At 41.2% G+C, this 115,343-nt stretch carries 98 protein-coding genes and 2 tRNA genes (1 of these 100 running past the window's edge); 43 read left to right on the top strand and 57 right to left on the bottom strand.

The window, feature by feature from the left end; translation table 11 throughout:
- From HPE63_RS11490 to HPE63_RS11480, 3 genes are all read right to left on the bottom strand, one after another.
- Positions 1-37 carry the start of an HYC_CC_PP family protein gene (locus HPE63_RS11490; protein WP_188314835.1) on the bottom strand. 386 nt of this gene lie to the left of the window's left edge, so the window shows 37 of its 423 coding nt (coding positions 1-37); the start codon lies at positions 35-37; its stop codon lies off the left edge, out of view.
- A 97-nt stretch (positions 38-134) separates the two neighbouring features.
- Positions 135-1,259: a glycerate kinase gene (locus tag HPE63_RS11485; protein ID WP_188314422.1), complete on the bottom strand. Its 1,125-nt coding sequence runs from the start codon at positions 1,257-1,259 to the stop codon at positions 135-137.
- 384 nt (positions 1,260-1,643) lie between these two features.
- Positions 1,644-2,441: a universal stress protein gene (locus HPE63_RS11480; RefSeq protein WP_188314421.1), complete on the bottom strand. Its 798-nt coding sequence runs from the start codon at positions 2,439-2,441 to the stop codon at positions 1,644-1,646.
- Between the two features lie 53 nt (positions 2,442-2,494).
- On the opposite strand from HPE63_RS11480, the gene HPE63_RS11475 reads away from it, so the two are divergent.
- The 3 genes from HPE63_RS11475 to HPE63_RS11465 are packed head-to-tail and all read left to right on the top strand — an operon-like array spanning position 2,495 to position 5,135.
- Complete coding sequence (locus HPE63_RS11475; protein WP_188314420.1) at positions 2,495-2,995, top strand: GNAT family N-acetyltransferase; 501 nt, start codon at positions 2,495-2,497, stop codon at positions 2,993-2,995.
- Positions 2,996-3,010: 15 nt separating this feature from the next.
- The gene (locus tag HPE63_RS11470; RefSeq protein ID WP_188314419.1) at positions 3,011-4,345 is read left to right on the top strand and encodes an MATE family efflux transporter; all 1,335 of its coding nucleotides are present in this window, start codon (positions 3,011-3,013) and stop codon (positions 4,343-4,345) included.
- Positions 4,346-4,367: 22 nt separating this feature from the next.
- The gene (locus tag HPE63_RS11465; RefSeq protein ID WP_188314418.1) at positions 4,368-5,135 is read left to right on the top strand and encodes an enoyl-CoA hydratase/isomerase family protein; all 768 of its coding nucleotides are present in this window, start codon (positions 4,368-4,370) and stop codon (positions 5,133-5,135) included.
- Between the two features lie 379 nt (positions 5,136-5,514).
- On the opposite strand, the gene HPE63_RS11460 is transcribed toward HPE63_RS11465, so the two are convergent.
- Positions 5,515-6,528, bottom strand: a complete 1,014-nt coding sequence (locus HPE63_RS11460; RefSeq protein WP_188314417.1) for a phosphotriesterase family protein — start codon at positions 6,526-6,528, stop codon at positions 5,515-5,517.
- 376 nt (positions 6,529-6,904) lie between these two features.
- Here HPE63_RS11460 and HPE63_RS11455 point away from each other — a divergent pair, with 376 nt between their 5' ends.
- The 5 genes from HPE63_RS11455 (at position 6,905) to HPE63_RS11435 (ending at position 11,387) form a co-directional block, all read left to right on the top strand.
- Complete coding sequence (locus tag HPE63_RS11455) at positions 6,905-8,011, top strand: Gfo/Idh/MocA family protein (RefSeq protein WP_188314416.1); 1,107 nt, start codon at positions 6,905-6,907, stop codon at positions 8,009-8,011.
- A 2-nt stretch (positions 8,012-8,013) separates the two neighbouring features.
- Positions 8,014-8,871 carry a LytR/AlgR family response regulator transcription factor gene (locus HPE63_RS11450; protein WP_188314415.1) on the top strand — a complete coding sequence of 286 codons (858 nt, stop codon included), beginning with the start codon at positions 8,014-8,016 and terminating at the stop codon, positions 8,869-8,871.
- A 98-nt stretch (positions 8,872-8,969) separates the two neighbouring features.
- Positions 8,970-10,088 (top strand): acyltransferase family protein, encoded by a 1,119-nt coding sequence (locus HPE63_RS11445; RefSeq protein WP_188314414.1) that lies wholly within the window; start codon positions 8,970-8,972, stop codon positions 10,086-10,088.
- Positions 10,089-10,140: 52 nt separating this feature from the next.
- The gene (locus tag HPE63_RS11440; RefSeq protein WP_188314413.1) at positions 10,141-10,590 is read left to right on the top strand and encodes a 6-pyruvoyl trahydropterin synthase family protein; all 450 of its coding nucleotides are present in this window, start codon (positions 10,141-10,143) and stop codon (positions 10,588-10,590) included.
- A gap of 44 nt (positions 10,591-10,634) precedes the next feature.
- Positions 10,635-11,387, top strand: a complete 753-nt coding sequence (locus HPE63_RS11435) for a UDP-2,3-diacylglucosamine diphosphatase (protein WP_188314834.1) — start codon at positions 10,635-10,637, stop codon at positions 11,385-11,387.
- A gap of 1 nt (position 11,388) precedes the next feature.
- Here HPE63_RS11435 and HPE63_RS11430 read toward each other — a convergent pair whose 3' ends face one another.
- The 5 genes from HPE63_RS11430 to HPE63_RS11410 form a co-directional block, all read right to left on the bottom strand.
- Positions 11,389-12,648: an MFS transporter gene (locus tag HPE63_RS11430; protein ID WP_188314412.1), complete on the bottom strand. Its 1,260-nt coding sequence runs from the start codon at positions 12,646-12,648 to the stop codon at positions 11,389-11,391.
- Positions 12,649-12,667: 19 nt separating this feature from the next.
- A complete protein-coding gene (locus HPE63_RS11425; protein ID WP_188314411.1) occupies positions 12,668-13,054 on the bottom strand; it encodes a VOC family protein in 387 nt (128 codons plus the stop codon).
- Between the two features lie 9 nt (positions 13,055-13,063).
- Entirely contained in the window at positions 13,064-14,773 is a 1,710-nt protein-coding gene (gene recJ, locus HPE63_RS11420) for a single-stranded-DNA-specific exonuclease RecJ (RefSeq protein ID WP_188314410.1), read from the bottom strand.
- 59 nt (positions 14,774-14,832) lie between these two features.
- A complete protein-coding gene (locus HPE63_RS18515) occupies positions 14,833-14,976 on the bottom strand; it encodes a hypothetical protein (RefSeq protein WP_223198157.1) in 144 nt (47 codons plus the stop codon).
- A gap of 253 nt (positions 14,977-15,229) precedes the next feature.
- On the bottom strand, positions 15,230-15,655 hold the full coding sequence (locus HPE63_RS11410) for an OsmC family protein (RefSeq protein WP_188314409.1): 426 nt from the start codon (positions 15,653-15,655) through the stop codon (positions 15,230-15,232).
- Positions 15,656-15,704: 49 nt separating this feature from the next.
- Between HPE63_RS11410 and HPE63_RS11405 the strand changes: the two genes are divergently transcribed.
- Entirely contained in the window at positions 15,705-16,307 is a 603-nt protein-coding gene (locus tag HPE63_RS11405; protein ID WP_188314408.1) for a carboxymuconolactone decarboxylase family protein, read from the top strand.
- Here the strand turns inward: HPE63_RS11405 and HPE63_RS11400 are convergent.
- The 3 genes from HPE63_RS11400 to HPE63_RS11390 form a co-directional block, all read right to left on the bottom strand.
- Positions 16,304-17,431, bottom strand: a complete 1,128-nt coding sequence (locus HPE63_RS11400) for a DUF819 family protein (protein WP_188314407.1) — start codon at positions 17,429-17,431, stop codon at positions 16,304-16,306. The two genes, HPE63_RS11405 and HPE63_RS11400, sit on opposite strands and share 4 nt — an antisense overlap.
- A 37-nt stretch (positions 17,432-17,468) precedes the next feature.
- Entirely contained in the window at positions 17,469-18,143 is a 675-nt protein-coding gene (gene rsmI, locus HPE63_RS11395; RefSeq protein ID WP_188314406.1) for a 16S rRNA (cytidine(1402)-2'-O)-methyltransferase, read from the bottom strand.
- 70 nt (positions 18,144-18,213) lie between these two features.
- The gene (locus HPE63_RS11390) at positions 18,214-18,903 is read right to left on the bottom strand and encodes a hypothetical protein (protein ID WP_188314405.1); all 690 of its coding nucleotides are present in this window, start codon (positions 18,901-18,903) and stop codon (positions 18,214-18,216) included.
- Between the two features lie 106 nt (positions 18,904-19,009).
- Here HPE63_RS11390 and HPE63_RS11385 point away from each other — a divergent pair, with 106 nt between their 5' ends.
- The 7 genes from HPE63_RS11385 to arfB all read left to right on the top strand — a co-directional run bounded on the left by HPE63_RS11385 (position 19,010) and on the right by arfB (position 26,200).
- Entirely contained in the window at positions 19,010-19,654 is a 645-nt protein-coding gene (locus HPE63_RS11385; RefSeq protein WP_188314404.1) for a thymidine kinase, read from the top strand.
- Positions 19,647-20,756: an alanine racemase gene (gene alr / locus HPE63_RS11380; protein ID WP_188314403.1), complete on the top strand. Its 1,110-nt coding sequence runs from the start codon at positions 19,647-19,649 to the stop codon at positions 20,754-20,756. The genes HPE63_RS11385 and alr overlap by 8 nt, the downstream gene beginning before the upstream one ends.
- Before the next feature lie 81 nt (positions 20,757-20,837).
- Positions 20,838-21,242, top strand: coding sequence for a large conductance mechanosensitive channel protein MscL (mscL, locus tag HPE63_RS11375; protein ID WP_188314402.1), 405 nt, complete (start codon positions 20,838-20,840; stop codon positions 21,240-21,242).
- A 243-nt stretch (positions 21,243-21,485) separates the two neighbouring features.
- Positions 21,486-22,475 carry an aspartate-semialdehyde dehydrogenase gene (locus HPE63_RS11370; protein ID WP_188314401.1) on the top strand — a complete coding sequence of 330 codons (990 nt, stop codon included), beginning with the start codon at positions 21,486-21,488 and terminating at the stop codon, positions 22,473-22,475.
- A 102-nt stretch (positions 22,476-22,577) separates the two neighbouring features.
- On the top strand, positions 22,578-24,734 hold the full coding sequence (locus tag HPE63_RS11365) for a prolyl oligopeptidase family serine peptidase (RefSeq protein WP_188314400.1): 2,157 nt from the start codon (positions 22,578-22,580) through the stop codon (positions 24,732-24,734).
- Positions 24,735-24,816: 82 nt separating this feature from the next.
- The gene (locus tag HPE63_RS11360; RefSeq protein WP_188314399.1) at positions 24,817-25,803 is read left to right on the top strand and encodes an ABC transporter ATP-binding protein; all 987 of its coding nucleotides are present in this window, start codon (positions 24,817-24,819) and stop codon (positions 25,801-25,803) included.
- Positions 25,796-26,200, top strand: coding sequence for an alternative ribosome rescue aminoacyl-tRNA hydrolase ArfB (gene arfB / locus HPE63_RS11355; RefSeq protein WP_188314398.1), 405 nt, complete (start codon positions 25,796-25,798; stop codon positions 26,198-26,200). Before HPE63_RS11360 ends, arfB begins: the two co-directional genes overlap by 8 nt.
- Before the next feature lie 75 nt (positions 26,201-26,275).
- Here the strand turns inward: arfB and HPE63_RS11350 are convergent, their stop codons facing one another.
- The 8 genes from HPE63_RS11350 to HPE63_RS11315 all read right to left on the bottom strand — a co-directional run bounded on the left by HPE63_RS11350 (position 26,276) and on the right by HPE63_RS11315 (position 33,137).
- Positions 26,276-27,373 (bottom strand): sulfatase-like hydrolase/transferase, encoded by a 1,098-nt coding sequence (locus tag HPE63_RS11350; protein ID WP_188314397.1) that lies wholly within the window; start codon positions 27,371-27,373, stop codon positions 26,276-26,278.
- A gap of 139 nt (positions 27,374-27,512) precedes the next feature.
- On the bottom strand, positions 27,513-27,887 hold the full coding sequence (locus HPE63_RS11345; protein ID WP_223198132.1) for a GreA/GreB family elongation factor: 375 nt from the start codon (positions 27,885-27,887) through the stop codon (positions 27,513-27,515).
- A 181-nt stretch (positions 27,888-28,068) separates the two neighbouring features.
- Complete coding sequence (locus tag HPE63_RS11340; RefSeq protein ID WP_188314395.1) at positions 28,069-29,181, bottom strand: NAD(P)/FAD-dependent oxidoreductase; 1,113 nt, start codon at positions 29,179-29,181, stop codon at positions 28,069-28,071.
- A 49-nt stretch (positions 29,182-29,230) separates the two neighbouring features.
- Complete coding sequence (gene accC / locus HPE63_RS11335; RefSeq protein WP_188314394.1) at positions 29,231-30,580, bottom strand: acetyl-CoA carboxylase biotin carboxylase subunit; 1,350 nt, start codon at positions 30,578-30,580, stop codon at positions 29,231-29,233.
- Positions 30,581-30,651: 71 nt separating this feature from the next.
- Entirely contained in the window at positions 30,652-31,131 is a 480-nt protein-coding gene (gene accB, locus HPE63_RS11330; protein ID WP_188314393.1) for an acetyl-CoA carboxylase biotin carboxyl carrier protein, read from the bottom strand.
- 29 nt (positions 31,132-31,160) lie between these two features.
- Positions 31,161-32,156 (bottom strand): beta-ketoacyl-ACP synthase III, encoded by a 996-nt coding sequence (locus tag HPE63_RS11325; protein ID WP_188314392.1) that lies wholly within the window; start codon positions 32,154-32,156, stop codon positions 31,161-31,163.
- A 246-nt stretch (positions 32,157-32,402) separates the two neighbouring features.
- Positions 32,403-32,600, bottom strand: a complete 198-nt coding sequence (gene rpmF, locus HPE63_RS11320; protein WP_188314391.1) for a 50S ribosomal protein L32 — start codon at positions 32,598-32,600, stop codon at positions 32,403-32,405.
- Between the two features lie 6 nt (positions 32,601-32,606).
- A complete protein-coding gene (locus HPE63_RS11315; RefSeq protein ID WP_188314390.1) occupies positions 32,607-33,137 on the bottom strand; it encodes a YceD family protein in 531 nt (176 codons plus the stop codon).
- A 343-nt stretch (positions 33,138-33,480) separates the two neighbouring features.
- Between HPE63_RS11315 and HPE63_RS11310 the strand changes: the two genes are divergently transcribed.
- On the top strand, positions 33,481-33,717 hold the full coding sequence (locus tag HPE63_RS11310) for a hypothetical protein (protein WP_188314389.1): 237 nt from the start codon (positions 33,481-33,483) through the stop codon (positions 33,715-33,717).
- A gap of 94 nt (positions 33,718-33,811) precedes the next feature.
- Here HPE63_RS11310 and pdxA read toward each other — a convergent pair whose 3' ends face one another.
- Positions 33,812-34,858 carry a 4-hydroxythreonine-4-phosphate dehydrogenase PdxA gene (gene pdxA / locus HPE63_RS11305; RefSeq protein WP_188314388.1) on the bottom strand — a complete coding sequence of 349 codons (1,047 nt, stop codon included), beginning with the start codon at positions 34,856-34,858 and terminating at the stop codon, positions 33,812-33,814.
- Between the two features lie 83 nt (positions 34,859-34,941).
- Between pdxA and HPE63_RS11300 the strand changes: the two genes are divergently transcribed.
- The gene (locus tag HPE63_RS11300; RefSeq protein ID WP_188314387.1) at positions 34,942-35,532 is read left to right on the top strand and encodes a riboflavin synthase; all 591 of its coding nucleotides are present in this window, start codon (positions 34,942-34,944) and stop codon (positions 35,530-35,532) included.
- Positions 35,533-35,548: 16 nt separating this feature from the next.
- Here the strand turns inward: HPE63_RS11300 and HPE63_RS11295 are convergent, their stop codons facing one another.
- The 6 genes from HPE63_RS11295 to HPE63_RS11270 all read right to left on the bottom strand — a co-directional run bounded on the left by HPE63_RS11295 (position 35,549) and on the right by HPE63_RS11270 (position 40,957).
- Positions 35,549-36,637: an acyltransferase family protein gene (locus HPE63_RS11295; RefSeq protein WP_188314386.1), complete on the bottom strand. Its 1,089-nt coding sequence runs from the start codon at positions 36,635-36,637 to the stop codon at positions 35,549-35,551.
- Between the two features lie 80 nt (positions 36,638-36,717).
- A complete protein-coding gene (locus HPE63_RS11290; RefSeq protein WP_188314385.1) occupies positions 36,718-37,365 on the bottom strand; it encodes a carbohydrate-binding family 9-like protein in 648 nt (215 codons plus the stop codon).
- A gap of 11 nt (positions 37,366-37,376) precedes the next feature.
- Positions 37,377-38,465 carry a phosphotransferase enzyme family protein gene (locus tag HPE63_RS11285; protein WP_188314384.1) on the bottom strand — a complete coding sequence of 363 codons (1,089 nt, stop codon included), beginning with the start codon at positions 38,463-38,465 and terminating at the stop codon, positions 37,377-37,379.
- Between the two features lie 21 nt (positions 38,466-38,486).
- The gene (locus HPE63_RS11280) at positions 38,487-39,725 is read right to left on the bottom strand and encodes an MFS transporter (protein ID WP_188314383.1); all 1,239 of its coding nucleotides are present in this window, start codon (positions 39,723-39,725) and stop codon (positions 38,487-38,489) included.
- A gap of 28 nt (positions 39,726-39,753) precedes the next feature.
- A complete protein-coding gene (locus HPE63_RS11275; RefSeq protein WP_188314382.1) occupies positions 39,754-40,599 on the bottom strand; it encodes an ROK family protein in 846 nt (281 codons plus the stop codon).
- Between the two features lie 37 nt (positions 40,600-40,636).
- On the bottom strand, positions 40,637-40,957 hold the full coding sequence (locus tag HPE63_RS11270) for a hypothetical protein (RefSeq protein ID WP_188314381.1): 321 nt from the start codon (positions 40,955-40,957) through the stop codon (positions 40,637-40,639).
- Positions 40,958-41,033: 76 nt separating this feature from the next.
- On the opposite strand from HPE63_RS11270, the gene HPE63_RS11265 reads away from it, so the two are divergent.
- Entirely contained in the window at positions 41,034-41,789 is a 756-nt protein-coding gene (locus HPE63_RS11265) for a sulfite exporter TauE/SafE family protein (protein ID WP_317172913.1), read from the top strand.
- Between the two features lie 57 nt (positions 41,790-41,846).
- Here the strand turns inward: HPE63_RS11265 and HPE63_RS11260 are convergent, their stop codons facing one another.
- The 12 genes from HPE63_RS11260 to HPE63_RS11205 all read right to left on the bottom strand — a co-directional run bounded on the left by HPE63_RS11260 (position 41,847) and on the right by HPE63_RS11205 (position 62,441).
- The gene (locus tag HPE63_RS11260; protein WP_223198131.1) at positions 41,847-45,161 is read right to left on the bottom strand and encodes a VCBS repeat-containing protein; all 3,315 of its coding nucleotides are present in this window, start codon (positions 45,159-45,161) and stop codon (positions 41,847-41,849) included.
- Positions 45,162-45,371: 210 nt separating this feature from the next.
- On the bottom strand, positions 45,372-46,325 hold the full coding sequence (locus HPE63_RS11255) for a radical SAM protein (RefSeq protein WP_188314380.1): 954 nt from the start codon (positions 46,323-46,325) through the stop codon (positions 45,372-45,374).
- Positions 46,318-47,646: an asparagine synthase-related protein gene (locus HPE63_RS11250; RefSeq protein ID WP_188314379.1), complete on the bottom strand. Its 1,329-nt coding sequence runs from the start codon at positions 47,644-47,646 to the stop codon at positions 46,318-46,320. The genes HPE63_RS11255 and HPE63_RS11250 overlap by 8 nt, the downstream gene beginning before the upstream one ends.
- Before the next feature lie 24 nt (positions 47,647-47,670).
- Positions 47,671-49,335 (bottom strand): CRTAC1 family protein, encoded by a 1,665-nt coding sequence (locus HPE63_RS11245; RefSeq protein ID WP_188314378.1) that lies wholly within the window; start codon positions 49,333-49,335, stop codon positions 47,671-47,673.
- Positions 49,332-52,904, bottom strand: coding sequence for an FG-GAP-like repeat-containing protein (locus HPE63_RS11240; protein ID WP_188314377.1), 3,573 nt, complete (start codon positions 52,902-52,904; stop codon positions 49,332-49,334). The genes HPE63_RS11245 and HPE63_RS11240 overlap by 4 nt, the downstream gene beginning before the upstream one ends.
- A 36-nt stretch (positions 52,905-52,940) precedes the next feature.
- The gene (locus tag HPE63_RS11235; protein WP_188314376.1) at positions 52,941-54,044 is read right to left on the bottom strand and encodes an ABC transporter substrate-binding protein; all 1,104 of its coding nucleotides are present in this window, start codon (positions 54,042-54,044) and stop codon (positions 52,941-52,943) included.
- Positions 54,045-54,054: 10 nt separating this feature from the next.
- Positions 54,055-55,371 (bottom strand): ABC transporter substrate-binding protein, encoded by a 1,317-nt coding sequence (locus HPE63_RS11230; RefSeq protein WP_188314375.1) that lies wholly within the window; start codon positions 55,369-55,371, stop codon positions 54,055-54,057.
- Positions 55,372-55,382: 11 nt separating this feature from the next.
- Complete coding sequence (locus HPE63_RS11225) at positions 55,383-55,979, bottom strand: Rid family hydrolase (RefSeq protein WP_223198130.1); 597 nt, start codon at positions 55,977-55,979, stop codon at positions 55,383-55,385.
- 36 nt (positions 55,980-56,015) lie between these two features.
- Complete coding sequence (locus tag HPE63_RS11220; RefSeq protein ID WP_188314374.1) at positions 56,016-57,203, bottom strand: ligand-binding sensor domain-containing protein; 1,188 nt, start codon at positions 57,201-57,203, stop codon at positions 56,016-56,018.
- Positions 57,204-57,214: 11 nt separating this feature from the next.
- The gene (locus tag HPE63_RS11215; protein ID WP_188314373.1) at positions 57,215-59,251 is read right to left on the bottom strand and encodes a YVTN family beta-propeller repeat protein; all 2,037 of its coding nucleotides are present in this window, start codon (positions 59,249-59,251) and stop codon (positions 57,215-57,217) included.
- Between the two features lie 3 nt (positions 59,252-59,254).
- Positions 59,255-60,685: an HzsA-related protein gene (locus HPE63_RS11210; protein WP_188314372.1), complete on the bottom strand. Its 1,431-nt coding sequence runs from the start codon at positions 60,683-60,685 to the stop codon at positions 59,255-59,257.
- A gap of 10 nt (positions 60,686-60,695) precedes the next feature.
- Positions 60,696-62,441 carry a CRTAC1 family protein gene (locus HPE63_RS11205; protein WP_188314371.1) on the bottom strand — a complete coding sequence of 582 codons (1,746 nt, stop codon included), beginning with the start codon at positions 62,439-62,441 and terminating at the stop codon, positions 60,696-60,698.
- A 1,126-nt stretch (positions 62,442-63,567) separates the two neighbouring features.
- Between HPE63_RS11205 and HPE63_RS11200 the strand changes: the two genes are divergently transcribed.
- Positions 63,568-64,338 carry a hypothetical protein gene (locus tag HPE63_RS11200; protein ID WP_188314370.1) on the top strand — a complete coding sequence of 257 codons (771 nt, stop codon included), beginning with the start codon at positions 63,568-63,570 and terminating at the stop codon, positions 64,336-64,338.
- 333 nt (positions 64,339-64,671) lie between these two features.
- On the opposite strand, the gene HPE63_RS11195 is transcribed toward HPE63_RS11200, so the two are convergent.
- On the bottom strand, positions 64,672-65,004 hold the full coding sequence (locus HPE63_RS11195; RefSeq protein ID WP_188314369.1) for a cupin domain-containing protein: 333 nt from the start codon (positions 65,002-65,004) through the stop codon (positions 64,672-64,674).
- A gap of 373 nt (positions 65,005-65,377) precedes the next feature.
- On the opposite strand from HPE63_RS11195, the gene HPE63_RS18575 reads away from it, so the two are divergent.
- Positions 65,378-65,506 carry a hypothetical protein gene (locus HPE63_RS18575; protein WP_262890208.1) on the top strand — a complete coding sequence of 43 codons (129 nt, stop codon included), beginning with the start codon at positions 65,378-65,380 and terminating at the stop codon, positions 65,504-65,506.
- A gap of 336 nt (positions 65,507-65,842) precedes the next feature.
- Here HPE63_RS18575 and HPE63_RS11190 read toward each other — a convergent pair whose 3' ends face one another.
- Both HPE63_RS11190 and HPE63_RS11185 read right to left on the bottom strand, forming a co-directional pair.
- Positions 65,843-66,334 (bottom strand): nuclear transport factor 2 family protein, encoded by a 492-nt coding sequence (locus HPE63_RS11190; protein WP_188314368.1) that lies wholly within the window; start codon positions 66,332-66,334, stop codon positions 65,843-65,845.
- A 316-nt stretch (positions 66,335-66,650) separates the two neighbouring features.
- Positions 66,651-66,724, bottom strand: a tRNA-Ile gene (locus HPE63_RS11185).
- 162 nt (positions 66,725-66,886) lie between these two features.
- Between HPE63_RS11185 and rbfA the strand changes: the two genes are divergently transcribed.
- Both rbfA and HPE63_RS11175 read left to right on the top strand, forming a co-directional pair.
- Entirely contained in the window at positions 66,887-67,279 is a 393-nt protein-coding gene (rbfA, locus tag HPE63_RS11180) for a 30S ribosome-binding factor RbfA (RefSeq protein ID WP_188314367.1), read from the top strand.
- Between the two features lie 8 nt (positions 67,280-67,287).
- Entirely contained in the window at positions 67,288-68,484 is a 1,197-nt protein-coding gene (locus HPE63_RS11175; RefSeq protein WP_188314366.1) for an ABC transporter permease, read from the top strand.
- On the opposite strand, the gene dusB is transcribed toward HPE63_RS11175, so the two are convergent.
- The 3 genes from dusB to HPE63_RS11160 all read right to left on the bottom strand — a co-directional run bounded on the left by dusB (position 68,481) and on the right by HPE63_RS11160 (position 72,384).
- Positions 68,481-69,479 (bottom strand): tRNA dihydrouridine synthase DusB, encoded by a 999-nt coding sequence (dusB, locus tag HPE63_RS11170; RefSeq protein WP_188314365.1) that lies wholly within the window; start codon positions 69,477-69,479, stop codon positions 68,481-68,483. The genes HPE63_RS11175 and dusB overlap by 4 nt on opposite strands.
- A gap of 167 nt (positions 69,480-69,646) precedes the next feature.
- On the bottom strand, positions 69,647-71,080 hold the full coding sequence (locus HPE63_RS11165; RefSeq protein ID WP_223198129.1) for a purple acid phosphatase family protein: 1,434 nt from the start codon (positions 71,078-71,080) through the stop codon (positions 69,647-69,649).
- Between the two features lie 80 nt (positions 71,081-71,160).
- Complete coding sequence (locus HPE63_RS11160) at positions 71,161-72,384, bottom strand: M28 family peptidase (RefSeq protein WP_188314829.1); 1,224 nt, start codon at positions 72,382-72,384, stop codon at positions 71,161-71,163.
- A 38-nt stretch (positions 72,385-72,422) separates the two neighbouring features.
- Here HPE63_RS11160 and HPE63_RS11155 point away from each other — a divergent pair, with 38 nt between their 5' ends.
- Positions 72,423-73,529, top strand: a complete 1,107-nt coding sequence (locus HPE63_RS11155) for a TolB family protein (protein ID WP_188314364.1) — start codon at positions 72,423-72,425, stop codon at positions 73,527-73,529.
- Positions 73,530-73,563: 34 nt separating this feature from the next.
- Here HPE63_RS11155 and HPE63_RS11150 read toward each other — a convergent pair whose 3' ends face one another.
- Complete coding sequence (locus HPE63_RS11150) at positions 73,564-75,978, bottom strand: TonB-dependent receptor domain-containing protein (protein WP_188314363.1); 2,415 nt, start codon at positions 75,976-75,978, stop codon at positions 73,564-73,566.
- A 219-nt stretch (positions 75,979-76,197) separates the two neighbouring features.
- On the opposite strand from HPE63_RS11150, the gene lepA reads away from it, so the two are divergent.
- The 3 genes from lepA (at position 76,198) to HPE63_RS11135 (ending at position 80,197) form a co-directional block, all read left to right on the top strand.
- On the top strand, positions 76,198-77,994 hold the full coding sequence (gene lepA, locus HPE63_RS11145; protein ID WP_188314362.1) for a translation elongation factor 4: 1,797 nt from the start codon (positions 76,198-76,200) through the stop codon (positions 77,992-77,994).
- Between the two features lie 221 nt (positions 77,995-78,215).
- Positions 78,216-78,449, top strand: a complete 234-nt coding sequence (locus tag HPE63_RS11140; RefSeq protein WP_188314361.1) for a GTP-binding protein LepA — start codon at positions 78,216-78,218, stop codon at positions 78,447-78,449.
- Positions 78,450-78,559: 110 nt separating this feature from the next.
- Positions 78,560-80,197 (top strand): apiosidase-like domain-containing protein, encoded by a 1,638-nt coding sequence (locus tag HPE63_RS11135; protein WP_188314360.1) that lies wholly within the window; start codon positions 78,560-78,562, stop codon positions 80,195-80,197.
- 6 nt (positions 80,198-80,203) lie between these two features.
- Here the strand turns inward: HPE63_RS11135 and HPE63_RS11130 are convergent, their stop codons facing one another.
- Positions 80,204-82,063, bottom strand: a complete 1,860-nt coding sequence (locus HPE63_RS11130) for a cation:proton antiporter (protein ID WP_188314359.1) — start codon at positions 82,061-82,063, stop codon at positions 80,204-80,206.
- A 553-nt stretch (positions 82,064-82,616) separates the two neighbouring features.
- On the opposite strand from HPE63_RS11130, the gene HPE63_RS11125 reads away from it, so the two are divergent.
- From HPE63_RS11125 to HPE63_RS11115, 3 genes are all read left to right on the top strand, one after another.
- Positions 82,617-83,477: an MBL fold metallo-hydrolase gene (locus HPE63_RS11125; protein ID WP_188314358.1), complete on the top strand. Its 861-nt coding sequence runs from the start codon at positions 82,617-82,619 to the stop codon at positions 83,475-83,477.
- Between the two features lie 72 nt (positions 83,478-83,549).
- The gene (locus HPE63_RS11120; RefSeq protein WP_188314357.1) at positions 83,550-85,172 is read left to right on the top strand and encodes a S8 family peptidase; all 1,623 of its coding nucleotides are present in this window, start codon (positions 83,550-83,552) and stop codon (positions 85,170-85,172) included.
- A gap of 16 nt (positions 85,173-85,188) precedes the next feature.
- Positions 85,189-87,048: a M1 family metallopeptidase gene (locus tag HPE63_RS11115; RefSeq protein WP_188314828.1), complete on the top strand. Its 1,860-nt coding sequence runs from the start codon at positions 85,189-85,191 to the stop codon at positions 87,046-87,048.
- A 22-nt stretch (positions 87,049-87,070) separates the two neighbouring features.
- Here HPE63_RS11115 and HPE63_RS11110 read toward each other — a convergent pair whose 3' ends face one another.
- Both HPE63_RS11110 and HPE63_RS11105 read right to left on the bottom strand, forming a co-directional pair.
- Complete coding sequence (locus HPE63_RS11110; RefSeq protein ID WP_188314356.1) at positions 87,071-88,291, bottom strand: M14 family metallopeptidase; 1,221 nt, start codon at positions 88,289-88,291, stop codon at positions 87,071-87,073.
- A gap of 3 nt (positions 88,292-88,294) precedes the next feature.
- Positions 88,295-90,145, bottom strand: a complete 1,851-nt coding sequence (locus HPE63_RS11105; protein ID WP_188314355.1) for a CBS domain-containing protein — start codon at positions 90,143-90,145, stop codon at positions 88,295-88,297.
- Positions 90,146-90,343: 198 nt separating this feature from the next.
- On the opposite strand from HPE63_RS11105, the gene rnpA reads away from it, so the two are divergent.
- The 6 genes from rnpA (at position 90,344) to HPE63_RS11075 (ending at position 98,292) form a co-directional block, all read left to right on the top strand.
- On the top strand, positions 90,344-90,751 hold the full coding sequence (gene rnpA, locus HPE63_RS11100) for a ribonuclease P protein component (protein ID WP_188314354.1): 408 nt from the start codon (positions 90,344-90,346) through the stop codon (positions 90,749-90,751).
- A complete protein-coding gene (locus HPE63_RS11095; protein WP_188314353.1) occupies positions 90,735-92,363 on the top strand; it encodes a S41 family peptidase in 1,629 nt (542 codons plus the stop codon). The genes rnpA and HPE63_RS11095 overlap by 17 nt, the downstream gene beginning before the upstream one ends.
- 322 nt (positions 92,364-92,685) lie before the next feature.
- Positions 92,686-93,561, top strand: coding sequence for a fructosamine kinase family protein (locus HPE63_RS11090; RefSeq protein WP_188314352.1), 876 nt, complete (start codon positions 92,686-92,688; stop codon positions 93,559-93,561).
- Between the two features lie 76 nt (positions 93,562-93,637).
- Positions 93,638-95,728: a pyrroloquinoline quinone-dependent dehydrogenase gene (locus tag HPE63_RS11085; protein WP_223198126.1), complete on the top strand. Its 2,091-nt coding sequence runs from the start codon at positions 93,638-93,640 to the stop codon at positions 95,726-95,728.
- A gap of 6 nt (positions 95,729-95,734) precedes the next feature.
- Positions 95,735-96,796 carry a Gfo/Idh/MocA family protein gene (locus HPE63_RS11080; RefSeq protein WP_188314350.1) on the top strand — a complete coding sequence of 354 codons (1,062 nt, stop codon included), beginning with the start codon at positions 95,735-95,737 and terminating at the stop codon, positions 96,794-96,796.
- Positions 96,797-96,813: 17 nt separating this feature from the next.
- Entirely contained in the window at positions 96,814-98,292 is a 1,479-nt protein-coding gene (locus tag HPE63_RS11075; protein ID WP_188314349.1) for an acyl-CoA synthetase, read from the top strand.
- A 40-nt stretch (positions 98,293-98,332) separates the two neighbouring features.
- On the opposite strand, the gene HPE63_RS11070 is transcribed toward HPE63_RS11075, so the two are convergent.
- Complete coding sequence (locus HPE63_RS11070) at positions 98,333-99,526, bottom strand: C40 family peptidase (RefSeq protein WP_188314348.1); 1,194 nt, start codon at positions 99,524-99,526, stop codon at positions 98,333-98,335.
- A 119-nt stretch (positions 99,527-99,645) separates the two neighbouring features.
- On the opposite strand from HPE63_RS11070, the gene dcm reads away from it, so the two are divergent.
- The 4 genes from dcm to HPE63_RS11050 all read left to right on the top strand — a co-directional run bounded on the left by dcm (position 99,646) and on the right by HPE63_RS11050 (position 104,705).
- The gene (gene dcm, locus HPE63_RS11065; RefSeq protein ID WP_188314347.1) at positions 99,646-100,872 is read left to right on the top strand and encodes a DNA (cytosine-5-)-methyltransferase; all 1,227 of its coding nucleotides are present in this window, start codon (positions 99,646-99,648) and stop codon (positions 100,870-100,872) included.
- Between the two features lie 3 nt (positions 100,873-100,875).
- Entirely contained in the window at positions 100,876-101,490 is a 615-nt protein-coding gene (locus HPE63_RS11060; RefSeq protein ID WP_188314346.1) for a hypothetical protein, read from the top strand.
- Positions 101,491-101,774: 284 nt separating this feature from the next.
- Positions 101,775-104,153, top strand: coding sequence for a glycoside hydrolase family 3 N-terminal domain-containing protein (locus tag HPE63_RS11055; protein WP_188314345.1), 2,379 nt, complete (start codon positions 101,775-101,777; stop codon positions 104,151-104,153).
- Positions 104,154-104,330: 177 nt separating this feature from the next.
- On the top strand, positions 104,331-104,705 hold the full coding sequence (locus HPE63_RS11050; RefSeq protein WP_188314344.1) for a hypothetical protein: 375 nt from the start codon (positions 104,331-104,333) through the stop codon (positions 104,703-104,705).
- Here the strand turns inward: HPE63_RS11050 and HPE63_RS11045 are convergent.
- The 3 genes from HPE63_RS11045 to HPE63_RS11035 are packed head-to-tail and all read right to left on the bottom strand — an operon-like array spanning position 104,702 to position 106,562.
- Positions 104,702-105,157: a GNAT family N-acetyltransferase gene (locus HPE63_RS11045; RefSeq protein ID WP_188314343.1), complete on the bottom strand. Its 456-nt coding sequence runs from the start codon at positions 105,155-105,157 to the stop codon at positions 104,702-104,704. The two genes, HPE63_RS11050 and HPE63_RS11045, sit on opposite strands and share 4 nt — an antisense overlap.
- 2 nt (positions 105,158-105,159) lie before the next feature.
- On the bottom strand, positions 105,160-106,071 hold the full coding sequence (locus tag HPE63_RS11040; RefSeq protein ID WP_188314342.1) for a cation diffusion facilitator family transporter: 912 nt from the start codon (positions 106,069-106,071) through the stop codon (positions 105,160-105,162).
- A 59-nt stretch (positions 106,072-106,130) separates the two neighbouring features.
- Positions 106,131-106,562: an RpiB/LacA/LacB family sugar-phosphate isomerase gene (locus tag HPE63_RS11035; protein WP_188314341.1), complete on the bottom strand. Its 432-nt coding sequence runs from the start codon at positions 106,560-106,562 to the stop codon at positions 106,131-106,133.
- 612 nt (positions 106,563-107,174) lie between these two features.
- Between HPE63_RS11035 and rnr the strand changes: the two genes are divergently transcribed.
- The 3 genes from rnr to HPE63_RS11020 are packed head-to-tail and all read left to right on the top strand — an operon-like array spanning position 107,175 to position 110,787.
- Positions 107,175-109,364, top strand: coding sequence for a ribonuclease R (rnr, locus tag HPE63_RS11030; RefSeq protein ID WP_188314340.1), 2,190 nt, complete (start codon positions 107,175-107,177; stop codon positions 109,362-109,364).
- A 60-nt stretch (positions 109,365-109,424) separates the two neighbouring features.
- Positions 109,425-110,105, top strand: coding sequence for a head GIN domain-containing protein (locus HPE63_RS11025; protein ID WP_188314339.1), 681 nt, complete (start codon positions 109,425-109,427; stop codon positions 110,103-110,105).
- Between the two features lie 7 nt (positions 110,106-110,112).
- Positions 110,113-110,787 carry a LysE family translocator gene (locus HPE63_RS11020; RefSeq protein WP_188314338.1) on the top strand — a complete coding sequence of 225 codons (675 nt, stop codon included), beginning with the start codon at positions 110,113-110,115 and terminating at the stop codon, positions 110,785-110,787.
- Between the two features lie 42 nt (positions 110,788-110,829).
- Here HPE63_RS11020 and HPE63_RS11015 read toward each other — a convergent pair.
- The 4 genes from HPE63_RS11015 to HPE63_RS11000 form a co-directional block, all read right to left on the bottom strand.
- Positions 110,830-110,900 (bottom strand) — tRNA-Cys (locus HPE63_RS11015).
- Positions 110,901-110,950: 50 nt separating this feature from the next.
- Positions 110,951-111,310, bottom strand: coding sequence for a dihydroneopterin aldolase (folB, locus tag HPE63_RS11010; protein ID WP_188314337.1), 360 nt, complete (start codon positions 111,308-111,310; stop codon positions 110,951-110,953).
- Between the two features lie 126 nt (positions 111,311-111,436).
- Complete coding sequence (locus tag HPE63_RS11005) at positions 111,437-112,381, bottom strand: PorP/SprF family type IX secretion system membrane protein (RefSeq protein WP_188314336.1); 945 nt, start codon at positions 112,379-112,381, stop codon at positions 111,437-111,439.
- An 18-nt stretch (positions 112,382-112,399) separates the two neighbouring features.
- Positions 112,400-115,343: T9SS type B sorting domain-containing protein (locus tag HPE63_RS11000; protein ID WP_188314335.1), on the bottom strand; the 2,944-nt coding region annotated here is incomplete at its 5' end.

Here is a 115,343-nt window from a genome sequence, read left to right as displayed (position 1 = left end):
TAACCGAGGACATTATTTTTTGAAACGTTTCTTTCATTCGTCTAGCAAAGCTACAAAATTCTAAAATGGTAGACATTTGTTTAACAGAAGTTTAAAAGGAATATTGTGATCATGTGACGACCTTGAAGAATGGCTCACCTTAAAATATTCGCAAAATTATAGCTTGCATTTACTAGATTATCGTAACTCTTATGAATGGCTTGTTGAAGGTTTGAAACACCTCTTACAATAGAGACAACATAGGTAAGTCCAAAATCTTGTTGTTGCTTTATCGAAATATTCACAGACCCACATAAGGCGGCAACGGGGATATTTTTTGAAACTGCGGATGTGATGACCCCGTCAATGGTTTTGCCTGCGAGTGTCTGTTCGTCCAACTGCCCTTCGCCCGTAATAATCCAATCAGCACGTTCTATCGCCGTATCGAAATTCGCCAGCTCTTTGATTAGATGGATACCTGAAGTCAAAACCCCTCTTAGGAAAACATGGGCGCCTCCTCCTATACCTCCTGCTGCTCCTGCGCCAGATACTTGCTGTACATCTATACCGTATTGTTTTAAAATAATCCCGGTAAAATTTTGCAACCCTTGATCTAACAAGGTGATTTCCGCTTCCGAAGCCCCTTTTTGGTTCGCATAAACATGGGCCGCACCATTTTTGCCATAAAACGGGTTGGTAACGTCACAGGCGACTTTAAACTTTGCTTCGTTAAGTTTAGGGTGAAGGTTTGATGCATCGATTTTTTTTACATCCAAAAGATGGTTCCCTACGGGTTTCAATTCCTGATTGTCCCCATTTAAAAAACGATACCCCAAGGCGTGCGCCATGCCCATTCCCCCGTCATTGGTAGCACTTCCACCGATTCCAAGAATAATTTCCTGAGCGCCTTTCTGTAACGCGTCGGCAATTAGCTCTCCCGTACCCAATGAGGTGGTGTTCATGCAATTGCGTTCCTCATCTTTGAGCAATTTAAGCCCTGAGGCCTCCGCCATTTCGATATAAGCGATTTTTGTTTTTTCCGAATATAAGTAAGAGGCTTGAATAGATCGAAAAAGGGGGTCGTGGACCATAACCGATACCTTACCGCCATTTATATAGTGCTGTACTACGTCCATGGTGCCGTCGCCACCATCGGCCAAAGGCATTTTGAGTATCGTTGCCTCCTTAAAGACCATTCGTAATCCTTCTTCGACCGCATCGCAGAATTCGAATGCGCTAAGCGAACCTTTAAATTTATCTGGGGCGATTACGAATTTCATTGCATACTCATATTTAGGTTAGCAATTGAGGTAGAAAAATACTAAATAGTACAATGAAAATGAAGGATTCGGTCAGGAGTATCACGTCTTTTCTGCCAGAATAGAAACCTCCTTCATGCCTCCGTCACCTTTTTTAGCAGATTCCATCATCAGGAACCATTATACGGGCTATACGCATTCCATCTAAAATCAGAATATGTCAGATACATATAGTTATAAAACTATAATATGGACTCTAACCATTCCTTTGCTTTTGTAGACAGGTTGCGTGTGCTTTTAGCAAGTATGTGTCGTCAAAGGACCCCATTACTAAATAAGCCTACAAGATAAAATATCGGAACTATTTTAGTACGTAAAAAATTAACTTGGAGCGTTTATGGGAATTCAATCCTTTTTAACACTCAATACCAATACCGGAATCGGTACGGAAAATTCCGATTTGCTAATTGTGTTCCTTTCCCAAAGTTTAACGAAAAACCCTCTTTTTCTTCTGAAAACACACAACAGATCGGGGTGTTTCGATTGAAAATGTTCCATAACCCCAAGATAGGTCGTCGGATTTTCTGTTATCGTCAATTTTGAGCAAAGATCCAATAACGCCGTGTTTATCTTAAGGTCATCATCGGTATACCCAGGTGTTTTTACAAGAAGTAAATTCACTTTTGCGTTATGCTTTTTCTTTATCGTAAGTAAGGGGTCTAAAACACGTTTGCGCTTTAAAACCCCTGACTTAAATGCGGTAAGGATATTTTTAAAGGGCTTATATTTTGTTCCTTTAGGCACTATTAAAGCCGGGATATCGGTCCTCTTGATTATTTTGCCTGAAGTATTTCCCAGATATAGATCTTCTTGGATATCGTTGCTCCTTGGTGCAAGTATGATCAAATCAATACCCAATTCTTTGTCTATTGTATTTATACCATCGACCAACTCACCATTATAAGTCGCGATTTTGATATCTACATTTTTGGCATCTATCTTCTCGATAATGCCTTTAAGTCGTTCCTTGCCACTTTTGGCCAGTTTTTCGGATATGTTGGCCAAACTTCCTGCCTTCGCGCTTACATTATAAACATCCATAACGAAAACCTTAGCCGTAAAATCGGAGGCGAAATCCACTGCATACTGCAACGTTTCGTTTGCGTCAGGCGAAATACCAATGGGGACAAGAATCTTTAACATATCGGTCAATATTGATTAATACTTTAAATTTACAATTAAAACAAATCCTATTCGTGATTCGTCATGCAAAGATATCTGAAATTCGTGACATTCTAAGCGTTACCCGAGATTGTGCGGAATTTATGATCAAAAACGGCATTTATCAATGGAACCAATTTTATCCGTCGAGAACGATTTTTGAAAAAGATATTGCACGTTCAGAGTTGTTTGTACTTGAAAAAGATAACCGGATTATCGGCACCTTGGTTGTTTCATCCCTTATGGATAAAGAATACCTTCCTGTTCAATGGCTTACACCAAATTCCCAAAACATATATGTTCACAGGTTATCCGTACTACCCAAGCATCAAGGGCAGGGCTATGCCCGAAAACTGATGGATTTTGCCGAGAACTTTGCCAAGGAGCATGGCTATATTTCCATTCGTCTGGATACCTTTAGCCAAAACAAGCGCAACCAAAAATTTTATGAATCCAGAGGGTATCAGAAACTTGGCGATATTTATTTCCCTAAACAGAGTGAACATCCCTTTCATTGTTATGAACTGGTGCTATAATCCCAAAAAGTACAATTGAAGACAGCCGTAAGTTTTAAAACGATCAACAAATTGGCCATTCCGGCAACCATAGCTGGTATTGCCGAACCCGTACTTTCTATTACCGACACGGCAATTGTTGGGAATATAGCTGTTGACGGGATGGAATCATTGGCCGCAGCAGGGATTGTAGGTTCGTTTCTATCGATGTTGATTTGGATATTAGGGCAAACCCGCAGTGCCATTTCCGCGATTATATCGCAATATTTGGGTGCGGGTAAATTGGACGAGGTAAAAACATTGCCCGCCCAGGCAATTTTTTTGAATATACTCCTCAGCATTATCATTCTCTTATCGACCATCTTTGTTGTTGAAGGGATTTTTACATTGATGAATGCATCCGGCAAAATTCTAGCGTATTGTATTTCCTATTATTCCATTCGTGTTTGGGGGTTTCCATTAACGTTATTCGTCTTTGCGGTCATGGGCATATTCCGGGGATTGCAAAACACGTATTATCCCATGTTGATAGCCCTTGTAGGGGCCTTTCTCAATATAGGGCTGGATTTCATTTTAGTGTATGGTATTGAAGGGGTCATTGACCCTATGTATCTTGAAGGGGCTGCCTGGGCCAGTCTGATTGCCCAAGGTGTCATGGCCATTATGGCCTTTGTCCTCTTGGTTTCAAAAACCGATATCAGTTTAAAAATACAGTTGCCCTTGCATAAGGAATTAGGTCGGTTGGTCGTGATGAGCCTCAATCTGTTTGTACGGGCCATCGCCTTGAATGTCGCCTTGATCCTGGCCGTAAGGGAAGCTGCAGATCTTGGGGATAAATATATCAGCGCACATACCATTGCTATAAATCTATGGCTTTTTACGGCCTTTTTTATCGATGGGTATGGGGCTGCTGGGAATATAATGGGAGGCAGATTGCTTGGGGCAAAGGATTATGATGGGCTATGGAAACTTGCAAAGAAAATAATGCTATACGGAGCTGTGGTGAGTTTGGTTCTGATGCTGGTGGGATTCGCTTTCTACAGGCCTATCGGACAAATATTCTCAAATGAAATTGAGGTGCTTACTACCTTTAATAGCATCTTTTTCATTGTGATCTTAGGTCTTCCCATGAATACTATGGCTTTTGTTTTTGATGGTATTTTCAAAGGCTTGGGCGAGATGAAGTATTTAAGGAACGTATTGCTCGTAGCCACATTTGTCGGTTTCGTACCTACCCTGTATTTAACTAAAACGGTACACTTGGGCTTATACGGCATTTGGATAGCACTTACCGTTTGGATGGCCATTCGTGGTGGTGCCCTGGTGTGGAAGTTCAGAAGAAAGTTTCGTCCCTTATTACAAAACACCTAATTTTGGGATAAATTCAAAATTTATGGGCACGAATAGGGAAAATGGTAGCCTTTATACCACAATAGACAACAAAGTGGCCACCGTTGAATTTGGCCACCCGGCGGGGAATTCATTCGTTGCCGAGTTATTGGATCGCCTCACCAATGAAATCAATACGCTCTCCGAGAATAAAGACATTACGGTAATCGTTTTGAGATCGGAAGGCGATCGGGCGTTCTGCGGTGGCGCTTCCATTGATGAATTGATGGCCATACAAAACTTGGAAGAAGGTACGTTGTTCTTTAGTGGCTTTGCCCATGTGATCAATGCCATGCGAACCTGTGAAAAAATCATTGTAGGCCGTGTTCAAGGGAAAACCGTTGGGGGCGGCGTTGGCCTTGCGGCAGCCTGTGACTATGTTTTTGCCACGGTCGATGCCTCGGTACGTCTTTCTGAATTGACCCTTGGTATTGCCCCTTTGGTGATTGCCCCAGCCGTAAAACGTAAAATGGGAATCGCAGCCCTGTCAGAAATGTCATTATCCCCTACCGAATGGAAAAATGCTTATTGGGCCAAAGAGAAAGGGTTGTTCGCCAAGGTTTTCGATTCTAGAAAGGAAATGGATAAAGAGCTGGATTATTTCTCCCAACAACTATCCACCTATAATCCGGAAGCGCTGCAAAAATGGAAAAAAGTACTCTGGGAAGACACAGACCATTGGGATGGGCTATTGACCGACCGTGCTGGGATAACGGGAACATTGGTACTATCCGATTTCACTAAAAAGGCATTGGCCAAGTTCAAGAAATAATAATCCCAAAGCAATTCCGTTTTATATATCAAAAAAAAACGAGATGGACATACTGAACTTCTTAAATAGCGACCTTGTTTTTCCGGTACTGGCGCTGCTTGTTGTGGTTATCTACTTTGTGAACCGTGTTCGTACCAGACGGAAATTCAAGCGGTAATTGGCCATAGGGTTTTCGTTTTAGTAAATAATGCCTAAGGCAAGAAGGCGCCTGCAGTGGATTTTGGTATTATCAGCAAATGCCTATATTTTTATAAAAATCCAGCCCTTCTATTCAGAATACATGTTCAAAATACGTAAGCCTTGTTTTGAATGCCACGTCTTAAAATCCGGCAACAGATGTATACTTCGTTTTAAGCGGTATTTTGGTGTTAATTTTAAATCAAGGGTTGTTACTGATTACTATCGAGAACGCTTTTGACGGATTGACGGAAATCAATAATTTAAATTCATCATCCGTGAATCCATGTGATTTAAGCTCTGGATAAAGTTTCTTGAAAATGGCTGTATACGGCTTAATAGTTTGATTTTCCTTTTGCGGATCATACCAACCAGAATCGTGCGAAATTAAAATTCTATCTAAAATCCCATTTCTTTTTGCAAATACTATTTTTTCAACATGTTTTTCAAGATCCCAGCCTAAACCATCAAGGCTTATCCAACAGCCCATTTCCGCTGCTTTAAGATAATTGTCATTATTGTTTTCCTCTTGGGCATGTACCCAAATAAAAGATGTCGGTGAAACTCCCATTTCTTTAAGAATGTTCAATTGTGGCCATAAACCTATAGCTTCTCCGGTGTGTGATGCAATGGTCAACCCTGTTTTTAAATTAGTTAATGCAGCAGCTTTTACTAACTTTTGATGTATAGGATGCAAGGAATCGGAATTATCAATACCAATCTTGATAAAGCCCGGTCTAATAGGCGTTTTATCTATCCCATTCCGATATTCATTAATCCACATTTCAGCAAGATCTTCCGCTGTTGTTTTTTTTACATATTCAGGTATGAACTTATTATATCGAGCACCATAAAGTCCCGTATTCGTGATTATCCTAATACCTGTTATATTGGCGATTTTTTCAAGAAGCAATACATCCCTTCCCAAGAAATTAGGCGTAGCATCAACAAAATACGCTACGCTGAATTCTTTGAGTTCTTCGAAAAAAGGCAATACTTCATTAAGAATTGCATCATGGTTGTAACTATTAGGTTGTATACTGTCTGCTCCTATAAAATCAACTAAAATATGCTCATGTGACAACCATATTTGATTGGAGTCTGTTGGGTGGGTCCCCTTGACATCTTGTATCAATGGGTGTTGTGTAGTTTGTGAGCGGCCCACTCCTATGGCCAAAATAAAAATTAATACAATAAATTTTAGTTGCCCATTCATTGATTTAAGCTCTAATTATTTTTAGAAATATCCATAATAAGTATAAATAAATGGTTTCAAACAGAATCTATATTTTCGAGGCATAACAATGGGATGTAGTTATCGATACTAACCCACTTATATCAACTAAGATACTAAATCCCCGATTTTCATAGAACGATTTATATGCGAATTAACCCTATTAAGGAACATTTTGTTGGTATGGCCAACATTGTATATTTTATATTAATAAAAGTATGGCACTACATACTTCCTTATATTTGAGTATCCATCTAATTCAACGAATATGCATTCTCCGAAAACTGTAATACCCTTCGCTATACTAATTTGTTTTGCTTTGATACGCTGCGAATCCCAACAAAAAAAAGAGAATACTATGGCGACAGAAGAAACCAAGGAAACTACTTCAAATGCACCAGAATACGAATACAAGGGTGACCCATTGCGCGTAGCGATCATAGGTTTAACACATGATCATGTCCATTGGATTTTGGGAAGGGAAAAGTTCAGGGATATCGAAATTGTGGGTATTGTAGAGCCTAATCGAGCTTTGGCGGAAAAGCACAGCAAGCAATATAAATACTCCATGGATTTGGTGCACAATTCGATGGAAGACATGATGAAGATCGTGCAACCAGAGGCCGTGATGGCTTTCAATGATATTTATGGGCATTTGGAGGTTGTGGAATTCTTTGTGCCGAAAGGTATCCATGTCATGGTTGAAAAACCATTGGCCGTCAATGTAGACCACGCCCATAAAATGATAGCCCTGGCAAAAAAGCATAAGGTACATCTTATGACCAATTATGAAACATCCTGGTATGGAAGCAATGCCAAGGCCTTTGAGCTGATCGACGATGGGAAGACTATTGGGGATATCGGAAAAATCGTATTCAATACAGGGCATCCTGGACCCAAGGAAATCGGTTGTAGCAAAGAATTTTTAGAATGGTTGACCGACCCTGTATTGAACGGAGGCGGGGCCTTGACCGATTTTGGTTGTTATGGTGCAAATATCGCAACTTATATTATGGAAGGGGAAACCCCCAAAACGGTAACCTGTGTTACCCAACAAACCAAACCTGACATTTACCCAAATGTTGATGATGATGCAACGATAATCCTTACCTACCCCAAAACACAGGTCGTGATCCAAGCTTCCTGGAATTGGTCACACAGCAGAAAAGATATGGCCGTCTATGGCAAACACGGTTATGTAATCTGTGAGAATGGTCAGGATATGCAAATCATGACCAATGAGAAGGATGGCCCAAAACCATTGAAGGCAGATCCCCTGCCCAACGGTATACACGATCCATTCGCCTATTTTACAAAGTTGGTCAAGGAAGATTATCCCATAATGCCATTCGATCTAGGCGCCATGGATAATAATCTCATCGTTGTTCGGATTTTGGAAGCGGCGAAACATTCTGCGAAAACGGGACAAACCGTAGTTTGGGATGATTTTTTTGAACAGGAATAAAAATGTTGGATAAATTACGACGATTTCTATCACAACCCTATCCCTTTTACTTTGAAGGAAAAACCTTCTACACCCTTTTACTCCTGATATTCCTTATGTCTTTTGGTTTCAATTATTTCTTTGAGCCATTTAATGTATACGTACCAGAGCACAAAATGAGTTATTTTCTTATCTCTTTGGTTCATGCCTTGGTTACAGTCATTGCGTTTTTCATCATGTTCCTATGCCTTAAACTCTTACCTCAACAGGTTGAAAAATGGAATGTCTTGAAAGAAATTCTGTTTTTAAGCTCGTTTTTGATGTTGGTAGGCATTGGACAGTTTTTGATCCGCGATGTTATTTATGACAACCCCAATAATTGGTCGTGGACGTACTTAATCGAGGAAATAAGGAATACCTTTTTGGTCGGTATTCTTTTTGTGGCCATTTTGGTGCCATTGAATTTTAGCCATCTGTACCGTAAAAACCAAAATAGGGCCAGTTTCTTATCCCCTCGGGCCAAAAAATCGGAAGACGCTGAAATCCATATTGTGACCGATGTAAAAGGTGATGATTTCAATTTAGATATATCCCAATTTCTGTACGCCAAGGCCGATCGGAATTATGCCGAAATATTCATGCAGACCGATGCCGGCATGGACAAAAAGCTCAAAAGGATCTCGATAAAAAATCTGGAATCCCAACTAGATCCGTTTGCGAATATCATAAGAACCCACCGTTCCTATATGGTCAACCTCAACCACATTGTAAAAATAAATGGCAATGCACAAGGGTATAAATTAGATCTAAATGCTCCTGGAAGTGCTGTTCCTGTTTCTAGATCTTATATCCCAAAACTTGAGGAAAGTCTAAAAGCGTAAACGTTTACCTTGTTCGTTGTACCAAAGGTTTGTTACTCGTCCCAAGTTTTTGGGTTGCGCTTTTATTGCCCTTAAATTTGTCCTTAAAGATTTCTATTATGCGTAGACACGATCTGGATTGGCTTAGGGTGTTGGTTTTTGCGTTGTTGATTTTTTATCATGTAGGGATGTTTTTTGTCCCTTGGGGATGGCATATCAAAAACAATGTGATTTGCGAATGGCTTACTTATCCCATGTCGTTCATCAACCAATGGCGATTACCCATTTTGTTCGTTATTTCCGGTATGGGCACCTACTATGCCTTGAACAAACGAACAGGGAAGCAATTTGTATTCGAAAGAATTATACGGCTATACATCCCGTTGACCGTAGGGATGCTACTTATCGTTCCACCACAGGTATATATAGAACGCTTGGTCAATAATGAATTTCAAGGCATGTATTTTGACTTTTGGCCCTCACATGCCTTCAATGGCATTTACCCAGAAGGGAATTTCAGTTGGCACCATCTATGGTTCTTGCCGTACTTACTTGCTTTCTCATTGCTCTTGATTCCACTGTTCCTCTATCTTAGAAAACATCCATCGAATGCTTTTACACTACGGCTAAAAAAAATGGCAACCCAACCAACAGGTCTATTTTGGTTCATTATCCCACTCTATCTATGCGAAGCTTTGTTGGAACCTTTCTTCCCAGTTACCCATGCCTTGGTCGATGATTGGTTTAACTTCATTAGCTCTATGCTCCTTTTCTTTTATGGCTTTATGTTGATATCGGTCAAAGAGGAATTTTGGAAAACGGTTGAACAAAATCGCAGGTTTTATCTTTATTGCGGTCTATTAGGATTTACCCTTTATATGACCATAATTCTGAGCTTCGAGGATTCTATCTTTATCCATTTTGCAGAAGCCCTGATAAAAGTATTTAACCTCTGGGCGTGGATTCTGGCCTTATTTGGGTACGCAGTCAAATATTTGAACAAAGCTAGCAAAGCATTGTCATACGCTAATGAAGCGGTCTATCCCTTTTATATAGTGCACCAAACCATCATTATCATAATTGGGTATTATATAATGGACCTGGATTGGGGGGTTGTACCAAAACTTGCCATAATGCTCATACTTACCTTTCTTTTTACATGGATATTTTATGAATTCGGAATCCGGAGGTGGAAATTCATGCGTCCATTGTTCGGATTGAAGTTAAAGAAGGGCTGATTTGGCGCTCTCGTTTTAAAGAAAAACTATCTTTGCAGGGTAATACAAAGCAATGGGCAAAATTAGAATCACCAAGCAATTTACTTTTGAAACAGGCCATGCCCTTTATGGGTATGATGGTAAATGCAGAAATGTACATGGACACAGCTATAAACTCTCCGTCACGGTAATCGGAACCCCGATATCGGATACCTCCCATGTAAAATTGGGCATGGTCATCGATTTTGGCGATTTGAAGAAAATCGTTAAGGAAGAAATCGTAGATCCATATGATCACGCCACCATCTTTAATAAAAACACCCCGCATATTGAACTGGCCAAGGAATTAATGGGTCGCGACCACAAGGTAATCTTGGCAGATTATCAACCGACGAGTGAGAATATGGTCATTGATTTTGCCGGCAAAATCAATGCCAGGCTTCCCAAGACCATTGTGCTCCATTCTTTGAAACTTCAGGAAACAGCGACCTCCTTTGCCGAGTGGTATGCCGCTGACAATTAACTGAAGAAGGGGATTTTCCTATATTTACGTTACCAATGAAATCTATCGACATACCAGAAGGCAAAAAAATTTACTTCGCCAGTGATAACCATCTGGGAGCCCCTACCATGGAAAAAAGTCTGTCGCGGGAAAAGCATTTCGTGGCTTGGTTGGATACCGTTCAAAAGGATGCGGCCGCCATCTTTCTCCTAGGGGATCTGTTCGATTTTTGGTTTGAATACAAAACCGTTGTTCCCAAAGGTTTTACCCGAACGTTGGGCAAGCTTGCTGAAATCACCGATGCAGGAATCCCCATCTATTATTTTGTGGGCAATCACGATCTATGGATGAACGGCTATTTTGAAGCCGAATTGAATATTCCCGTTTTTCACGAGCCCCAACAATTTAAATTGAACAAAACTTCCTTTTTTATAGGCCATGGTGACGGCTTGGGACCCGATGACAAAGGGTTTAAACGTATGAAAAAAGTATTTACCAATCCATTGTCCAAGTGGTTATACCGATGGTTACATCCAGATTTGGGTGTAAAATTGGCCCAATACCTTTCCGTTAAAAATAAATTGATTTCGGGGGATGACGACATCAAATTCCTAGGGGAGGATAAAGAGTGGTTGGTGCAATACAGCCGACGAAAACTGGAAGGGGAGCATTATGATTATTTTATATTCGGGCATCGCCACCTTCCTTTGGAAATCGATTTGAACGAAAAATCGAAATACATAAACCTAGGGGATTGGGTTTCCTATTTTACCTATGGTGTTTTTGATGGTGAACTGTTTTCATTGAAAAAATACTAGCTTATTCAGTTACTGCATACTCGTCAATATCCTTTCGTAGATCCAATCTCCTAAATGAGGGTAAGGCAAAGGTTGTGATTCCTACCGTTAATATGGTCATACATCCACCAAAAACCACAGCAGTAACCGTTCCCATTAACTTGGCCGTAGCCCCGCTTTCAAAGGCCCCAAGTTCATTTGAGGACCCAACGAACATAGAATTTACCGAAGCTACCCTGCCCCTCATATGATCAGGGGTCTTTAATTGTAGTATTGTTTGTCGAATGATCATTGAAATACCATCTACGGCCCCACTAATAAATAAGGCCCCAACCGACAACCAAAAAGAAGTGGATAACCCAAAAACGATAATACAGACCCCAAAAAAGAAAATGGCGAACAATAATTTCTTACCTGCATTTTTATAAAGTGGAAATCGGGTTGAACCCACCATGGTCAATGCCGCCCCTACCGCAGGCGCCGCCCTTAGAATACCAAACCCTTCAGCACCTACGTGAAGAATATCCTGTGCATAAATAGGAAGCAGTGCAACAGCCCCGCCAAAAAGTACGGCAATCATATCAAGGGTTAGTGCACCCAAAATAGCCTTTGTTTTAAAAACGAATTGAATGCCTTCTTTTAAGCTTTGAAAAACCGGTTCCCCTATTTTTGGATTTAAGATCGGTTTCCGGGAAATCTTGGAAATTGCCGTTAGGGCAATTAAAGTACAACAGAAAATCAGGCACATAGACCAATGAACACCTATGAGACTGATTGAAAACCCTGCCGTGGCAGGTCCCAGTACCGAGGCCAGTTGCCAGGTGGTACTGCTCCAAGTAGCAGCGTTCGGATATAACTTCTTGGGGACAAGCAAAGCCATTAAAGAGAAAATCGTTGGGCCCAAAAATGCCCTCACTATTCCCCCAAAAAAGACTAAAACATATATAGACCAGAGTATGGTTTTTGAGGAAACCTTCGTTGAGAGATCAGGCCAACTTAAAACAAATAGCCCTAGACTTATTACCGAAAAACCAAAAAGACACTTGATCAATAAATTTCGTTTCTCTCTTTGATCAACGATATGGCCTGCAAATAACGCCATTGAAACGGCGGGAATTACTTCCATAAGACCGATAATCCCAAGTGAGAGAGGGTCTTTAGTAAGGGAATACACTTGCCACTCAATTACAATAAATTGCATGGCCCACGCGAAAACCATGGCAAAACGGGCCCCTAAAAAAATATTGAACTCCCTGATTCTTAATGCCGCGTACGGATCCATTTACAAAACCTATTGCTGCTTATTCAGTGATTTCAATTCTATTGTTTTCGGGATCCAAAACGACACTTTCATAATACCCATCCCCTGTGGTTCTTGGTTCACCGACGATTTCGTGTCCTGCTTCCCTTATCTGTTCTGTCAATCGATCTACTTGCTTCTTGGTACCAACGGAAATCGCAAAGTGGGTAATCCCTAAGTGTTCCTCTTTATCATTAGGTCTATGAACAACATCCGGACGGTGCATCAATTCCAATTTTGGACCGTCTTTAAACCTTAAAAAATAGGACGTGAACTCGGTGTTGGGGTTCTGATATTTTTCTCCGGAAATGGTCCCGAAAAATGTCGAATAAAAGGTTTTCATGCCTTCTAGGTCCTTTACCCAAATAGCCAAATGTTCTATTTTCATTGAATTATCCTATTTGATATCCTTAAATTTTAATTGGATACTCACATTGCCGTTCCATTCATTTTCCTCAATGGTAAAGACTGCGCTGAACCGATTTCCATCTTGTACTACGGATAGTTTATCCCCCAAATTAAAGCCTATGGCGTCAAAGGACTTTTCGCCCTTGCCCATAGTGGCTGTCGTGCTTTGTGAAACCCTACATTTCAAATGTTTGCCATCTTCCCCAACCCCTTTTGCATAGCCCGTATCGTGCAACCCTTCCGCCATAAAAACGGGAGTCATATTTCCGGGACCAAAGGGAGCAAACTGATTGATGATCCTTAAGAATTTTGGGGTTATCTTCTTCAATGAAATTAAACTATCTACCTTGATTTCCGGTGTTAATAGATGGGGTTCAATGGTTTCTGTCACCACTTTTTCGAACTTTGCCTTAAAAGGACCATACTGTTCTGGCAACAGGGTCAATCCTGCAGCATATTTATGGCCCCCAAACTGCTCAATGCAATCCGAACATTCCTGCAAGGCATTATAAACATCAAAACCTTTAACCGAACGTGCCGAAGCGGCCAACTTTTCACCGCTTTTCGTGAAAACCAAGGTCGGTCGATAATAAGTTTCGGTCAATCGGGAAGCCACAATGCCGATTACCCCTTTATGCCAGCTCTCTTTGTATACTACAGAGGTAAATCGTTCTTCTTCTTGGTTTTCTATAATCTGCACCAAGGCTTCTGCTGTGATTTCCTGATCCAGATTTCTTCGTTCAAAGTTAAACTGTTCTATTTCCTTCGCGAAAACGTCAGCTTGGTTAATATCGGTTTCTATAAGCAAGTTCACGGCATGCTGCCCATGTTTCATACGCCCGGCTGCATTTATTCGCGGTGCTATGATAAATACCACATCGGTAATGGTCAGCGTCTGTTTCTTGATCTGATTGATGATGGCCTTGAATCCAATTCTTGGATCTGTATTGATTACTTGTAATCCAAAATAGGCCAAAACCCGATTTTCCCCCGTAATCGGAACAATATCGGCCCCTATCGCCGTTGCCACCAGATCAAGATAAGGTAGTAGATCCTCTATGGTATCCCCATAATTCAGGGCTAACGCTTGCACCAGTTTAAACCCCACGCCACAACCACAAAGCTCGTCATAGGGATAGGAGCAGTCGTCCCTTTTTGGGTCTAAAACCGCAATGGCATCGGGTAAATGGTTGCCCGGGCGGTGATGGTCACAGATAATAAAATCGATTCCTTTCGCCTTGGCATAAGCTACTTTATCAATAGCCTTTACCCCACAATCCAGGGCGATGATCAACGAAAAACCATTATCCTCTGCAAAATCCACGCCCTTATATGAAATGCCATACCCCTCATCATATCGATCCGGAATGTAGGTAGCCACATTGGGATAATGTTGTACTAAATAAGAGGATACCAAAGCTACTGCCGTGGTGCCATCGACATCGTAATCGCCAAACACCAAAATATTCTCACCATTCGTCATGGCCTTCTCGATGCGTGCCGTGGCCACATCCATATCCTTCATTAAAAAAGGGTCATGTAAATCGGTTAATTCTGGACGGAAGAACTTTTTGGCTTCCTCGTACGTGGTAATTCCACGCTGAAGCAACAATTGCGCCACCAACCCATCTACCTTCAGCACATCGGCAAGTTGTTTTATTTGCTGTGGTTCCGGCTTAGGTTTTATGGTCCAACGCATACTACTATTTGGGTTCAAGTAAAAAATCAAGTTCAATAAAACAAATCACTTTATATTTCCTACTTTTTATTTTTAATTATTGTTGCTTTGATTCGAATCAATTGTTCTATTTCATCTAATAAATCAGTTCGTTTTAAATCTATTCCATAATCAACTTCATGCAATATCTTCAGATTTACCCTTGATTCCTTTAGTTCCTTCAGGCAAATACTAGCTTTGTTGCTATAATCCCTACTAGTGTTGGTTCCTTAGGCTTCTCCAAAATTTAAGGTAGCGCTTCCACAAGAACGAAGCAATTGGTTGCCATAATACTGCCCGGTTAGATCTTGTGGCAAATTTTTAAAAAGAGTATTGCAATTGTGGCCATGTTCACCAACCTATTTTCTATGTCATACTTTTTGTTTGAAACCACTCCAGATTTAAATTGAACTTGATACTTGTTCTTGAACTTGATACTTAATGATGAAAAATAGTCTTTATATCCAATTTTGCAAACTGCCGAAACATCTCCATAACCCCACAATACTTTTCCACGGAGAGATCAACAGCCCGCTGTAACTTCTTTTCATCCAGTTCCTTCCCGTGAAAATGAAATTCCATGGTTACCGCATCATAAAATTTCGGATGTTCGTCAGTTAGATTGGCTATGGTATCGATCTGAAAACTATCAACATTCAATTTCATCTTTTTAATGAGTGAGGCCACATCTAAACCGGAACATCCTGCCAAGGACGATAACATTAGCGCTTTGGGGCGAAATCCACTGCCTTCACCTCCGTCATCCAGGCCCGCATCGATTCGAAGATCATGCCCTGAGGGATTATTGCTTTCAAAGGCCATTCCGCCCAACCATTTGGTGGTAATATGATTTGTAGTGCCCATAATATTTCGTTACTTGTGAAATGTAAAAATACAATTTTAATACAAAAATATGCCTCTAGTAACACCCCTTGATCCGCAACATGACTTAGAAACCCAAAAGCTGGCGGAGTTCTTTAATGAGACGTTGGGCTTCTGTCCCAATTCGGTTTTGACCATGCAACATAGGCCCGCCATTTCAAAAGCATTCATCACCTTGAACAAAGCCGTAATGGCCAATGAAGGAAGGGTAACTTCTTCCTTGAAACGACTGATCGCCTGGGTGAGCAGCAATGCCACAGGTTGCCGATATTGTCAGGCCCATGCCATAAGGGCTGCGGAGCGGTATGGGGCTGAAAAGGAACAATTGGATAATATTTGGTCGTACCGGACCCATCCTGCTTTTTCAGAGGCCGAACGTGTTGCATTGGACTTTTCCTTAGCAGCTTCCCAAGTGCCGAATGCTGTTGATGCGGAAATAAAGGAACGCCTGTACAATCACTGGAATGAAGGTGAGATTGTGGAAATGTTGGGTGTTATTTCCCTTTTTGGCTATTTAAACCGCTGGAACGATTCTATGGGTACCACCATCGAAGATGGGGCTGTTGAAAGCGGTAAACAGTATTTGGGGAAACATGGTTGGGAGAAAGGGAAACATGACGGATCAAAGTATTAAATTAAAAAAGTTTTCAATAAATAAATGGTCAGCATGCCCCAAAAAGTGCCTGTGGCCATACTAAGAATAGCCAATACTATGGCATGGGGCATCCATTTTTTCTTATAGGCAGCGGTGACCGCCGGTGCAGTGGCAATACCCCCAACATTAGCCATACTTGCAATAGGTACCCAAGCCATATTGATGTTCAAAAGTTTGGCAATTAGCATCATAAAAACAAAATGCCCAACCAACCATACAATCAAAAACCATAGGAAATAGGAGTTAAAGCCCAGGGTAGCAAATTGAAGTTTTAGCCCTAAAACGGCCATCACCAGAATTATTAGGATTCCGCCAGCCTTAAGGGCAAACTGGCAATTCCATTTGGGCAATAGATTGCTCAAGGCCAAACCTAGAAATGATAGGGCCACGATTCTTCCCACGAAACTCTCAATTGTCCAGTTACATAGAAAAACCATCCCTAGTAGTATCAACACACTGACCCATATGGGAATCGCTTTCCCTTTATCAACCCTAATATCCTCAGGAATACCCACATCGGTAATCTTGAGTTTTAGGTTCATCATTCCACTTTTTTTGATGAACTGAAACATGAGTATGGTCCAAATATTGACCAAAATATTATCCATCACCAGAACAGACAAAAAGATATTCTCAGGACATTCCACCAATTCTTTTAAAACTAATTGACTGGTACTGCCCCCGATCCAACTGCCTACAATAGGCGGAATTCCCATCCAATATTCCTCGGTAATCAATGTATTGGAAACCAAATCCGTTTCAATTAATCCCAATCCCAATAGTACGGGAAATATAGCGATGAACATTGACCCTGCTATGAATAGTACAATAGGTTTCCACCCTATGGCCTTTAGTTGTCCCAAAGACAAACTGCTCATTACCGCAATTATGGCCAGGGGAATAAAATAATCTTTGCTTGCATTATGGATAGGGGCTTGGGAATAATCCGCATCCTGGATAAATGAAATAATAGCGGGAATAATATAGGCCAATAAGATGGCCGGAATCCAATCGAAAAGGGATTTTATATGCTTGTTTTCCCAACGGTCTAAATAATAAACCGATAGCACGGTAAACAAAACGATGACCCATGGTGTTACCATCAGGTCAAATTAAGGTATTTCCTTTTACGAAACCCAATTAATTTTTTCCTTTGACCACAATTACGATTTCCCCTTTAGGGGGTTTCTCGGTATAATATTCCAACACATGTTTGACGGTTCCGCGAACGGTCTCTTCATAGAGCTTGGTCAATTCCCTGGAAACCGAGATCGCCCTATCTTCCCCAAAGAATTCCGAAAAATGGGCTAAGGTCTTTACCAATTTATGGGGGGATTCATAAAAAATCATAGTTCGTGTTTCTTCGGCCAAAAGTTTTAAGCGGGTCTGTCTTCCTTTTTTTACGGGTAGGAAACCTTCAAAGACAAATCGGTCATTAGGGAAACCACTATTTACCAAAGCAGGTACAAATGCCGTTGCCCCAGGAAGACATTCTACTTCAATACCATTTTCAATACAGGCCCTAGTGAGCAAAAAACCCGGATCAGAGATTGCGGGTGTACCTGCATCTGAAATCAAGGCGATGTCCTCAACCCTATTTTGTAACCGTTTTACAAGGCCATCGACCGTTTTATGCTCATTGTGCATATGGTGGCTTTGCATCGGGGTGTTGATCTCAAAATGGTGGAGAAGTTTGCCACTGGTCCGGGTGTCCTCGGCCAAGATCAGCGCCACTTCCTTTAAGATGCGAATAGCACGTAAGGTAATGTCCTCAAGATTACCAATAGGGGTTGGCACAATATATAATTTACCCATACACTACAAATAAGAGACCGGAAGATGGTAAACCACTTCCGGCCAAATTATACTTCTTACATAGAAAAACTTAAGAAAACCTTCGGGCAATCAACCCCAGAAGGCGTTCTTCATATTCTTCTTTACCCTCCCAATTATTGTAATCCGGTTTAACCATGTTCTCAATAAACGCTATAGATCGTTCCTCTGTATCAATTGTATTCAATTGTGACATAACGCGATTATAATCTTCCGTATTATCATTGAAAAGATGCTTAACGAAGGCCAAACGGTTATTCAAATCGATCTTCAGCTCCTTTTCAACCAATTTATCGTTCAAAGATTTCGTCTTTGTGTCTTTTTGTGTGTCATCACCTCCTTTAGGTTTAAATAACTCCTTGTCATTCTTCATTAAGTTAGGTTTGGCCATAAATTCTGCCAAGACTTCATCGATGATGGCTGTATTCGGCATTTCGGAAACCATATCCCTAATGGTCTGCATTCCAGGGGTGATAATATCCTCGTCATGGGGATTGCTTTCAGGAACTGAAGAATCCACATTTAAGACGGCATTCGCCATAGTCTCGAATCTCGCCGCAATTACATTCTTTGTAACATCGACCTCTATATCGTATAACTTTTCCTCGATGAATTTCAATACGGCCAATTTTTCATATAAATTTTTGGCGGTCTCGTACAATTCGCCGATTTCGTTCATATCGTTGGACTTGATAATGTCCTTCGACAACTTTACCAATTCCTCTTTTAATTTTCTTTTCATTTCCTTTATTTTTTCTTTCGGAAAAAGATGGGTCTTTTTTGAATAACTTTATATTTCTATAAACTAAGAACGAAAAAAGACCTTATTTTCGTCTTAAAATTACAAAATGTTTCTCGAAAATACCGTTAATCATAAGGAACAATTCGGCTGGATAGAGGTTATCTGCGGCTCTATGTTCTCCGGAAAGACCGAGGAACTCATCCGTAGGCTGAAACGCGCCCAATTTGCAAGACAAAAGGTTGAGATTTTCAAACCTATGGTAGATACGCGATACCATGAGGAAATGGTCGTCTCGCACGACGCCAACGAAATACGTTCTACACCGGTGCCTGCCGCGGCGAATATTCGAATATTGGCAGACACTTGCGATGTTATAGGCATTGATGAAGCCCAATTTTTTGATGATGAAATCGTAACGGTATGTAATGACCTTGCCAATAAAGGGGTTCGTGTAATCGTTGCTGGTCTGGATATGGATTTTAAGGGAAATCCCTTTGGGCCTATGCCGGCATTAATGGCAACTGCCGAGTACGTGACCAAAGTACATGCGGTATGTACACGGACCGGGAATTTAGCGAATTATAGCTTTAGAAAAGCCCTTAACGACGATTTGGTCTTGTTGGGCGAGACCGAAGAATATGAACCTTTGAGTAGGGCCGCCTATTACAAGGCAATGCTCAAGGAAAGGGTCAAGGAAATTGATGTGGATGTAGAGGAAATCCCTAAAACCAAAAAAGATACCAATGCCTAAAACCTCTGAAACCACACTTGAAATCGACTTAGGTGCCCTAGAACATAATTATCATTTCTTACGTTCCCGATTAAAACCCAAAACCATGTTTTTGGCGGTTGTCAAGGCCTATGCCTATGGTTCTGATGCCGTGATAATAGCTAAAAAATTGGAAGGTTTAGGGGTCGATTATTTTGCCGTCGCCTACGTAAAAGAAGGGGTTGCATTACGAAAAGCAGGCATAGAGAAACCTATTCTGGTATTGCATCCCCAAGTCCTTAATTTTGATGAGCTAATTGAAAATTGCCTGGAACCAAGCCTATATTCCCCGAAGGTACTTCGGGAGTTTTTGGAAGCTGCAAAACGAAACCACCAAAAAGAATATCCAGTTCATCTCAAGTTCAATACGGGTCTAAATCGATTGGGTTTCTGGGAGAACGATATCGATTATATCGTTGAGCTTTTGACGGGAAGAAAGGAATTAAAGGTAGCTTCGATCTTTTCCCATTTGGCCGCATCGGAAGATATGAAAGAACAGGAATTTACAGCGCAACAGATAAAATCATTCAAGAAAATTGCCGGACAAGTAGATAAAAAACTAGGTTTTCGATCCTTCAGACATTTGTTGAATACATCAGGTATCCTAAATTTTCCCGAGGCACAGTTTGATATGGTCCGTAGTGGTATCGGTCTCTATGGCTTCGGAAACGACAAAGAATTTGATGCTGAACTAAAACCTGTGGTTGCCTTAAAAACCATTATTTCCCAAATGCATAAAATTGAACCCCATGAAAGCGTAGGTTATAACAGGGCATACACTTCGGATCGTAACAGAATTACAGCTACCCTACCATTGGGGCACGCAGATGGCATCGGCAGGCAATATGGCAATGGCAAAGCCTGGGTAAACGTAAATGGAAAAATGGCCCCAATAATCGGTAACGTATGTATGGATATGATCATGGTCGACGTCACCGGTATAGAATGTCAGGAAGGTGACGAAGTGATCATTTTTGGGGAAAAACCCAATGCTGAGGAGTTTGCTTCTTTTGCCAACACCATTTCCTATGAACTTATTACCGGCATTTCACAGCGGGTAACTAGAAAACTTAAGGGTCATTAAAACCTATTTAACATTTTGTTGGGAAACCTTTTTTTAACTACATTGCGGTACATTAATTATTAACTATAAAAAACACGTAAAATGTTAAAAGAATTCAAGAATTTTATTATGACCGGCAATGTGATTGATTTCGCAGTTGCTGTTATCTTGGCCGGTGCCGTTGGCCTAGTTGTGAATGGTTTCGTTGCCGATATCATTATGCCGATTGTTGGGCATTTTGCTGGGGGAATGGATTTTGCCAACCTAAAAGTTGTACTTACCGAAGCGTCGGGCGTTGCAGGTGAACCAGGTTATGTTGCTGAAAATGCGATTCGTTGGGGAGCTTGGGTCAATACTATTGTCAACTTGATTATCGTAGGTTTTGTGATGTTCATCATCGTCAAGGCGTATAACAAAACAAAGAAACCACCCGCACCAGCAGCACCAGCAGGCCCTAGTCAAGAAGATCTTTTGGCCGAGATTCGGGATCTTTTGAGAAAGAAGTAATAAAATACATGCCAGGATAGTTTCTGGTGACCGCTACACAAAAACCAATCAAACCGGCTCTTTATTTAGGAGCCGGTTTTTCTTTTATATTTATCCCAGTGGGTTTGCAATAAGGGTTCAATGAAGATCGTAACAACATATTGTTATATATTTAACAAAATGTTATATTTTAATTATTCGATGTGATTTGTCTTGCCCGATCCCCTCTCTTGAACTACATTTGCGCTCTAAATTAATAAAGTTATGAAAATTGCAGTTGTCGGGGCCACAGGAATGGTTGGCGAAGTAATGCTAAAAGTCTTGGCTGAACGAAATTTCCCTGTTACGGAACTATTATTGGTTGCATCAGAACGTTCTGTAGGCAAAAAAATAAAATTTAAGGGGAAAGACCATACCGTTATAGGTCTTTCCGATGCCGTTGCCGCAAAACCGGATATAGCCATATTTTCGGCTGGTGGGGATACTTCCTTGGTATGGGCTCCTAAATTTGCTGAAGTTGGTACGACCGTTGTGGACAATTCTTCCGCATGGCGTATGGACCCCACCAAGAAATTGGTTGTCCCAGAGATCAATGCCAATGAGCTGACTGCCGAGGACAAGATTATTGCCAATCCCAATTGCTCCACCATACAAATGGTCATGGCCCTAGCGCCTTTGCATGACAAATACAAAATGAAACGTGTTGTGGTTTCCACGTACCAATCCGTTTCAGGAACTGGTGTAAAAGCGGTTAAACAATTGGAAAATGAGATAGCCGGTGTGCAGGGCGAGATGGCTTATCCGTATCCCATTGGTCGAAACGCACTACCCCATTGCGATACTTTTCTTGAAAATGGGTATACCAAGGAAGAAATGAAGTTGGCCCGTGAACCACAAAAAATCTTCAATGATAATACCTTTTCCGTTACGGCAACCGCAGTCCGTATCCCTACGTCTGGTGGCCATTCAGAATCTGTGAATGTTGAATTCCTCAATGATTTTGACCTGAACGAAGTACGCCAATTATTGAATAATACTCCAGGAGTTACCGTACAGGACAACCCTATTACCAACACCTATCCCATGCCCATATATGCGCATGATAAGGATGAGGTCTTCGTAGGACGCATACGAAGGGACGAGACCCAAAGAAACACTTTGAATATGTGGATCGTAGCCGATAATCTTAGAAAAGGGGCGGCTACCAATGCCATTCAAATCGCCGAATACCTTGTTCAGAATAAATTGGTATAGGGCGGGCACCAGAAATAATTTTAATCCCTTAAAACCTTTGGACGTATATTGGTTCCAAAGGTTTTTTTATGCTATTTTTGAGGCCGAAAAAACTCTTCGGACATGAATAGAAATGTACTAATTCCCTTGGCTGCGATATTCTTTATCGCTTGCGACTCTTCAACAAAAAATGAACCTATTGCCGTGAATTACCCGATAACCCAAAAAGTTGACTCAGCTGATATATATTTTGGCACCGAAGTAAAAGACCCCTATCGTTGGCTTGAAGATGACCGCAGTACGGAAACCGAAGCGTGGGTCAAAGAACAGAACCTAACCACGTTTGGGTATTTGGAAAAAATCCCATTCCGTGAAGATTTAAAGAAACGTCTTGAAAAATTATGGGACTACGAAAAATTGGGTTCCCCTTTCAAAGAGGGTGACTATACTTATTTTTATAAAAACGACGGATTACAAAACCAATACGTGATCTATCGCCAAAAGGATGATGCGGAACCTGAGGTGTTTCTAGACCCCAATACCTTCTCAGAGGATGGTACAACCTCGTTATCGGGACTTGTTTTTACTAAGGACGGTTCAATGGCCGCATATCTTATCTCAGAAGGCGGCAGTGATTGGCGCAAGGCAATCGTTATGAATCCGGAAACAAAGGAAATAGTTGAAGACACACTGGTCGATATTAAGTTCAGCGGGGTCTCTTGGAAAGGTAATGAAGGATTTTATTATTCAAGTTATGATAAACCAAAAGGCAGCGAACTTTCCGCTAAAACAGACCAACATAAGGTGTATTATCACAAATTAGGAACTTCCCAAAAAGATGACGACCTAGTTTTTGGCGCTACGCCCGAAGAAAAACATAGGTACGTATTTGGGCGTGTGACCGAGGATAGTAGATATTTAATTATTTCAGCATCCAATTCTACATCTGGCAACAAACTTTATATTAAAGAGTTGACTGATCCAAATAGTAAATTAGTGACAATTCTTGACCATGAGGATACAGATAGTTCCATTATGGAAAATGTGGATTCCAAACTCTATATCGTAACGAATATGGATGCGCCCAACCAGAAAATCGTAACGGTGGATGCCTCTAACCCCACCCCGGAACACTGGGTCGATTTTATCCCGGAAACAGAAAACGTACTCTCCCCCAATACTGGCGGAGGATACTTCTTTGCCGAATATATGGTAGATGCTATTTCAAAGGTATTCCAGTATGACTATGATGGCAAATTGGTTAGGGAGGTGAAATTACCCGGTGTTGGTAGCGCCTCAGGTTTTGGAGGAAAAAAGGAGGATAAGGAGTTTTATTTTTCCTTCACCAATTACAACACTCCTGGTTCGTCCTATAAATACAACGTCGAAACGGGTGAATATGAACAATATTGGAAGCCTGAAATTGATTTTAATCCAGAGGATTATGAATCACAACAAATATTTTATAATTCAAAGGACGGTACAAAAATACCCATGATCATCACCCATAAAAAAGGCTTGGAAATGAACGGGAGAAATCCGACGATTCTCTATGGCTATGGCGGATTCAATATAAGCCTTACCCCTTCTTTCAGTATAGCAAATGCCATATGGATGGAGCAAGGGGGCATCTATGCCGTTCCCAATCTTAGAGGTGGAGGTGAATATGGCAAAAAATGGCACGATGCGGGCATAAAGACCAAAAAACAGAATGTTTTTGACGATTTTATTGCAGCAGCGGAATACTTGATTGAAAACAAGTACACTTCCAAAGACTATTTGGCCATTCGCGGGGGGAGTAATGGAGGACTATTGGTAGGTGCCACCATGACCCAGCGCCCTGATTTGATGAAAGTGGCCTTACCCGCTGTTGGAGTTTTAGATATGTTACGTTACCATACCTTTACCTCTGGCGCAGGATGGGCCTATGATTATGGCACCTCTGAAGAGAGTCAGGAAATGTTCGAATATCTTAAAGGCTATTCCCCTGTTCACAATGTAAGGGAAGGAACAGAATATCCCGCCACTTTGATTACCACAGGCGATCATGATGATCGCGTCGTACCTGCCCATAGTTTTAAATTCGCGGCAGAACTTCAGGAAAAACAGGCTGGTACAAACCCGATCCTGATCCGCATAGAGACCAATGCCGGCCATGGGGCTGGAACACCTGTGAGCAAGACCATTGAACAGTACGCCGATATTTTCGGATTTACCTTGTACAATATGGGATATGAAACATTGCCCAATCAATCGGTGTTAAAAGAATTTAAAGAATAAAGCGAGCTTTCATCAATATTTTAAAGTAAAGTCCGTTTCTAATTGAAACGGACTTTTTTATCCTTACAAAGAACTGTTTCCCATGTTGCATGTAGACCATGTTTTCTTTAGCTATGATAAAACCCCGGTACTCGAAGACATCGATCTTAAAGTGCCAAAGGGAGAACATGTTTCCGTTATCGGTGAAAGCGGATGTGGTAAGAGTACATTGTTAAAGATCATTTATGGCCTCTTACATGTTGACAAGGGTAACGTGTATTGGGATGACACCCAAATTTTAGGTCCGAATTATAATTTGGTCCCGGGGGAGCCTTACATGAAGTATCTTTCCCAGGATTTTGACCTTATGCCATTTACAAAGGTGGAAGAAAATGTGAGTCAGTTTCTTTCGGTTTTTGAGCCGGAACGGTTAAAAAAACGAACCCAGGAGCTATTGGAAATGATTGAATTAACCGATTTCGCCAAGGTCAAGATCAAACATTTAAGTGGTGGCCAGCAACAACGAGTGGCACTTGCTCGTGTACTGGCAGAACGTCCCCAAGTTTTATTGCTTGATGAACCCTTTAGTCATATTGATAATTTTAGAAAGAATAGTCTTAGAAGAAATCTATTCGGTTATTTAAAGGAGAAAGAGGTTACCGTCATTACAGCGACCCATGACCATCACGATATGCTGCCTTTTGCCGATACGGTGGTGGTTCTCAAAGATGGAAAAATTATTGCCAAAGACACTCCCAAGAATTTATTCGAGCACCCTAAAGACCTATATATTGCCGGATTGTTTGGTGAGGCAAATAAAATTCCCATAAATATCGTGAAGACCTATGCCGATACAAAACGCAGGATTATTGTTTATGCCCATGAGTTCAGAGTATCCCAAAAATCGGGCTTGGAAGTTGAGGTATTGCGATCGTTTTATCAAGGCGGGCACTATATGATCGAGGGTATCTATGAAGGTCAAAGCATTTATTTCAATCACCATACGGCCCTTGAGCCTCATATGAAGGTGTTTTTGAATATCTCTATAGAAACCATTAACCAACGCTTGAACCTATTGCCTGATGGATGAAAAAGGGCTTCTTCAGGAGATAAGACTAAAAGCGGTCAGAAGCGGCGGAGCGGGCGGACAACATGTAAATAAAGTTTCCACCAAGGCTGAACTGACTTTTGATGTTTCCAATTCTGCCGCACTTACTTCGATTGAAAAAGACCGACTTTTACTTAAACTATCCCATAGGTTGACCAAGGATGGTGTCTTGATCCTTCAGGCTGATGACACTCGAAGCCAACATAGAAATAAGGAGCTGGTGAAACAACGGTTTTTAGCATTGGTATCCGGTGCCCTCAAGGTTCAAAAGAAACGCAGAAAATCACGTCCCACAAGATCATCTATAGAGAAAAGATTGAAAAGAAAGAAAAGGGATGCCCTTAAAAAGGCTTATCGTAAAAAACCGAATCTAGACTGATTCTCTAGAAAATAGCCCTAAAAGCCGATGCAAAAGTTCATCGGTTACCCTGTTCAAATCATGAAGGTAAGTCCGTTAATTTTTCATTACTTCAATTACCTCCCCTGTCATTATTGCCGAATCGATTTTAACTCCGAGAAGTCTTAGTATCGTTGGTGCTATTTGATTGCTGTATAACTGTTCATCATCATCAACCTCACCAATTGCCTTGATTCCATCACCAAAGACTAGAAGCCAAACTTGTCCCGCACCCTTCACTTTACTACCGTGATGTTGCCAGGTTTCCAAAGGGTCGGTTCCACGACCATGGTCGGTTGTTACGATAAAAATGGTATTGTCTTTATAAAAATCATCCTGCTGAATAAATCCCCAAAGTTCTTGTATAAGAGTATCCGTGTTGTTGGCGGACTTCAAATAGGCTTCATAATTTCCATCATGGGCAAAATCATCGGTTTCACCATAGGCGATGTACATGAATTTAGGGTGTTTCCTTTTCATATATTCCAGGGCGTAGTGATGGGTGAACGCATCCAAACGAACAGTACCCCATGGACTTGGAACCTGTACCTGCAATTGGTTTAAAAACTTTTCCCGTTCTGTTATGTCATTTTCCTTGGCCATTTCAAAACCTGCATTCACCGGAACACCCGATCGTTCTTCATTCACAATAAAAGGGAATACGTCCCAACTGCCGAATGCCGCAACTTTTCCTTTATATCTTGGGTCTGAATTGGCAATTTCCAATATTGTGGTATTGGGGTTATCTATTTTATCGTTACTGTCAATTCTTGAATCGTCTGCCCGCCCTGACAATATCTCATTATAACCCGGATAGGAAAACCACATGGCATTGGTTAGGTCAACTTTACTGCCAAGAGTCCTATGCCCATGAAGTTGGCCCATTTTGGCAGCTTCTTGCCACAGGAATGGCATAAGGGCTTCCCTTCTTTCCGTTGGTGTAGTTCTCCAAAAACTTGCCTTTAGCGCAGTGGTATCATCAACATATTCGGTATTGGTAATCAAAAGCGGATCAGCCCCCGTAAACAATTCTTGCCATCGAAGTCCGTCCAACGTTATTAAAACAATTTTAGGAGGGATATTTCCTTGCCCATTGGATTTCGATACAAAGAGGCTAAGGATAAGTATAGTTAAAAGTAATCGTGTTCTCTTCATAATGAATGCACTCTTGAATTATTTAGTCCACTTTAAACGATGGGTTCCTAATTCCGACAGATACATACTAGCCATTGCTCTATGGGAATAGGTTTCATTTGTTTTTACAATTAGTGATATAGTATGGAAAACATGGTTGTCAAATAATTTCCAAAATTTCAATTGCACTAGCATTAAACCTTATGGTATCGCCAACAGACTTGCCCAATAACATGATGCCTATTGGGGTATTCAATGAAATACAATAATACTTTTCAAGATCGGTCTTATATTCCCCAGCGGAAATGGCCAAAAAGTAATTGGCCCCTGTGGTCTTCACCAAGCTGCCCAAACAAGCTGTGCGCTTCTTTGATAAAACATCGACCGTATGCAGCAATTGCATCATATTCTCGGCATCGGCCAATTGCCGTCCTAAATTTTCCCGTTCCAATTGAAGCATGGCCCTTCCCGTTTCGTGTTTGTCACCGGCACTACTTTTTGTTTCTGTAGCCAAAGCTGTTTGAACCTCTTTCATTTGGGATTGGACGCGCTTGATCCTATCCTCGGCAAAAGTTTTACAAAATGTATAAAGTTCTTGTTTAACAGTCATTTATAGGGTCGGGAAAATGAACAAAGCCTTAAATTAAGTATAATTCATTAGACGAACAATATTTTAAAATCCATATAGGGCCTACTTTTACATTACACGTCGTGCATTACACCAGTTCGGCCAATTCTTTCCCTACATGGCTACCAATTGCGACCCCCATACCTCCCAAACGTACACCGCAATACACATGGTTCGACACTTGTTTTATAATTGGCTTTTTAACAGTTCCAACCCCCATGATACCGCTCCACCTTAAATCGACCTGAAAAGGGGTATTGGGCAAAATAATCTCGGCCAACATACCTTCCAGTTGGTTTTGAATCAGCGATGAAGATCCCTGTTCAAAGGTTTCTTCCCCTTGAAAATCCAAATTACGCCCTCCTCCAAAAAGAATTCGATTATCAATATTCCTGAAATAATAATACCCTTCATCCAAATGAAAAGTCCCCTTGATGTGAAGACCGGGGATGGGTTTCGTCACAAGGACCTGTGCTCGGGCAGGCTTAACTTTTTCAGCTATGAGTTGGGAAGCAAATCCATTGGTGGCAATCAATAACTTCTTTGTTTTGAAGTCGAATGCATGCGTACTAACCTCCACTAGCTCCACGGTGTCTTGGAATTGAGTTACATTAATTGAATTCAATATTCGGATATTGCTTTTCGTAGCCTCCTGGAGTAATGCTGCCATCATTTTACCCGTATTGATCTGTGCCTCAAAGACATTTGCAATGTACCGCCCTTTAATACGCTTAAAATTGAAACGGTTTTGTTGTTCTTCAAAAGCAGACGTTCCGAAAACGGGTTCCAATAGTGTATTCACCTTATTAAGGTTTTCACAGCATTGCGTATATAATTCTTCCTTTGATTCCAAAAACAGTTCATGTCCCCCGAGTTGTTGATAATCGATTGTGGTATCGCCCAAGGTATTTCGCAACTGTTGTATTCCTTTCCATCGTTGCTCAACCAACTGGATCACTTCTTGCTCAGTATGGCACTTTAAATCAGAAAGAATCTCGGAAATACTTCCAAAACAGGCGAACCCTGCATTTTTGGTGCTTGCCCCTTGGGGCAAAATCCCTTTCTCCAAAACCAATATCTTAGCCCGTGGAAATTTTTGACGTAAAACCAAAGCGCAATTCAACCCAACGATACCACTTCCTATAATGGTATAATCAATGTTGGATAACCAGGTTTTGTATTCCCAATAACTAAAGTTCATATGGTAAGATAAAAAAACCCTAACGTTTAAGTTAGGGCTTGGTATTTTATTATTCCATCGGGGGATCCATTTTAAAATCCTCCATGAACTTGGTGGTATAATTCCCTGCCAAATAATCGGGGTGCACCATAAGTTGTCGATGAAAAGGTATTGTGGTTTTTATTCCCTCGATAACAAATTCATCCAATGCCCGTTTCATTTTATTAATGGCCTCTTCGCGGGTCTGGGCCGTTGTGATCAACTTTGCGATCATGGAATCGTAATTTGGAGGTATGGTATACCCGCTATATACGTGGGTGTCCATTCGAACCCCATGGCCTCCAGGCGTGTGTAGTGTTGTAATTTTTCCTGGGGAAGGTCTAAAGCCATTATACGGATCTTCGGCATTTATCCTGCATTCAATGGAATGAAGTTTAGGGAAATAATTCTTTCCAGAGATGGGTACGCCCCCAGCCACCAAGATCTGCTCCCGAATCAGGTCATAATCCACCACCTGTTCTGTAATCGGGTGCTCAACCTGTATACGGGTGTTCATTTCCATAAAATAGAAGTTCCGGTGTTTATCCACTAGAAATTCTATTGTCCCTGCACCTTCGTATTTAATATATTCAGCAGCTTTTACCGCAGCATTGCCCATATCTTCACGAAGCTTATCGGTCATATAAGGTGATGGGGTTTCCTCGGTCAACTTTTGATGCCGCCGTTGTATGGAACAATCACGTTCCGATAAATGACATGCTTTACCATATTGATCACCAATAATCTGAATTTCGATATGACGTGGTTCTTCGATCAACTTTTCCATGTACATAGCCCCATTACCAAAGGCAGCTGTTGCCTCCTGAACGGCGCTCTCGAAAAGGGCTTCCATATTCTCTTCTTTCCAAACGGCTCTCATTCCCTTTCCTCCACCACCGGCAGTCGCCTTGATCATAACGGGATAACCCATTTTTTTTGCCACTTTCTTGGCATCAGCAACATCTTTCAACAAACCATCCGAACCCGGAACTATGGGAACACCGGCTTTTTTCATGGTTTCCTTGGCGGAAGCCTTATCTCCCATGCGGTCAATATGCTCGCCAGAGGCACCGATAAATTTTATGTCGTGTTCGGCACAGATTTTTGAAAACTTGGAATTTTCAGATAGAAAACCATATCCCGGATGAATTGCATCGGCATTGGTTATCTCAGCCGCGGCTATGATATTGGGTATTTTAAGATAGGATTCGCTACTCGGTGCAGGACCAATACAAACAGCCTCATCTGCAAACCTTACGTGTAAACTTTCCTCATCAGCTTTTGAATACACAGCTACGGTCTTGATCCCCATTTCCTTACAGGTACGAATAATTCGTAGTGCGATTTCGCCCCTATTTGCTATAAGTATTTTTTTGAACATCTCTTGAAGTTTTAAATTTTAAGCATTGCGTTTTGAATGGTGTCGGGCACCAATTTTCAACTTAAAATCCACTAAGATGGGTCAACCATGAACAAAGGTTGGTCAAACTCCACAGGGGATGAGTCATCGACCAAGATCTTAACGATCTTACCAGAGACTTCTGACTCGATGTCATTGAACAATTTCATCGCTTCAATTACACAAAGCACATCTCCCTTGGCAATAGTTGAGCCAACTTCGACAAATGCTGGTTTATCGGGTGAAGGTTTTCTATAGAAGGTACCTATAATCGGTGATTTGATGGTAATAAGCTTAGAGTCGGCCTCAGCTTCTTTTTGTGCAGGGGTTTCAGGGGCCGAAGCCACCGGAGCTGCGGCTGGTGTAATCGGAGCCTGTGCCATGGGCACTTGTTGAACATAAGTGGTCTCATGACCGCCTGTTGCCGAACCCGTTCTAATGGTTATCTTAATTTCATCAGTCTCTAACTTTACCTCGGTAGCACCTGATTTGGCGACAAATTTGATGAGGCTTTGAATTTCCTTAATATCCATTGAAAGTAATTTATAAGGTTGATTGTTAATTAGTTATATGCCCATTTTAAATATATAGATCCCCAGGTAAAACCACCTCCGAAGGCAGCAAAAACCAAGTTGTCCCCTTTTTTTAACCGATCTTCATAATCATGCAGCAATAAAGGTAACGTGGCCGAGGTCGTATTGCCATATTTATGGATGTTCGTCATAACCTTGGAGTGATCCAATCCCATTCTATTGGCCGTGGCATCGATAATACGTCTATTGGCCTGATGGGGAACCAACCATGATACATCCTGATCGCTGAGGTCATTACGTTCCATAATCAAGGCTGCAACATCGGCCATATTGGAAACTGCAAATTTAAAGACGTTTTTGCCATCTTGATAAATATAGTGCTTTCTATTCCTTACTGTTTCCTCTGTTGCCGGCATTAAAGATCCCCCCGCGTCCATACCTAAAAATTTTCTGCCACTACCATCCGCTCTCAAATACTCATCCTGTAGTCCAAAACCTTCGGTATTGGGTTCAAAAAGAACGGCACCGGCACCATCGCCGAATATGATACATGTGGTTCTATCCGTATAGTCGATTATTGATGACATTTTATCCGCTCCAATCAATAATATCTTCTTGTATTTACCTGATTGAATAAAACTTGAAGCTGTTGACATGCCGAACAAAAAACTGGAACAAGCGGCCAACAAATCAAATGCAAAGGCATTTTTAGCGCCAATTTCCGATGCTACAAAAGCAGCTGTCGAAGCCACCATGCTATCTGGGGTTGCGGTGGCCACAATAACCAAATCTATCTCCTCCGGGTCAATATTTCCTTTTTGGATAAGATCTTGGGCTGCCTTTATCCCTAAGTATGATGACCCTTGACCTTCCTCGTCCTTTAGAATCCTTCTCTCCTTTATGCCCGTTCGTGTGGTTATCCATTCATCATTGGTGTCAACCATACCCTCAAGCATTTCATTGGTCAAGACAAACTTGGGAACATAGCCCCCAACAGCCGTAATGGCCGCATTGATTTTACTCATATTAGATTTTTTTTGGGTCAAAAACCATCAAAAATGCATCAAAAGTTGGGAAAATTAATGATTTTCTGTGACTTTTTGTCTAAAAAGCGATTGTTTCTGGTTTTTTTGGAAGTCGAAGTCAAAAGAAAAATAGAATCCCTTTTATTATTCCACGCGTTCAGCGTTCAAATCCCCCATTAGCAATTTGGTATAAAAAAACCCTGCTTTTTCAAACAGGGGGTTGTACTATTCTTCTTAAAAATCGAATTAAGCCTCGGCTTCCTCGGTTTTATCGATAAGAACTTGTCCTTTATAGTATAATTTACCTTCATGCCAGTGTGCCCTGTGGTACAAATGCATTTCGCCTGTTGTTGGGTCTTTAGCAATTGTTGGGGCCACTGCCTTGTAATGCGTTCTTCGCTTATCTCTCCTCGTTCTGGAAATTTTTCTTTTAGGATGTGCCATTATTAATTATTTATCCGTTTGTAACTTCTTTAATTCATCCCACCGGGGATCAAAATCTTCACTGTCTTTTTTCTCTTCTTTTGGACTAAGTTCAGCCAATCTATCAAGTACCTCAGATTGTAAAGTTCCATCCAGAACACCCGGATGAATTCTTTTTTGGGGTACGGCCAACACCAACATTTCATAAACGTATTGAGCAATATTCAGCTGATGTTCCGCATGGGGAAGAATCAAAATATCATCATTTTCATCATTGAACTCATCGCCAAATTTGACCACTAACTCCAAATCGCCCAAAACTTCTTGGTCGTAGGGTTCGCTGGTTGTATCGCAATCTACATTTACCGAGCCTTCTGCATGCATCCCCAATTCGAGCATGGTGCTCATTTTATTGAGAACCACTTGCAAATTTAACGTTGCACCATTAAACTCATTATATCCAAAAGACTCAAAGAACGTACTATCAATTTTATAAGCAAACTCGTGTTTTCCTTGCTTCAATCCAGAGAAAGGAATATTGAACTCCTTTTGCTTCATCACTTCAACACTTGTTTTTTAATTCACTAGCCCACATTAAGGCGGGTGCAAAGATACTTTTTTTTTGATAAATGCCAATAAACTGCACCAAACTTTTACGAATAGGGCAACATTGATTGAAATGAACTATCTTTAGATAAGGCCATTGAGGTATTAGGGAGAGGATTACCGTACCTTGAAAAGCATGGCAAGTACGCTATGGGATTTGGAATTTAAGCTCATTTTTACCTTTTCCCTTCCTTCCCACGGTCCTTTTATCACAAAAAGAAACTTGGGCTACAAGAGACGTAGTGCTTCGGGGAGGTGTAATAAAAAAGTGTAAGATCTAAAATCAAAGGATGTTATGAGTGGTGCTGGGCACGTTCAAGATATGAACAACCGGATAAAACAAAACCGGGCACAACGGGCGTCGAAGCGACCAAGATTTAAGGAACACCTGCGCGATACCGGTTATTTGTCTTCCAGTGACCATCGGCAACCTTTAAAATTTATAACGGTATCTGAAGTAACACTTACCGCCATAAAAAACGGATTAGGGAACGTGCAAGAAAAGACCGTAAAAAAGAAGGGATGGTTTTAGTGGTTCTAGCAATTATTGTACTATTAATGGCGGCATTAATCTTTTGAAAGGATTGCCCTATATTCGAATATCAGTAATACATCAATTCGGCCAATTAACGTCTGATTTTCTGCTTTTGTAACGGGTTCTCTGTCAACTGGGCATACTCTTGTCTGTTCTTGAAAATATGGATCGCCTTAAAAACGGCTTCCTTGAACGAATTGTGGTCGGCAATTCCTTTTCCGGCTATTTCATAAGCCGTACCGTGGTCTGGAGAAGTGCGTATTTTCGAGAGTCCTGCTGTAAAATTCACCCCATTTCCGAAAGACAGGGTCTTAAAAGGTATTAGGCCTTGGTCGTGGTATGCAGCCAGAATAGCATCGAATTTTTTGTATTCATCGGAACCAAAGAAACTATCCGCTGAATAAGGGCCAAAAACCAAATGGCCGGCCTCTGACATTTCCTTGATTACAGGTTTCATTATTTCTTCATCTTCCTTGCCTATGACACCATGATCCCCACTATGCGGATTTATTCCCAAAAGTGCAATTTTAGGCCGCTGTACACCAAAATCCATTTGCAACGATTTCTCGATGATACGTACTTTAGTCCTAATCAATATGGGATTTATCGCATTTGGAACATCCTTGACCGCGATATGATCCGTGAGTAGTCCGACCTTTAAATCGTCGGTGACCATGAACATAAGGCTTTCCCCTTCCAATGCCTGGGCTAGATAATCGGTGTGGCCAGGGAATTTAAAATCATCGGCTTGTATGTTTTTCTTGTTGATAGGTGCGGTGACCAATACATCGATTTTATCCTCTTTTAGGGCTTTTACCGCAGCTCTTAATGACTTTATGGCATAAGCTCCCCCTTCTTGGGTCTCTTCCCCAAACTCGATTTTTGGGGTTTCTTTCCATACGTTAACGACGTTGACCTTGCCATCCAATGCTTTGGATGCATCATGAACACCATTATAGTTTATGGTTATGCCCAAGGCATTTTTTTGGTGTGTTATGGTCTTGTTGGAAGCGAATATTACCGGGGTACAAAATTCCAACATCCGGGCATCCTCAAAAGTCTTGAGCATGACTTCGCACCCAATTCCGTTTAAATCGCCTATTGATATTCCTACCCTTATTTCTCGGCTTTCCTGCATTATATAATTACCTTTGTGTGTAGCACCTATTATTAAATATGCGGCTCATTTTATAACACAAAACTACTTAATTTAAACGACACATGTTTACGGGAATAATCGAATCTTTAGGGGAAGTAAAACAACTGGAAAAAGAAGGTGGAAATTTACATATTAGCATCAATTCCTCCATAACCCCTGAACTGAAAATAGATCAAAGTGTTGCGCACAATGGCGTCTGTTTAACCGTGGTGGCCATCGATGGTCCTACCTATACGGTCACTGCAATTGACGAAACCCTGCAAAAATCGAATCTTGGGGAATTAAAGGTCGGGGATAAGGTCAATTTGGAAAGGGCCATGGTGCTAGGTGCCCGATTGGACGGCCATATGGTACAGGGCCATGTTGATCAAACGGGCAAATGTACTGCCATTTCTGAAATGGATGGAAGCTGGTTCTTTACATTTGAATACGACACTTCGTATAACAATGTAACCATAGAAAAGGGATCTATATCCATAGATGGGGTTAGCCTTACTGTTGTTAATTCCGATACCAATACTTTTAGTGTCGCGATAATACCGTATACGTATGAACACACGAGGTTTGGTACTTATAAAGTCGGAGACACAGTGAATTTGGAATTTGATGTGATCGGTAAATATGTTGCAAGATTGATAGCCTTGCAAACTTAAAAACCAACTTCCTTATCTACACTTTTATAAATATTTTCTTTCTATACATAACATACGCCAGTAGCATGTAGAAACTTACTACAGTAAGCGCATACAAAAGAGAGGAGAGCTTCATGGGCATAAAGTCATGAACATAAATATGCTGGAACAGCCAGCCATGTAGCGATGTTTCACCGTCCACTTTTATAGAATAAAATAATTTGCTCACAAAACTTGAAAGAAAGTAAACGGTAATTGCATTTGCCCCGGCATATTTGAAAATACTTCCGAATTTCATCCCTCTTATGTCCGATAAATAGTAAATCAAAGCCAGGAATATATTGGCCCATCCAGCGGTGACCATGACAAAACTACTGCTCCATAAGGCTTTATTGATTGGGAAAAAAGTATCCCAAATATAGCCTAAAACAAGCATGACCACCCCTAAGCCAACCAGTACGAATACTTTATTTTCCCTTTTGGAGGTTAAGATCAAACCGGTAAAAATGCCCAATAAAGAAGATGCTATGGAAGGGAGCGTACTCAACAATCCCTCGGGATCATAATCCGGCTTATAATTGTGGGTCCCGAAAACCTTGACATCCAAGTAGTTTGCTAAATTATTCGGTGCTCGATCAAAGGTAGATTCCATACCTTCAACAGGTACATATCCCATTAACAACCAATAGCCGATCAAAATGACGGCACAAATACCGACCAAGGTTTTCCAATTGAAGTTTATGAACATAATGGCCGCGAAAAAGAATACGACCCCAATACGCTGTAAAACCCCAGGAAACCTGATATCGGCAAAATCCTTTATAAAAGGGAAACTGATGGTAAACGCCCCCAGAAATAACCCTAGTCCGATCAATTTTAAACTCCGAATCGAGATTTTTCTATAGGTCGATGCCGACGGAGTCTTTTTTTGATAGGCGAAGGCAATGGATGTGCCCACAATAAATAGGAAAAACGGAAAGACCAGATCGGTAGGGGTGTACCCGTGCCATTCGGCATGCAAAAAAGGAGCATATACACTAGACCATGTTCCTGGGGTGTTGACCAAAATCATCAATACAATGGTTAATCCCCTAAAAATATCGACTGAAATTATCCTGTTTTTCATATTATTAATTTGCCTTTAAATGATTTAATAAAAAGATATATTGTTTTCATGGTATACCGGTTATTTCGTTCCATCTTCATCTATTCGGGATTCCCGAGTATCAACTCCGCAAAAAAATCAGGTTGATGAAAATCGGGCTGAGGTGTGGAAATCGGTTGCCAGCTCAAAAAGTGTGGTACTTTACATTTATCCCCACACTTATAAAAATTAGCGCGAATAGTTTGCCCTTTGGTAACCCCGAGTATTTCGAAGGGAATTGCAAGCTGCAACCACCAGTCTCCATGTACATGCTCCTTTCCAATAATCTCCTTTCCAAGCGAAGAAACCCTTTTGATTGTTTTCATCCGATCATCATCCAGATGGGTTCTGTTATCCCGTTCCTTGCCATAACCAACTAGAACAGTGCCGATGCAGTTGGCTTCAATGTTGAAATACCCTTTGTTTATATCCGTTGCGAAAAAGGCTTCCACACAGCTATCTTCCCAAACGGCATCGTTATCCTTTACCACTGTAGCACGAACATTCTCCTCATTGACTTTGTAAAGTATACATAGCACCTCATTGTTATGTGCCAGATAGAAGCTTACCGTGGGCTTATAACCAAATGCTTTCCAATTGACTTGGTCTATCTTGCCCATGAACCCGTTGGAAACCATGGTGTTGTTCAACTCTTCATGGGATAAGTGACTTACATTATCAATAAAGGGGATTATCTTTGATTCCTTCATTTCCTTGGCATTTACAAGAACGATTCAACGACCTTTTGCATCTCCTGAAACTGGGCTTCCATGCTTTGCAACAATTTGTATTGTGCATGGGTGCGTACCAGGTTGTGCTTAGGGTATTTGATCTTATAATACGTATCCCCGGCAATGTAATCCATTAAAAAACGAAGCACTTGTTCGTAGGTAATATACTTGGCTGAAAAGGCCAGATAGTCCAGTTCCGATTGTACCAGAAACGATTTGGCCTCTTCGAGATAGCCTTTAGTATACGCCGTGAATATTCCCATATCCATCGACACATTATCCAAGTCAGTGTCATCTTCAAGTCCGGTATTGGTGTAGGAACGCATGGCATCACCATAGTCGTTAAGGGCGGTACTGCTCAGCACCGTATCGAGGTCGATCATGCACAAAACGTCTCCCTGCTTGTCGAACAAAATATTGTTGATTTTGGTATCGTTGTGGGTTACACGGGTGGGAATGGTACCCTCTTCAACTAACGACCAGAAGTTAAGCATCTCTTCACGCCGGTCTTCCACCCATGATATTTCTTCCTTTAAAGCGCTTTTTCGGCCAACAGGGTCTTTTGCCAAAACCTCATCCCATTGTTCAAAGCGAAAGCGGATATTATGAAACCCAGGCAAGATATCCACGAGCTGACCTTGATAATCGGAGGTCATACGCTGAAATTTTCCAATCCCCTTGCCGCCCGAGTAAGCCAGCTCTGGTGTATCGGCCGATTCGTAGGATATACTGTCATCGATAAACAGGCACATGGTCCAGAATTCCCCCTCCTCATCTTGGTAATAAAGCCCCCCATCATGGGTTTTGATCAAGGTCATGGTTTCCCGCAGGGGATCACCCCCATTGGCAATAATTTTCGCTTTTAGATGGGTTGTTATGTTTTGGATATTATCCATCATCGATGGCACATCCTTAAAAATTGTTTTGTTCTTACGTTGAAACAAATAATTGGGCGAAGCTTCACCCACGGTTTTTACAATATAGGTGTCATTGATAAATCCTTCCCCAAGGGGTTTTATGGACGCAATTCCGCCTTCAACTTGGAACTGTTTGGCTATATCAGTTAATTCCACTGCCATATCCTTGAGCTTTCAAGACCGTTATTTTCTGATCTTATTCCCTTTTACCGCAAAATAAAGTATGTACAGGTAGGCAGGGATAAATATCCAATATGCATTCTGATAATCCGATACGGTGGCTAGTTCGGTAGTTTTGATCAGATCGATCAAATAACCGAAGATAAGGGGAATAATGGCCCCACCCACAATACCCATGACCAACAAGGACGCCCCGGTCTTTGTAAATTTGCCTAAATCGGCAATGGCCAATGGCCAAATCGCAGGCCACATTAAGGAGTTGGAAAATCCAACTAGTGCCATACAGTAAATACCATATTCACCAGGAAGGAAAATCATTAACAATACTGAAACAATTCCTAACCAAGAAAACAACCTCAATGCAGCGGTTTGGGAAATAAAGTTAGGGATCATCAGTACCCCAAAGATATACCCAATGACTAGCCCTAAGGGGACATAGATGGCAAAACTATCCAAATTCTGGGCGGTATCGCCAAAAATGGCTTTTGCAAAACCGATAATCGATACCATGGGCAAGGTTTCCACGCCCACGTAAATGAATAGGGCAACTACCCCCAACAATAAATGTGGAAATTGAAAAATACTTGTTTTACCTGCAGCATAGCCCGATGTGGCCGCCTCGTCCGATTCATCTTCACCTTCGGCCTTCACCTCTGGTAATGGGGCAAATATCATGAAGACACCCAAGGCCACAAGAATACCTGTTACTATGTAGAAGGGTAGAATGACATCATCGAGTACAACGTTGTTCAAATCCATGAACAATCCAAGGAACAACGATGATAACCACCATGCCGATTTATTCATGATACCCATAAGGCTCATACGCATGGCAGCACTTTCTTTGGGACCAATAATAGTGACATAAGGGTTGACCGATGCCTGCAAAATGGTGTTTCCAATTCCCCCGATAAATAGGGCGATAAGGAACAAGGGGAAGCTAAGCATGTTTGATGATGGTACAAAAAGTACCATACCTAGGGCCATTACAAAAAAGGCGATGACCATACCGTACTTGTAGCCCACTTTTTTAATAATCCATCCGGCAGGGGCGCCGAATACCACGAATGCCGAGAAAATGGCGGCGGTTACCAGATACGACTGTGAGGTGGAAAGGTCGAAAGCATCCTGAAGAAAGGGAGTCAAGAAACCACTGATTCCCACACCAAAACCTATGACAAAAAATAGGATACTAATAATTGCCAAGGGGATAATGTAGTTCGATTTTTTTAAATTACTCATACGATGATTTTTGGTTGTTTAGAAATAGTTAGGCATTGTAATATAGTCCGGCAGCCCCGAGAATCGCGATGTCCTCAAGGTCCGATTGCTCAATGGCAATGACGTCTATCATGATATCAAAGGGAAAATCAGCAATTTCCTCGTGAATTCCGGCTTTAAAAAGGGGAAATGATTTGCTTATGGAACCTCCGAAGATAATGGCCTCTGGAGCGAGGATATATAAAATGGTCTTAATAAGTTTCCCTAAATGATGCCCAAATTCGTTAAAGAGTTCCAGGGCACGCTTGTCCCCTGCCATGGCTTTGTCATATAATGCTTTACCCGTCGTATTGTTGATCTTGGTAAAGAAAGCACTACCGCAATACACTTCAAGAATATCGTCTTTGTAGGGTAAGTGACCTACCTCTCCTGCACCGCCAAACATACCGGAGTGTAATTTATTGTTGATTATAATGCCCCCACCAACACCGGTTCCAAGGGCAACGGCGACCATGTTGTCGTATTTTTGTCCTTTGCCAAAATGCTTTTCGCCCAAGGCAAAACAGTTGGCATCATTTTCTATATACACCGGCATATTGAATCGGGCAGATAGTTTTTCAACAAGGCGTAGACCATTCCATGAAGGGATATTGGCTATTTTAACAATCTCTCCCTTATCAGCATTGATCAACCCGGGAACACCAACACCGATAGCTTTTGTTTCGGGCAGCATTACCTTTTCAATAACCTCATATAGCGTTTCGAGTATTTCCTCTGTCGATCTCTGGGCGCCAGTAGGTAACGAGTGCGTTTTCTCTATTTTCTTGCCAACAATACAACCGGCACCAATAGATGTGCCCCCTATGTCAACACCTACAATTACATCTGTTTTCATACGCTTAAATCTTAATAATTATCTGAAAATAAACTTTTTAAATATTTGTCATTGCCCAGGTCATATTTCCGCCAGGTTTTGACATCCATACTATCGATAGTCCTAAAAATAGAATAAAACCAGATTCCCAATTGCCTAAAACCCCTTGGGAACCTAAAACATCCGTAGCCAGATTCAGGGTGTCAGTGTAAAACATGGTTACAACCATTAAAACCCCCAACAACCAGGGAATTTTTTTTCCGGAAAGAAAAAGTTTGGCAGGATCCTTGCCCGATTTTTTGGAAACGCAAGCCCTTATCCCTAAAACGATTAAAAAGAATACAACAATATAGCTATAATCGGGCGTTCTTAATTCCAAGGGATGGTTTGTTGGTTTCGAGCTAAAGATATAATTTTTTAAGATACATTTGCCCTTTGTTCGCTAAACGACCTTTGTGCTTCTATCAATACAATCAGAAATCACCACTTTGTCATGGTTAATGGCTCTGACCGCCACTTTTGTGGTCGGTATTTCCAAGGCAGGGATAAAAGGAGTCGCTGTAGTAAGTGTTACTTTAATGGCCTTGGCTTTTGGGGCCAAGGAATCTACCGGACTTGTTGTGCCCTTACTGATTTTGGCCGATATATTTGCCGTTGTTTATTACAACCGACACACCCAATGGAAGTACATCATTCGTTTTCTACCTTGGATTCTTGCTGGGATACTAATCGGTGTAATTATTGGGAAGGATCTCGATGAGGATACTTTTAAAATTGGGATGGCCATCATCATTCTGTGCAGTGTGGCGATGATGTATTGGTGGGACCGAAAAAAGTCAAAAAATGTGCCATCTCATTGGTCATTTGCTGGGTTTATCGGTATTTTGGCCGGTATTACCACAATGATCGGAAATTTGGCCGGGGCCTTCAGCAATATATTCTTTTTGGCTATGCGTTTGCCTAAAAATGAATTCATAGGAACCGCGGCATGGTTGTTTTTGATCATCAATGTTTTTAAGTTACCTTTTCATATATGGTCTTGGGAGACCATAACCCCAGAAACCCTATTGGTCAATTTAAAATTGGCCCCTGCTATTTTCCTAGGGCTTTTCGTGGGCGTGCGTTTGGTGAAAATCATCAAGGAAGATTTTTATCGAAAAATGATCTTGGTCTTGACCGCCATAGGGGCCATATTGATTTTGGTAAAATAGATCCAACAAGCAACGGAAAAGGACTTTTATCGATATAACAACTCTTTAGCGAATACTTTATTCGATCGAACCTTTTGTTTCTATGGCCTTGTTATTAACCCTTACAAATTGAAGGGAATCATTATTTTTGGCAACGATGATATAGGACGTGTCCCGAACTTTGATGGTGGCCATATCTTTTACATCCCCAGGCGCAAAAAACCCACTTTCATAAGTTGGTAAAGGTTCAAAGTTACCCTTGCCATCCCCCTTTAAAAATAAACCGTAACCGGCATCATTCCTTGGCGTTTCAATTTCCGACCCGTATAAATTCCCTGCCACTAAAGCATCCAAATTCCCGTCACGATCATAATCCTCTATCAAAATTTGGTTTATACTTGAGATCTGTGCCTCTGTTGGTAATTTATGGATCGCAAAAGTTTCCCCATTATTTTCCAAATAAATACTGGCAAAGGATTTAACTTGATAATGCAAGGAAGAATCCAATCCTTTTTTGGTATAAACGTCTTCTAGAGTCGCATGGGAAAAGGCTTCAGAGGTTTTATATTTAAATTTGATGGCATGGATCTGCCGGGAAGATGGTAACCTGCCCCTAAGTGGATATTGCACCCCATTTTCAAAATACCCCAATACAATATCTTTTTTACCATTCTCATCAAAATCATGGTAATACATATCGAAAGTTTCATTTTCAGTTGCCTTGTATTTATAATTTAGGCCATTATTTCCCAGCAAATAATCCATATCCCCATCGTTGTCAAAGTCCCCCTGATTTATACTCCACCACCACCCGTTCGTATCAGAAAGTCCCATCTGACCTGAAACATCCTTGAAACCCGTTTGACCGTTTTCGAACACTTTTATGGGCATCCATTCCCCGACAATAATGATATCCATCCACCCATCGTTATTGAAATCGGTAATGGTCGCGCTAGTCGCCATACCGAGATCATGGAACTGGTCCTCTATATTGGCTGAATAATTTTCAAATTTGACGGTCCCGTTGCTGCTCTTATTCCTTAATAGAAAACTTTTGGCAGGTAATGGGTAATTCCAAGGGACTTGTCTGCCCAAAACCAAAAGATCCTCTTTGCCGTCCTTATCAAAATCTGTATGGTAGGCTCTTGAACCACTGACCAACATTTCTGGTAAGGTCCCTTCTTCCGCTTTTGAAAACTGTCCTTTGCCATTATTAATATACAACCTGTCCTGTAGTTCTTGGGATTTTGGGTCAAATTCGTACCCGCCACTAACCACGTACAGGTCATTATCCCCGTCTTGATCCGCATCAAAGATTACGGCACCAAGATCTTCACTTGCCTTATCTTGCTCAAAGGGTTCTTGCTTATCTAGTAAAAAACCATCCTGGGTTTGTATGAAAATAGTTCCGGAATAACCATGGGCGCCTCCAACGAAATAGTCATCCAAACCATCGTTGTTAAGGTCTCCGATAGCCAAGGCAGGGCCATAGGCTGACATTTTATGGGGTAGCAATACCTGTTTTAAATAGTCATCGTACAAATTCTCCTGATGTTTGAATTCTGGAAATACTTTCTTCGCATCTGTGAATAAGCACTCCTCTTTTTTCGGCGATTCTTCTACAATCTTTGACGCATCGTTATAATTCACGATCAATGTTTGATTTACGCCCACATCCCTTAAAATTTGTGAGGTGCCATTGGTCCAAATCACCTTTAATTCATCGATTTTCTCCTCTTTGTTCAATCCAAAATGCAGTTCAGGAGCCACGGAAGATTGAAAGCCGCGTGTTAATGTTAATTCCTGCAACTGGGTTTGCCCACCTGTTTTTACATAAACCCTGTTCCCTAATCCAAATCTATTCTTCGGAGTTCCTTCAAATTTGATTTTGATGTAATTATTGAGGGTTGAACTTTTGTTCTCGAAGATAGAGGCAGGGTCATCGATGTTGTTGGTTATAATATCCAAATCACCATCATTGTCCAAATCGGCATAGGTGGACCCATTGGAATATCCTTCGAAACTAATACCCCATTCTTTGTTGATGTGTTCAAAATTGAGATCCCCATTGTTTCTATACATGAAATTATCCAATTTCACTGATGGGATCATTAAACTGTTTTGTAGTAAATTACTTTTTTTAAGTTTATTTGACCTCATTTCGTCAAAGTAATCATTGTTGTTTACTTCCCTTCGGGTGCCATTCGCTATGAAAAGGTCTTTGTCCCCGTCATTATCGAAATCTGCCATTAGCGGGCCCCAACTCCAATCTGTCGAAGACGTACCGGTTAGTCTAGACACATTTGAAAAATAGGGATTTCCGTCTTTATAGGCTCCGGTGTTCAACTGCAAATTATTCTGCACATATTGGTGATGAAAACCAGCTTCTACCATTTCTTCAAAATGGGCCTGAATGGTATTGCCCATGTTGGCCTTTCGTCGTTGATTTGATTTGCCGTCCATATCCGCTTGACTAATATCCAAATAGCCATCGTTGTTGATGTCCGCAATGTCGGCGCCCATACCATAGTATGCCGTTTGTGCCGTTGCACTTAGAACTACTTCCCTAAAGGTGCCATCTTGATTGTTGATATACATGAAATCGGGTGACACAAAATCGTTCGAGATATATAAATCTGGCCAGGTGTCGTTGTTCAAATCCCCAACGGTGGCACTAAGGGTCAATCCGAAATTCCTAAGTTTTGCCTCGGTGGTCACATCGGTAAATACGCCATCGTCATTACGATAAAGATGATCGCTAAGTATGTCTTTACCTTCTTTCATATAATGGGTAAATAAGAAAACAGGGGTGTTAAAGCTTGTTGGTGGATAGTTTGCCACATATAAATCCAAATCGCCATCCTTGTCATAATCAAAAAAAGTGCCTTGTACAGAATCCCCGGCATCTTGTATACCAACCTCTAAAGCTTTTTCTTCGAATGTGCCATCCGTCTTATTTATAAATAGTTGGTTCAATCTAGGTTCATGCGGCCCACCAACAGAGCAATAAATGTCCAAAAAACCATCACTATTAACATCTGCCATGGTTACTCCGGTATACCATCGGTCATCACCTTCGACCCCGGCTTTCCCACTAATGTCCTCAAATTGAAGGTTTCCCTTGTTGAGATATAACTTGTTAGGGACCTGATTACCCGTAAAATAAAGGTCTATTAATCCGTCATTGTTGATATCCCCAGCGGCAACACCCCCGCCTTCATACATATACGGAAAGGTAAAATAGTTTACGGTGTCGTTTTCGGTTAGTACATTGTTAAATGTAATTCCCGTTCTTGAAGCATCTAGGCTTTCAAAAATCTTGTTTTTATTTGTGCAGGAAGAGTTTAGAATCAATAAGCAGATCACAAATTGGAATACACGATTCTCCATCATTTAATTAGCTTCTTTTGGCGTATAAATTTACGACTAAATGCTGTATTGCTATTAGTAATTAGTGCAGTTTATATTGATTGTGCCCAACAAGATCAACAGGGTTGGGTAATCTTGAACAGGTTAAACAATAGACCATATTTTTCCCATAAGTAACCCATATGCATCACCTATGTATTTTATAAGGTTAAGATGATTTCCTTATCCTAACGTTTATTCGTGTTGTTCACAGGCGCAAGAAACCCTTTTGCCTATTTTTTGGGTCAAATTCATCAAATCTAATCTTTTGGTTCTTGCTTCAAAACAAAGGTCACAATTGGAGAAGATGGAAAGATCCCAAAGATCGACAAAGACCCGACCTGATTGAAGCTGTATCCCGTATTCCAAAACCGTTTCCAAGGATTGGATTTTGGGAACCTCAAATTTCCCTTGGTTATGTAAAAGTTCCATCACCCCATTGCCGCCCCTAACGGGAATCACAGTACAGCAACCCACCCCGCATTCAAAAGCAAAATCAATGGACTTTTTGGCCCAATACACCCCTTCATCTTCTGATAAGTAGGGCGGTCGCAGCAGTATAAATGCTCTTGACGGTATATTATGTCGGGACAAAAATCTTATGGCACCGCAAAAATCCTCGGTGGTCATTTGTTTATTTAATTTTTCAAGAACATCAGGGTTTGCCGTCTCCAAGCCCACAGCTACTTCTAATGCGGGTTTAAGCATGTCCCGAAAGCGAAGGCATTTTTGGGTTATGAATTTGGGGTGTGATTCGACGATAACAGTTTCGAAATTTTCCAATAATAACGCTATCGCTTCATAATCCGCCACCGGTATGGCCTTTTCATCAAAAAAACTCCCGCTGTTATATAATTTAATATGTTTAGCCTTTGGCATTTGGGCCAAGGCCCACGCTATCTGCTTTGGAATAGCCCCAATTTCCACAGATTGATCAGTCGTATTTTTCCATAAGTCGCACATGAGGCACTTAAAAGGGCACTCCTTATTGGTAAGGAAAATTATGGCCGTATCCTCCGCTTTACCTGATAACCCACGTTCTTTTTCAACCAACCAAGCATAGGGTCGATTTTGATCTACCTGGTTTTTCTTGCCACGTTCAGAAACTATCCTTTTGTTATTGGAAACAGTTACCGAACCTCTACTCATATTTTGACAAAAACTGTTTTCTATACGTTATTTCCTTTTCTGGAAAATGCTTGTCAAAATCATTCTTTGAAGCAGCGCCGTGTTGAAATCTTCGTTTCTCAAAAACGGGCATTTCCATACCGGTAATCGCCTTGACCCCTTCAAATACGATTTGGCCTTTTAAATCATACAGTTTTTGATGGTCCCAATCCGTCATATCGATATAGGGGATGCCTTCGGATATTTCGATGACATTAGGTAAAGTATATGGACTAAAACTTTCAAAGCCCAATAGGTCCGCTGGAGAAAATGTTCTCATATACCCCCTACTTAGACCTCCGGAATAGGTCAATGAATGCTTTATTGAATCGACACCCCAACCCTCATGGTACAACATTAAATTATTTAAAACACTTCGTATCGTCAGTTCAGGATTTTCTTCGATAGGATAGTCTTTGAGGTTCTCATCCCCACCGTCACCATCAATGATGAACTTCCATTCGGGATAACGGCTTCTTATGCCTTTTAACAAGGCTAGGTTCATTGTGGCCGATTGAATATCCAAAGGTTTGTAGTCCTCAACCACCTGAATTGCCTCTTTCCAGTCTAAGGCGTTATAATCCAATTCTATGGGTTCCAAAAAAAGTTCAAGATTAAGTTTTCGTAAAAACTCCCGGGCTTGAATCAAATCGTCCCCATCACCATCTATTGATAAGGTAAATGCCTTTAGCCGAGATGGACTTTCGCCTAGTTCTTTAAGGGCATGGTATGTTAGAAGAAATACCGAACCGCTATCAATCCCCGCCGAGAAAGTTACCCCTATAGGTCCTGATTTGGCCCTGAATTGCAGCCATTTCTTAATCTCATTATAAACGGCAGCGATATAATCTTTGCCTATTTGTTCTAAACTTCCCGATTTATAGGCGTTACGTTGGGGTGTAAAGAATCGGGTATATACCGGATTGGGATCCGGACAACCTAACAGTTCAATTTTAGTGATATAATGGGCAGGAACCATGCGTGTATATGAAGGATGAAATTGGTCATCCATGCCTTCTTCCTTGAGATAATCAAAGATGGTATCTATACGTTCGGCGATAACCAATTGGGGGCCAACGGCACGTTTTGCAATAAAATATCGCAATGGACGCCCAATTGACCGTGCCATTCTTATTGTTTTGCCTTCTACGGAAACTAAGGAAAACTGACCGTCAATATTGCGAACAGCCTCCACATCGCCGGATTTGACAACCTCAACTGCTTCTTCATAAGACATGTTGTAGATTATATTTTTATCGTGATTGGTGAGATCTACCACCTTACTAACATACATACTGTTCATTTTTATACGTTTTATGTTCTTATTTTATTTTTTTTCGATGCCCTTCCCTTGGCGTATGGTCAGGTATTGATTTGGTTCTAAAGTACTATAAATTTCGGTTTTCCCATTGGGCCATTTAATTTCCAATTCCTTTATTCGCCCCGTTTTGCCAATGCCAAAGTGGGTTCGGGGCTCATTATTCGATAAATATCCCGTAGTCCATTGATTTATCCGTACCAGATCTTTGTCCGTTGTACACAGGGTGAGTTTGGCGCCAATTCCGGATGCCAGACCGTTTTCCCCAATTAGTGTTATCCCAAGCCAGTTATTGCGGTTGCCCCCTGCGTTTTGAAGAAGTGTTGGGGTCGCTATTAAATCGACATGGGAAATAATGACATCCAAATCGCCATCATTGTCATAATCCCAAGTTGCCAACCCCCTTCCTGAACGCTTGGTGGAAAAATAGGGGCTAATTTGTTGGCCTACATCTTTGTAATGGGCCTTGCCATCATTTTCCAACAATACCGGATATTGCAAAATCAATTCTTCGGCTGTTCCATTGGCCGAAATAATATCAAGATCCCCATCATTGTCATAATCGAAAAACGCCGTACCCCAACTCCCCTTTCCGGCTAATGCCTTAGCCACACCACTGGATTCGGTTATGTCTTGATACAAACCATTCCCTAAATTTCGGTACAACGCACCATATTTTAAATCGGATACCAATATATCGACCAAACCATCGCCATCCACATCACCAAGTGTACCGTGCATTGAGCCTGTAACTTGCCCTTGACTGTTTACGGCCACACCGCTGGCAACGCCAACCTCCTTAAAGGTGCCATCTTCATATTTAAACAAAAAATTCATCTGGTGGTCGTTGGCTTGAAAAATATCCATATCACCATCCTCATCATAATCGTAAACTGTTAACCCCATGCATTTTGAATCTGGAAAGTACAGGTTTTCCTCTTTGGTAACATCTTCAAACGTGCCATCGTCCCTTTGTTTATATAATATGGATGCTTGGCCCTTATATTCTGAGGGGTGTGGCATCATACCAGGGGTTTGGGTTGAGATGTAGTTGGGATCAAAGGCTAGAAAATTACCTACCATGGCATCCAACCTTCCATCGGTATCATAATCCCAAAAGGAAACCCCTATACTCCATTTCGTAAAACCATTCAACTTTTCAGGGCCGGCAAGACCTAGTGTACGTGTTTGGTCACCAAAGGTACCGTCCCCATTATTGTGATAAAATACATTTGGACCATAATTCAAGAGATAAAGATCCTGAAACCCATCATTATCCAAATCAATGGCACCGGCCGCCATACTCCAAGTTCGATTGTCAACTCCTGCCGTTTTTGAAACATCGGAAAAAGTTCCGTTACCGTTATTTTTATACAACTTGTTCGCAGTGTCTTTGAAGGCAACACCCTCCGTTTGGGAAATGCCCTCCAAGTACGTTCCGTTCATTAGGTACAGGTCCATGAGCCCATCATTGTTGTAATCAAAAACCGTAATTCCCGAACCACTGCTTTCCAAAATATTTTCATAGGTATAGTCCCCAAAAGTGTATCTGAAATCAATTCCGGCCTCCTTGGTAACTTCCTTTAGTTTAACACCTTGGTTTTGAGCACCAAGTACTAGTGGGATACCACCACATAGAATGAAAGCTATTATTTTTCCGATCCTTTGTCTCATTGTAGGTTATTATTCTTTACGCCATTGCGATAGTCCTCATCGGTTATGGTTCTGGTATTATACTCGGCATGATATTTTTGTAGTTCAGGGGTATTGGGATATTTATCATTTTCCATAGGAGGATAACTGGTAATGCCATGGTACGGCAGTGGTAGTACGGTATTACCGTAAGCCGTATTTAAATCACCATCCTTAACCCAGCCTACACTATGTATTAAGAAATCCCTTTTCCACCCTTTTTCCAATTTTGGCAGCGCATTCGCGTTGAATTTAAGCGTCGTCTCGTCCCCCGCATTCGAAATTATGTATTTATTGTCAGCATCGGTGAGAAGGGGTAACACATCGCCATAGCGCGTATAGTTGCCGGTTAAATCACGCCATTTTGCAGTTGTGTCAACTTCATCATAATCGAACCAATGAGGTCCATATCGGCCTCCTTTTCTATAGGTCCGCGAAAATCCTCGGTAGTGCAAATCTGCAGCGATCGGGTTAAGTGCCGTCGTCCTTACGGCAACATTAGGGTTGTTCTTCGCCAAGAAGACCTCATCCCAATAAATCTCCATATTGGTCTGGATCCTTACCCTATGATCATTGCTTAAAAATTTACCCGATAGGTCTGCAATTACGTTTTTATCTTTCCCCATAGGAAAGCCAAGGTTCGAAATGACGGTTTCCCATTCCCCTTTTGCATTGATAACTTGAATATTTGGGGATTTTACCTGTATCTCGTTGGATTGTGACAAGGCTACATTAATACTGGCGTCCGTCGGGAAAATCCATCCGTTCAATATCAATAACACATTATCGGTTGGTATAGATTCCCCAAAATCAAGAATCAGGTCGTGCATTTCGGTTACGCCTTGATATTTATCCGGTTTAAAATTGGAAATGTATCGGTCATCTTTCTTCGTTATGAATGACAGTAAATCAGTGCCTTTATGATCGGTAGCTGAGAGAGGATATAGTTTTTGTTCCACTTGAAGCAGGTCTAATCCCGGGAACGGTGGAGGGGAAAACTGTTCCGGCACGAAAATATCCACTGATTCAGGATGGTCCACTAACACCAATTGCATTTGGTCCATATAGATGGTTTCCCATAATTCAGAGGTCATTTGCATTATATAGGTCCCGTCTTTCTCTTTTAACATTTCGCCCGGAATTTTAATAAAATCATCCGAGGCATCCGCAAAAGCGTATTTTGCCTTTCCTCCCATGATTCCCAAAGGCATACCCAATGCACTCCGCCAAGTAATATCCTTTGCAAATACAAATTTATCGCCGTTCCATGTATATAAGAATGGACAGGAACCTTTTAGGGATTGCGATTCAATCAGGGATTGGTCTCCTTCTGGCATTAGAATATTTTGTGGCACTCCATTGGTCCAAGTAATACGGATAATATCCGCTTTTGTTCTATCGCCCAATCCAAAATGTAAATTTGGCTTATTGACTACTTTGGTTTGATATAGGTCCCCTGCCCGCATTTCTACTTTGGCCCCTATTCCAAAATAATTGTTTTTTGCACTCCCGGTCCTTAGCCCTACAAGTTTTATGTTTACATAGTGGTTAAGATTACCGCCGTCATTGCGCAATAAAAATACGCCTCCCTGCAAGCCAGCGATCAAAAGGTCCAGATCACCATCGCCATCATAATCTATCAATTCGATTTTTTCACCTGCTTTCCGATTTTTAGGTAAAAGATGGGATACATTGGTAAATCTACCTTCCCCCTCATTATGAAAAAGCATAATTCCCCTGCCGTTGGCTTTTTTTGGCTTACCGACAATGGCAATGTCCAGAAAACCATCATTGTCAAAATCAAAAAATTCCGAATCCAAAACGGTTATTCCATTTAAATCCTTAAATATTTCCTGGTTGTTCCCGAGCAATTCAAAACTGCCATCACCTTTATTGACCATTAAAGCGTTAGAATCCGTACTTTTTGATCCATGGGTTAGAAGATCTAAAAAACCATCATTGTTCCAATCGGCCACAGTGACCGTTGTACTTCCCTTGTTATTGGCAGGTAGGTTGTTTTGGGAAATATCATTGAATACACCTTGTCTTTGATTGGTATATAGGTTGTTCGCTGCATTATCATTGGCTACGAAAAGATCTATATCCCCGTCATCATCAAAATCCCCAAAGGCTGCATCGTTACCCTTGATAGCACTTCCGGCCAATCCCATTTTTTCAGCTTGTTCTACAAAAGTACCATCACCATTGTTGCGAAAGACATAGTTTGGTCCAGGCCCGGTCTCGAAAATATCCAAGTCCCCATCATGGTCTAAATCAAGAAACAGTGCATTTGTACTTTCCCGTTCGGCATCCAATAATGCTTCTTTGGTAACATCATTGAACTTTCCTTCCCCAGCATTTTTATAAAGAATATTGCCTCCTTCTTTTACCACATAAAGGTCAAGGAAGCCATCATTGTCGTAGTCGGTAAAAACTGCCGATGATTCCTTTCCGGAATGGGTAATTCCAACATCCATTGAAATATCCCAAAACAGACTTAGATCATTGTTGAAAAGAAAATGTTCATAGGTTTCGTTTTCGGTATTGTAACTTCCTACATAGATATCCAAATCGCCATCACTATCGTAATCTGCAGCAGTTACATGTGTTATGTATTGTTTCTCGAGATCGGAATGGTTTTCGAATATCGGAACGGCGTCTAAACCGACTGCACTTGTGGCATCGGTAAACTTAATGACCTCCAGAATGGATGTATTATCATCTTTAAGGGCTGAATGATTCAGGTCATAGGTAATCAAGGGAAGGCCAATCAACGAACCTTGGGACCCTTTTAATTCCTTGATTCCGCCTTGATAAGGGAAAGTCACCTTTAAATAGTTATGAAAAATCATAAATGAGGTCAACGCCTTTTCCGCATCGGGTATTCTTAAAAAGTCAATCGTATCACTATAGTAATCAACCGCCTCTTTCGGAAACTCGGGGAACCGTTTTTTTATGGTTTCCAATTGCTCAATGGCCTTATCTGCCTCCGAATTACGTATATAAATGGCGGTCAATTCCAAAATGGGAACAATATTGTCAGGTGCCTTTCGTACCAAATCAATCAAACATTTCTTTCTTTTACTTTGGAAGGCGTCATCTCCTTCCGAAACGTATATCTCCGAGAGCATGTATAATGATTTTTCGTGCTCAGGGTCAAAATCAAGCGAACGGTTCAAGATAGAGATCGCTTTGTCTTTCTGTTCGTTCATTTGATAAACGGTGGCCAAAATCAAATTGATATCCGCATCTTTGGCATCTATGTCTATGGCCTTTAAGAGCTGTTCCTCGGCTTCTGCATACTTGCCCATTCGTAGATAAACCAATCCCAAATTTGCATATCCCATTTTCCTGTCGGGGGCTAGCGATATGTATTTTATAAACGATTCTTCAGCCTCTTCAAGTTTGAACAATTCCAGATAGGCAAGGCCCATGGTTTGGGTGGAAATCATTTCTATTTCTTTTTCCTTAATTTCCTCTGCGGTTTCCTTACACCTCGAAAAGATGATGGCAATCAGAAATAGTGAGAGAAAAATACAAGTGCGTTTCATGGAATGAAAGTTTAAGAAAGAGGAAGGTGTCGGCATTTAAAATTTTTTGGAAATAGGGTTGTTCGCGATTTTTACCAAATTTAATGTATTCATCCGATTCCCGTTTTTATCGAATTGGATATTCCCTGTTATACCATTTTTATTGGTTTTGGCCATGGTTTCGTTAAATGTATCCCGATTGAACCCAGAAGATTTTATTGCGTCTATAAGTACGTTGGTGCCATCAAAGGCATAGGCCGCTATGGCATTCGAAATACTAACGGAACCTGATGGCCCTTTTTGCGAATCTAAGGTATTTGATTTCATCCAGTTTCCCGAACTCAATACTGTTAAATTTAATGGGGTTTCAGATTCCACTTGTCTTAAATTTTGGGCTCCAAGCATCGAAATAGTCCCAAAGACGGGAATCCCTAATCCTTTCTTTCGTAGTAGGTGCAATAACTCCCATGATGATTCCCCATCGCCTAGAAGTATTAAAGCTTCATGGGCATCATCCTGTATATCTTTAATGCACGCTTGTGGATGTTCGGAACAGAAGGTATACGTTGAGACATTTGGATCAGGATGACTAAGACGTTGTAGTTGGTCTTTTACGGATTTCAACGCTTTTGCCGCATCGTAATTTTCTTGTACAATTACGGCTATTTTCTGGATTTTTCTGTTTAGGACCATTTCTTGGATCAAGACTTCCGCTTGTTGAATGTCGTTTGGGACACAGTTGTAGAACCAAGGGATAAAAGCTTGGGAAAGGGTAGGGTCACTGGCCCATGCTGACAAAAAAACCACTTTGGTCTTGGCAATAACCTGTTCTACCAAATGCGCATTCCTACTATCATGGGATCCTAGGATTACCCATACCTTTTCTTCGAAGACCAGGTTTACAGCTTCATTCGAGCCTGTGCCCCAAGCACCTTCCATGGATCGTGTAATTAATTGAAAATGGGTGCCGTTCGCACCTGCCTTTTCATTGGCAAGAAATATGGCCAATTCGGCTGCATTCTGTGCTTCACGACTGGTTTGGTCGTTCACCAATAACCCGATTTTTACGGTTTTTACTTTTCCGGTATGCGATTGTTGTGCCAAGCCAGGTTGAAAGAGCAGGACAAAAAAAGCGGTGCAAAGGAAAAAAACCTTGTTCATAAGGCATGACTTAACGGTTAATTCTTTTGCCTTTTCGTGCGTAATTTTTTTCTTGCGTCGTTGGACTGGCCGTGTAATGGAACTCCCCATTTTCAACCTTGGTCATCCAAATCTTCCCTATATCGTTCCAACTTTCGTCCAATCGTATTTCCCCAGTAACCCCTTCATATCCCTGGAAAGTTTTCAAATCGGTGAGGACATCGCGGATGAGCACCCGATTTAGGCCCTTTTTCCTTATGGCGGCAATAATCAGGTTCATTCCATCATAGGCATGTGCCGCGAAAACATCCGGTTCAATTCCAAACCGTTTCAAATAATCCGATTGGAATTGCTTCAATTTGGGATTGTCCGCTTTCGGATTGTATTGGCATGTACTCACAATTGATTCGGCATCTTCACCTGCTATCTCCAAAAACTCGGCTGAAACCACTCTGTCGGATGCGTAAATTGGTTGTTTCATGCCCAAGGCCCTGATCTGTTTTACAATCAACGCCGATTCCTTGGCATTGCCCCAAATCAAGATCCCATCAGGATTAGCTTCTTTGATATTTTCCAATTGCATGGAGAAATCGGTTTCCCCCACTTCAAATCGTTCTTCGATCATCATCGGATGCCCCATTCGCACGGCAACCCCCGCATACTCCATAATACCTACGCGACCGTAGCGGTTGTTCGCCCGTATCACAGCAACACGTTCATGTTGCATGGTATTGAAAATGTAGGATGCCAAGGCATATCCGCTTTGGCGATCATCACTGATGACGCGTATGGCCCAAGGGATGTTAGTCTCGGTAAAGGTAGGGTCCGGGTCCCCGGTATTCACCATCATGATTTCCATTTTTAAGGTGGCCCTTAATGCAACATGGGAAACGATATCGTCGATAGAACCCAACCACGCCCATACTTTTTCATCATCCATTTGTACCACTTCATTCGCGGCGGCCCCCCATAGACCGACATCATTATGGATCATTAACTTATATGGAATCCCTTGATAGCCTCCATTGGCATTGGCCTGCTCAAGGGCCAACATGGATCCGTTCAGCATTTGCTTGCCGAGAGGTACCAGCGGGGAGCCTTCCAATGGGCCTAAGAAGCCAATACGGATTTCCGTAAGGTCCGAGGGTGGTTTCTTATCACGACCCGCACCATAAAACTCTATGGGTTCAATAAAATGATATTTGTAGGCTTTTTGAAAATTGTGATATGGAAAGATACTGTCAGGTGTATTGCCATACATCAAATCATCCTGACCATTCACCAGCTTGGGATGAAAAATCAGAACCAGTAAAATCAACCCAATGAACCTATAATTACGTGTCGCCATGGTTTCGTATTTTAATTTGCCTTACAGATCGCGTAAACTTCAATTTCTACAAGTAAGGTTTCCCAGCATAATCTGGCCTGGATTCCGGTGGCAGCAGGTAGGGGGTCAAGGCCTAACCAAGTGTAGAAAGACGTTCTGATCTTATTGAATTCCCCATAATCCCTTTCAATGTCCCTAAGGTAGTTGGTTGTGCGTACCACATCGTGCCAAGTCATACCTTCAGCTGCCAATAAATTCGTGATATTCACATAGGTACGCCATAATTGCGCTTTAAAGTCCCCTATATGTTCAGGAAGCCCTTTCTCGTTTACACTGGCGGTGCCTGAAACCAATAATACCTTATACCCTCCAAGATCCAAGCGTAACGCCCTTGAAAAGGAAGATGGTTTTTGATAGTTGTAGGCTTCGTTAATCGTATGTGGGGCGTGTACAACATGTTTTTCGATCGGAGGCCTTTCCAAATGTATTGGAGGATAAACCGTTTCACTGATTTGATGGTCCTCTGTTAAAATCCCAAGTTTTCTCATTTCCACCACTTCACCTTCTGTAAGTTTTGAAAGATCTATCAGCATTTTCTTATTCCCTTTGCGTTCCATTGTGCTTTCCATAATCTCTTTTTATAATTGTTAGTTTTAATTTTATTTTTACTGTAACGGTTGTTTTAATAATTCGCCCTGACTAACGCCTTTCGAGGTAGCCACCCATATTTGTTCCCCCTCAACATCGACCCCTATGGTATAATTATGGGAAATCGAGGGCGTCATGGTCATTTCTGTACTATGGGTATCCGTAAGCAATACAGCCTTCCCATTGGTATTGGTTTCATTTTTTGTATAGGTAATCCAATTGTTACCGTCCGTAGTGCTTAAACCTTTGTCGGTGCAAATAAATACCACATCACCAGATGCTTTGATAAAGTTGATGAAATTGCTTGCCAAGCCGCTATCATGATCGAAATAGCCTTTCCAGTGTACACCGTCATATCGACTCAACCCGAAATATGTGCCGACCCATAAAATTCCGTTAGACCAAGATGTGCCTGTAGTTATATCATGGACAATGCCATCATCTGGGAAAAGATCGATTTCCATATTACCATCGGGATCAACATAATCCCTGAATTTTTTTGTTTTTTTGGTATACTCCACTACGCCACCTCCCCATGCGGCAATGAAGATTTTACCATCACCGGCACATACGCCATAGGTCCATGGTTCGTGCATCGGTGCATTTTCCTCTGTGAAAATCTGCCATTTTTTGGCATAGGTATCATAGTGCCCGGCACCACCTCCTGTGGCTACCCAGACATCCTTCCCATCGCAGGTAACGGCATAGATTAGATTATTGGGCATTCCACTGTTCATTTGGGTGAAATTCTCAAAAGTGCCAGTCGACCATCTTGTTAACCCGCCCATGGTGCCCAACCACACATCCCCGGTTTGCTTGCTTACATCTATGGCCAAAACGCCGTTATGCGCAAGCCCGTCCTCAGTGGTATAGGTTTTCCATTTCCCGTCCTGATAGACGGCCAAACCTTCATGCGTGCCGACCAAGACCCTATCACCATCTATCTTGACACAATAGGCCTTATCGCCCGGCAACCCGTTTTTTGAAGTGAAATTTTTCCAGTTGCCATAAATTGGCATAGGGTTATCCGCTTTTATTCGTGTTGGTTCTATTTCTTTTTTTGCGGATGACCCTGCGTTCACGACGCTTTGTTTATGGTCGTTAGTAAATGTGTCGGGTAGTACAAAACCTAAGGATCCAATGACCAAAACAATCAGTAGCGATGCAATGGATCCAGAATTTTTAAAAAATGCTTTTTTAGCCATAATGATGTGTGTTAATCGGTTTTTACAAATGAGGCCTGTTGTTCGGTTTCTTCCTCTTGATAATATTCTGATGCCCGAATCGATTTCAAATATTCGATCAGGTCGTTCAATTGCATTTTGGTCATATCGTTTACATAGCCATGTTTATCATCCTGACCATATATGGTCCAAATTTCCTCCAGAGTTTTTGCGCGACCATCGTGCAAATAAGGGGCTGAAGCATAGATATTGTTTAGATGAGGTGTGTCGAATAAGATGGAGTCATCGGTTACCGCCAAAGTGCTTACGTCGAAAGCTTTTAAATTGGTATAGAATGGTGGAGGATGGCAGGTTATACATCGATTGTTCTCGGGAATAACGTTGCCTAAATTATCCTCACTTCTATTGAATAATTCCCTGCCCCGAAGTTGTGCTTCGGACAATTCGCCATGGGGATTGTACATCAGATTGGGAGGATACTTTATCCCCCTTTTGATATAGGCCACTAGGGCATCAAGATCGTCGTAACTAAATTGCTCCGTTCTTGTCAATACGGTTGAAAATCGCATACCATCTTGCTTATAAATGGTTTGGTTCTTACCGTTCCATTTAAAAGGCGGTGTATCCCCTATCTCCCTTAAAGATTGGGTATTGGTAACATTGCGGCCCATATCTTTCCCTGCCATGTTATACACTAGGCCATCCTCATGGTTGTCGGGGTGGCAGGTGTAGCAGGCATATTGGTTCTGAAACGTATGTCCGGCATTGTTAAATAACCTACGCCCCTGTCGGGCAACTGTTATCCTATCCGGTCCTCCTAAATCAATAGACTTCTCCTTGATCAGCGTTTCGGTATCTATAACCCCGATCCTATCTTCTAACTGTTCTGCGATGTACAGCTTTTTACCATCGGGGGAGAGCGTAAGCCCTTTGGGGTTCGCGCCGGTCTTGATCCGTTTAAGGACAAACCGACTACTCATTCCCAAGTCATTGGCAATGGTCTCCAATCTTTTTGTAGAGGTGGATTTTATAATAGCCCTTATGGAATCTATGGAAATCACGGAGATGCAATCGACCCCTGAATTTGATACATATGCCATTTTTCCGTCAGGGGAAATAACGATATCGAAAGGGTCTGAATAATAGGAATTGGGTTCGTCTAACAGCAACTGAACGATTCTTCCATCTTCATTTTGTTCGATGACCCCAATGCCATGGGTCATCATCCAACCACCTTCCACTTGTACCGTAGGCACTAGATTCTTGGGTCGGATCAACGTCATCAATGCCAGATCGCCTGATGGGGTAAAGGCTATATTCTCCATCAAGTAGGCCTCTTCGACATCCATATGTTTAGTTATCAACTGGGTGCTATCATTGATCAGGGTCAGGTCACTGACCAAAGGTTCACCATACGGCACCATTCTGGCCCTTCTGCTGGTTACCATCAATGTTTTGCCGTCAGGGGACAATGCCGTTCCCGTCGGATCGCTGCCCGTAACCAATCGCTTGATCTCCTTCTTGGAGGTTAGGTCAATAATCGATAGGTCGGAACCAAAGGTATTGACCACATGTAAAAATCGGCCGTCGGCACTTAAAACCAATCCGGATGGACCGTTCCCTGTATCGAGCGTATCGACAACCTTTGAGGTAGCCAAATCGATTACGGAGACATTGTCTGACCATTGATTGCTAACATAGGCCAAGCTGTTATCCTGATCAAGAATCACGCTATGCGGGTGAACCCCCACCATGATGTGATCTAAAACCGTTTTCTCTTTGGTGTCAACGACCAATAGTTGATCCAAATCCTGTGAAACCACATATAAACGGCTTCCATCCTTGGAGACGGCACTATTGAAAGGGGAAAAATAATCCTCATTCAACATTTTAACAATGAAGGCGTTTTTTGAGGTGCTCAAATGGCACGAAGTACATTTTAGTGGATGGTCTGTGACTGCCGTCATATAATTTACATGCTTTCTTGCCCATTTGTGTCCTGGGAAATAAATCAGCAAACCTAGAACGACTAGCGCACCGAATAATAGTAATAATCTAGTTTTCTTCATGACCTACTCTATCACATACTTTTCTATATCATTTCCATTTTTTGCAAAACCGATTTGAATGGGATCTTTCCTTACGGCAAGTGGTTGCCTATTCTTTGGTGCCATCTCATTGTTCTGATGGCATCCGACACAACCCCTGCGTTCATTGGGACGTAAATACAGCCAACTGCCTGGGCCATTTACAATTTGGTTGTTTCCATCGATGGTTTGGATTCGAAATGGGGTATCCGCTGGCATCTTTAGATAAAAAGAGCCATCCTTTTCTGTATCCCAAATTCCTAAGGAAGCATCTATTCCCAATATTTCGAATCGGGTTGCCCCTTCTACTGTTTTGTCGTTTCCTTCATCTTCCATGGCCGTAATATTGATATCCTGGCACATCAATAATGCGGTTTCTACCTCTGGATTAACTTCACTAGGTAATTTTTTGGGCCTATGTCGACTTTTTATGGCAACTGCTTCCAATATTTGGTATGTTTCGTCTTGATATATAGGCTTGCCTAAGGTTTTGGCCTCAGCATCAAATTCATATAGTGAGAATAAATTGTCCTTATTTGCCCTATATGAGGTCAATAGTTTTTCGTCCTGAAGCGTACTGACCCCATAAAAATCCCCTTGTAAACCTTCCGTTAAATTGGTCATGCTATGAAGGGGCCGATTGTAATCAATAGAGATAATACTGTTTTGGTTTTGCCCATTGGAGGCCGCGAAAACGATTTTGCCGCTACCCATCTCCCAGGCTGGGCTATGTATACTAGTTGTAGGGTCCCCTTTAAAAAACAATTCCTGTTTGGTACCATCGGGTCGCATCACCTTAAATGCGCCCTTCTTCTCATTTGGCAAAAGTTGTTTTCCAATGGTCAATACGCGACCATCTTGTAATATTGTGGATGCTAAGTAGGTACTTGGGTCAAATGTGATTTGGCTGATTTTCGACCCATCAAGATTACACGTAAAAAGCATATGTCCTGATTTTAATGTGCCCTTGTCCATTAATTTGCTAAAAACCAATTTGTTGCCTGGTAAGTAATCCGGATCAATACAATTTTCACTTGAGGCGGTTACCTGTCTTGTTTTTTTATTCGATAAATCCATTTCCCAAATCTGCCAAGTATCATTTTCGTTTTTTTGCCCTGCAAAGAGCAGAAAACGACCATCGTAGGCTATTTTTGGTCCACAGGCCGAATAAAAGTCCGGGGTCAATACCTGAAGGGTTCCTTTAGGGTTATCGGGCTGAAGAGTTACCAATCTAGCCGTGGGAAGATACCTCCACATCTTTCCGGAGGTATAGTCTCCGGCTGGCACATCCCCTTTCATTTGGGTTAAAACAAGCATGCCTTCTTTGGACTTTTGATTGCACGAAATAAAAAATGTGCTGAAACATAAAATGGTCAGTAGCGTAAAAAGGGTTTGTCTCATTCCATTATCAGCCATTAGGAACTTATTATGGTTCTACAATCGTAAGTATTTGGTTGGCTTTGATCTGTTCCAAAACCTGGTTTTTGCCTGAAGGCCATTTAATCTCGATGCTTTCAACAAGGTCGTTATTTAGAAGTCCGAAGTGAAGCCGTGGGTCGTTCTGGCTTAAGTATCCTGTGGTGCTTTTTTTCTGGGTGGTTTGCACCTTACCCCCAGATGTGAGTTTTATTCGTGCCCCAATGCCATCCCGATTGCTGGTTTTACCGACCAATTTCAAAGTGAGCCAATTATTTTGGTTCCCTTTGTTATTGCGTAGAAATACACCGATACTATCTAAATTCACGATATAGATATCGATATCCCCGTCATTATCATAATCCCCTAGACAGGCTCCCCTGCCAACATGTTCTTCCTTGAAATACCCACTTCGCTCTACGGATACATCCTTGAATCTACCTTTTTCGGTATTTTCAAATAATTGATCCTCCTGGCCATATAGGTGTTTTAATTCTCCGTTGGTTTTAAAAATATCGGCATCGCCATCATTATCGTAATCGAAAAAAGAGGAAGACCACCCTACAAATTGGCCAGATGCCACAGAAATACCGGAATAGTACGATTGGTCGTTAAAAACGCCCTTTCCCAAATTCTCATAAAGGGAACAGTAGTTGTCGTCAGAAATGAAAATATCCAACAATCCATCCCCGTTATAATCGGCGAAATCAACCGACATACTTACCGTTGCCTCCCCCGATTGGCTAAACCCAGTGCCGGACATGGTACCCCGATCTGTAAATCCCTTGCCGCCCTCATTGTGCCAGAGGTAATTTACCGTATGGTCATTTGCGACATAAATGTCAACAAAACCATCATCATCATAATCCGCGGCACCAACGCCCATTGCCCTACCATCGATATCTGTTATTCCCATCGCTTGGGTCACGTCCTCAAAAGTGCCATTCCCCTTATTGTGATATAAAATATCGGGTTGGCTATCATAGGCCAGGGGGCCTGGGAAGCCATCTGGCGCATAGTAATATTTATAATCGGGGTCGAAATTCAGGTAATTCCCTACGTAAAGATCTAGAAAACCATCATTGTCATAATCCATCCAAACGGCACCTACACTGCAATACTTGCCCCCACCGACCGATGCTTTCTCCGTTTCATTTGAAAAAGTACCGTTACCATTATTTCTGTATAAGGTATTCGGCCCATTATTACTTACATATATATCGGGAAAGCCATCATTGTCGTAATCCCCAACCGTAACCCCCATACTATACCAAGGGCCACCAACTTTAGCTTTTTGGGTCACATCTTCATAAGTGCCATCCTGATTATTCCGATACAGATGGTTGGTCGCTGTACTTTTTGGTTTTTCACTTTTACTGAACCCTTTTACCCAAGTGCCGCTACACACATATATATCCATATACCCATCTTGGTCATAATCCAAAAAAGCAGCCCCACCGCCAACAGATTCTATAATGTTCTCCATATGATCCGCTCCGATGGAATGCATAAAATCCAAACCGATATCTTCTCCGATGGATTGAAAAAACTCATCATTTGCAGCAGGTGGTTTCTTTATGGATGTTTTTTGAGTGGAAGCGGTCGATTTATTTTCAGAATTACAACCTACAAAGGAGCTTATTATTAAGAATGTAACTAGAAGATTCTTGGTTACATAAGTAGCCCTAAGGTATGCTTTACCTGATAATACGGCGTTTCTTTTCGTAGGGATAGTTCTTTTTCGATTGTCGGTCATGCTGTTTTATTAAAATAGGAACGAACCCTTTTAAACAATAAGGGAATGTTCGAAATTCATTGTGGATAATAAACAATCGTGCATCAAATTGACAGCAATAGACCTGGTAACAATCTAATATCCAATATTTTAACTTTGATTATAAGTCAAGTCAGTAGGGTTTTACCCTAATTTATGGAAGGCAAAAATACAATAAGGTAAAAACCGAAATAATGATAAAAGTCATATAATTCAATTTTTTTCGTCGATTTTTATGGCTACACAAAGACCTGTGACGAACAGAAGAATTTTAAGAATAGACCCCAATAATTTGGTGAGATCATTATACAAATTGAGTATAAGACCCCTAAGAATTCATGTTTTAGAGGTTAGAGCATTTTCATGCGCTTTTATTGGGGAAGATTCATGAAGGCATTTGTGTTCAATTCCTTTACCTAAGCCCGGATAAATAAACCTTCAAATAAAAATGGCCATTCCCTAAATTGAAATGGCCGATAACTTTAGTAGTTGTCACGAAAGCACTTTTAAAAAACCGAGCCTGTATGGTACCTGCACATCCAAGCGATCCAGGCAAGGCCCAAACAAATAAGAAACTTTCCTATCTCAATATAATTTATCCTTGTTCGCATCATAAGGGTTAATAATTTAATGCAGCAATAGTACGATGGAAACAGAACGTATATTCCTGTTTTAGACGAAGAACGGTTTTACCCGACAAAGCAGATCCTTGTCGTATTTCGACCGAAATGTATTGCACTACAAGGAGTAGGAGCTTTAGGTGCCCATCAGTTGAATTACGATTAAAGAAGTTGAAAGGAGAAAAATAAATGCATTCATCGGGCGGGTACTGGACTAATATAGTTGGCTTGAGGTTTTGGAGGGTTTGGAAATTACCACAATCCCAGGATAAACAATTTGGGCCATCGCTTAATTGAACTTTTCCCATGCACAAAATCTTCCAGTAGAATCCCAAAAACTTATTTTAACATGGTCATTCGCCGGGTTTGGATAAATATTTATGGCCATTCGGACATCATAGACCATGTTTCGTCCTTTTTGGTTTGTGTTTACCCCGCAGAATAAGTTCTTTCATGGAAAATAATCTAACAATTTAAAACGTAACGTAATGCTTAAAAAAACACTTTCATTTGCTCTCCTGACCGCAATGGTCTTTGGGGCTTTAGTTACCGTAGAGGCCCAAGAAGGCACTATGGAAGAACCTATATGGGAATCGATTATGTTAACGCCTGATAATACCAAACTCAAGGTATTTGGCGAAAATATGAGGAAGCACAACCAGAAATATCATAGTGAAGGCGCCCATAGTGTCACTGTATACACTATAAATTCTGGCCCCAATACTGGTAAATTGATTTGGATGATGGGTCCTTTAAAATTTGCCGACTTGGATACAAGGCCTGCGGCAGGAGGTCATGATGAGGATTGGCGTGATAATGTGATGCCCTATGTCAAAAAAATAGAAAGCGGGGAATATTGGGAACAAGACGATAAAGTTTCAAATACAAGTATGCTTACGCCAGATTCTTCCGTCTATCCTATTTTGCATGTTAGATACTGGGAAGTTAATTCAGAACACGGCCACAGTGTTGATCGCGTCCTTAAACAAATAAGCGATGCGGTTAAATCCATGGAAGGGGAAAACCCATGGGGCGTTTATGATAACCTATTCCGGCAGGGTAATCTTGGAAGGCATTTGGCCACCGTTGGATTCAGCAAGAAATGGGCAGAATATGATGAGGACCCAAAATTCAAAGCTGCCTTTCTAAAGGTCCATGGGAATGAATCCTGGGATACCTTTATCCTTGATTATGACCAGGTATTAGATAATAGCTGGGATGAAATTTGGGTATATGACAAAAACCTAAGCGGTAATTAACCTTCAAATTATTTTATAAGGAACCCCTGGAAACAGGGGTTTTTTTATTGTCCTTATTGCTTGTTAAAAACAACGATCATTAAAATGCCACAGTTTGGTTATATACCATGTCCAGCTGTTGTTGAACCAATGTTTGTATCATCGGGCTGAAAATAGCAGCCTAAAACCTAATATGTCGCATTTCCAATTGATCGCCTTTTTTTTGATGAATATGCTTTCGAAATGAAAAGTCATCGATCCACTATTGCCAGAATAAGATCACACCACAAGGTTTAAGGCCTGGTCCTTTCATCGGTTGTTCAATGTAGTGAACATAGAAAACCCAAGTCACCTTTACTTTTCACCCTTTAACATGGTCAGTACCATTTTAAAACGCTCTACCGCATATAAGGCATGGGGGACTTTGGCCGGCATGATGATGCTTTCGCCAGCTTTAACGATATGGGAAACCCCAGCTATTTGTATATCGGCCTTGCCATCTACAATAAAAACCAAGGCATCGAACGGGGTGGTATGTTCACTCAGGCCCTCGCCCTTGTCAAAAGCGAACAAGGAGATGTTTCCGGTTTCTTTTTTTAAGATGTGTTTGCTTACCACCGCCTTATCGGCGTAGGCGATACTGTTGTTGAAGGAAAATAGTGTTCCTTTTTCAAATTCATTTGACATCGTAGTTTCTCTTTAGAAGTTAAACAATTCATTGTATAGACCAGATCGCTCATCGCTCATCGGAAAAGGCCGCCAAGGAGTTGGCAAGATACCACCTATTATAGAAACATTGCCTGAAAAAAGTCATGGAAATTAGCAAGGCAGGCCTTGATTATTTGGCCTTTTACAAGGGTAAAATCCTTCGCATAGACCTCCACCATAGCCGTAGCCTTGCCAACATTACTATGACTTGTACCCGCCAAATTCTCGATAAAATGCAGCTCAAAGGCGATCAAACCACACCTTTTGGCGATTTCACAACAAATTTGCTGCAGTTCACCACACAAATTTGTATCTTATTATAAAGAAAATTGTTCATTTAAATACATACACTATGGAACCTTATTTTAATACAGATGGAGTGATCAATACCATACTTTCGGTATTGAACGTAGGTTTGGAAATTATTTTGGGGTTGATCGCCCTTGGGGCCATTATTGGTCTTTATGAGCTTATTACCTGATTCCTGAATCTTTTTGGGAACCGAAACGACTTATTTATTTTTATAACTAATCGCCAACCCGCCGCCGGAATTATCTACGGTGGTGGTGTAGTTGGCCAGCCCTTGCACGTACTCCAAATAGGTTTGTGTTCCCGACATTCCGCGACCTTGCCCTCTTGGTAGCTAGGGTGTACTCCGCTTAAACCTGTCTGCCGGCATACAGGCTTTTCGCCCAGGTATCTTCCTCTTTCCTCTAGTAATGACATACACCTGCAAATGACCCAGACTACCAAAAAAGGAGCCCGCAATTAGCAGGCTCCAAAAAGTTTAGTCGAACAATGGTATTCTTTTAACCCATTACATCCCTTCCTTTTCAGGCATGGTAGTTAGGGACATATCGCGTACACATTCATATTTACCGTCGCGTTTCTCGAAATACGACATATAATATCCGTTCTCGGTTTCTGTACCCTCGGTATTAAATTCTGTCCAGGAGCCAATCTCCACGGCGGAATTACCTTCTGCAAACAGGTCTACGACTTTGTAAACATTATAATTACCCAAAGTGTCATTGGCAATACGTTCTGCGATTCTGTCCCTAATAGCTGCCCTACCTGAAACAGGTTGGGTATTGCGGCTATAACTTATGGCGTCTTCACTGTAATAAGCTGCAACCGCATCGGCATCTTTGGCCTTTTCCGCAGCGGCATAGGCGTCTTCCATAGCCTGTATCTCAGCCTTAACAGCCACCATATCCAAGGGTTCAGGTTTTTCGGCGGTGGAACAAGCACTGAACGCGAAGATAATAATCGCTAAAAAGCTCAATAATCGAATGTTTTTTTTCATCATTTTAGTATTTAGATTTTGCAACGGAAATGTAACCCTTACATTCCTTTAAATGGTAATATGGTCAGATGATTAACTTGAATGATCTGATCTTGTTTGTAATAAACTAAAGGTCCGCTTTTCTAGTAATCGATGAGGAGATAAGGGATGAACTACATCCTTTAGTGTCCGAAGGCGTATTATTAATTACCGAGGGCAGTCCCCCAGCCTATTCTTTTCTTAACTATCTTCCTATAGTAGGCTTGGTCGATCTTTGTGCAAGTTCGTCTCAAAAGAAAAAGTCCACCCTCCTTATGGAACGTGGACTTTGAAATTTTTGTGGTCCCACCTGGGCTCGAACCAGGGACCCCCTGATTATGAGTCAGGTGCTCTAACCAGCTGAGCTATAGGACCAATTTTGCAGTATTTAGCGCTATCTGGTTTAATAGCGACATTTGTGCCAAAACGAGGGCAAATTTAAGTAATAACCCGAACTACACAAAATATTGAGCTTCCATTTTAGGTGAAAAAGAACCTGAAATCAATTATACCCGTAATTCTGCGTATTTTTGCCCTATGGAAACACAACGACAGAAAAAGATTGGGGGCGTCATTCAAAAAGATATCGTTGATATTTTGCAACGTGCAGCCATCGATGGGGGGTTGACCGGGGTCCTGATATCAGTATCCAAGGTCAATGTAACCACCGACCTGTCAATCGCCAAGGTCTATCTCAGTATTTTCCCGAACAAGAAGGCCAAGGAGCTCATGGAAGGTATACGGTCGAACCAACCCCTGATCAAACACGAATTGTCCCAGCGTACCAAACACCAACTGCGAAGGGTGCCCGAACTTTTGTTCTATTTGGATGATTCCTTGGACTATATCGAGAATATTGAAAAGTCCTTAAAAGGGGAGGAAAACCCTATAGTGAACAGAGATCTACTTCCGAAACGAAAAAAATCCTAGGCTTTGATTTGAATTTTCCCTTCTACATAGCACAACGATACCTGCGCTCAAAAAGCAGCCAAAACGCAGTGAACATCATTAACTTTGTGACGTTTGTTGTAATCGTCATTGGATCGGCATCCTTGTTTATTGTACTTTCGGGTTTTGCCGGATTAAAGACCTTTAGCCTCTCCTATACCACTATCTTCGACCCCGATCTTAAAGCGACCCCGACAACGGGAAAGTTTTTTAGCATCACCCCTGAACAGGAAGATAAATTGGCCCAAATTAACGGTATTGCCTCTTTTTCAAAGGAATTGGAGGAAAAGGTTGCCTTTACCCATAAGGGCAAGAATCATTTTGCCTTTATCAAAGGGGTAGACCAAGGGTATACGACGACCACCGAAATCGATAGTGCCCTTATTTTTGGAAATTGGTTTTTCTCGGACCAACAAGGGGTGGCCGGAATTGGGTTGACCAATAAATTGGGGCTGACCATTAACCAAACCCGAAACCCTTTGGTCGTTCTTGCCCCCAAACCGGGTAAGGGTTCAATTTCACAAACCAAGCCCTACAATGAGCTGCCCCTGATCATTAGTGGCGTATATTCGGTGGAAGAGGGGTTGGATAAAAAATATGTGTTTACCGATCTGGCTTTGGTACAGGCTCTCTTGGAAAAAGACACCACACAGGTCTCAGGCATTAACTTCAAATTGCTACCCGATGCCGATAGTGCTGAATTACGGACCAAAATTGCCGCGATTTTCGATAACACCATACGATTAAAGAACCGTGAAGAACAGAACAGTTCGTTATATCGCATGCTGAATACCGAAAACCTGGCTACCTATCTTATTTTTACTTTGGTGTTGGTCATTGCCCTATTTAATGTGGTAGGGGCGATTATCATGATGATCTTGGATAAGCAGCAAAATTCCAAAACCCTCTACAGTCTGGGTTCCACCATTAAAGATCTTCGAAGGATCTATTTTGTTCAGGGGGTCATCGTCACAGGGGCAGGAGGCCTCATCGGAGTGCTCTTGGCCTCCTTATTGATCTGGTCACAGCTCGTCTTTGGTTGGTTGAAGATTACCCCTACCTTGGCCTATCCGGTCGAATATCAGTGGATGAATATTTTGATTGTCCTGGCTACGATTATTGTACTGGGCATCATCGCCTCGAAAATTGCCAGTAGTCGAATTACCAAAAAGTTGATTTCGGCTTAATGGGCCTCAAAAACATGGTCCCCGAATTTTTGCAAAACCTCATCAAACGCATCAAAAACATCGCTAGCGGCATCGCTCGTGACCATTTTCATTCGATATTCTTTGAAATTGGGAATGCCTTTAAAATAATTAGTGTAATGTCGACGGGTTTCAAAAACCCCTAATTTCTCACCTTTCCAATCAATGGCCATTTGTAAGTGTCTTCGGGCAGCCTCTACCCTTTCTTCCATAGTGGGAGGGGCCAAATGTTTGCCGGTGGCTAAAAAATACTTCACTTCCTTGAAGAACCAGGGATAGCCTATACTGGCCCTCCCGATCATCGCGCCATCCAAACCATATTCATTTCGCATTTTCATGGCTGCTTCTGGGGTATCAACATCCCCATTACCAAAAATAGGGATATGCATACGTGAATTGTTTTTCACGGCAGCGATGGGAGCCCAATCCGCTACGCCCTTATACATTTGTACCCGGGTTCTTCCATGAATGGAAATTGCCTTACAGCCCACATCCTGCAAACGTTCTGCCACCTCAACGATCCGAATGGAATCATGGTCCCATCCCAATCGTGTTTTCACGGTAATAGGCAAATGGGTACGTTCTACCATGGCCTTGGTCAAGGATACCATCAGGTCGATGTCCTTTAAAATACCTGCGCCGGCCCCTTTGCTGACCACTTTCTTTACCGGGCACCCAAAATTGATATCGATAATATCCGGATTGGATTTTTCCACGATCTCAACAGATTGTAACATCGATTCGAGGTTAGCACCGAAAATCTGGATTCCTACGGGGCGTTCTTTTTCATAAATGTCAAGTTTCATGACACTTTTGGCCGCATCACGGATCAACCCCTCCGAAGAGATAAATTCGGTATACACCACATCGGCCCCTTGCTCTTTGCACAAAGCACGAAAAGGAGGGTCGCTCACGTCCTCCATAGGGGCAAGTAACAAGGGGAATTCGGGTAACTCAATGTCTCCGATTTTGGGCATCTAATTGATTTAGATGGCAAAATTACGGGAATTGAGGCCCAATCCAAAAAAAAATAAACACGCCGGAATGCACACCATATCAAAATGGCTTAGTTATAAACTATACTGTGTGGTTTTAAAGGTGATGCTTCGGCCCGGGATAATAATCCTTAAAGGCTTGGGGCCTTTCATTGCTTATTAAAATCCTTTTTTAAACGCAAGGGGATGTCCGCATCCCTATTGATCAATTTCTTTTTTCCGTTCTTGTCCTTGATCAGGTCAAAAGCGTCGTACAAGCCGCCTAGGGGTGTATATGAACCATATTTTAAAGTGTCCTTCGTTACGGTGATGATTTGGAACAATTGTGTGTATTCTCCTCGTTTTATCATCCAATCCTGGTCTTGGGAGGTATACATTTTGGGTCCGCTTACTGATACGGCATATATTGTACCGGCATCTTCTACTACTGTTAAACCTTGGCCTTTGTTTTGGTCATACCCCCTTGCATAGGTGTGGTCATGACCCTGAAGTACCAGATCCACCTTGTATTTGTCTATAAGCGGTTTTAAGGCTTCTCGCAAAACAATATTATCACGCCCTTCCGCTGTTGAATATATGGGATAGTGCATTGTTAGGGCCGTCCATTTTTTCGTATTCGAGGCCAAAACCGAATCTACCCATTTCACTTGGGCCTGCTTCGATATACTGTCGCGCTCAAAACTAATGGCATCTATAGAAATTAATTTCATGTTCTGATAATCGAGGGCATAACAGGTTTCCATAACCGCTTCTATGGGTCCGTTTCTGGGGAGGTTGAACTGAGGCCTCCAAAGGGTCGATAACGTCGTTTTGTCGTACTCATGGTTTCCTGGGGTCATAATGCTAGGAACCGTCGCGTGGATATATCCGCCGGCATGGAACCATTCGCCCCATTCGAGATTGGCCTCGCTATGATTGATAAGATCCCCGGCATGAAGCATAAAATCTACTTCTGGCATCATCTTATAGGATTTACGTATTACCCGGGACCACATAGATTTTACATTATTCTGGGCATCCCCAAAATAGATGAAACTAAAAGGATCATTTTCGTCGGCACTAGGGGTCTCAATCTGAAACCACTCGCTCCAAAAACTATCTTCCACGGACCCATCACCAACGCGATACACATATATAGTGCCCGGCTCTAAACTATCTACTACAGCGGAATGGAAGGCCGCGTTGACCAAAGGTTCTTTAGCATTAGTATCGCCTTTCTCGAGAATTTGGGAGTTGGCCACAATTCGCCGGATATGGCCTTCCACAAGAAAATCAGGGCCATGGGTTTCTTTTGCAATCTCAACATATCCTTTAGTGGTCTCTTGGTCGGTACGCCAGTTGACCGCAAAGCTATGGACAGGATCCTCAGTTAAGTTGACAATAATCCTATCTGGGACTTTAGAAGGGAATATCAGTTTATAGTCGGAAATATTACCAATCGTAGAATAATGGGGGTGCCCATGTGCTGTTTCCGTAGTAGAAACCGGTTGGGACTTACTTTTACACCCAAAAGCGATAAGTAATATGAATACCAAAAAATAGATGCCATTGATTCTCATATACAAGTATGTTTTAGATTTCATAATACAGCTTTCAATAATCCAAAATAAGATTCATGGACAGCCATTTCAAAATGGATTGACCTAAAATTCATGTTGGAAAATTAAAAGGTAATGTCTACGGTGATCTTTTCTCCTTTTCGGTCTACGACTACCTTGGTGGTATTGCCTTTTTCAAAGGCCGATAAAGCCCGCATATAGCTCATCATATCCACGACGGTGCTATCGCCCATTTGAACAACAATATCACCTTTCATAAGTCCAGCTTTTTGGGCAGGTTTATCTTCGCTCACACCGTCGATCCGCATACCCTCGCCATCGAAAAGATAATCGGGCACCACGCCTAAAGCCACTTTAAAACGAGGAACTTCCTCGCTCTCGTTCTTGGTCTTTTTAAAGGTCAATTTCGGGTCGTCATCAAGTTCGGAAATCACATCGGTGATGAAACCTACAATTTGCTGCATACCTTCATAGTTCAGTTTTTCGGCATCATCCGAAGGTTTATGATAATCCTCATGTTGTCCCGTGAAAAAATGCAATACCGGAATGTCTTGCAAATAAAATGACGTATGGTCCGAAGGCCCTACCCCTGATTCCTTAAGTACCAATTTAAATCCTGGATTCGTGGCATTCAACACCTGGTTCCATATGGGGGCGGTTCCTGTGCCGCTTATCGAGAGGGTTTTGTCTTCCCTGAGCCTACCCACCATATCCATATTGATCATATAGGTAACATCGGATAAGTCGATCGTAGGGTTTTTGGAAAAATAATTACTGCCCAACAAACCAATTTCCTCCCCAGAGAAAGCCATAAACAGATAATTGTTGCTTTTAGGGCCTTTCTTTTGAAGGCTGTCGGCAACTTGAAGGAGTACGGCTACCCCACTGGCATTGTCGTCCGCTCCATTGTGTATTGCGGCACCTTCGCGATACAAAGAACCGGCACCCCCCATTCCCAAATGATCATAATGGGCTCCTATGATGACCGTATGCGCCGCCTTATTATCTAGAAAGCCGATGACGTTCGTACCTGTTATAGTGCTATCCCCGCGACCATATATCACTTCCTGATGCGGGTCTTTCTTCGGTGTAAAGGAAAACGTTTGATAGAATTTTCCGGAATCCCCAGCAGGATTCAATTGTAAGTCCTTCATTCTTCCCATAAGATATTCCGCAGCCATAAGTTCCTCCGCCGAGCCTGTAGCTCGACCCTTTAGACTGTCACTGGCCAAAAAATAGACATCATCCTGAAGCGTGAAAGCGTTTGTTTTTTCTTTTTTGCAGGAAACGATTAACACCAAAATCAATGGTAATACTATCTTTTTTATCATTTTTGTACCTAGTTTTTACCAAAAATAAACAACCTATGAGAACTTTTCTGTGTTTTGTCTTTGTAATCCTATTCATTAATTGTAAAAATGAACCCAAAAAAGATATGGGCGAAAAGGAAAACCCTACCTCGCTTATGGCAGGTGCGGACACCTTGATCTATGATGGGGAAAAACATTTTAAATCTATTCGCCAAATCACTTTTGGGGGGGACAATGCCGAAGCATATTGGAGTTTTGACGACAAGCAAATCATTTTTCAATCGAACAACGAGGATTGGGGTTTGCAATGCGACCAAATGTTCTTGATGGATGTTACCGAGAACTTCAAAGATAAAAAACCTCCTATGATAAGTACGGGTATGGGTCGTACCACATGTGCCTATTTTCTACCCGACAACGAACATTTTGTATATGGATCTACCCACTTGGCAGATGCGGCATGTCCTGAAGTGCCTTTGCGGAAGAATGGTAAATATGTTTGGCCCGTCTACGATTCCTTCGACATATTTGTGTCTGACCTAAAAGGGAATATCACTGCCCAATTGACTAATGAACCAGGGTATGATGCGGAAGCTACCGTATCACCTAAGGGGGATAAAATCGTGTTCACCTCTACCCGAAGTGGCGATCTTGAACTCTATACCATGAACTTGGACGGAAGCGATGTAAAACAGATTACGAACGAACTTGGGTATGACGGAGGTGCTTTTTTCTCGCCTGATGGAAGCAAACTTATTTTTAGGGCATCACGTCCGAAAACTCCAGAGGCCATTAAGGAATATAAAGATCTGTTGGCCCAAGGCCTCGTACAACCGACCGAAATGGAGCTCTTTATCTGTAATGCCGATGGTAGTGGCCTAAAACAATTGACCTTCTTGGGAAATGCCAATTGGAGTCCGTTTTTTCATCCCTCGGGAGAAAAAATCCTTTTTTCAAGTAATTTTGAGGCTGAGAAAGGATTTCCGTTTAATTTATACCTGATCGATCTCGATGGAAAGAATTTAGAGCGGGTAACCCACGGCCAAACATTTGACGCCTTTCCCGTTTTCTCCAATGACGGAAGGTATTTGGCTTTTTCGAGCAATCGGAACAATGGAGGAGGAAGGGATACCAATCTGTTCATCGCAGAGTGGCAAGACTAGAGCCTATTGGGGTATGACAAGATTCTGACCAAAATTATATACGTCCACGCTCATCAACATTCTTAGACTTTTCATTAGAGCGTATTTTTGTATTCCCGAAGTTATATCTAAAACCCACGACCAGCAATCTGCTTTCCGGTCTGTAATAGGAGGTGTTGTTTTGATTTAAATACTTTCTTGTAGTAAATAGACTAGCCTCATTGAAAACATCATCGATACCCAAGGAAATGCTTCCATTTTTATTGAAAATGGTTTTGCGTAAAGCAAGTCCAAATTTAAAATAGTCATCCTGTCTTGAGTTCCCCAAAATAACGGGGGAAGAATAAAGGATGCTGATATCGGCCTTAAGACTTTTATCGGTTAAGAACGAAAATCCGCTATTGGACCTAATATAGGTATTCCATAACCCATTTTTGACCAATTGCCCCGAATCCAAATCGGTAAATCGACTCTCGATGTAGGAGGTGGATGCCATAAAGTAAAAATGCCAAAAACTGGTAAGGTTCTTACTTATCGAAAAATTGAAACCATAGGCAATATCCTTATCCACATTAGAACTGATAAACCGTAAAATCTCATTTTCGTTATCCTGGAAAACAAGAAGTTGATAGTTGTTCATTCGGTTCTTATAGAACGCCTCAAACGTATAGGCGCGATTTAACGTATACCCACCGGCCATATAGTGCCGAGAAGAAGGCAAGAGCTCCGGATTGCCCTCGATAACGGAATTGAAGCTTTGAAAAATCTGAAACGGATTTAAACTGTTGTAACGAGGACGGGTTATCCTTCGATAATAATAATAATGGAAATCATGGTTCTTATTAGGGGTATATTGTAACGACAAGGATGGGAAAACCTTGAAATAATCATTCTTCTTAATTGCATTGTCGATATCTAAGGATCCTATTGTGGAGGTATATTCCCCTCTAAGTCCGGCTTTGAAGTTCCATTTATCCCATTTCGTATCAAAGCTGCCATACCCTGCGAAAATACTTTCATCATAATCGAACTCTGCAGACCCTGTTGGATCGATCCCTGCTTGATCACGATCGAATCCCGATTGTTCAATAAAACTCTTAGAATGGATTCCCGCGAACCGGATGCCTGTCTCTAATTTAGAGGTAGTGCCCATTGGGGTGACAAAATCGCCCTGTATACTAAATAGATTAATGTTCTGTATGGAATTGGTCAAGAAATCATCTTGATCCGAAACGGTGCCATCTACATCGAAGAACTCGGTATTCAGATCTTGGTCACGTTCATAATCATAATACGTGTAATGGGTATTCAATGATAGTTCAGCGCCCTTTTTTTTGAATTTATGCACAAAATCGAGGTAAAGTGACGTATTAATCTGATTTTCCTCAGAATCGTTCAATGTGATAAAACTGGAAACATCGGCCCCATCGGGGTCACTGATACGGGTTTCGGTATCATAAAGTCTCGATACCTTCGGGTTCCATTGATTCAGGGTAGATACTGACAAGGCGTTACGGTCATCGAAAACATAATCGAAAAACGCATTGAAATTATGCCGTTTGCGCCGACGAATGTAATTTTCATCAGCTTTCCAAGTCGATGTAACCACGCCCTCTTCAATAAAGTTGGTGATATCGGTATATCGTGTGAGCCATTTTTCCCTATTAAAACTGTAATTTAATGATAAACTGGCTTTTTTACCTTTGAAATAATGATCCGTACCAAGGGTATGTTTGGGATAAACCCCTTGGGTATAGCGATTGAAAATGGCCCCATTGTATCCCGAAATAAGGTTTTTCTTCATATTGATGTTTATCAACATACCGTCTTCCGCGCTATACTTGGAGGGAGGATTGGTAATTACCTCGATCGATTCTACATTGCTGGCAGAAGTCCCGGAAAGGAGATTTATTACATCGGTCCTAGGAAGGTTCACTTTCCTTCCGTTGATCATAATTCCAATATCCTTGTTCCCATTCACCGAAAGCTGGTTGTTGATCACTACAACACCTGGAGCCCGTTTTAAGGCTTCCCAAATATCACTGTCAGATAGAGCCGTATTGCCGATGTTGAACACCAAGCGGTCAACCTTGCGTTCGATCCTTGGCTTTTGGGTCGACACGATGACCTCATCCAAGGTCTGCGCGTAGTTAGAGATTGAGATTTCCCCAATGTCGGAATCTGAGGCCACATCGATTTCCAAATAGTCCGATTCATTTTCAAGATAACTGGCTTTAAGAAGGTATTTGCCGGGTGGTACATTGGTAATCTTGAACATCCCCTTTTCGTCAGAGGATGAGCCATTGATCAAGAGCGTATCCAAAGGACTTAATAATAGCACGTTCGCCAACCAGATGGTTTCCCTTTCACTACTTAGTACCTTTCCTTGAATAGAAAATTCTTGGGCACGTAAGAGATAAGAACAGGATATTAGGCTAATAAAAATTAAGGTCGGTACTCGATAATTCACGTAAACTTTCGATTGGCGCGTAAATTTAACAATTATAAACCGTATTATCCTACAAAAATATGTGCGTTTCAACGATTATCCTCTAAAAAACGGCCCCATCCATAAAATCCATCCCTTAAATTAACCTAGGTTTATTTTACATTATATTTGCACTTTTAAAAGATGATGTCCTTTAAGCATTTAAGGCCCTTAATCACTTACATTTAATCTGAAGAGTAGTTGAAGAACATACGAAACTTTTGCATTATCGCCCATATTGACCATGGTAAAAGCACCTTGGCCGATCGGTTGCTCGATTTTACGGGTTCTGTGACGGAACGTGAAAAAAAGGAACAACTACTCGATAATATGGACCTCGAGCGTGAGCGTGGTATTACGATTAAAAGCCATGCCATACAAATGGACTATACCTATAAAGGCGAACAATATACCCTAAACCTGATCGATACTCCGGGACATGTTGATTTTTCCTACGAGGTTTCCCGCTCTATAGCGGCCTGTGAAGGAGCCCTCTTGGTGGTCGATGCAGCCCAAAGTATTCAGGCCCAAACCATAAGCAATTTATATCTTGCATTGGAGAATGACTTGACGATCATTCCCATACTGAACAAAATAGATCTGCCCAGTGCCAATCCAGAGGAAGTAACCGATGATATTGTTGACCTTTTAGGTTGCGACGCTGACGAGGTCATCCCTGCCAGTGCCAAAACCGGTATTGGAATCGGGGAGATACTTGAAGCTATTATAGAACGCATTCCGGCTCCCACAGGTGTAGCTGACCAACCCTTACAGGCATTGGTATTCGACTCTGTTTACAACCCGTTTAGAGGGGTGGAAACTTATTTTAGGGTCATCAATGGGGAAATAAAAAAAGGTCAGAAAATAAAATTTGTCGCTACGAACAAAAGCTATTTCGCCGACGAAGTAGGTACCCTAAAATTAACCCAGCATCCCAAACAGGTCATAAAAACTGGTGATGTAGGCTATTTGATAACCGGAATCAAGGATGCTAGGGAAGTGAAGGTCGGGGATACGATCACTGACGCGAACAACCCTACCAAAAACCCCATTGGAGGATTCGAAGACGTAAAGCCCATGGTTTTCGCGGGCATCTACCCCGTGGATACTGAAGACTTTGAAGAGCTGCGTTCCTCGATGGAAAAACTTCAGCTTAACGATGCCTCTTTGGTTTTTACCCCGGAAAGTAGTGCTGCCCTAGGTTTTGGATTTCGTTGCGGTTTCTTGGGCATGCTGCATATGGAAATCATCCAGGAACGATTAGAGCGCGAATTTGACATGACCGTCATTACCACCGTGCCCAACGTTAGTTACCATGCGTATACACGAAAGGACCCGGATGTTCCGTTGATCGTGAACAATCCTTCCGATCTTCCCGATCCATCAACGATCGATCGCGTAGAGGAGCCTTACATCAAGGCCACAATTATAACGAAGGCCGATTTCGTTGGAAACGTTATGTCGTTATGTATTGATAAAAGGGGACTTATCACCAATCAGACTTATTTGACTACCGAAAGGGTAGAATTGAGCTTTGATATGCCTTTGGCTGAAATTGTATTTGATTTCTACGATCGGCTAAAAACGGTTTCAAAAGGGTATGCCTCTTTTGATTATACGCCCATAGGAATGCGTGTCTCTAAATTGGTGCGTGTCGATATTTTATTGAATTCCCAGCCTGTTGATGCACTATCTGCCTTGATTCATTCCGATAATGCAGCCAATATTGGAAAGAAAATGTGCGAAAAATTAAAGGAACTTATTCCACGGCAACAATTTGATATTCCCATACAGGCCGCAATAGGAGCGAAAATAATATCAAGGGAGACGATCAAGGCCCTTCGAAAGGATGTTACCGCCAAATGTTATGGAGGAGATATCTCACGTAAACGTAAACTTCTGGAAAAGCAGAAAAAAGGAAAAAAACGGATGCGCCAAGTCGGTAATGTGGAAATTCCCCAGCAAGCGTTTATGGCCGTCCTTAAACTGAACGACTAGCGTCAAAAACCAATTCCTGGGTACCCCTTTTATCCGATCCTGATTCTCTGCCCTATCGCACCTGGTCGTATCATCGGCCATATCGATAAAACTTCGCTGTTCCTGTGTTCCATTGGTGTCGGGGCAATTGTATTGTTAATCGGTCTTTATAAATAAAGCGTTGTTTCTTGAACAATTTATTCAAAATTACACACTACATTTACACTAAACTTTCCCTTATAATGACACTTTATATTGCTCAGTTTACGGCTAAACACCGTATCATACAAGTAGAGGAAAATTCGATTTTCATATGGCGACAGGATGGTGGGGAAATAGACACCTCTATGCTGGCCAATAAAATAAAAAGAGAGTCCTCGATCCACTTCTTCAGCATGGTGGCCGGCAAGAATTATGAAATCGACCTTGAAGATATCACCGTGACCATATGGCAAGCGGAACCATTTTCAGGATAGGTTGCCTTGCCCTTAAATCAAAGATTTTTAAACAAGTGTCTGCAGAACACAGAGGCGGTGGAAGCCTACTAGTGAAATTTTGTATCTTTCTCCAACGCCTATAATATGCCATGAAAAATCTATTGATAATAACTGTATTGATGTTATATTGGGTTTATCCATCTTGCCAGGAAAACCCCGATGAATTTCCCCAATGGAGCACCGTTGAGATTTCTCTATCCTCCACAATGGAATACGCGAATCCCTATACCGAAGTTGAAGTATGGGGTGCTTTTACAAACCAAAAAGGGGATTCCTTGATAAGGCCCGCATTCTGGGATGGTGAAAATACTTGGAAAATTCGTTTCGCCCCTATCGATGATGATCAAACCTGGACATGGACATCTTTTTCTTCTAATACAAGCGATTCGGGCCTGAACGGGCAAACTGGAACCTTTAGGTCAATCCCCTATTCCGGTAGCAATACATTGATTTCAAATGGACTACTGAAGATGACCAAGGGCCATAGAAATGTTAGGCACTACTCCGGTAAGTCCTTTTTAGTGGTGGGCGATACCCCATGGGCAATACCCTTTAGGGCTACCGAGGAACAGGTTAATGCTTATGCCAATGACCGACAACAAAAAGGGTTTAATGCTGCACTTATGATGACCCTACAGCCAGACACCAAGGCAGAAGGTCCGAACGAGCGCAATACCGTTTTGGGTTTTAAGAGGGCCTTTGCAGATTTATCGGATGGGCATATAAATAAGATGAACGTTGACTACTTTCAATATTATGATTCCTTGGTAAAAATTCTTATCGATTACGAAATTGTACCGGTTTATCAACCCGTTTTCCATGGTTTTGGATGGAAAGGATTACAAGTATTGGGAAGCAACATCAACCCCCAGGAATATGTACGTTATACCAAATATCTTTTAGCACGATATGGGAGTATGCCGGCAATATGGCTCATAGCCGGAGATCACAACGGGAAAGATCCCGGAGTTAAGGAGAGTGGGGAAATGCTACAAAAATGGGATTGTTACCAGCAACCTGTTGGTATACATTACAACCCTTGTGATGATTATTTGGCCTCATGGGCCAGTGGGGACCGTTCGCATTGTTTTCACAACAACAAATCCTATCAAGATGAAGAGTGGTTGGACTTTCAATGGGCGCAAACCGGACATGACGCTAAACATCTATACCATAAGGTAGAACGAATGTATGACAACCAACCCATAAAGGCCGTGGCCAATGGGGAACCCACATATGAAGGCATGGACAATGGTCAAAATGCACTCGGTTGGTGGCAGGGGGAAGAGGCATGGATGCAATTAATGCATGGGGGCACAATGGGCGTGGTTTACGGAGCCGCAAGTCTTTGGCAATGGAAAATTACACCGGACGAAAAAGGATGGGAAGCTTGGACCGATCAACCCCTTTCTTGGGATGGGGCGTTGCATTTGGAGGGATCGAGCTTTGTGGGCCTGATTGGCAAGATTACCAAGAACTTGGATATAAGCGATATCGAAAAAAGATGGGATTTGGCCGAAGGTAAGCCCCTATTGGTAAAAGAAGATCAACTCTATATTTCCTTTTTAAAAAATGGGGGTGAACTTAATATCAAAGGTTTACCGAAAAACATGAAATATACATGGATAGACCCTAAAACAGGTCTCCCCAAACAGATAGGAAAAGTAACAAAGAATAACTTCAAGGCACCGAATAATGGCCCTTGGGTTTTGCTTTTGACCAAATAAAAGGAATCACTCCCCAGCGACTTTGGTTTTTAACGCGGACTGATCAATGTCGAACATTTTTCCGAGATAGACCAAGCTATAGCCATTTTTAATATCCTTGAATTGATCACTATGGGAAGAAATGATCTTTAATTCACCCTCAGGGGTTTTTATGAATATAGGTATGATATCTTCATCGGCCTCGGTAATCTTGATCAAGTCTAGATAATGCTCCTGACTATTCAATGCTATCTCATGTATCGCAGGATATTTTCTGGCCGCCTCCATAAGCTTAATGAAGTCATCCGTATGGGAAAACAAGCCTTCGGTAGGGTTGTTCTCCGGATCGATCATTTCATCGGTGTCCACCAAACGAAAAGAACCGTTTTCCCCGAATTGTTTTCCGAATTTTTTGATGGCGAATTTATTGATGTCCGAGTTTCCTGTCAGGGCCATCAAATAACCTACATCGTTCAATTCGATATTATCGGTAAGGGAGTCTGAAAATATATTGGCCGTAAAAGCTTCCAAGCCAATTTTTTTTGCCTTGTTGATATTGGTCTCATTATTGTCTATAAGGACGACATGTCTTCCGTTATTCATTAAATAATGGCCTATTAAACGGGATATCTTTGATGCCCCAATGATAACTATCCCTTCTGATTTTGTAAGGAATACGCCTACGGCCTTTGCAAACAATCGTGCTGTTGTGGCATTGAGTAATACCGTTCCCAATACGATCATAAAAACCAAGGGGGTTATATATTCTGCTCCAGGCTCCCCCCGCAACATCAATTTTGAACCAAAGAGTGAGGCGATACCAGCTGCTACGATACCTCGTGGACCCACCCAACCAATAAACAATTTTTCTTTAAATTTTAAATTTGATCCCAATGCACTTAGAAATACCCCCAAAGGCCGTATCAAAAAGACAACAATAGCAAAAAGGACAACGGTATTCCAATTGTATATCAACTCCAGATCAGCGATATTGATATTGGCGGCCAACAAAATAAAAAGAATGGAGATTAGGAGTACGCTCAGTGACTCTTTAAAATATAATAGTTCCTTAATATTGGGTAGGTCCATATTACCAATGACCATTCCCATAACTACAACTGCCAAAAGACCTGACTCATGGGCAAAAATATCGGACTCAATAAAGACCAATAAGACCACCGATAAGGAAACCACATTAAGCAAGTAGTGGGGAATAAGGTCTTTCTTTATAGCAAACGCCAACCCGTGTGCAAAGGTAAACCCGAACGTAAAGCCAAAGAGTAGTATTTTACCGAAATCGATCAGGGCTGTCATGGTATAAGCCTGACCCTCGCCTACACTGATAAACTCGAATATCAATACCGCCACTAATGCACCAATGGGGTCGATAAGGATGCCTTCCCACTTTAAAACCGCCGAAACATCTTTCTTTAAGGGAATATTCCTTAGGATTGGTGTGATTACTGTTGGCCCAGTTACTATAATCAAAGCCGAGAATAGAAATGATATTTGCCAGCTTAACCCAAAAATATAATGTGCAGATAAACCAGCACCAAAAAATGTGACCAAGGAACCGACCGTGATCAATTTTGTAATTACAGGTCCTACATTCTTTATTTCAGAACGCTTTAGGGTCAATCCACCTTCAAAAAGAATAATGCTAATAGCCAATGAAACGAAATAATATAGGCCCTCCCCAGGGAAAAGCCCTTTTCGACCATTCCAAATAGGCTCTATCAATTTACTTCCGTCCTCGGTGAATAATGTAGCAAAAGGCCCTACAAGTAATCCTATCAAAATAAGCGGTAAAATAGCCGGTAATTTTAGGCGCCAAGCTACCCATTGCGCAATGATTCCAAGTATTACGATTCCTGCTAATTCAATCATTCATTAAAATTTTAACGAAAAATACCTTTTTATTACCTAATCTACAATTTATGCTGCTTGCATTTTGCTTAAATATTATTATGTTACCCTGGGCATTCATACCAAACAGCTGCAGACCAAAATGCATCCTTTTAAAACCATATATTTGGTTTTTCATATACTCCGAGATTATTGGATTGGATAAACATGAAACCGATTCACATCACCCCTTGCTAAACGTAAATTACTTCCGTTGGCTAAGTTAAAACCAATAGAGCGTTGTTTTACGAAAAGACAAGGGCTCCTAGAGGATCCCGCAATTGATTTTGGATTGCCTTATGCCGCCAAAAAAATACCAAAACTGGCTTTTAAATAAATTTGTGTGCTTCAGGATCAATGAAATACCCTATATCTGTAATAGAATAGATTAACTGAAAAAGACAATAGGCATATGTTATTCGATGTTGAATTCACCAAAGCAATAGTGGTTTTGTTAAAAACTAGTTATAAAACACCACATAAGACCAATAATACTCCATGCTTTTCTTAAATTTGCGGTCTTTTCATCATTCCAATGACATTATATCCTATTGAAACCGGTAATTTTAAGTTAGATGGTGGTGCTATGTTCGGCGTCGTTCCCAAATCCATCTGGAACAATACCAATCCCGCCGATAGTAATAATATGATCGATATGGCTGCGCGTAGTCTGTTGATCGAGGATGGCGCAAAATTGATTCTCATCGATACGGGTATGGGAAACAAGCAATCCGATAAATTTTTTGGGTATTACTATCAATGGGGAGACCACACCCTTGACAAATCATTAGCGAAATTCGGATTTCATCGCGATGATATCACCGATGTTTTTATGACCCATCTTCATTTTGACCACTGTGGTGGAAGTATACAATGGAACAAAGACCGGACTGGCTACGAACCGGCATTCAAAAACGCGCACTTTTGGACCAATGAAGACCATTGGCAATGGGCTATCGAACCCAATTTACGGGAAAAGGCCTCTTTCTTGGATGAAAACCTAAGACCCATGCAAGAGAGTGGACAGTTAAAATTTATCGCCAGAGGTGAAAATTCCTTTCTACAAAAATCAGAATTGGGCTTTGGCATATTATTTGTCGACGGACATACGGATAAGCAAATGTTGCCCCATATTAAATATAAGGGGAAAACCTTGGTTTTTGCTGCTGATCTGGTGCCGACAGTGGGCCATATACCCGTCCCTTATGTCATGGGGTATGACACACGGCCATTATTGAGTTTGGAAGAAAAACAAATATTTATGAACGAGGCGGTTGCCGAGAACTACTATCTATTCTTCGAACATGATGCCCAAAACCAAATCTGTACCCTTAAAAACACGGCCAAGGGAGTGCGTTTGAACGAAATATACACCTTTGATGAAGTATTCAATTAATAGTGATAAATGATCCTAGAATTTCCTTACCTGACAACCACGATATATAGACATTAATTTAATTATTTATAGATGATAGAGAAATTTTACAAGCCCGTTATGGGGATGATAGCAGCAAGTATCTTAATGGGTTGTGGGGCAACGACAATAGTTACCACCCCAATCGAAAATATTGATACGATCCCGCTTAAGGTTAGCGAATTAACCGATAGTCAAAAAAAGTCCTGGGGACATGCCGATTTGATAACAGATACCATTCCTGGAATGAGTGTTGACAAAGCGTATAGCGATATTATTGGAAATAAAAAGGGAACCAAAGTCATTGTTGCTGTCCTGGATTCGGGTATTGACCTTGAACATGAAGATTTAGACGATGTTTTATGGACCAATAAAAAAGAAAAACCTGGCAACAACATAGATGATGACAATAATGGCTTTATCGATGATATTCATGGATACAACTTGTTAGGTGAATCCTATAATGAGCAATTGGAGTATACGAGGATCCTTCGTTTAAAAATCGGTGATGCCGGTTTTCAGGCCAAAGCTAAAGCCGAGCTTGACAAAAAACGTCCCGAGGCCTTGGCCAATAAGCAACAATACGAACAAATATTACAGGCTGTAAAAAATGCGGATGCTGCCGTAAAAAAGCATTTGGATAAAACAGACTATACCAAAAAAGACCTTTCTGGCATTAAAGCCGAAAGCGAGGAAATGCAAAGAAATGTTGCTATTCTAACCCAGATGTACTCCTACGCAGATAGCATTCCTGAATTAATGGAGAACTTGGAGGATGGTATAAAACATTTTACAGAACAATTGAATTACCACCTAAACGTTGATTTCGATGGAAGAAAAGTGGTGGGTGACGATCCCTATGACCTTATGGACACTAAATATGGTAACGGTAATCCCCAAAATAGGGTTGAAGATGAAAGTCATGGCACCCATGTTGCGGGTATTATTGCAGCGGAAAGAAATAACGGTCTCGGGGCCAACGGGGTTGCGAATAATGTCGAAATAATGAGCATTCGTGCGGTGCCGAATGGCGATGAGTATGACAAGGATATCGCCTTGGGTATACGATATGCCGTTGATAATGGTGCGAAGATCATTAATTGTAGCTTTGGCAAATCATTTTCGCCCAATGCTGATTGGGTGTATGATGCAATAAAATATGCGGCCTCCAAAGACGTTTTGATTGTTCATGCCGCCGGTAACGATGGTGTTGATTTGGATAATCCCAAAAATCCCAATTACCCAAATGACCAAATAAACAATGGTCCGGAATTTGCCGATAATGTAATCACGGTTGGGGCTCTAGACCCTGAGTATGGTTCAGAAATGTTAGCTTCTTACTCTAATTACGGGGCAATTAATGTCGATATTTTTGCGCCGGGTACCGATATTTATTCAACGATACCTCGAAATAAATATGAGTTCATGCCCGGGACATCAATGGCTTCGCCAGCGGTAGCAGGTGTTGCGGCCTTGGTTAGATCCCAATATCCTAGTTTAAGCGCGCCTCAGGTGAAGAAGATCATACTTGAATCAGGTCTTAGTACCAAAGCTGCTGTTATTTTAGGTGGAGATACCTCCAAAAGCAGTACATTGGATAAAATAAGTAAGTCAGGTAAAATTGTAAATGCCTATAACGCATTGCTCATGGCCAGAACTATGGCCCATGGAAAATAAAAACCATACCCTTTTTATGCAGTTGAAAAAAACAGTTCTTTATTTTGCCCTATTGGGCTTTGGGGTATTCATACAGGCACAAAATTCCAAGATGTACTGGCAACAACATGTCGACTATTCGATGGAAGTTGATATGGATGTTAAAACCTACCAATATACAGGGACACAGGATTTGATATATACCAACAATTCCCCAGATGAATTATCCCGTGTGTATTTTCACTTATTCTTCAATGCCTTTCAACCTGGCAGCGAAATGGATATTCGCCTGCAGAGTACAAAAGACCCCGATGGGAGGATGATGAAGGAAGGTAAAAGTAGAATAGCGACTTTATTGCCAAATGAAATAGGGTATTTACATGTTGAATCCTTAACACAGGATGGTGAAAATGCAACATATAACGAGGAGGGCACTATTCTGGTTGTTGATTTGGCCAAGCCAATTCCTATAGGGGGCAAAACCACTTTTAAAATGGATTTCAAGGGCCAAGTTCCGGTTCAAATCCGTCGCTCGGGACGCAATAATGATGAGGGGGTAGCACTCTCAATGAGCCAATGGTATCCGAAAATGGCTGAATATGATTTTGAAGGATGGCATGCAGACCCTTACATTTCACGTGAATTCCATGGAGTTTGGGGTGATTTTGACGTAAAACTGACCCTGGATAAGGATTATGTGGTTGGCGGAACAGGGTATCTTCAAAATCCCCAAGAAATAGGGCATGGGTACGAAATGTCGGGAACAAAGGTCAAAAAACCAAAAGGAAAGACGCTTACCTGGCACTTTAAGGCCCCAATGGTGCATGATTTTATGTGGGCCGCGGATCCTGATTATCTTCATGACACTTTAAAAATGGAAAATGGCCCCACACTTCATTTCCTTTATAAAAACGACCCGGAAATTATAGATAACTGGAAGAAACTTCAGCCTAAAACGGTTGAGGCCATGGAATTCTTTAGTAAAAATATTGGAGAATATCCTTATGAACAATATTCTATAGTCCATGGAGGCGATGGTGGTATGGAATATGCCATGAGCACCCTGATTACAGGAGGTCGAAAATTTGGTAGTTTGGTCGGCGTCATGTCCCACGAATTGGCACACTCCTGGTTTCAACAAGTGTTGGCCACCAATGAGGCCAAACACGAGTGGATGGATGAGGGATTTACTTCTTTCATCTCCGCTTTATGTATGAACGAGATTATGGATAGGAATAATGATAACCCTTTTGAAAACTCGTATAATGGATATCGCCGATTGGCACTTTCCGGGCAAGAACAGCCCCAAACAACCCATGCCGACCGGTATGACAGCAATTTTGCATATAGTACCTCTGCCTATAGTAAAGGAGCCGTATTCATTGCCCAATTGGGATATGTCATAGGACAGGATAAACTAATGCAATCTTTGAGAAAATACTACGACGATTTTAAATTTAAACATCCGACGCCCAACGATTTCAAAAGAACTGCCGAGAAGGTGTCTGGAATGGAGTTGGATTGGTATTTAATCGATTGGACACAAACAACCAATACCATTGATTATGGCATAAAAGAGGTTACGGCTCAGGGGACTGGAACTAAGGTTGCTTTAGAAAGAATTGGTTTAATGCCAATGCCTTTGGATATTCTGGTCGTTTATAATGATGGTACACGTGAAACGTATTATGCCCCATTGCGCATGATGCGTGGCGAAAAAGCCAATCCGTACCCAGGTATTAATAGAACTATCTTACCCGATTGGCCATGGGCATACCCCTCTTTCGATTTTATGGTAGATAAACCCATAGATACCATAAGGGCAATCGTGATAGACCCTTCACAACTTATGGCTGATATTGATCTTGAAAACAACATCTGGCAAGCCTTGGATTAAATCTGGGTAAGTCTTTCGTGAATTAGTCTGTTTTACGTGTAATAATCCTATGCCACCACGAGTTTTGGTACATCTCATTTTTGGCGGTAAGTTCCCTATTGTTCATAATAAAATAAGTCTTGTCAAGCACCCGGTTTCTATATCCCAATAAGTGGAAAAAGGGCTTTGTGAAAAATTGGGCAACTTTGGTGTTGACAAGAAGTGATTCTTTTTCTTTATTGGCCCACGAAACGCCGGGTAAAAAATGCAGCAAGGAACCAAACCTGGTTCTTCGTAAAAAAGTAGAGAGGACAAGCACCCTGATGGATAGTTTTCGAATCAGGAAAAATCCCTCCTCACCTTGTTCCTGATACAAGGGCATAAAGATAATTGCATCTTTTTCCGCTAAAACAAACTCCTCTTTCTCTAGGGCCAATGGGGTCCCTTGAACTACTTCCTCAAAACTTCTAAATCCTTCCATCATCTTGAATTCGTTGATATCATCAATCGGATGGCGGTATGTAATTTCGTAAAAATTGGAGTTGTTCGCCGCTGATTTTTGAAGTTGCTGGTAGTATTTATTGAAATCCTTAATATCGGACTTTTTCAGGAAACCACTATAAACCATAGCCAACCAAGTAAAGGCAATACTGTTCTTGATGGCCATTTCCTCGGTGTGTTGACCAGACTCAAATCCCAAGGAAACATAACCTCTTTCGTTAATGTAACTTAGCAATGGCCCTTCTAAATATTCCTCTATCCCTAAAATAATGGGGACAGGGAAAAGCCTCGAAAACCTTCTATTGATCAGCGCATCATTGATAGTGATAAAAGGTAGGGTCTTGCTTGAAGTCGTATGGTAATCGATAAAGTAATAAGGGCCGCTTTCATGTTCCAAAATACTTTGGATGAGCGAATAGATCTCTAACAATTCCTTTTCTTCGACTAACAGGTCACTTTCATTCCTACTTTTAATACTGTTGATTTTAGACGTTGTCCAAATCCGATTTAAATCCTTCTCCAGATATCTTTTCCCTTTTAATAGGGCTGGGAGATTGCCCTTTAATCCATAAACACTACCATGATAGGTAAAGGCTTTTTTTTCCAGTTCTTTGAAGACGTTTTGGAGTGCGGTTACACCGGATTTTTCGTTTCCATGGATTCCTCCGAAAAAAATCAAGGTAGGTCCGGGATGCTTGCCTCGAATATGACCAATGAAACGTTTGGTCCTTACATCTATTTTTGGATTCGGGGTTTCTATCATATATTAAAAATCCTTGGAGGTAATTATACCGACGAGCTTTTTCTCGATGACAACGGGTAAGCAATTGATCTTATGATTTTGCATCATATTCCGGGCCTCCTCCAAAGGCGTGCTTGGGGTTACGGTCACCAATTTGCGCTTCATAATGTTCGTTATATTTTCCCCATGGTCTTCAGTACTATCCAAATACTTGCCAACATCGGTCCAGGTTAGTAGGCCGATCAAATCCATATGGTTATCCAGAATAGGAACATGATGTATGTTTTTCCATTGCATCATTCGCAATACCAGCTCAAGACTGTCATTTTCCTGTGCGGTAATGGTCCTGATATTCATGCGTTCCCCCACTGTCCTGTTCTCCTTGGGGATTTTGAACTCATCCCCCCTTGGCAATCGCCATGCATCAACAGTATACCCTTTTTGTTGCCGCTCATATATGGTTGCGGTCAATATTTTTAAAGCATCTGTAGTCTTAAAGTCTTTCTGTAATTTTCTATACGCCTCGACCATCCATCGTGATCCATTGGCCGATCGTACACGGCGTTTAATAATCCTTAAGTAATGTTCTGCGTCTTTTGGGGCAACATTCATGCTATACAACCCCCTATAGGCCATTGGAAGTAAATGATCCAAAATAAGGTCATGACTTGATATTAAGGTTTCGCCCCAATAAAACTGGGCGGCCATTCCATATCGGGCCGCATTGAAAAAGTTGCTCTTTGCATCCTTGAAGTCCATTTTTTTATGGATATTATCGAACTCCTTGGGCCTTCCTTTCATAACGCCGACCCAGAACATCATGTTTGCGATCTCATCGGCCGTTGATGGTCCTGAAGGTAAGTATCTGTTTTCCAGGCGCATATGGGGCCTGCCATTTGAAGTCCCATAACATAACCTATTCCATTTATACACAGTCCCGTTATGCAGTTTCAATGCTTTTAATTTAGGAATATTCCCTTTTTCCAATTCCGTAATACTATCGGTCTTGAAATCAGAAGTGACCAAGCTTCTGAATCGAATTACCGAATCCTTGAAGAAATCAACTACGCTGCCTTGGGCCCATTCATTGCCAAAACCTACCCTGGATTCCCTTTCGTTCAGGATAAAAGTACTGGCCCTGGTATCTACGCTTTGTGCAAAAAGGGCAATCCGGGATTCTTCCCAAAGTTCGCGTCCCATCAACATTGGGGAGTTGGTGCAAATTGACAAGATCGGTCCGGCAATAGCCTGTGCCCAATTATAGGTATCCGCAAAATTATCAGGGTCTATCTGCAAATGCGATTGGAAACTTGTATTACAACCTTCGTAAAGAATGGAATCATGCTTAAGGTTCAGCTCATCAACACCCTTTATATGCAGTTCAATGTCATTTTTCCGAATCTCTTTAATAGCTTCGTTCAATACTTGATATCGTTTTAAAGGCGTCATATAATCAAGGCTCAAGTGCCTTGTTTGAATCGTAGGTAAAATTCCCGTAAGTACAAGTTTAGTGTCAAATTCTTTGGCGACTTCCTGAACCTGATCCAATAGCTCGTTTAAGTTCTTATGCAATTTCGAAAAGCACTCCCCTTTAAATTCCAAAGGCTCTAAATTGATCTCAAGGTTATACAAGGCCAGTTCAGAGGTGAAATGTCTCCCGCTTAATTTTTTCAATATCTTATCCGCATTATTGGCCGGCTCCCATTCCTGGTTCACCAAACAAAACTCTTGCTCAACCCCAATCCTTGAAATGTCTTTCTCGAACATGTCGTTTTCGAGCATTAGTTCCAAAGCCTTGATATCAGCCATAAGCTGCTTTAAGTACAAAGCTTTATTTGGATTGCCAATTAATTTTTCAACATTCAATTCTCCCATTTCAATTGTATTAAGGTCTGCAAGTTATTGTAAAATAGATTTTAATCCATACAAGATAGAACCTTTTTATGCTGTGGACAAATGACAATTGTCATAAAATCCATGCAATGAATTTTCTTTACTTTTACACTAGAAAACAAAAAGAGCCTTTTTGCATATTTTTAACTGGGAATTATCCGCTTCGGGGATAATATCATAATGACGGACAGCGTAGAAAAACACAGCTTTACATTTCCAAAAAAAGAAAAACTAAAAAGCAAGAAATTGATCGAACGGCTTTTTAGCGAAGGGAAGCACCTAACGGTATTTCCTTTGAAGCTCATCTATTTAGCTATAGACGCCCCAATGGATGCACGGATAAAAACCAGTGTGGCCGTTCCAAAAAAGAACATTAAAAGTGCCGTTAAAAGGAACCGTGTAAAAAGGTTGCTACGCGAAGCTTATCGACTAAACAAACATCTTGTTTTTAACAATAGTGAGGGAAACTTTGCGTTTCTAATTTTATATCTTGGTAAGGAAATGCCAAGTTTTGATTCGATAGATAAATGTACAAAGGCAATTCTTCAAAAATTTCTAAAAAAAATTGATAATGCAAAAGTTGATTAAGAAAAAGGTATTGATCCCTATCTTGGCGATTACCTTTTTATTCGTTGGTAGTGCTTTTAAAAGTGACTTTTTCGAAATAGCCAAACAAATTGAGATATTCACCACCCTTTTCAAGGAACTCAACATGAACTATGTGGATGAAACCAATCCCGCTGAATTGATGGACACCGCGATCAAGAACATGTTGAACGAATTGGATCCCTACACCAAATTCTTGAATGAACAGGATGTAGAGGCCTATAAGATGAACAATGCCGGTGAATACTCGGGCATCGGGGCCTTGGTTCGATCATATAATGATCGTTTGTTGGTCATTGAGCCCTATAAGAATTACCCAGCCGATAAGGCCGGATTAAAGGCTGGTGATGAGATAATTAAAATAGGGAATATCAATGTAGCTGATTTTGACGACAATGCCAGTGAACTTCTTAAAGGTGCGAATAATTCTGAAATAGCGATTACCTATAAAAGACAGGGTAAGACCCATATCACATCGATAAAACGTGAAGCCATAGAAGTCGATGCCGTACCTTACTATGATATGGTCGATGACAAAACAGGGTTTATCGTTCTTGCAAAATTCAATGCGAAGGCCACCTCACAAACAAAAGCAGCGCTTCTTGACCTAAAAGGCAGAGGGGCTGAAAAAATTATTTTAGACTTACGCGGAAATCCCGGCGGGTTATTGTCGGAAGCCATTGATGTAACCAATCTATTCGTTCCCAAAGGTGAATTGATAGTGACCACAAAATCGAAGGTCAAAAAATTCAACTCAGAATATAGGACCAAACACAAACCTGAGGACACGGAAATTCCTTTGGTGATTTTGGTCAATGGCAATAGTGCCTCGGCAAGTGAGATCGTTTCTGGAAGCTTGCAGGACTTGGACCGCGCTGTTATTATGGGGGCTCGGAGTTTTGGAAAAGGACTGGTGCAAAGGCCTTTGAAGCTTACCTATGGCACCCAATTAAAAGTTACCATTAGCCGCTATTATACCTCATCGGGTAGATGTATTCAATCACTTGACTATTGGAATAGGGATGAAAATGGAAATGCCGTTCGTCAGACCCAATTTAACGAGTTTAAAACAAGAAATGGTCGTAAAGTAAAAGATGGCGGAGGGGTTTTGCCTGATATTTTGATCGATGAGCTTGGCACCAATACCTTGATGAAAGCCTTGGAAGAAAACAATGTTATTTTTGACTATGCCACGAATTACCATTATGAAAATTCACTTGAAAGCTTAAGCGATTTCACTTTTTCGGATGCTGATTTCAACGAATTCAAAACCTTTGTCGCCCAAAGTGACTTTGCTTTTGAGACAAAAACCGAAAAGGCCATCAAAGAAGCTATGTCAGGTGAAAATGATGATGTTTTAGGGGCTTCGGTACAGGAGAACTATAAATCCCTGTTGAGTGAAATCGACAAAAGTAAGGTCATCGCCCTGGATCGGTACCATAATGAAATTAAAAAGAAGTTGGAGGATGAAATTATTAAAAGGTATTTTTATAGGGAAGGGCTATTTGAACATTATTTAACCCATGACGAAGCCATTCTGGCCGCAAAGGAACTGTTGGCCAACACTGCTAAATACGCTAGTATATTGAACTAGTATAACCACTCTTTATTGATATAACGTCCCGAATCCGATTTTATAGAATACGTTCCAAATATCGGCCTTGGAATTCATATGGCCTTATACATTCCGAATTTCAATATTTCTTGAATCCATAGATGGACTTTACCCAGTGAATTACCGTTAGTTTTAATCTGTCGTTGTGCAAATGATGGTATAGATAAACATTTTTCTATTTTTATATGGATTTGGGAAATGCTAAAATTTAGTACCGGGCATCGTACCAATCCATTGCTGAATCATATAAAAAAGGAATCCAATTAGGTATTGGCCAAAGGTTACAATATTACAAGAATCAATGCTGTCTTCTAACTTCAATTCACATATTCGTAAGGTTTTGGATTGTCCGATCAAGAAGGTCGAACCTTTATCCGGTGGGGACATTTCGAATGCCTATTGTATCTATACACAAACTCATCGCTTCTTTTGTAAGGTGAACGACAGTGATACCGCCTTGGATATGTTCTATACTGAAAAGGCCGGATTGGAATGTATTCAACACACGAAAACCATCAGGGTCCCAGAAATATTGGGTTGTGGAAAATACGAAGGGTACTCTTTTTTATTGATGGAATTCATAGAACCCAAAAATCCTGACCCAAAGGATATGGAAACTTTTGGACATCAATTGGCAGAAATGCATTCTTATGTTGGTCAGGAATCGTTTGGATGGAAAATGGATAATTATATTGGAACCCTTCCTCAATCAAACAAAACCTATACCGATTGGTCTCAATTTTATATACGGGAACGATTGTTACCACAATTGAAAATGGCAAGGGATGAAAAATTGCTTTCTTCAGAAGAAATTCCGTCCATAAATCGGATGGAAAGCGTATGCCAAATGCACTTTCCTAAAACCATTCCTTCGCTACTTCATGGCGACTTATGGGGCGGCAACTATCTCATTGGTGTGCAAGGCGACCCTTATTTAATAGACCCTTCGGTATATTTTGGGGATGCTGAGGTCGATTTGGCTATGACAAGACTTTTTGGCGGGTTTTCCTCAAGGTTTTATGACGCTTACAGTGAACAAATTCCCATTAAAGCCCTTGAAAAGGAACGAGTGGGTATCTATCAATTGTATTATCTTTTAGTGCATCTTAACTTGTTCGGTAAATCGTATTACCCATCTGTCTCACGATTGCTAAAAACATACTTCGGCCAACGATAAGCCAACATATAATTTTATAACTTTAGGGCAACCAATCCCGCTACAGAAAGTGCATTGCAACAAAACCCTAAGCAAATTGATTGCGGTTAGTTTTCTATTCATTTCTTTTATCAGTTGTGAGAATACAAACCCAAAGACCCTATCCTATACCAGTTGGTCGACTTATTTAGGGGATTCGGGCCGAAGCCATTATTCCACCCTTTCACAAATAACTAAGGAAAACGTAAAGGATTTAAAAGTAGTTTGGTCTTACGAGTCTCCGGATTGGGGGCAAATGCAAATGAATCCTATCGTAATTGATACAATGCTTTATGGGGTTTCAGCCGCTTTACGTGCTTTTGCCTTACATGCTGCAACGGGTGAGGAAATATGGCGGTTCGGCGATTCATTGCAAGTATGGCATTCCACAAGTCGTGGGGTTTCTTATTGGGAAAATGGGGATGATAGGCGCATTTTTTTTACAAGGGGTCCGGATTTGTATGCTTTGGATGCCTTGTCGGGCCAACCTATATCTACTTTTGGTAATCAAGGGAAAATAGATCTCCGATCTGGTTTGCCCGAGGAAGATAAAGACAAGTTTGTGATCTCAAATACCCCTGGAACAATTTACAAGGATTTGATCGTTATGCCGCTCCGAATTTCGGAGGATATTGATGCTGCCCGAGGGGATATCATGGCGTTCAATGTGATTACCGGGGCTTTGGAATGGGTATTTCACACGATTCCCTATCCAACTGAGGAGGGATATGATACTTGGAAAGACATAAAGGCTTACCAAAATAAGTGGGTGGGTGCGGCGAATAATTGGGCAGGAATGGCACTGGATAAAAGGTTGGGCATTATTTATGTCCCTACGGGATCGGCGGCCCCTGATTTTTATGGCGGAATGCGTAAGGGCAGTAATTTATATTCGGATTGTTTGTTGGCTTTGGATGCGAATACTGGGGAACGCATCTGGCATTTTCAGTTTACCCATCACGATATCTGGGATAGGGATCCCCCAGCCCCACCAAATCTTTTGATGGTTGAACGCAAAGGAAAAAAGATTCCAGCAGTAGCCCAGGTGACCAAGCAGGGATATGTCTATGTTTTTGACCGAAGAACCGGAAAGCCCCTATTCGATATAGCCGAAAAAACAGTTCCCTCCTCAAAATTGGAAGGAGAGGAAGCCTGGCCTACACAACCTTTTCCTGTCGAACCAAAGCCATTCGCAAGACAATCGAATGTGTTAACGGCAGATGACATTAGTCCGTTTGCCGAAAACAAAGAGGAATTAAAGGAAATACTTGCCAAGTCCGATAAACGCATATATGCGCCGCCAAGCCTAGGTCCGGTTTTACTTTTGCCCGGATACGACGGGGCGGCCGAATGGGGTGGCGCGGCAACGAATCCGTACGAGGGCATCATTTATGTGAATTCAAACGAAATGGCCTGGATATTGCAAATGGAAGAGGTAGTTCGAAATAGTGAAGACATCTCTTTAGGGGAACAAGTTTACCTCAACAATTGTGTAATTTGCCATAAAGTAGACCGTTCTGGCATGGCGGCCAGTGGATTCCCATCACTCATCGATATAAAGGCAAGAAAAACCAGAGAGGAAGTGTCCGTTCAAATCGTTAATGGGAAAGGGATGATGACCGGTTTTCCCCAAATTCCAGATAAGGAAAAGGAAGCTTTGGTTGATTTTCTATTTGATGAAAATGTTGGAAAGGAAGTGAAATCCGGGGAATCGAACCATTATCCCCTGCCTTACAAACATGCAGGATACAACAAATTTTTGGATAATAAAGGCCTTCCGGGCATCTCGCCTCCATGGGGGACCCTGCATGCCATCGATTTAAATACCGGTAAGTATATTTGGTCCGTCCCGTTTGGAGACACTCCGGAATTGGGGGCAGAAGGCAAGGGTACGGGAACTGAGAATTATGGGGGTCCCATCGTTACAGAGAACGGATTGTTGTTTATTGGAGCCACGAAAGTTGGTTATTTCAGGGTGTTCGATAAATATACCGGTAAGTTGCTGTGGGAATATAAACTGCCTGCAGCGGCATTCGCCACGCCGGCTATGTATGAAGTCAACGGCAAACAATACATTACCATCGCTTGCGGAGGGGAAAAGTTAGGAACGGTAAAAGGGAATCGGATTGTTGCGTTTGCCTTAAAATAAACTCAAATGGAAAAACTAAAGATACTTGTCGTCGGCTGCGGAAATATGGGTGCCGCCCATGCCAGGGCCTATCACCAAATGAATGGTTTTGAAATCGTAGGACTCGTAAGCCGAAATCCGGAAAGCCGTGAAAAGCTAAGCAAAGCCTTGGGAGGATATCCTACGTTCAGCAACTATGAATCGGCCTTGAAGCATACCAAACCCGATGCCGTTTCCATTAATACCTATCCCGACACCCATGCCGATTATATAAGGTCAGCCTTACATGCCCATGCCCATGTTTTTGTGGAAAAACCCTTGGCCTTAACCGTTGAAGAAGCTGAAGACCTGGTGGCATTGGCCATGGGTAAGAATAGAAAAATGATGGTCGGGTATATTCTAAGGGTACATCCTGCCTGGACCAAATTCGTTGACATTGCCCGTACCCTTGGCAAACCATTGGTTATGCGAATGAACCTGAACCAACAAAGCTATGGAGACCATTGGTATACCCACAAGCAATTAATGCATTCTATGTCGCCTATAGTGGATTGTGGGGTACACTATGTAGATATTATGTGTCTAATGACCCAATCGGTTCCTGTTAGTGTGAGTGCCATTGGCGCTAACCTTTCAGATGAAATTGCAGACACCATGTACAATTATGGCCAATTACAAGTGCGTTTCGAAGATGGTTCTGTGGGTTGGTACGAAGCTGGCTGGGGGCCAATGATAAGTGAAACCGCTGTTTTTATCAAGGATGTCATCGGACCAAAGGGTTCGGTTTCGATTTCGGACAGCCCCGTAAATGAATCACAGGATATAGAAGGGCATACCAAAACCGGAGGACTAAAATTGCACCACAGTGCTTTGGATACGGCAGGTAGGTTTGTAAAAAAGGATGAATGGATCAGTACGGCCGATGAGCCCGATCACGACGGCCTATGTCTTTTAGAACAGATGTATTTTCTGAAAACGATTCAAGAAGATCTTGATATGGAAAATCATCTCCAAGATGCCGTGAATAGCCTTCGCATAGTTTTGGCGGCGGACGAATCTTTTCGAACAGGGAAAACGGTTGAACTGTAATCCTCTAAATGAAAAACATGATTACCTTACTTGAAAGGGCAAAGCTCTTTAAAGGCAAGACCGCCTTAGTCTCAAACGGAAAATCCTATACTTACGAGCAACTTCTTACCTCCTCCAAATATATTGCCGCTAATCTATTACACGGTGAAAGAGACCTTAATGAAGCCCGGATCACATTTTTGGTGCCCCCATCATTCGAATATACAACCCTTCAATGGGGAATCTGGGCCGCAGGGGGAATCGCTGTTCCACTTTGCGAGTTGCACCCATTGCCGTCCATCCAGTATGTTATGGAAGATACGAAAGCGGATATTGTCATCGCGCATAATGACTTTGTTGATTTTTTAAAACCGTTGGAAAAGACTCTCGGTATTTCAGTACTCCCTTTAGAAACCTTTCTTAAAGAAAACCACGCCGAATTGCCTGAGGTTGATTCCGCTCGTAGGGCTATGATACTTTATACCAGCGGTACCACCAGTAAACCAAAGGGCGTTGTGACCAGCCATGCGAATATCGAAGCCCAGATTACAACCTTGGTCACTGCATGGGAATGGCAACAAGATGACTATATTTTGAATGTTTTACCCATGCATCATGTACATGGAATCATCAATGTAATGAGCTGTGCCCTTTGGTGTGGGGCATGTTGTGAATTCTTGCCCATTTTCGATGCCCATAAAGTATGGGAGGTTATAAAATCCGGTCGCTTAACGCTATTTATGGCCGTGCCTACCATCTACTTCAAATTGATTTCCTATTGGGACGATGCGTCTTCCGACGATCGACAACTACTGTCTAATGCGGCCTCAAAATTGCGTTTAATGGTTTCTGGATCTGCAGCATTGCCCGTATCGGTCATGGAAAAATGGCGAAGTATAACCCACCAAACATTATTGGAACGCTACGGTATGACTGAAATTGGAATGGGATTATCGAACTCCTATCTTGGGGAACGACGACCGGGGCATGTGGGCTTGCCCCTTCCTTCAGTTGAAATACGCTTGGTTGATGCAAACAATAACCCTGTTGGGGAAAATGAACCGGGGGAATTCCAGTTTAAGGGGCCCAGTGTTTTTATGGAATACTGGCAAAATCCCGAGGCTACCCAAAAAGCCTTTACCGATGACGGTTGGTTCATTACGGGTGATATTGGATTGTTAAACAATGGCCTATATAAAATTCTTGGCCGCGATAGTGTAGATATCATCAAATCCGGTGGATATAAAATATCGGCCTTGGAAATTGAGGATGCGCTTAGAAAACATGAAGGGATTAAGGACTGTGCGGTAGTCGGACTTCCCGATTTGGAATGGGGCGAAGTGGTTTCCGCCTGTTTGGTTACCGATTTGGACATCTTGGATACCAGGAAAATCTCAGAATGGCTTAAAGGGTATTTGCCGCCATACAAAATACCTCGCAACTACATCCTTCGAAAGGAATTGCCCCGAAACGTGCTGGGCAAGGTCACTAAAAACGAATTGAAAAAGATGTTTTAAATAAGCATCGGTTTGATTTTATGGACAGAATTTAGACAGATTAATCGTTGAAAATTGGCGTATGAACCAGATTGATAAGGTCTTTATCTTCTTCTTTTAGAATTCGCTGAGTACGTAAATATCGGTTCAGGTTCCACTCATCGAAATTAGGCGCTTTGGGGTCCATACTGCTGACGCGAACCATCTCAGAAGCGTGGATAAACTCATTGTTACCGATCCACATGCCTACATGTACTACCTTCTCTTCGGTAGAATCTGTAGCTTTTTGGCCAAAAAACAGTAAATCACCTTCAATGAGATTTTTAAAGTTTTTTATTGAATCTATGGGTTTGCCCGTATGCACTTGTTGGGATGCATCGCGGGGAATGACCAGGCCATTAAGGAAATAAATGGTTTTGGTAAACCCGCTACAATCAACGCCTTTGGTCGAGGTGCCGCCCCAAAGATAGGGCACTCCCATAAGTTGTTTTGAAGTAGCGACCAAAGACCCCGTGGTCAAATCCAAATCTTGCAACCATTGACCGTATTCCTCTGCCTCGTTCTTATCGATATAGGCGATTCGGCCATCGGGATATTTCACCTTAAAGTACCCTACAACTTCATTTACCTTTTCTAAGATTCCTCCGGCAGCGATATCAGAAACCACTTGGGCATTCTTATCAGGAGCGGAATAGGTATGTCCGTAGGTTTTCGTAAATATGACCTTTTCGGAAGATTTCCAATGGTTTGCCGCTACAGAGTCCATCAATTCAACGCCTCCACTATCTACCCATGAGATATACTTGTCTGGCGTTTGGATCAAATACCAATTTTCCGATTTTTTATAGACCTTTACAGGTGTTCCAAGAATGGCTTGGGTAGCCAATTCAGCCGCGTGTTTAGGATTACTTCGTAGGTTAGCTACGGAATTTTTAATGACTCCCCGATTTTTTCCCATAAGATCTGCGGATGGCAATATCTGGATACTATCAATAAAATCAACGTTTTTGGACTCTAACCTCATTTTTAAGGCTTCGACAGCTTGGGGTAGATTGCTTTCGCCTTTTAAAACATACCTTTCGTTATATTTTAATATGTTTATAGTGAACAGCGCTACGCGCTTGTCCGGGGCGAACTTGGATGCTACGTGATTTATCTCTTCTTGGATTGTATTTTCCTTAGTTTCTCCATCCCTACAGGAAATATTGATCAGAAGGACTATAAAAAAACCATAAACAGCGTTTTTCAGATTCATATCAAGCATATTTTGTGTAAAAATAGCCATTAATATGGTTTTTCCTTGCTACCCCATTCCCTTCAAAGTTGCCAAGTGCAGTATGTCCCGCACTACTATTTTTATTATTTTCGCCCTGAATGAAAAAACTTAAGGTCATAGAGCTTTTTGCAGGTGTTGGCGGTTTTCGCCTGGGACTTGAAAAATCCGGAAATTATGAGGTGATTTGGTCCAATCAATGGGAGCCATCGACAAAGACCCAACATGCTTCCATGGTCTATGAGGCCCGTTTCGGCGACAAAAACCATAGCAATACCGATATTTCGGAAGTGCCAATATCTGAAATTCCGGACGCGGATATTTTGGTAGGCGGCTTTCCTTGTCAGGATTATTCGGTAGCTACCACCCTGCAGAATTCCAAAGGTCTGATTGGTAAAAAGGGCGTCTTATGGTGGTCTATTCATCATATTTTATCGGAGAAAGAAACACCTCCCAAATATCTATTGCTTGAAAATGTGGATCGTCTTTTAAAATCCCCCTCAACACAACGGGGGCGTGATTTTGCCATTATGCTAAAAAGTTTGAGCAATTTGGGCTATGCGGTCGAATGGCGTGTTATCAATGCAGCGGATTATGGGATGCCACAGCGCCGAAGACGGATATTTTTCTTGGGGTATCATAAATCCACCCCCTTATATAAATCTTTGAAAAAAGCGGACAAAAAAGATTGGATTACCCAACAAGGCACTATGGCAAATGCCTTTTCAATTCAAAATTCGTTCGAAAAATACAATCACTTTACCCTAGATGGGGATTTGGTTGAAATTTCCGAACAATTCAATCATGGGGAAAAGTTATCTCCTTTTGCCAATACTGGGGTAAGCATCAATAACGAGGTGTTTACCGCAAAGTCCCATCCGAATTACGATGGCCCTCGAACACTGCTTGCCGATGTGCTGCAAAATGGGGAAGTAACCAAGGATTTCTTTATTCCCTCACAAGAATATCCAAAATGGGAATATTTAAAAGGAGCAAAAAAAGAGGTGCGAACGGCAAAAAATGGCTATGAATACAACTATAGTGAGGGGGCTATGGTCTTTCCCGATGCCTTGGACAATGCTTCGCGTACCATTATCACTGGTGAAGGAGGCAAAAGCCCTTCGAGGTTCAAGCATGTGGTTCAAACTTCAAAAGGATTGCGCCGTTTGACCCCTGTTGAACTGGAACGATTGAACATGTTTCCTGATAACCATACCCAATTAGAGGGCATTTCGGACGCAAAACGCGCTTTTTTTATGGGTAATGCCCTTGTGGTCGGGGTAGTTGAAAAAATTGGAGCGGCTTTGTTCAAAAAAATCAGCAACTAAGGCGTGGGGCTGACAAGCAACTTTAAGACAGATTTACAAAAAGAACAGCACCTAGCGATTCTCCTGGATTCACTTTACAAAAAACATCTTAATCATTATCGATTTAAACGCATATCCGATTTAAAAAAGCAACTTAAAGGAATTGATTTGATATTAACCCATCGAGTTACCAAAAAAGAGTTTTTGGTAGATGAAAAGGCCCAATTGGATTATGTGAACGACGATCTACCAACTTTTGCCTTTGAGCTTAGCTATCAAAAAAAAGGGGCGTTAAAAAAAGGCTGGCTTTTTGATGCTTCGAAGAAGACCGATTTTTATGCTTTGATTACAGGCATCTATTCTGATGAACCCAATAAATTTACTAGCTGTAAAATAACATTTGTGAACCGGGGAAAACTTATTTCTTTTTTAAAATCCAGAACTATTACCCAAAAAAGTTTGGTGGGTTTTCTAGAGGGCTCGCTGCCTAGGCATGGAAAAATAAAAGTGCCGGAACTTGATTCGAAAACAGAGGGATACCTTTATCGCTCTAGTTATAATAAGGCCGAAAAACCAATAAATCTGATTTTAAAACTTGGTTTTTTAATTGATAATGGCCTCGCAAAGCGTTTCATATAATTGATAATACAAACCCACCGGTCTATACGATTTAAAGTTATTATTCCAGATTGTGTTATTCATGTATTTAATCGACAGACTACTACCGGATATGGGTTTTAAGGCTGTTGAGGCAAGTTTGGTCATTCTATTAACCGACCAATGGGTCGGTGCCATCAACTTAAGCATCTTAAAAGCCAGTTGCGCTGTCGGATATAATTCCTTGCCTCGTATAAAGGATAAATCGTTACTTTTAATCCTTGCTAAATTCTCGGTTCAACAATATAATTCACCTTCTCGAAATCATGGGATATAAATTCAGAATGCCAATGCCTTTCATCCAATCGATCACTAAGTGGGTTCTTGGTTTAGGTATGATTACCGTTTGCTTTGCGCAAAACCATGTTTTGCCCTATAAAAATAATTCCCTTGATGTTGAGCTCCGGGTAAAAGACCTTTTGGGCAGAATGACCCTAGAGGAAAAGATTTCCCAAATGAATATGATGAGTCTATCTGATTTGGAGCTAGACAAAAACGAAGAGGTGAGTGTTGCCTCCTTGGAAAAATTGTTCCAAGGAAAAAGTATCGGCTGTTTGGAAAGTCCGTTTGTAGGGGTAGATCAAATCGCAAAACTATCGGAAGCTGCTGACAACTATCTTAGGAATAATACAAGACTTGGCATACCGGCAATACAAATCGCAGAGTGCCTGCATGGGCAATTAGCCTTTGGTGCCACTATTTTTCCACAGGCCATTGCACAGGGAAGTACTTGGAATCCTGATCTGATACAGAAAATGAGCTCGGTGATTGCGCACGAAGCAAGCCTATCCGGAGTAGACCAAGCATTATCCCCTTTGTTCGATTTGGCAAGGGATCCAAGATACGGGAGGGTTGAAGAGTGTTATGGGGAAGACCCTTTCCATGTGGCCGAAATGGGAAAGGCCTTTGTCATAGGAATGCAGGGTGACCCTGATGTCACAAAAAATCGGATTCCGGACAACAAACTAATGTGCACGGCAAAACATTTTGTAGCCTATAGTACACCAATTGCCGGCATTAATCTTGGCCCAAATAATGTAGGTCCCAGGGATTTAAGGGATTTACATATATATCCGTTCAAAAAAGTTATTCAAGAAGCCAATATTTATGCGGTAATGCCTGCTTACAATGAAGTAAATGGGATTCCGTTACATAGTGATGAATACTTAATGAAAGATATTTTACGTAAAGAATTAGGTTTTAAGGGCTATGTATTTTCGGATTATGAAGCCATATGGATGTTGGAGCACTTTCATAAGGTGACCCATAATCGGGCCGAAACAGCCATTCAGTCAATAAGGGCGGGGATTGATCTAGAGGCGCCAAAACCATATGCGTTTTCAGAATTGGCGGAATTGGTTAAGACGGGAAAAGTCGATAGCTCCCTAATCGATCTGGCTGCACAAAACATCCTAACCGCAAAATTCAAGGCTGGCCTATTCGATAAACCCTATACTGCCCCGAATAAGGTGTCTGATCTCATTCATACCCAAGAAAACAAGACCTTAGCGCGTGAAATTGCTGAAGAGTCGATTATCCTGCTAAAGAACGAGGCCAATCTCTTGCCCTTGGACGTGTCCAAACTCAATTCAATCGCAGTTATTGGGCCCAATGCCGATCAAGTGCAATATGGCGATTACAGCGCAACAAAGGATAATGCTTCCGGGGTAACCCTTTTAGAGGGTATAAAGAATTATGTTAATGGGAATATCAAGGTGAATTATGCCCAAGGGTGCACCATTACGGGTCTCGACACTAGTAATATACCGGCTGCCGTATCGGCTGCAGAACAAAGCGATATAGTGATACTGGTTATAGGCGGAACCAGTATGACCCTTTCGGGCATCGGTTGGGGAAAGGACATTCCCGGCGATTTCGCAACTTGCGGTGAGGGGTTTGATCGAACAACCTTGACGCCTCCTGGTGTTCAACCTGAATTGATCAAAGCGATATATGAAACAGGAAAGCCTATCGTTTTGGTTATGGTGCATGGGAGGGCGTATTCGATTGCTTGGGAAAAAGAACATATCCCTGCCATTGTAGAGGCCTGGTATCCAGGGGAGGAAGGCGGCAATGCCTTAACCCGTATTTTATTTGGGGAAGTGAATCCTTCCGGGAAACTGCCAGTAACCGTTCCAACAAGTGTTGGGCACCTCCCCGTTTTCTACAATACTAAACCTTCTGGAAAAGGCTTTTATAACCAAAGGGGAACAGAAGAAAAACCGGGTAGGGATTATGTGTTCTCCTCACCGGATCCACTTTTCCCATTCGGACACGGGTTGAGTTATACACAGTTCGAATATTCTGATTTAAAGGTTGGGGATACGATGTTGGATGTGGATGGATTCGTCCATATTTCCATGAATGTAAAGAACATAGGGGAAATGACCGGGAAAGAAGTCGTGCAGGTGTATATCAATGATAAAATAAGTTCGGTGACCACCCCGGTTAAAGTCCTTAAAGAATTTAGAAAAATAGAACTTCGGCCCTCCCAAACTGTCGCTCTGGATTTTGATATCCCTATCGAAGAATTGGGTCTCTGGGACAAGGACATGCAGTATAAGGTTGAGCCAGGGGAATTTGAAATTATGGTAGGTAGTTCTTCGGCAGATATACGACTTACAAAAACGATTTTTGTGCGTTGACCCTTTTGCATAGAACCAAAAAAATCAATGGGTTTGTCATTAAATGAAACGGTTTGTTTTTGGCAAGGGTACCACCTCGACAAAATTACTTTTTAGTACCAATATTGATTAACATAAAACATTGTTAATCAACACTTAAAATTTGTTTTTGTTATATTTTTACCTTACTTTATGAGAATGGTCAAAGTAGATAAAAAAGACAATAAAGAATTCCTGGAAAAATCAATCCATCATTTAGAAGCCACTGGTTTTGAAAATATCAAAGCTGATATGGAGGGCTACGAAACTCCAAAATCATATATAAGTAAAGAAAGCGGTACGAAAATCACACCTGATATTGTGGCGTTAAAAAATGGGATTAAGTATATTTTTGAAATAAGCCTTAAATCCGAAAAACCGTTGCTTTTAAAATCAAAGTGGTTGTTTTTAGATACCTTGAGCCGATTAAAATCAAATCGCTTTCGAATTATTACAACAAAGGGGCATTATAAGTTTACGGATAATATGTTGGAGGACATCAACCTTTCGAACAAATCACCTATTCGTATTTAAGAACCTGGTAATTGGTTTTTCACCATTCCGATGTGCGGAATACCATCTTCCAGATATTCCTCCCCAATCGCTTTAAACCCGAGGGAATTGTAAAATTTTTTAAGGTAGGTTTGTGCGGATATCTTAATGGTGGTTTCGTTCAAGTGTTCTCGAACGGCTTTTATGGAAGCGATCATGATTTCATGACCATATCCATATTTACGTTCCGATTTTTTAACCACAACACGGCCAATACTGGCTTGTTCAAAATAATCCCCTGATTTGAATAGTCGTGTATAAGCGATTACGACGCCTTCCTTTTTTCCTATAACATGAAGTGCTTTTTGATCCTTTCCATCCAAATCCTGATATACACAATCTTGCTCAACTACAAAAACTTCAGAACGAAGTCGCAGTATAGCGTATAACTCTTCCAAGGTAAGTGCTTCGAACTTTTTTATTGTAATGTGCATCTTCAATCCTGTACAATGATTTGTTTAACATCACACTTGCCGAATTCAGGTTGAATATTGACATGGTTTATCCCGAATTTATGAAAGACCTCCTCCTCTATCTGGTCAAGGATTAAATCGAATTCGGAAAGTTTTATATCCTGTAGAAAGTCTATATGGGCTTCAAGATGTATTTCATCTTCATTCAATTGCCAAATGTGCACATGATGCACATTTTTAATGGAGTCGATCTTACTTATGGTCTCCACAATATGTTGGACTTGTATGGTGTTAGGGGTGAATAACATAAGAACCCTTGTGGATTCCTTTAAAAGATCATAGCCCATGTAAATCAGATACAGGGCAATCGCCAAGGTCAATGTGGCATCGACCCAGTACATTTGATAGAATTTCATTAATAGACCACCAATCAAAACGGCGACGGAAGCCATCATATCCGTCATTAAATGGAGGTAGGCGGATTTCATGTTCATATTGCGCCCTGCATCCTTTTTTAATAATAAGACACTAAAACCATTTGCTGCTATCCCTAGAATTGATAACCAAATGACCAAGTTCGATTCAATTTCCATAGGTTCTATAAACCGCTCAATGGCTTCCTTTATCAAAATGATCGCAACCACTATCAAAGTAGCGGCATTGACAAAAGCAGCAATAATCTCGGCCCGTTTGTAGCCAAAGGTCTTATTGGTCGAGGCTTTCTTTTTTGAAAGGACGGTTGCAATATAACTGACAATCAAAGACAGTACATCACTGAAATTATGCAGAGCATCCGATAGCAGGGCTAAACTTCCAGAAACCAATCCTCCTATTACCTGGGAAACAGTAATAAGAATATTAAGAAGTATGGATATGATTAAATTTTTTCCTTTTAAGTCGGTATGGGAATGGGAATGATGGTGATTATGTGCCATAGGTCAATACAGGGTAAGATGGGCTAAAGCATCCGTTTAAATACAATAAGAACAATGTATTAATTACATGGTATCTTTTCTATGCGCCGTTCATGCCTACCGCCTTCGAACGCGGTCGATAAAAACACCTTTACCATTTCCAAAGCTTGTGGTAAGGAAATATAACGTGCCGGTAAACTCAACACGTTGGCATCGTTGTGTTCACGTGCCAATTGAACTATCTCCTTGTTCCAACAAAGGGCGCATCTAATTTTTTGATGTTTATTGGCAGTCATTGCAGCACCATTGCCACTACCACAAATAATAATACCGAAGTCTACTTTTTCTTCTTCGATATCCTTGGCAACCGGATGTATAAAATCAGCATAATCAACACTATCGGTGCCATCGGTGCCATAATTGATGACCTCTATGTTCAATGACTTTAATAGACCTATAATAGCTAGTTTATATTCAGTACCGGCATGATCGTTACCTATTGAAATCTTCATCGTTATAAGAGTGGGTTTACTACAAATGTACAAATACATTACCATTCACAACAATTGTATGTTAAAGACGTTATTCGTTTAGAATGTATTTTTATACATTGTTATTATCCCACCTATTTTACTTGTTAACTTGTTTACAAATAAGTGGAAAAAAATAGTAATTAAATTTTGTTTTTACTATTCCTTTTTGTTGTACAAAACTACCGGGTAAGAAAAGAATTTACTTCTAAAAAAATAACAGCAAGTTATTAAGTCCATTTTCTAAATAGTTAACAATAAATCAACCAATACTTATTAAAAATATACTGTTGAAATAGGTTATCACTATACGTTGATAAAAAAGGTAATGCATTGATAAAGAATGGAAAAAGGGAATGATAAAATGTAGACAATCTGTTTAAGTGGTATAAAGGTATATTTTTGGGATTTTTTTATTACCACTATTAACAACCCATCATAAACATCATTTGTTTTTAAAATAATAATAGAAAAAAATAGTATATAGTATATATGTTGATAACCTTTCGAAATGTGAAATAAAACATAAGAGGGGGTATTGGGATATAGCTAATGGATTATAATTTGTAATTTTCCGACCAAATAAAATTTTTAATGTCAAAGAACAAAAAGAAAGCAAAAAATCATAGAAAAAACGAGATAACTAAAGGGATATTTACCGTACTTGAAAAAGAACCAGAGAAAAGCTTTACCTATAAACAAATAGCCGCAAGAATAGGTGTAATAGATGCGAACGAACGTAATCAATTGATAAAAAGGCTTACCGAACTTAAAGAGAAAAAGAGGATATTGGAAGAAACCAGGGGGCATTTCAAAGCCATACCCTCTACAAAAACATACCACACTGGAAGAGTTGATATCACCGGAAGGGGCAATGCCTATATCGTGGTAGAAGGAATTGACGATGATGTTTTCGTTCCTTTCAATAAATTAAAAAAGGCTTTTCATAAAGATACGGTAGAAGTATATATTTTTCCGAGAAGAAAAGGAAAGAAGTTAGAAGGGGAAATCACTCGGATCATCGAAAGAAAAAAAAGCTCTTTCGTGGGTATTGTTGATATGCAAAAGACATTCGCTTTCGTAAGACCTTCCGATTTTAGAATGTACACCGATATATTTGTTCCAAAAGATAAAATCAATGGCGCTGAAGATGGGGATAAGGTGGTTGTTGAGATTACCGAATGGCCAGATAATGCGGATTCCCCTTTTGGAAAAATTACAGATGTCTTGGGTAAACCAGGAGAACATCAGACAGAAATACATTCCATTTTAGCGGAATATGGATTACCATATGAGTTTCCTTATGAAGTAGAAAAGTATGCCAATACGTTGGATACATCGATTAAACCAGAGGAAATTGCAAAGAGAAGGGATATGAGAAAAGACCTCACTTTTACCATAGATCCCAAGGATGCCAAGGATTTTGATGATGCCCTTTCTTTTAAAATCCTTAATAATGGAAATTATGAAATAGGTATACACATTGCCGATGTTTCACATTACGTAAAACCAGATACAGTTTTAGATGAACAAGCCTATGATAGGGCAACCTCGGTATATCTCGTAGATCGTGTGGTACCTATGTTGCCCGAAGTATTATCGAACAATGCCTGTTCATTACGTCCAAATGAAGAAAAATATACCTTTTCAGCTATATTCGAGTTGGACGATAAGGCACAAATAAGAAACCAATGGTTCGGAAGAACGGTAATAGATTCCAATGAACGTTTTGCGTATGAAGAGGCCCAGTATATTATAGAGAATGGTAATGGTAATATTCCAAGTGACATTTCCATTAGAAGTTCGGCATACACGGTTTCCGATGAGATTGTACAAGCTACCTTAACATTGGATAAATTAGCGAAGATAATGCGAGCCAAAAGAATGCAACAAGGGGCCATTTCTTTTGATAAGCTAGAGGTTCGTTTTAATCTGAATGAGAAAAATGAACCCGAAAGCGTATATTTCAAAGAGGCTAAGGATGCGAATAAGTTGATAGAGGAATTTATGTTATTGGCCAATCGTAAAGTAGCTGAGTTCATTGGAAGGCAAAAACCTAAAAAAACTTTTGTATACAGGGTACATGATGATCCCGATGAGGATAAATTAATAGCTTTAAACGCTATTATCTCACGGTTTGGACATAAGATTAGTTTTAAGGATAAAAAATCCATCAGTGCTTCTTTAAACCAGCTTTTAGAGGATGTTAAAGGTCAAAAAGAACAGAATTTAGTAGATACATTGGCCATTCGCAGTATGAGTAAGGCCATTTATACGACTGAAAACATAGGGCATTATGGGTTGGCTTTCGACTATTATACCCATTTTACCTCACCTATCCGTAGGTATCCCGATGTCATGGTGCATCGATTGTTGCAGCATTATTTAGACAATGGCAAATCGCCAAAAGAAGATGTGTATGAGGATAAATGCAAACATTCCTCTGATATGGAAGGATTAGCTGCCAATGCAGAAAGGGATTCTATAAAATACATGCAGATCAAGTTTATGCAAGACCACCAAGACCAAGAGTTTATTGGGGTTATCTCTGGGGTCACCGAATGGGGTATCTATGTTGAGATTATAGAGAATAAGTGTGAAGGTATGGTCCGAATACGGGATATAAAAGGTGATTATTATATCTTTGATGAAAAGGAGTACGCCCTTGTTGGTGAACGCACTAAAAAAACATATCAATTAGGGGATGAGGTAGTAGTAATGGTAAAAAGTACAGATCTTATTAAACGCCATCTCGACTTTACACTCATCGGAAAGAACGAATAAATACGTTTTTTGGAATAGATTTTGTTTAAGTTAGTAAGAAAATACCTAAAAACTGAAACAATGAAAAATTTGGTTTGCCTTGTGGTGCTCTTGTTTGTTTGTAAAGCGATATCAGCACAAGACGAAAGAATTACCCAAAATCTGCAACCATTTTCAGAATTGAAGGCTTTTGACGGTTTGTCGATAAATTTAATACAATCCACTGAAAACAAAGCTGTTATCACTGGGGTGAATACAAATAATGTCGTTATCGTCAACAATGAGGGCGTTTTGAAAATTCGAATGAAAATCACGAAGATTTTCAGTGGTTATAGAACATTCATAGATTTATACTACTCCGATAAGTTGGTGGTTATCGATGTCAATGAGGACGCAAGGATATCATCAAAAAAAGCGATATCCCAGGATGTTTTGGAATTAAAGGCGCAAGAAGGAGGTGAGTTGGAAATCAATGCCGATGTTGAGCAACTTTTGATAAAGGCGGTTACCGGTGGGATTATTAAGAGTTCTGGAACTTGCGATTTACAAGACGTGGTTATAAATACTGGAGGAATTTATGAAGGAAAGAACCTGCTTACCAAGTTTTCCACTATCAATGTAAATGCTGGATCAAAGGCCGAAATCCATGCCACGGATTATGTGAAAGCTTCCGTTAAAGCGGGTGGTGAGGTATTGGTTTATGGTAATCCAAAAAAAATGGACGAAAAAACAGTATTTGGAGGCATAATAAAAAGAATGTAAGCTACACATGTTAGACGATATTCAGGCAGCAATTCCGTTGGGCTTTTTGTTAAGTTTTATGATTGGCCCTGTTTTTTTTGTGCTTCTTGAAACTGGCGCTGTAAGAGGATTTAGGGCCGCAGTGATTTTTGACTTGGGTGTTATTCTTGCCGATATCCTTTTTTTGACCGTTGCGTATTTCAGTAGCTTCCAATTATTGGAAAATTTGAGCAATGAACCAGGGCTATATGTTTTCGGTGGCGTCATTTTGTTGGTCTACGGCATCACTACCTATTTTAAAACTGAAATCAAAAAGGATAAACCGGCCTTAAGAACAAAAAAAAATGATTACCTAAGTTTATTTGTCAAAGGGTTTTTACTGAATTTCATCAATATAGGTGTTCTCGTGTTCTGGTTAGGCATCATTATAGTGGTCGGGCCAAGTTTAAACAACGATCCCAATCGCATTATTGTATTCTTTGCGGCTATGCTTGGGGCTTATTTAACTACGGATATTTTTAAAATTTTATTGGCCAAACAATTAAAGCGTAAACTCACCTATAAAAGAATTTCCAGAATCAAGAAAGGATTGGGTATTATTCTAATTATCTGTGGTTTGGTGCTCATTACCAAAGGTTTTTTGCCCAAAGACCAATTCAATATTGAAAAGGGGATTGAAAAAATTGAAGAGATTAGGGATTAGTATCAAAATAAAAACCCCCTTGCAATATGGGGGTTTTTGATGAGGCATCGAACGGATTCGAACCGTTGTACAAGCTTTTGCAGAGCTGTGCCTAGCCACTCGGCCACGATGCCATTTGAAGGTGCAAATTTAGCACCTTATTTTTTGGTTTCAAAACTATTATTCATGATCTTTTTGAACCTAAAACCACGGTTACCATTTCCACATCACCACCAATTGGGGGATTTATTTTCGAAACGGCGACCTTTATTTTATATACACTTTGCAATTCTTCAAAAACCCGATCGATAATACGTTTGGCGACGTGTTCCAATAATTTGGAAGGCACGTTCATTTCCTCTTTTACAATATGGTTGATATGTACATAGTCCACGGTATCAGTAAGGTTGTCCGAAACAGAAGCTTTTTTCAGATCTGATTTTAACGAAATATCCACGCGATATTCGCTTCCTATGATACTCTCCTCGGCCAGGCATCCATGATGGGCATGAGTCCTAATGTTGGTTAATTTAATAACTCCCATTCCGTTTTAATAATTTTATGCAAACTTAAGACGATCTAACGAGAAAAGGGTTTTAATATTATGCTTCTTAACTATGACCAAACTTCCATAACCTATGACCAAAGCGGTCCTTCCTCTTACACCTTTCTAGTAGGTACACCGACAATTGCTGATTCCTTGAAAAAGATCTACCCCCAATGTTACGACATGGGTACCGGAACTATAGCCCAAAATTTCATTTAGAATTATCTGATAAGAGTAACCAAAGTAAAAATTATTCTTCTTTAGGCCTGCAATCGGAGCGATATATAAGGGACTCCCTATTTGATCGTTTAAAAAGCGATAAGTTGCGCCTATATAATAATAATCCTCAAATTCGTACCATCTGAATTTCACGTTCAAATCAGTAACCGATCTGCCATCACTCTCGAAAAGCTGGAAGAATATAGAAGGTTCAATTTCCAATTTACTGTTTTTGTTCTTGGTATATCGATACCCCGTGTAGGCATAATAGTTACGTAACGTATTTGGCTCAAATACAGGATTGAACCTGGTCAGGTCCTTGTTCAATAAATTGGAAGCGTTCAAGCTAAAATAAAATTTATCGAAGCGGTACATGACCCCCACGTCAAAGTTGTGGTTTGTGGTAGCCCTATCGTCGGTAACACTAGGATCTAGTGCATCGAAATTCTCTATATCTATCCTAAATTGGTTGAAGTTATAGGACAATCCGAAGGATAGAAATTCATCATCATACCTATCCAACGTCAAATGATGGGCAAACGACAGCCTTGCCCCTCTTTGTTTGGTTTCCCCATTACTATCATTATACAACAAAGCCCCAATCCCAGATCTTTCCCCTATACGCATATCGGCCGCCAAGGACTGGGTGTCTGGCGCATCTTTAATCCCTACCCATTGCGTTAGTCCGTTTACACGAATTTTAACGTGGTCGCCTATACCCGCATAGGTAGGTGACATCACAAAAGGGTTATCTGCCAAATACTGTGAAAGTTGTGGTATTGTAAGCTCCTGGCCATTTATGGCAATAGCGCTTACAACGAGCAGAAATGTCAATAATTTAGTACGCATTATCGTCTTAGGTTAAGTTTAGCGATATAGGGTAAAATGACCTACAAATTCGCGATCATCATTCTCTCCATTGAGTTGAATCACATACCAATAATCGCCAGTTGGTAGTTCAGAGCCATGGTAAACTCCGTCCCATCCATTTTTACTGACCACATCCTCTTCAACCACTCTACCATAACGATCATAAATTTTAATTAGTATTTCTGGGTATGGCTCAATGTTTAGTGGTAACCAGGTGTCATTTTGAAGATCGCCGTCAGGGGTAAAGAAGTTCGGAATTTCGATATCGATGAACTCCATTGCAATGCTGGCAACTACCTCACAACCGTTTTCATCAACTACCCTGACCATATAGGTATCGGTTCTGTTGATAATAAAGGTGTTATCCGTGCCATTGTTTCTGTCTCCGAAATAAAAGGTATATTCCCCACTTCCACCTGTTGCAATTGCCGTTATTTCATTAATACTGTTATTCTGCAATTCCAAGGTCAATGGTTCAAATCCTAGGATTTCAAAATCAATGGTATTTACACAGCCATTAGCATGGGCAATCGTCAATGAGTGCATACCAGGCGCGATGTTCGTATAGTCAGGAGACAACTGCATATCAGCAGGATCTGTTGAATCCAGAGCATACAATACATCCCCGGAAACCGTAGGGTCTTCCAATGTTACTAAAATATAGTTATCTGGGGTGTCACCCGTACATTCATATACTGGTTCAACTATAGCATTCAAGTTTTGCCCAGGAGCAACTTCAACCATGATATTATCTTCGCATCCTTGCGCATCCCTCACGAACAATAAATAACTACCTGCGGCAAGATCCGTGAAATCCATTTGGTCTTGTACAAAGTTCGACTTATCGTTCAAGCTTGTACTATACGGAGCTGTGCCTCCCGTAACTGTTACTGATATTGTACCATTCTCCTCACCGATACAAATTTCAGGCGTAGAGGTAGCAGATAGTTGTAACATCTCAGGTTGGTCAATTGTGTATTCCAACAGTTCAAAGCAACCATTCATATCCTGTGCAATGACCGTATAATCCCCTGGTGCCAAATCAGTAAAGGTATTAATCGTATCAAACTGATTTAAATTCGGTGAGATAGAGTATTGGTATCCACCGGATCCGCCAGAAAGAGTAACGGTAATACTACCATTGTCATCACCAAAACAACTAGCATTCACAACAGCTTCAGTATAGGTCAATGGCTCTGGTTGGGTAATGATTACTTCCTCGGCAGGTGTAACACAATCCTCGCTGGTTACATTCACGTAGTAAGTGCCAACGGTTAAACCGGTGAACTCACCCAAACTTTGTGGACCAGCTAGTCGAGTTGCAATAGTTAATGCCGGATCTGAATATAATTCAAATTGATAATTACCCAATCCGCCTGTGGCAGTCGCATAAATAACCGCAGTGGCATCTCCATTACAGTTGATCACAGCTGCAGAAGTGTCAACCGTCAAGACTAATGGCATTATTGCATTTTCAGTAATCGAGTTTGAGGCCACAGAGGTACAAGCGCCTCCTAAATCCCTCACATAATATTGATGTGATCCAGCACCCAATACGCCTGTTTCTGGTAACGGCATAGGGTTACTCGTCATTGGACTAAAAGTAACATTGTCCAAACTATATTCATAGGTTCCGCTTCCGCCCGTTGCGCTAAGTTCAAACTCCACACCCGATGCACAAGTCAACGGATCCGTACGAATCAAAGTGGCTTCAATTAGAGTTGGTTCTGTAATGGTAACCTGATTGGTTTCAACATCACAATTCCATCCGTCAGAAACCGTAATACTATAGATTCCCGCTCCTAGATTCGTAAAATCAGGACTGGCTTGCTGTCCAGACGTAAACGTAATAGTAGTCCCGGAAGTGTCGTAATAATTCAATTGATATTCGTACGAACCACTACCATTAACCACATTGGTCGCAGATACGTTTCCTGTGGTATCACCATAACAGCTTAAGGCGGTATTCGAAGGAATAGCATTTGCCGTAACCGCAATTGGCATGACCAAAAGATTTGAATAGTTGTTCGTGATGGAACATCCTCCCGCATCAACAACAGTAACGCTATAGTCCCCTGCCGATAAGCCAGAAAATACCGAGACCATTACATCAACTTCGGTGTCATACACCTCTGCTGTTGTTATATTCGTCAAGGTAATATCATAAGGCGCAAATCCTCCTGTTGGATTTACCCTAATCTCACCTTGATCATTAGTACAATAGACTTCACTAAGAACAGTGGTAGTTTCAGTTAAAGGCATATCAGGTGATGCTATGGTGACCATATTGGTATCATCCATACATAGTGGCGCTGCCGTTTCGGTAACCCTAACATAATAATTGCCGCCAGACAATCCTGAAATAGGGAACAGGTACGGATCCGTAGTTGCATTACCTGAACCAATCTGAACACTGGCACCGGCTTGGGTAAACACCTCGTAATCATAAGTTCCTGTATAACCACTTATATTGATTTCCAAAGAACCATTTCCATCGCCAAAGCAAATTACCGGGTCAACAGCTGTTGCCGTAACTTCAATTAAATCATAGGGTGCTATTTCGTAGGGTATAGTGTCAATATAACATCCAGTAGTTGTGTCGGTTATTCTAAAGGTATAGTTACCAACTGCGGATAATTCAAATTCAGCAGTCACATTGGTTGGTGTACCGGTTAAAGAGCCGTTCGGATTTCCGATTGGCAATAGTTCATAAGTATATGCGTTAGCAGGATTTCCATCATCGGTTACGGTAATTACAACCTCTTCTGGTCCCGCACATGAGATTGCCGTAGTTTGACTGACAACAGCAGTAAACGTATTCAACGGATCGATGGTAACGTTCGTTGTGTCCAAGCACCCGTTATCGTCCCTTACGGTGACGGTGATGGTCTGTGAGGCGCCGGTATCGGTTATGTTGAACGTATTGGAGGCAAAGAAGTCC

The sequence above is a fragment of the Maribacter arenosus genome, from assembly GCF_014610845.1.
GTDB lineage: Bacteria > Bacteroidota > Bacteroidia > Flavobacteriales > Flavobacteriaceae > Maribacter_A > Maribacter_A arenosus.
This window is presented reverse-complemented; position numbering and strand designations above follow the sequence as displayed.

Excerpts from the sequence above, each read along its gene's own strand:
- alr (WP_188314403.1), top strand. The coding sequence starts at position 19,647 with ATGCCTAAAACCTCTGAAACCACACTTGAAATCGACTTAGGTGCCCTA.
- HPE63_RS11405 (WP_188314408.1), top strand. The coding sequence starts at position 15,705 with ATGCCTCTAGTAACACCCCTTGATCCGCAACATGACTTAGAAACCCAA.
- HPE63_RS11250 (WP_188314379.1), bottom strand. The coding sequence starts at position 47,646 with ATGAACAGTATGTATGTTAGTAAGGTGGTAGATCTCACCAATCACGAT.
- HPE63_RS11025 (WP_188314339.1), top strand. The coding sequence starts at position 109,425 with ATGAAAAATTTGGTTTGCCTTGTGGTGCTCTTGTTTGTTTGTAAAGCG.
- HPE63_RS11315 (WP_188314390.1), bottom strand. The coding sequence starts at position 33,137 with ATGAAGCAAAAGGAGTTCAATATTCCTTTCTCTGGATTGAAGCAAGGA.
- HPE63_RS11245 (WP_188314378.1), bottom strand. The coding sequence starts at position 49,335 with ATGAGACAAAGGATCGGAAAAATAATAGCTTTCATTCTATGTGGTGGT.
- HPE63_RS11410 (WP_188314409.1), bottom strand. The coding sequence starts at position 15,655 with ATGGGCACTACAAATCATATTACCACCAAATGGTTGGGCGGAATGGCC.
- HPE63_RS11045 (WP_188314343.1), bottom strand. The coding sequence starts at position 105,157 with ATGCACATTACAATAAAAAAGTTCGAAGCACTTACCTTGGAAGAGTTA.
- HPE63_RS11120 (WP_188314357.1), top strand. The coding sequence starts at position 83,550 with ATGATAGAGAAATTTTACAAGCCCGTTATGGGGATGATAGCAGCAAGT.
- HPE63_RS11295 (WP_188314386.1), bottom strand. The coding sequence starts at position 36,637 with ATGAAAAACAGGATAATTTCAGTCGATATTTTTAGGGGATTAACCATT.
- HPE63_RS11220 (WP_188314374.1), bottom strand. The coding sequence starts at position 57,203 with ATGGCTAAAAAAGCATTTTTTAAAAATTCTGGATCCATTGCATCGCTA.
- HPE63_RS11455 (WP_188314416.1), top strand. The coding sequence starts at position 6,905 with ATGGCGACAGAAGAAACCAAGGAAACTACTTCAAATGCACCAGAATAC.
- arfB (WP_188314398.1), top strand. The coding sequence starts at position 25,796 with ATGGATGAAAAAGGGCTTCTTCAGGAGATAAGACTAAAAGCGGTCAGA.
- rpmF (WP_188314391.1), bottom strand. The coding sequence starts at position 32,600 with ATGGCACATCCTAAAAGAAAAATTTCCAGAACGAGGAGAGATAAGCGA.
- HPE63_RS11040 (WP_188314342.1), bottom strand. The coding sequence starts at position 106,071 with ATGGCACATAATCACCATCATTCCCATTCCCATACCGACTTAAAAGGA.
- HPE63_RS11340 (WP_188314395.1), bottom strand. The coding sequence starts at position 29,181 with ATGAACTTTAGTTATTGGGAATACAAAACCTGGTTATCCAACATTGAT.
- HPE63_RS11230 (WP_188314375.1), bottom strand. The coding sequence starts at position 55,371 with ATGGCGACACGTAATTATAGGTTCATTGGGTTGATTTTACTGGTTCTG.
- HPE63_RS11080 (WP_188314350.1), top strand. The coding sequence starts at position 95,735 with ATGGAAAAACTAAAGATACTTGTCGTCGGCTGCGGAAATATGGGTGCC.
- HPE63_RS11425 (WP_188314411.1), bottom strand. The coding sequence starts at position 13,054 with ATGAAAATAGAACATTTGGCTATTTGGGTAAAGGACCTAGAAGGCATG.
- HPE63_RS11275 (WP_188314382.1), bottom strand. The coding sequence starts at position 40,599 with ATGAAAACAGATGTAATTGTAGGTGTTGACATAGGGGGCACATCTATT.
- HPE63_RS11020 (WP_188314338.1), top strand. The coding sequence starts at position 110,113 with ATGTTAGACGATATTCAGGCAGCAATTCCGTTGGGCTTTTTGTTAAGT.
- HPE63_RS11210 (WP_188314372.1), bottom strand. The coding sequence starts at position 60,685 with ATGGCTGATAATGGAATGAGACAAACCCTTTTTACGCTACTGACCATT.
- HPE63_RS11445 (WP_188314414.1), top strand. The coding sequence starts at position 8,970 with ATGCGTAGACACGATCTGGATTGGCTTAGGGTGTTGGTTTTTGCGTTG.
- HPE63_RS11195 (WP_188314369.1), bottom strand. The coding sequence starts at position 65,004 with ATGTCAAATGAATTTGAAAAAGGAACACTATTTTCCTTCAACAACAGT.
- accC (WP_188314394.1), bottom strand. The coding sequence starts at position 30,580 with ATGTTCAAAAAAATACTTATAGCAAATAGGGGCGAAATCGCACTACGA.
- HPE63_RS11300 (WP_188314387.1), top strand. The coding sequence starts at position 34,942 with ATGTTTACGGGAATAATCGAATCTTTAGGGGAAGTAAAACAACTGGAA.
- HPE63_RS11135 (WP_188314360.1), top strand. The coding sequence starts at position 78,560 with ATGAAAAATCTATTGATAATAACTGTATTGATGTTATATTGGGTTTAT.
- HPE63_RS11190 (WP_188314368.1), bottom strand. The coding sequence starts at position 66,334 with ATGATGAAAAAAAACATTCGATTATTGAGCTTTTTAGCGATTATTATC.
- folB (WP_188314337.1), bottom strand. The coding sequence starts at position 111,310 with ATGGGAGTTATTAAATTAACCAACATTAGGACTCATGCCCATCATGGA.
- HPE63_RS11280 (WP_188314383.1), bottom strand. The coding sequence starts at position 39,725 with ATGAGTAATTTAAAAAAATCGAACTACATTATCCCCTTGGCAATTATT.
- HPE63_RS11400 (WP_188314407.1), bottom strand. The coding sequence starts at position 17,431 with ATGGTAACACCATGGGTCATCGTTTTGTTTACCGTGCTATCGGTTTAT.
- HPE63_RS11130 (WP_188314359.1), bottom strand. The coding sequence starts at position 82,063 with ATGATTGAATTAGCAGGAATCGTAATACTTGGAATCATTGCGCAATGG.
- HPE63_RS11225 (WP_223198130.1), bottom strand. The coding sequence starts at position 55,979 with ATGGAAAGCACAATGGAACGCAAAGGGAATAAGAAAATGCTGATAGAT.
- HPE63_RS11365 (WP_188314400.1), top strand. The coding sequence starts at position 22,578 with ATGAATAGAAATGTACTAATTCCCTTGGCTGCGATATTCTTTATCGCT.
- HPE63_RS11465 (WP_188314418.1), top strand. The coding sequence starts at position 4,368 with ATGGGCACGAATAGGGAAAATGGTAGCCTTTATACCACAATAGACAAC.
- HPE63_RS11310 (WP_188314389.1), top strand. The coding sequence starts at position 33,481 with ATGAGTGGTGCTGGGCACGTTCAAGATATGAACAACCGGATAAAACAA.
- HPE63_RS11200 (WP_188314370.1), top strand. The coding sequence starts at position 63,568 with ATGCTTAAAAAAACACTTTCATTTGCTCTCCTGACCGCAATGGTCTTT.
- HPE63_RS11430 (WP_188314412.1), bottom strand. The coding sequence starts at position 12,648 with ATGGATCCGTACGCGGCATTAAGAATCAGGGAGTTCAATATTTTTTTA.
- accB (WP_188314393.1), bottom strand. The coding sequence starts at position 31,131 with ATGGATATTAAGGAAATTCAAAGCCTCATCAAATTTGTCGCCAAATCA.
- rnr (WP_188314340.1), top strand. The coding sequence starts at position 107,175 with ATGTCAAAGAACAAAAAGAAAGCAAAAAATCATAGAAAAAACGAGATA.
- HPE63_RS11240 (WP_188314377.1), bottom strand. The coding sequence starts at position 52,904 with ATGAAACGCACTTGTATTTTTCTCTCACTATTTCTGATTGCCATCATC.
- HPE63_RS11075 (WP_188314349.1), top strand. The coding sequence starts at position 96,814 with ATGATTACCTTACTTGAAAGGGCAAAGCTCTTTAAAGGCAAGACCGCC.
- HPE63_RS11385 (WP_188314404.1), top strand. The coding sequence starts at position 19,010 with ATGTTTCTCGAAAATACCGTTAATCATAAGGAACAATTCGGCTGGATA.
- HPE63_RS11480 (WP_188314421.1), bottom strand. The coding sequence starts at position 2,441 with ATGTTAAAGATTCTTGTCCCCATTGGTATTTCGCCTGACGCAAACGAA.
- mscL (WP_188314402.1), top strand. The coding sequence starts at position 20,838 with ATGTTAAAAGAATTCAAGAATTTTATTATGACCGGCAATGTGATTGAT.
- HPE63_RS11090 (WP_188314352.1), top strand. The coding sequence starts at position 92,686 with ATGCTGTCTTCTAACTTCAATTCACATATTCGTAAGGTTTTGGATTGT.
- HPE63_RS11050 (WP_188314344.1), top strand. The coding sequence starts at position 104,331 with ATGGTCAAAGTAGATAAAAAAGACAATAAAGAATTCCTGGAAAAATCA.
- HPE63_RS11005 (WP_188314336.1), bottom strand. The coding sequence starts at position 112,381 with ATGCGTACTAAATTATTGACATTTCTGCTCGTTGTAAGCGCTATTGCC.
- HPE63_RS11260 (WP_223198131.1), bottom strand. The coding sequence starts at position 45,161 with ATGATGGAGAATCGTGTATTCCAATTTGTGATCTGCTTATTGATTCTA.
- HPE63_RS11070 (WP_188314348.1), bottom strand. The coding sequence starts at position 99,526 with ATGAATCTGAAAAACGCTGTTTATGGTTTTTTTATAGTCCTTCTGATC.
- HPE63_RS11325 (WP_188314392.1), bottom strand. The coding sequence starts at position 32,156 with ATGAGTAAAATCAATGCGGCCATTACGGCTGTTGGGGGCTATGTTCCC.
- HPE63_RS11140 (WP_188314361.1), top strand. The coding sequence starts at position 78,216 with ATGACACTTTATATTGCTCAGTTTACGGCTAAACACCGTATCATACAA.
- HPE63_RS11370 (WP_188314401.1), top strand. The coding sequence starts at position 21,486 with ATGAAAATTGCAGTTGTCGGGGCCACAGGAATGGTTGGCGAAGTAATG.
- rnpA (WP_188314354.1), top strand. The coding sequence starts at position 90,344 with ATGACGGACAGCGTAGAAAAACACAGCTTTACATTTCCAAAAAAAGAA.
- HPE63_RS11165 (WP_223198129.1), bottom strand. The coding sequence starts at position 71,080 with ATGAAATCTAAAACATACTTGTATATGAGAATCAATGGCATCTATTTT.
- HPE63_RS11285 (WP_188314384.1), bottom strand. The coding sequence starts at position 38,465 with ATGGCAGTGGAATTAACTGATATAGCCAAACAGTTCCAAGTTGAAGGC.
- HPE63_RS11125 (WP_188314358.1), top strand. The coding sequence starts at position 82,617 with ATGACATTATATCCTATTGAAACCGGTAATTTTAAGTTAGATGGTGGT.
- HPE63_RS11360 (WP_188314399.1), top strand. The coding sequence starts at position 24,817 with ATGTTGCATGTAGACCATGTTTTCTTTAGCTATGATAAAACCCCGGTA.
- recJ (WP_188314410.1), bottom strand. The coding sequence starts at position 14,773 with ATGCGTTGGACCATAAAACCTAAGCCGGAACCACAGCAAATAAAACAA.
- HPE63_RS11105 (WP_188314355.1), bottom strand. The coding sequence starts at position 90,145 with ATGGGAGAATTGAATGTTGAAAAATTAATTGGCAATCCAAATAAAGCT.
- HPE63_RS11460 (WP_188314417.1), bottom strand. The coding sequence starts at position 6,528 with ATGAATGGGCAACTAAAATTTATTGTATTAATTTTTATTTTGGCCATA.
- rsmI (WP_188314406.1), bottom strand. The coding sequence starts at position 18,143 with ATGGGTAAATTATATATTGTGCCAACCCCTATTGGTAATCTTGAGGAC.
- HPE63_RS11110 (WP_188314356.1), bottom strand. The coding sequence starts at position 88,291 with ATGATAGAAACCCCGAATCCAAAAATAGATGTAAGGACCAAACGTTTC.
- HPE63_RS11215 (WP_188314373.1), bottom strand. The coding sequence starts at position 59,251 with ATGAAGAAAACTAGATTATTACTATTATTCGGTGCGCTAGTCGTTCTA.
- HPE63_RS11155 (WP_188314364.1), top strand. The coding sequence starts at position 72,423 with ATGAGAACTTTTCTGTGTTTTGTCTTTGTAATCCTATTCATTAATTGT.
- HPE63_RS11450 (WP_188314415.1), top strand. The coding sequence starts at position 8,014 with ATGTTGGATAAATTACGACGATTTCTATCACAACCCTATCCCTTTTAC.
- HPE63_RS11345 (WP_223198132.1), bottom strand. The coding sequence starts at position 27,887 with ATGAAAGAGGTTCAAACAGCTTTGGCTACAGAAACAAAAAGTAGTGCC.
- HPE63_RS11485 (WP_188314422.1), bottom strand. The coding sequence starts at position 1,259 with ATGAAATTCGTAATCGCCCCAGATAAATTTAAAGGTTCGCTTAGCGCA.
- HPE63_RS11205 (WP_188314371.1), bottom strand. The coding sequence starts at position 62,441 with ATGACCGACAATCGAAAAAGAACTATCCCTACGAAAAGAAACGCCGTA.
- rbfA (WP_188314367.1), top strand. The coding sequence starts at position 66,887 with ATGGAAACACAACGACAGAAAAAGATTGGGGGCGTCATTCAAAAAGAT.
- HPE63_RS11055 (WP_188314345.1), top strand. The coding sequence starts at position 101,775 with ATGGGATATAAATTCAGAATGCCAATGCCTTTCATCCAATCGATCACT.
- pdxA (WP_188314388.1), bottom strand. The coding sequence starts at position 34,858 with ATGCAGGAAAGCCGAGAAATAAGGGTAGGAATATCAATAGGCGATTTA.
- HPE63_RS11035 (WP_188314341.1), bottom strand. The coding sequence starts at position 106,562 with ATGAAGATTTCAATAGGTAACGATCATGCCGGTACTGAATATAAACTA.
- HPE63_RS11115 (WP_188314828.1), top strand. The coding sequence starts at position 85,189 with ATGCAGTTGAAAAAAACAGTTCTTTATTTTGCCCTATTGGGCTTTGGG.
- dusB (WP_188314365.1), bottom strand. The coding sequence starts at position 69,479 with ATGCCCAAAATCGGAGACATTGAGTTACCCGAATTCCCCTTGTTACTT.
- HPE63_RS11235 (WP_188314376.1), bottom strand. The coding sequence starts at position 54,044 with ATGAACAAGGTTTTTTTCCTTTGCACCGCTTTTTTTGTCCTGCTCTTT.
- HPE63_RS11095 (WP_188314353.1), top strand. The coding sequence starts at position 90,735 with ATGCAAAAGTTGATTAAGAAAAAGGTATTGATCCCTATCTTGGCGATT.
- HPE63_RS11255 (WP_188314380.1), bottom strand. The coding sequence starts at position 46,325 with ATGAGTAGAGGTTCGGTAACTGTTTCCAATAACAAAAGGATAGTTTCT.
- HPE63_RS18575 (WP_262890208.1), top strand. The coding sequence starts at position 65,378 with ATGGAACCTTATTTTAATACAGATGGAGTGATCAATACCATACTTTCG.
- dcm (WP_188314347.1), top strand. The coding sequence starts at position 99,646 with ATGAAAAAACTTAAGGTCATAGAGCTTTTTGCAGGTGTTGGCGGTTTT.
- HPE63_RS11390 (WP_188314405.1), bottom strand. The coding sequence starts at position 18,903 with ATGAAAAGAAAATTAAAAGAGGAATTGGTAAAGTTGTCGAAGGACATT.
- HPE63_RS11440 (WP_188314413.1), top strand. The coding sequence starts at position 10,141 with ATGGGCAAAATTAGAATCACCAAGCAATTTACTTTTGAAACAGGCCAT.
- HPE63_RS11350 (WP_188314397.1), bottom strand. The coding sequence starts at position 27,373 with ATGAAGAGAACACGATTACTTTTAACTATACTTATCCTTAGCCTCTTT.
- HPE63_RS11290 (WP_188314385.1), bottom strand. The coding sequence starts at position 37,365 with ATGAAGGAATCAAAGATAATCCCCTTTATTGATAATGTAAGTCACTTA.